The sequence below is a fragment of the Paenibacillus caseinilyticus genome, assembly GCF_027533645.1.
GTDB classification, from domain to species: domain Bacteria; phylum Bacillota; class Bacilli; order Paenibacillales; family NBRC-103111; genus Paenibacillus_G; species Paenibacillus_G caseinilyticus.
This window is the reverse complement of record NZ_JAQAGY010000005.1, coordinates 170,461-285,803: the sequence shown is the minus strand read 5'-3', so window position 1 is coordinate 285,803 and position 115,343 is coordinate 170,461. Positions and strand designations below refer to the sequence as shown.

93 protein-coding genes and 2 pseudogenes are annotated in these 115,343 nt (G+C 55.4%); 28 read left to right on the top strand and 67 right to left on the bottom strand.

From position 1 onward, the window contains the following. The first annotated feature begins 181 nt into the window (after positions 1-181). The 3 genes and pseudogenes from O9H32_RS10425 to O9H32_RS10415 all read left to right on the top strand — a co-directional run bounded on the left by O9H32_RS10425 (position 182) and on the right by O9H32_RS10415 (position 1,330). Entirely contained in the window at positions 182-649 is a 468-nt protein-coding gene (locus O9H32_RS10425; protein WP_269865983.1) for a DinB family protein, read from the top strand. Positions 650-718: 69 nt separating this feature from the next. Beyond that, positions 719-808, top strand: a pseudogene (locus O9H32_RS10420) (SEC-C metal-binding domain-containing protein); the annotation flags it as partial. A gap of 54 nt (positions 809-862) precedes the next feature. Then, positions 863-1,330 (top strand): zinc chelation protein SecC, encoded by a 468-nt coding sequence (locus tag O9H32_RS10415; RefSeq protein WP_269865982.1) that lies wholly within the window; start codon positions 863-865, stop codon positions 1,328-1,330. 139 nt (positions 1,331-1,469) lie between these two features. Here O9H32_RS10415 and O9H32_RS10410 read toward each other — a convergent pair whose 3' ends face one another. From O9H32_RS10410 to O9H32_RS10380, 7 genes are all read right to left on the bottom strand, one after another. After that, a complete protein-coding gene (locus tag O9H32_RS10410; protein WP_269865981.1) occupies positions 1,470-2,831 on the bottom strand; it encodes a hypothetical protein in 1,362 nt (453 codons plus the stop codon). A gap of 191 nt (positions 2,832-3,022) precedes the next feature. Continuing rightward, a complete protein-coding gene (locus O9H32_RS10405; protein ID WP_269865980.1) occupies positions 3,023-3,847 on the bottom strand; it encodes a DUF2935 domain-containing protein in 825 nt (274 codons plus the stop codon). 164 nt (positions 3,848-4,011) lie between these two features. Beyond that, entirely contained in the window at positions 4,012-5,202 is a 1,191-nt protein-coding gene (locus O9H32_RS10400) for a response regulator (RefSeq protein ID WP_269865979.1), read from the bottom strand. Continuing rightward, entirely contained in the window at positions 5,183-7,090 is a 1,908-nt protein-coding gene (locus O9H32_RS10395; RefSeq protein WP_269865978.1) for a cache domain-containing sensor histidine kinase, read from the bottom strand. Before O9H32_RS10395 ends, O9H32_RS10400 begins: the two co-directional genes overlap by 20 nt. Before the next feature lie 154 nt (positions 7,091-7,244). Continuing rightward, positions 7,245-8,132: a carbohydrate ABC transporter permease gene (locus O9H32_RS10390; protein ID WP_269865977.1), complete on the bottom strand. Its 888-nt coding sequence runs from the start codon at positions 8,130-8,132 to the stop codon at positions 7,245-7,247. A 56-nt stretch (positions 8,133-8,188) separates the two neighbouring features. Continuing rightward, positions 8,189-9,079, bottom strand: coding sequence for a carbohydrate ABC transporter permease (locus tag O9H32_RS10385; RefSeq protein ID WP_269865976.1), 891 nt, complete (start codon positions 9,077-9,079; stop codon positions 8,189-8,191). Between the two features lie 112 nt (positions 9,080-9,191). Beyond that, positions 9,192-10,484, bottom strand: a complete 1,293-nt coding sequence (locus O9H32_RS10380; RefSeq protein WP_269866063.1) for an extracellular solute-binding protein — start codon at positions 10,482-10,484, stop codon at positions 9,192-9,194. A gap of 384 nt (positions 10,485-10,868) precedes the next feature. On the opposite strand from O9H32_RS10380, the gene O9H32_RS10375 reads away from it, so the two are divergent. Beyond that, positions 10,869-11,507, top strand: coding sequence for a hypothetical protein (locus O9H32_RS10375; RefSeq protein WP_269865975.1), 639 nt, complete (start codon positions 10,869-10,871; stop codon positions 11,505-11,507). A 354-nt stretch (positions 11,508-11,861) separates the two neighbouring features. Further along, complete coding sequence (locus O9H32_RS10370; protein WP_269865974.1) at positions 11,862-12,740, top strand: aldo/keto reductase; 879 nt, start codon at positions 11,862-11,864, stop codon at positions 12,738-12,740. 198 nt (positions 12,741-12,938) lie between these two features. On the opposite strand, the gene O9H32_RS10365 is transcribed toward O9H32_RS10370, so the two are convergent. From O9H32_RS10365 to O9H32_RS10340, 6 genes are all read right to left on the bottom strand, one after another. Further along, a complete protein-coding gene (locus tag O9H32_RS10365; protein WP_269865973.1) occupies positions 12,939-13,766 on the bottom strand; it encodes a peptidoglycan-binding protein in 828 nt (275 codons plus the stop codon). A gap of 334 nt (positions 13,767-14,100) precedes the next feature. After that, entirely contained in the window at positions 14,101-15,801 is a 1,701-nt protein-coding gene (locus O9H32_RS10360) for an SWIM zinc finger family protein (protein ID WP_269865972.1), read from the bottom strand. Between the two features lie 60 nt (positions 15,802-15,861). Further along, positions 15,862-16,326, bottom strand: a complete 465-nt coding sequence (locus O9H32_RS10355; protein ID WP_269865971.1) for a UPF0158 family protein — start codon at positions 16,324-16,326, stop codon at positions 15,862-15,864. Between the two features lie 197 nt (positions 16,327-16,523). After that, on the bottom strand, positions 16,524-16,649 hold the full coding sequence (locus O9H32_RS10350) for a hypothetical protein (protein ID WP_269865970.1): 126 nt from the start codon (positions 16,647-16,649) through the stop codon (positions 16,524-16,526). A gap of 32 nt (positions 16,650-16,681) precedes the next feature. After that, on the bottom strand, positions 16,682-17,332 hold the full coding sequence (locus O9H32_RS10345) for an amino acid ABC transporter permease (RefSeq protein ID WP_269865969.1): 651 nt from the start codon (positions 17,330-17,332) through the stop codon (positions 16,682-16,684). A 200-nt stretch (positions 17,333-17,532) separates the two neighbouring features. Continuing rightward, positions 17,533-18,372 (bottom strand): basic amino acid ABC transporter substrate-binding protein, encoded by an 840-nt coding sequence (locus O9H32_RS10340; RefSeq protein WP_269865968.1) that lies wholly within the window; start codon positions 18,370-18,372, stop codon positions 17,533-17,535. Between the two features lie 260 nt (positions 18,373-18,632). On the opposite strand from O9H32_RS10340, the gene O9H32_RS10335 reads away from it, so the two are divergent. After that, positions 18,633-18,929, top strand: coding sequence for a hypothetical protein (locus O9H32_RS10335; protein ID WP_269865967.1), 297 nt, complete (start codon positions 18,633-18,635; stop codon positions 18,927-18,929). A gap of 17 nt (positions 18,930-18,946) precedes the next feature. Here the strand turns inward: O9H32_RS10335 and O9H32_RS10330 are convergent, their stop codons facing one another. The 21 genes from O9H32_RS10330 to O9H32_RS10230 form a co-directional block, all read right to left on the bottom strand. Continuing rightward, complete coding sequence (locus O9H32_RS10330; protein ID WP_269865966.1) at positions 18,947-19,828, bottom strand: hypothetical protein; 882 nt, start codon at positions 19,826-19,828, stop codon at positions 18,947-18,949. Positions 19,829-19,847: 19 nt separating this feature from the next. After that, positions 19,848-20,003: a hypothetical protein gene (locus O9H32_RS10325; RefSeq protein WP_269865965.1), complete on the bottom strand. Its 156-nt coding sequence runs from the start codon at positions 20,001-20,003 to the stop codon at positions 19,848-19,850. A 143-nt stretch (positions 20,004-20,146) separates the two neighbouring features. Next, positions 20,147-20,281 carry a hypothetical protein gene (locus O9H32_RS10320; protein WP_269865963.1) on the bottom strand — a complete coding sequence of 45 codons (135 nt, stop codon included), beginning with the start codon at positions 20,279-20,281 and terminating at the stop codon, positions 20,147-20,149. A 178-nt stretch (positions 20,282-20,459) separates the two neighbouring features. Continuing rightward, entirely contained in the window at positions 20,460-20,657 is a 198-nt protein-coding gene (locus tag O9H32_RS10315; RefSeq protein ID WP_269865961.1) for a hypothetical protein, read from the bottom strand. 210 nt (positions 20,658-20,867) lie between these two features. Further along, positions 20,868-21,119 carry a hypothetical protein gene (locus O9H32_RS10310; RefSeq protein WP_269865960.1) on the bottom strand — a complete coding sequence of 84 codons (252 nt, stop codon included), beginning with the start codon at positions 21,117-21,119 and terminating at the stop codon, positions 20,868-20,870. 215 nt (positions 21,120-21,334) lie between these two features. Then, on the bottom strand, positions 21,335-21,775 hold the full coding sequence (locus O9H32_RS10305) for a nucleotidyltransferase family protein (RefSeq protein ID WP_269865959.1): 441 nt from the start codon (positions 21,773-21,775) through the stop codon (positions 21,335-21,337). Between the two features lie 320 nt (positions 21,776-22,095). Then, a complete protein-coding gene (gene dptH / locus O9H32_RS10300; protein ID WP_269865958.1) occupies positions 22,096-27,297 on the bottom strand; it encodes a DNA phosphorothioation-dependent restriction protein DptH in 5,202 nt (1,733 codons plus the stop codon). Continuing rightward, positions 27,278-28,684 carry a DNA phosphorothioation-dependent restriction protein DptG gene (dptG, locus tag O9H32_RS10295; protein WP_269865957.1) on the bottom strand — a complete coding sequence of 469 codons (1,407 nt, stop codon included), beginning with the start codon at positions 28,682-28,684 and terminating at the stop codon, positions 27,278-27,280. The genes dptH and dptG overlap by 20 nt, the downstream gene beginning before the upstream one ends. 4 nt (positions 28,685-28,688) lie before the next feature. Further along, complete coding sequence (dptF, locus tag O9H32_RS10290; protein ID WP_269865956.1) at positions 28,689-30,491, bottom strand: DNA phosphorothioation-dependent restriction protein DptF; 1,803 nt, start codon at positions 30,489-30,491, stop codon at positions 28,689-28,691. A gap of 390 nt (positions 30,492-30,881) precedes the next feature. After that, positions 30,882-32,015, bottom strand: a complete 1,134-nt coding sequence (locus O9H32_RS10285) for a cysteine desulfurase family protein (RefSeq protein ID WP_269865955.1) — start codon at positions 32,013-32,015, stop codon at positions 30,882-30,884. Further along, positions 31,999-32,400, bottom strand: coding sequence for a DndE family protein (locus O9H32_RS10280; protein ID WP_269865954.1), 402 nt, complete (start codon positions 32,398-32,400; stop codon positions 31,999-32,001). Before O9H32_RS10280 ends, O9H32_RS10285 begins: the two co-directional genes overlap by 17 nt. Next, the gene (gene dndD / locus O9H32_RS10275) at positions 32,384-34,366 is read right to left on the bottom strand and encodes a DNA sulfur modification protein DndD (protein WP_269865952.1); all 1,983 of its coding nucleotides are present in this window, start codon (positions 34,364-34,366) and stop codon (positions 32,384-32,386) included. Before dndD ends, O9H32_RS10280 begins: the two co-directional genes overlap by 17 nt. Continuing rightward, entirely contained in the window at positions 34,363-35,724 is a 1,362-nt protein-coding gene (dndC, locus tag O9H32_RS10270; protein ID WP_269866062.1) for a DNA phosphorothioation system sulfurtransferase DndC, read from the bottom strand. Before dndC ends, dndD begins: the two co-directional genes overlap by 4 nt. Positions 35,725-35,747: 23 nt before the next feature. Beyond that, complete coding sequence (dndB, locus tag O9H32_RS10265; RefSeq protein ID WP_269865951.1) at positions 35,748-36,845, bottom strand: DNA sulfur modification protein DndB; 1,098 nt, start codon at positions 36,843-36,845, stop codon at positions 35,748-35,750. Between the two features lie 113 nt (positions 36,846-36,958). Beyond that, entirely contained in the window at positions 36,959-38,089 is a 1,131-nt protein-coding gene (locus O9H32_RS10260) for a DnaA/Hda family protein (RefSeq protein WP_269865950.1), read from the bottom strand. Positions 38,090-38,718: 629 nt separating this feature from the next. Further along, entirely contained in the window at positions 38,719-38,994 is a 276-nt protein-coding gene (locus O9H32_RS10255) for a hypothetical protein (RefSeq protein ID WP_269865949.1), read from the bottom strand. Between the two features lie 95 nt (positions 38,995-39,089). Next, complete coding sequence (locus tag O9H32_RS10250; RefSeq protein WP_269865948.1) at positions 39,090-39,437, bottom strand: hypothetical protein; 348 nt, start codon at positions 39,435-39,437, stop codon at positions 39,090-39,092. A 74-nt stretch (positions 39,438-39,511) separates the two neighbouring features. Further along, positions 39,512-42,604, bottom strand: coding sequence for an AAA family ATPase (locus tag O9H32_RS10245; protein WP_269865946.1), 3,093 nt, complete (start codon positions 42,602-42,604; stop codon positions 39,512-39,514). Next, complete coding sequence (locus O9H32_RS10240; RefSeq protein WP_269865944.1) at positions 42,591-43,757, bottom strand: exonuclease SbcCD subunit D; 1,167 nt, start codon at positions 43,755-43,757, stop codon at positions 42,591-42,593. Before O9H32_RS10240 ends, O9H32_RS10245 begins: the two co-directional genes overlap by 14 nt. A gap of 200 nt (positions 43,758-43,957) precedes the next feature. Continuing rightward, positions 43,958-44,125 carry a hypothetical protein gene (locus tag O9H32_RS10235; protein WP_269865943.1) on the bottom strand — a complete coding sequence of 56 codons (168 nt, stop codon included), beginning with the start codon at positions 44,123-44,125 and terminating at the stop codon, positions 43,958-43,960. Further along, positions 44,122-45,054: a hypothetical protein gene (locus O9H32_RS10230; RefSeq protein WP_269865942.1), complete on the bottom strand. Its 933-nt coding sequence runs from the start codon at positions 45,052-45,054 to the stop codon at positions 44,122-44,124. The genes O9H32_RS10235 and O9H32_RS10230 overlap by 4 nt, the downstream gene beginning before the upstream one ends. Before the next feature lie 1,144 nt (positions 45,055-46,198). Here O9H32_RS10230 and O9H32_RS10225 point away from each other — a divergent pair. The 3 genes and pseudogenes from O9H32_RS10225 to O9H32_RS10215 all read left to right on the top strand — a co-directional run bounded on the left by O9H32_RS10225 (position 46,199) and on the right by O9H32_RS10215 (position 48,653). Continuing rightward, positions 46,199-46,753: a hypothetical protein gene (locus tag O9H32_RS10225; protein ID WP_269865941.1), complete on the top strand. Its 555-nt coding sequence runs from the start codon at positions 46,199-46,201 to the stop codon at positions 46,751-46,753. 78 nt (positions 46,754-46,831) lie between these two features. Continuing rightward, positions 46,832-47,443 (top strand): hypothetical protein, encoded by a 612-nt coding sequence (locus tag O9H32_RS10220; RefSeq protein ID WP_269865940.1) that lies wholly within the window; start codon positions 46,832-46,834, stop codon positions 47,441-47,443. Positions 47,444-47,700: 257 nt separating this feature from the next. Then, positions 47,701-48,653, top strand: a pseudogene (locus tag O9H32_RS10215) (IS30 family transposase). A 154-nt stretch (positions 48,654-48,807) separates the two neighbouring features. Here O9H32_RS10215 and O9H32_RS10210 read toward each other — a convergent pair. The 4 genes from O9H32_RS10210 to O9H32_RS10195 form a co-directional block, all read right to left on the bottom strand. Then, positions 48,808-52,032, bottom strand: a complete 3,225-nt coding sequence (locus O9H32_RS10210; RefSeq protein ID WP_269865939.1) for an AAA family ATPase — start codon at positions 52,030-52,032, stop codon at positions 48,808-48,810. A gap of 3 nt (positions 52,033-52,035) precedes the next feature. Further along, positions 52,036-52,665: a hypothetical protein gene (locus O9H32_RS10205; RefSeq protein WP_269866061.1), complete on the bottom strand. Its 630-nt coding sequence runs from the start codon at positions 52,663-52,665 to the stop codon at positions 52,036-52,038. Positions 52,666-52,789: 124 nt separating this feature from the next. Next, positions 52,790-54,268, bottom strand: a complete 1,479-nt coding sequence (locus O9H32_RS10200) for a hypothetical protein (protein WP_269865938.1) — start codon at positions 54,266-54,268, stop codon at positions 52,790-52,792. Then, the gene (locus tag O9H32_RS10195) at positions 54,244-55,557 is read right to left on the bottom strand and encodes a toprim domain-containing protein (protein ID WP_269865937.1); all 1,314 of its coding nucleotides are present in this window, start codon (positions 55,555-55,557) and stop codon (positions 54,244-54,246) included. The genes O9H32_RS10200 and O9H32_RS10195 overlap by 25 nt, the downstream gene beginning before the upstream one ends. 605 nt (positions 55,558-56,162) lie before the next feature. On the opposite strand from O9H32_RS10195, the gene O9H32_RS10190 reads away from it, so the two are divergent. Together O9H32_RS10190 and O9H32_RS10185 are read left to right on the top strand one after the other, a co-directional pair. Further along, the gene (locus tag O9H32_RS10190) at positions 56,163-58,184 is read left to right on the top strand and encodes a methyl-accepting chemotaxis protein (protein WP_269865936.1); all 2,022 of its coding nucleotides are present in this window, start codon (positions 56,163-56,165) and stop codon (positions 58,182-58,184) included. A 3-nt stretch (positions 58,185-58,187) separates the two neighbouring features. Further along, a complete protein-coding gene (locus tag O9H32_RS10185) occupies positions 58,188-59,819 on the top strand; it encodes a peptide ABC transporter substrate-binding protein (protein WP_269865935.1) in 1,632 nt (543 codons plus the stop codon). Positions 59,820-61,427: 1,608 nt separating this feature from the next. Here O9H32_RS10185 and O9H32_RS10180 read toward each other — a convergent pair. The 7 genes from O9H32_RS10180 to O9H32_RS10150 form a co-directional block, all read right to left on the bottom strand. Next, positions 61,428-61,748 carry a hypothetical protein gene (locus O9H32_RS10180; protein ID WP_269865934.1) on the bottom strand — a complete coding sequence of 107 codons (321 nt, stop codon included), beginning with the start codon at positions 61,746-61,748 and terminating at the stop codon, positions 61,428-61,430. Positions 61,749-61,795: 47 nt separating this feature from the next. Beyond that, a complete protein-coding gene (locus tag O9H32_RS10175) occupies positions 61,796-62,311 on the bottom strand; it encodes a CBO0543 family protein (protein ID WP_269865933.1) in 516 nt (171 codons plus the stop codon). A 145-nt stretch (positions 62,312-62,456) separates the two neighbouring features. Then, positions 62,457-63,281: a TatD family hydrolase gene (locus O9H32_RS10170; RefSeq protein ID WP_269865931.1), complete on the bottom strand. Its 825-nt coding sequence runs from the start codon at positions 63,279-63,281 to the stop codon at positions 62,457-62,459. Between the two features lie 67 nt (positions 63,282-63,348). Then, entirely contained in the window at positions 63,349-64,410 is a 1,062-nt protein-coding gene (locus tag O9H32_RS10165; RefSeq protein ID WP_269865930.1) for a tetratricopeptide repeat-containing glycosyltransferase family 2 protein, read from the bottom strand. 422 nt (positions 64,411-64,832) lie between these two features. Continuing rightward, positions 64,833-65,414, bottom strand: a complete 582-nt coding sequence (locus O9H32_RS10160) for an RNA 2'-phosphotransferase (RefSeq protein WP_269865929.1) — start codon at positions 65,412-65,414, stop codon at positions 64,833-64,835. A 241-nt stretch (positions 65,415-65,655) separates the two neighbouring features. Then, complete coding sequence (locus O9H32_RS10155; protein ID WP_269865928.1) at positions 65,656-66,441, bottom strand: nucleotidyltransferase domain-containing protein; 786 nt, start codon at positions 66,439-66,441, stop codon at positions 65,656-65,658. A gap of 51 nt (positions 66,442-66,492) precedes the next feature. Continuing rightward, complete coding sequence (locus O9H32_RS10150) at positions 66,493-67,989, bottom strand: TROVE domain-containing protein (protein WP_269865927.1); 1,497 nt, start codon at positions 67,987-67,989, stop codon at positions 66,493-66,495. 623 nt (positions 67,990-68,612) lie between these two features. Here O9H32_RS10150 and O9H32_RS10145 point away from each other — a divergent pair. Further along, positions 68,613-69,968, top strand: a complete 1,356-nt coding sequence (locus tag O9H32_RS10145) for a helix-turn-helix transcriptional regulator (RefSeq protein WP_269865926.1) — start codon at positions 68,613-68,615, stop codon at positions 69,966-69,968. Next, on the top strand, positions 69,955-70,761 hold the full coding sequence (locus O9H32_RS10140; protein WP_269865925.1) for a WYL domain-containing protein: 807 nt from the start codon (positions 69,955-69,957) through the stop codon (positions 70,759-70,761). The genes O9H32_RS10145 and O9H32_RS10140 overlap by 14 nt, the downstream gene beginning before the upstream one ends. A gap of 295 nt (positions 70,762-71,056) precedes the next feature. Here O9H32_RS10140 and O9H32_RS10135 read toward each other — a convergent pair whose 3' ends face one another. The 5 genes from O9H32_RS10135 to O9H32_RS10115 form a co-directional block, all read right to left on the bottom strand. Continuing rightward, the gene (locus O9H32_RS10135; protein WP_269865924.1) at positions 71,057-72,127 is read right to left on the bottom strand and encodes a YrpD family protein; all 1,071 of its coding nucleotides are present in this window, start codon (positions 72,125-72,127) and stop codon (positions 71,057-71,059) included. Positions 72,128-72,291: 164 nt separating this feature from the next. Further along, positions 72,292-73,893 carry a response regulator gene (locus O9H32_RS10130; protein WP_269865923.1) on the bottom strand — a complete coding sequence of 534 codons (1,602 nt, stop codon included), beginning with the start codon at positions 73,891-73,893 and terminating at the stop codon, positions 72,292-72,294. 33 nt (positions 73,894-73,926) lie between these two features. After that, a complete protein-coding gene (locus O9H32_RS10125) occupies positions 73,927-75,711 on the bottom strand; it encodes a sensor histidine kinase (protein WP_269865921.1) in 1,785 nt (594 codons plus the stop codon). 3 nt (positions 75,712-75,714) lie between these two features. Further along, complete coding sequence (locus tag O9H32_RS10120; RefSeq protein ID WP_269865919.1) at positions 75,715-77,229, bottom strand: extracellular solute-binding protein; 1,515 nt, start codon at positions 77,227-77,229, stop codon at positions 75,715-75,717. A gap of 738 nt (positions 77,230-77,967) precedes the next feature. Continuing rightward, complete coding sequence (locus tag O9H32_RS10115; RefSeq protein WP_269865918.1) at positions 77,968-78,405, bottom strand: helix-turn-helix domain-containing protein; 438 nt, start codon at positions 78,403-78,405, stop codon at positions 77,968-77,970. 238 nt (positions 78,406-78,643) lie between these two features. Between O9H32_RS10115 and O9H32_RS10110 the strand changes: the two genes are divergently transcribed. From O9H32_RS10110 to O9H32_RS10065, 10 genes are all read left to right on the top strand, one after another. Beyond that, positions 78,644-80,284: a response regulator gene (locus O9H32_RS10110; protein ID WP_269865917.1), complete on the top strand. Its 1,641-nt coding sequence runs from the start codon at positions 78,644-78,646 to the stop codon at positions 80,282-80,284. After that, on the top strand, positions 80,281-82,077 hold the full coding sequence (locus O9H32_RS10105) for a cache domain-containing sensor histidine kinase (protein WP_269865916.1): 1,797 nt from the start codon (positions 80,281-80,283) through the stop codon (positions 82,075-82,077). The genes O9H32_RS10110 and O9H32_RS10105 overlap by 4 nt, the downstream gene beginning before the upstream one ends. A 14-nt stretch (positions 82,078-82,091) precedes the next feature. Further along, complete coding sequence (locus tag O9H32_RS10100; protein ID WP_269865915.1) at positions 82,092-83,072, top strand: substrate-binding domain-containing protein; 981 nt, start codon at positions 82,092-82,094, stop codon at positions 83,070-83,072. Positions 83,073-83,165: 93 nt separating this feature from the next. Then, entirely contained in the window at positions 83,166-84,434 is a 1,269-nt protein-coding gene (locus O9H32_RS10095; protein WP_269865914.1) for an extracellular solute-binding protein, read from the top strand. Positions 84,435-84,671: 237 nt separating this feature from the next. Then, positions 84,672-86,021 carry an ABC transporter substrate-binding protein gene (locus O9H32_RS10090; protein WP_269865913.1) on the top strand — a complete coding sequence of 450 codons (1,350 nt, stop codon included), beginning with the start codon at positions 84,672-84,674 and terminating at the stop codon, positions 86,019-86,021. 88 nt (positions 86,022-86,109) lie between these two features. Next, complete coding sequence (locus tag O9H32_RS10085) at positions 86,110-87,012, top strand: carbohydrate ABC transporter permease (RefSeq protein ID WP_269865912.1); 903 nt, start codon at positions 86,110-86,112, stop codon at positions 87,010-87,012. A 36-nt stretch (positions 87,013-87,048) separates the two neighbouring features. Next, positions 87,049-87,891, top strand: a complete 843-nt coding sequence (locus O9H32_RS10080) for a carbohydrate ABC transporter permease (protein ID WP_269865911.1) — start codon at positions 87,049-87,051, stop codon at positions 87,889-87,891. 296 nt (positions 87,892-88,187) lie between these two features. Further along, a complete protein-coding gene (locus tag O9H32_RS10075; RefSeq protein WP_269865910.1) occupies positions 88,188-89,336 on the top strand; it encodes an MFS transporter in 1,149 nt (382 codons plus the stop codon). A gap of 128 nt (positions 89,337-89,464) precedes the next feature. Next, positions 89,465-89,674, top strand: a complete 210-nt coding sequence (locus O9H32_RS10070) for a hypothetical protein (RefSeq protein ID WP_269865909.1) — start codon at positions 89,465-89,467, stop codon at positions 89,672-89,674. A 403-nt stretch (positions 89,675-90,077) separates the two neighbouring features. Then, complete coding sequence (locus tag O9H32_RS10065; protein ID WP_269865908.1) at positions 90,078-90,488, top strand: GNAT family N-acetyltransferase; 411 nt, start codon at positions 90,078-90,080, stop codon at positions 90,486-90,488. A 138-nt stretch (positions 90,489-90,626) separates the two neighbouring features. On the opposite strand, the gene O9H32_RS10060 is transcribed toward O9H32_RS10065, so the two are convergent. Continuing rightward, positions 90,627-92,006 (bottom strand): aminotransferase-like domain-containing protein, encoded by a 1,380-nt coding sequence (locus tag O9H32_RS10060; RefSeq protein WP_269865907.1) that lies wholly within the window; start codon positions 92,004-92,006, stop codon positions 90,627-90,629. Positions 92,007-92,112: 106 nt separating this feature from the next. Between O9H32_RS10060 and O9H32_RS10055 the strand changes: the two genes are divergently transcribed. After that, complete coding sequence (locus O9H32_RS10055) at positions 92,113-92,529, top strand: GNAT family N-acetyltransferase (RefSeq protein ID WP_269865906.1); 417 nt, start codon at positions 92,113-92,115, stop codon at positions 92,527-92,529. A 132-nt stretch (positions 92,530-92,661) separates the two neighbouring features. Here the strand turns inward: O9H32_RS10055 and O9H32_RS10050 are convergent, their stop codons facing one another. The 7 genes from O9H32_RS10050 to O9H32_RS10020 all read right to left on the bottom strand — a co-directional run bounded on the left by O9H32_RS10050 (position 92,662) and on the right by O9H32_RS10020 (position 101,505). Then, a complete protein-coding gene (locus tag O9H32_RS10050) occupies positions 92,662-93,738 on the bottom strand; it encodes an ABC transporter substrate-binding protein (protein ID WP_269865905.1) in 1,077 nt (358 codons plus the stop codon). Next, entirely contained in the window at positions 93,735-94,544 is an 810-nt protein-coding gene (locus O9H32_RS10045; protein ID WP_269865904.1) for an ABC transporter permease, read from the bottom strand. Before O9H32_RS10045 ends, O9H32_RS10050 begins: the two co-directional genes overlap by 4 nt. After that, entirely contained in the window at positions 94,541-95,353 is an 813-nt protein-coding gene (locus tag O9H32_RS10040; protein WP_269865903.1) for an ABC transporter permease, read from the bottom strand. Before O9H32_RS10040 ends, O9H32_RS10045 begins: the two co-directional genes overlap by 4 nt. Next, the gene (locus O9H32_RS10035; protein ID WP_269865902.1) at positions 95,343-96,449 is read right to left on the bottom strand and encodes an ABC transporter ATP-binding protein; all 1,107 of its coding nucleotides are present in this window, start codon (positions 96,447-96,449) and stop codon (positions 95,343-95,345) included. Before O9H32_RS10035 ends, O9H32_RS10040 begins: the two co-directional genes overlap by 11 nt. Positions 96,450-96,846: 397 nt before the next feature. Next, the gene (locus O9H32_RS10030; RefSeq protein WP_269865900.1) at positions 96,847-98,697 is read right to left on the bottom strand and encodes an ABC transporter ATP-binding protein; all 1,851 of its coding nucleotides are present in this window, start codon (positions 98,695-98,697) and stop codon (positions 96,847-96,849) included. Further along, positions 98,690-100,660, bottom strand: a complete 1,971-nt coding sequence (locus O9H32_RS10025) for an ABC transporter transmembrane domain-containing protein (protein ID WP_269865898.1) — start codon at positions 100,658-100,660, stop codon at positions 98,690-98,692. The genes O9H32_RS10030 and O9H32_RS10025 overlap by 8 nt, the downstream gene beginning before the upstream one ends. Positions 100,661-100,857: 197 nt before the next feature. Then, positions 100,858-101,505, bottom strand: coding sequence for a LysE family transporter (locus tag O9H32_RS10020; protein ID WP_269865897.1), 648 nt, complete (start codon positions 101,503-101,505; stop codon positions 100,858-100,860). A 660-nt stretch (positions 101,506-102,165) separates the two neighbouring features. Between O9H32_RS10020 and thrS the strand changes: the two genes are divergently transcribed. The 3 genes from thrS to O9H32_RS10005 all read left to right on the top strand — a co-directional run bounded on the left by thrS (position 102,166) and on the right by O9H32_RS10005 (position 104,977). Continuing rightward, positions 102,166-104,097, top strand: coding sequence for a threonine--tRNA ligase (gene thrS, locus O9H32_RS10015; RefSeq protein WP_269865896.1), 1,932 nt, complete (start codon positions 102,166-102,168; stop codon positions 104,095-104,097). 225 nt (positions 104,098-104,322) lie between these two features. Then, complete coding sequence (locus O9H32_RS10010; protein WP_269865895.1) at positions 104,323-104,559, top strand: hypothetical protein; 237 nt, start codon at positions 104,323-104,325, stop codon at positions 104,557-104,559. Between the two features lie 13 nt (positions 104,560-104,572). Further along, positions 104,573-104,977 carry a hypothetical protein gene (locus O9H32_RS10005; RefSeq protein ID WP_269865894.1) on the top strand — a complete coding sequence of 135 codons (405 nt, stop codon included), beginning with the start codon at positions 104,573-104,575 and terminating at the stop codon, positions 104,975-104,977. Positions 104,978-105,098: 121 nt separating this feature from the next. Here the strand turns inward: O9H32_RS10005 and O9H32_RS10000 are convergent, their stop codons facing one another. Then, positions 105,099-106,187, bottom strand: a complete 1,089-nt coding sequence (locus tag O9H32_RS10000; RefSeq protein ID WP_269865893.1) for a lactonase family protein — start codon at positions 106,185-106,187, stop codon at positions 105,099-105,101. 498 nt (positions 106,188-106,685) lie between these two features. Here O9H32_RS10000 and O9H32_RS09995 point away from each other — a divergent pair, with 498 nt between their 5' ends. Then, positions 106,686-106,922 (top strand): DUF6953 family protein, encoded by a 237-nt coding sequence (locus O9H32_RS09995; protein WP_269865892.1) that lies wholly within the window; start codon positions 106,686-106,688, stop codon positions 106,920-106,922. Positions 106,923-106,984: 62 nt separating this feature from the next. Here the strand turns inward: O9H32_RS09995 and O9H32_RS09990 are convergent, their stop codons facing one another. The 8 genes from O9H32_RS09990 to O9H32_RS09955 all read right to left on the bottom strand — a co-directional run bounded on the left by O9H32_RS09990 (position 106,985) and on the right by O9H32_RS09955 (position 115,196). Next, positions 106,985-108,058, bottom strand: coding sequence for an S-layer homology domain-containing protein (locus O9H32_RS09990; RefSeq protein WP_269865891.1), 1,074 nt, complete (start codon positions 108,056-108,058; stop codon positions 106,985-106,987). Positions 108,059-108,225: 167 nt separating this feature from the next. Next, complete coding sequence (locus tag O9H32_RS09985) at positions 108,226-108,867, bottom strand: TraX family protein (RefSeq protein WP_269865890.1); 642 nt, start codon at positions 108,865-108,867, stop codon at positions 108,226-108,228. Positions 108,868-109,060: 193 nt separating this feature from the next. After that, complete coding sequence (cyoD, locus tag O9H32_RS09980) at positions 109,061-109,390, bottom strand: cytochrome o ubiquinol oxidase subunit IV (RefSeq protein WP_269865888.1); 330 nt, start codon at positions 109,388-109,390, stop codon at positions 109,061-109,063. Between the two features lies 1 nt (position 109,391). After that, positions 109,392-110,006, bottom strand: a complete 615-nt coding sequence (cyoC, locus tag O9H32_RS09975; RefSeq protein ID WP_269865886.1) for a cytochrome o ubiquinol oxidase subunit III — start codon at positions 110,004-110,006, stop codon at positions 109,392-109,394. Beyond that, positions 110,006-111,982, bottom strand: coding sequence for a cbb3-type cytochrome c oxidase subunit I (locus O9H32_RS09970; RefSeq protein ID WP_269865884.1), 1,977 nt, complete (start codon positions 111,980-111,982; stop codon positions 110,006-110,008). The genes cyoC and O9H32_RS09970 overlap by 1 nt, the downstream gene beginning before the upstream one ends. Before the next feature lie 86 nt (positions 111,983-112,068). Next, a complete protein-coding gene (gene cyoA, locus O9H32_RS09965; protein WP_269865883.1) occupies positions 112,069-113,088 on the bottom strand; it encodes a ubiquinol oxidase subunit II in 1,020 nt (339 codons plus the stop codon). A 401-nt stretch (positions 113,089-113,489) separates the two neighbouring features. Next, on the bottom strand, positions 113,490-113,750 hold the full coding sequence (locus tag O9H32_RS09960) for a hypothetical protein (RefSeq protein ID WP_269865882.1): 261 nt from the start codon (positions 113,748-113,750) through the stop codon (positions 113,490-113,492). A gap of 276 nt (positions 113,751-114,026) precedes the next feature. After that, positions 114,027-115,196 carry a pectinesterase family protein gene (locus O9H32_RS09955; RefSeq protein WP_269865881.1) on the bottom strand — a complete coding sequence of 390 codons (1,170 nt, stop codon included), beginning with the start codon at positions 115,194-115,196 and terminating at the stop codon, positions 114,027-114,029. Between the last annotated feature and the right edge of the window lie 147 nt (positions 115,197-115,343).

The following is a 115,343-nucleotide window of genomic DNA, read 5'->3' as shown; positions in this document are numbered from 1 at the left end:
TTCGCTGCCTGGCTGATCCCTCCGGCGCAAGCGTTCTTATCCATAGAATATCACCTCCTCCGCACTTTGTCTATTCAATAAACAAAGTATTTATTTTATGCTCCCATAGGTTGAATATCCGCCTATCGTCCGGTACCATAGGAGAGTAAATACCAAATTGTGGAATGGAGGCTATTTCCGTATGAGAGAAGAATTCCTGTTCGGCTTGGTCGAGAGAGTCCGGACGCAGTTCCTGCAGGCCGCAGCGACTTGTCCCCCGGATCAGCGCACTGTCATACCTGAGGGCTTCAACAACCATATCCTATGGCAGCTGGGACATATCCTCACCGTAGGCGAAGGCATCCTGTTCCGGCTGACGGGCGAGGCGCCTGTGCTGCCCGAGATCTACGGGCCGCTCTTCAATAACAATACCCGGCCTTCCGAGTGGACGCAGGAGCCGCCGGCCTGGGACACGCTGACCGCCCAGCTGAACGAGCAGACTAGCCGGATGCGCACCGTATTCGCCGGGCGGATGGATGCGCCCGCCCATGAGAATTTCCTGTCGATGGTGACGGCGGACGAGCTTCTTACGGCCATCATTATGCACGAGAGCAACCATGCCGGCACCCTCAAGGCCATGCTCCGCGTGCTCCCGGTAGCAAGCAAGTAGCAGCGTCCAAATATTGGTGTAGCCCCGGACCGCCGAAATTGGTATAATAGTACGCATTGATTATGTTTCATATTTCGGGAGGGGTTACCCATCAAGAAAATCGGTAGAAACGAACCTTGTCCCTGCGGTAGTGGATCCAAGTATAAGAAGTGCTGCCTGGACAAACACCAGGGCGGCAGCCATTCACCGCAGGAACGCCTACAGGCAGAAGCGTTGAAAGAAGTGCTGTCGGCCGCATTGGTCCAAGCGGTGGCGGCACCGGGACAGGCTGCTTCCGTGCAAGCCGCTCCGGCCCCTGCGGCGGCTGCCGAGCTGCAGGCTGCGCCTGTCGCTGCTGCTGTGGAAGAGGCACCGGCAGGCAGCTCGCTGCAGTGGAGCGATCCGCTGTACGAGGAAGTCGCGCGCGAGCTGACCGAAGGCATGACCGGGCGTTACAGCGAAGAAGAGATCGGCGGCGCCGTCGCTTTGTGGAACGAATTTACGGTCCGCACGACCCCGGCTGTCCGCAAGACCGGCGTCTTCGCCGCAGCCGTCGAATTCTGTATCGCGCAGAAGCTGGGCTCCGCACAGGTCACCAAAGCGGCATTGGCCGAAAGATATAGCGTATCCGCCAGCACGATCACGTCCCGCGTGAACCAGCTGACGGAGTTCATGGACGCCGAGCTCGCGGTAAGCGTGTAAGGTACATGAACGACTGTAAGACGAGGAGCTTCGGCTTCCTCGTCTTTTTTATTGGATGCGGGTATGAGGGAGGCTGTCTCCCTACTATTTAACCTATGGTTATTAAATAGTTTCCTTACTAACCTGCCGCTGCCCCCGCCTACCGTCCTCCGGACGGCACCGTATAGCTCCCCCTGTACAAAGGCCGCTGTCCGAGCAGCAGCGTGACGTTCACCCGCTGCTCCTGCGATCCCAGCGGAAGCGAGACCTCCGCCGCCGAGCTCTGCCGGTTGTTCACCGCTTCGCCTGCGGGAACGCCGATCCCCTGGGCCGCGGCCGTCGTGTCCGCTTCCCTGGCTGTCGACAGCACCACCGGCGGCAGCTCGGAACGGCGCGGCGCATAGTCCTCGATCCGGGCACGGACCGGCTGCGTGCTGCCTTGAGGCCCGGCCGGCAGGCCGAAGTCCCGGACCCGGTAATCTGTCCACAGGAGCTCGAGCCTGCTCCCCTCCTCACCCCACCAGCAGGCCAGGCCGAACAGCTGGACCAGATCGTGCAGCGAGGCATGCGGACGGTCTTCGAGCAGCAGCGGCGGCTGGGTCATCGTGTAGGCTCCCGATGGCGCGCCGCCCCAATAGATCGCGGCACGCGTAAGATCCGGCGACAGCCGGAACCGGTGCAGCCCCCTGGCCGCCTCCCAGCCGTCCTGCCCCCGGGTCATCGCATACCCGAGACGCTCCGCCAACAGGATCACGTCGTACAGCGGCACTCCGCTCTCCGTGACGTAACCGAGCGGCACTCCGTCCACCTCGTGTGCCCGGCCGCGCACCTCCACGGTGAACCGGTACTCCGAGGCCGCCGTGACCGAGAAGGAAGTGCCGGCCTCCACCGGCCACGGGACCTTGCCGATTCCTGCTCCTCCCTGGGCATCGAAGCGGATCGTCCGCTCCCCCGCGTCCCAGATCACATCCCCGAACGGCTGCAGATCATTGAGCAGCAGAGCCGTACGCCCGTTCACGTTATACGACGCTACGGTCGAATCGCCGTAGGCTGCGGCGTAGAGCGCCCGGATGTCCGTATGGAGCACCTGCCCGATGACGGTCCCGACAGGCGGGCCCGTGCCCGCAGCCTGCCCGGCCGGCAGAGGCTGCAGCGCCTTGTCCAGCGTCTCGTAGATCGTCAGCGAGCGGGACTGCGGCGACCAGGCCACCTCGAACCCATAGCGGCGCAGGTCTTCCGCGGCCACAGCCGTATAGCCGCCGATGTTCATCGAAGGGATGAGCTGTCCGTTCACGTAGGCCCGGATATCCGTCGACAGCACGGTCCCCACCACCTCCCCCACTTGACGCTCAGCCTCCGTCTGTACCGGACTCCCGGCCCAGAGCAGCGGAAGAACCGCCGCCGGGACCATCCATTTCAATCTGCGCAGCGCCCTCTCCTCCTTATCGTCCGAAGAAGACCCGCCTTCGCCGCCGCAGCGGCTATCCGAATCTTCGCTTTCTCCATAAGGAGTATTCCCCATCGCGCATTGGTTAAATCTTCATCCGCACCGGTACTCTGGACGTTGGGCCGTGGAATCTTGGCCGCCATCCCATAGGGCCGGGCCGGGGGATGCTTGTCCGGGCCATCAGTTCCCGCCCCGCCCGAGAGTCCCACCGCAGCACCAAGAGACCCGCCTAAGCGGCGGATCCCGGTTGTCATGCGACGTATGGTTTAATGATGCATCTCATTCGCCTGAACCTGCACGCCCGAGAGATGGTCCTCGAACATGTCAATAATATCGAGAAAGCGTTCGGCCTCCCGGAACACATGGTCCGCCAGCAGGGGATGGATGATGCTCTTAATCCGGCACGCTTCGATCAAGTCCCTCGCGGTCTTCTTGAAATCGCGCAGCGACTGTACCGAGACCCGGTTCTGATCCAAGAACTGGTCTAAGAGCGGCACCGTCTGCGACTGGGGACGCATCGATTCGAGGTCCTTCGCCTGGAAGAGCAGCTGGTCAAAATCGTGGCTGAAGCCCCGCGCCTGCTCGGTCAGCTGCCGCTCGGACGGGTCCAGCAGATGACTGATAAACTTGGCGTGGTCCGCCATGATCCGCAGGAAGAACACATTCTCATTGATGATCGCATCGGGCAGAGGCTCCAGCCTCCCCTCATTGAGCTCCACCAGCCGATTGCGGAAGTAGTTCGCTTCCCTGCTCGTATGATCGACCAGCAGAGGGAAATTGTTCGCGCCCGGAAGCTGGCCATGCAGGATCAGCCCGAGCACCTTGCGCTTGAACGCCCAGATATGGGCAGCCGCATTCTGCACCTGCGCATTGAACCGGCGGATCGTCTCGGGATCGGCCTGCAGCGGGAACGCATGGGACTGCTGCTCGATCTGCTCGAACACGCTGTAGTAATGGTTCGCTTCCTGGATCAACTGCGTATCCTCGCACCGGAACCCCAGCTTGAGGAATAAGGAATGCTCCTTCATAATGCGGGACCAAAAACGGATCTCATCCAATGAACGTGCGACAAAAACATCCTGTGCCGGCAAACAAAAAACCTCCCGCCTATCGAATGGTTACTACCACGATATGCGGGAGGGGAGCGATTCATACGGCGCTATATGCAGGGCATCCCGGCGGAGCCTCTCAGGCACACCCGGGTCAGCACGCCCCTGGTCTGCTTGGTCTGCCTGACCTACCAGGCCTGCCAGGCCTACCTTGCCGACTCGGTGCCGCCGCCCTGACGGAACTCGGTCGGCGTGACGCCGAAGCGCTTGCGGAATACCTGCGTGAAGTGCCGCATGTCCTGGTAGCCGATGCGCTCGGCGATGTCCGCGAGCTTCAGCGTCGGGTTCTGCAGCAGCTGCTTGGCCTGCTCGAGCCTTAAGTGGATGATATAGTCCTTGAACCCCTGCCCCGTCTTCTGCTTGAAGAGCTGGGAGAAGTACACGGGGTTCAGGAACACGACCGAGGCCACCTTCTCGAGCGACAGGTCGTCCTGGTAATGCGTCTTGATGTACTGCAGCGCCACCTCGATCGCCTTGTCGCCGCCCCGGGCGTCATGATCATATACCTGCGTGGCCGAGGCCTGGCGCATCCGCTGCACCTCGGCGGGCACTGCTTCGAAGTCGCACAGCAGGCCGGTGTGCATCACCTGGAACGGCACCCGCAGGTAGATCTTCAGATGCGACTTCAGGTCGGCGAGCAGCGGCTCGAGCCCTTGGCCCCCGGCCAGCGTCACGAGGCCGATCAGGCTCTGGCTGTCGTAAGAGGCCACGAACCCGTGCCCGCAGCGCTCAATGAGCTCCGTGAGCACATTCTCGATGATATAATGCTCGAGGTTGACCTTGCGGTCGCTGTCCATCTTCACCATCACGAGATAGAACTGCGGATGGCTGTCGATCACCGACAGCATGTCGATCCGCCCGATGTCGAGCCCCGAAGCCCAGCGCTGGAAGACCGCTTCGCGCAGATACTTCAGCGAGTTCTTCAGCAGGTGGGCCTCCTCGGACACCTGCGTCTCCTGCTGCGCTTCCTGCTGAAGCTCCTCGCTGAGCTTCGCGATCAGCTCCGCGAGCTGGTCCTTGCCGACCGGCTTCAGCAGGTAGTCCCTGGCGCCGAGCCGCACCGCCTCCTGGGCGTAGGCGAACTCGGAATGCGCGGAGATCACCACCCACTTCACATGCGGGTGGATACCCCGCGATACGTTCATGAGCTCGAGCCCGGTCATGCCCGGCATGAGGATATCCGTCAGCACGACCTGGATCGGCTCCGTGCGCAGCACGCCGGCCGCCTCCTCCGGCGAGGCGGCGAGGTGCACCCGGTGGTCCGGGAAGCGGCTCTGGATCGTCCGCTTGATGCCGTCGCGGATGATCGGTTCGTCGTCAACGACGAGAATGTTCATAACGTACTCCTTCCTCCTCCCCGGCTTCAAGAGCCTGCTGCGCATACATCAGCGGCATCGCTACCGTCACGACGGTCCCTTCGTCCGGTGCGCTGCTCACCTGCACGCCGTACGCCTCGCCGAACATGAGCACGAGCCGCCGGTGCACGTTCTGCAGCCCGATCCCCCGGCGGCCCTTGGCCCCGGCCGCGCCAGCCGCTCCGTTCACGGCCTTCGGCCCGTCTGCTGCCTCTTCCAAGGCAAGCTCCTTCGCCACGCTAAGCGCTTCACCGCCCAGCGTCTCCTGCAGCCGCAGCAGCGTCGCACGGTCCATCCCCGGGCCGTTATCCCGGATTACGATGTGCAGGCTGCCTCCGCTTTGTTCCGTATACACCCGCAGCACCCCTTCGCAGTTCAGCGGCTCAAGGCCGTGCTTCACCGCATTTTCGATGATCGGCTGCAGGGTCATCTTGGGCAGGCGGTAGTCCAGCCACCGCTCTTCGATATCGACGTACACGGTCAGCCGGCCCTCCAGGCGGCTCTTGATGATCGTGAGGTAATGCCGCATCTGGTCGCGCTCCTCCCGCAGCGTCACCTCCGACGAGCCTTCCCAGTGGGAGCTGTAGCGGAACATGTGCGACAGGGACAGCACGACGCGCCCGAGCCGGTCGTTCTCCTTCTCGTCGAGCATCCAGTAGATCATATCGAGCGTGTTGTACAGGAAGTGCGGATTGACCTGGCTCTGCAGCGCCTGCAGCTGCGCATTCTTCTCCGAGATCGACGAGAGCTTCACCCGTTCGATGAGATCGTCCATCCGGTGCACCATCTGGTTGAAGGAAGCGACCAGGATGTTGATCTCCTCGTACGACTTGACATGGAGCAGGCCGCGGAAGTTCCCGATCTCCACCTGCTTCATCTCCTGGATGAGCCGCTTCAGCGGAGACGAGATCGTGCGGGAGACGAACGTCGCGAGCGCCGTCGCCACTACCACCAGCACCGAGAGCATGATAAGCAGAAAATCCCTCGTCTCATCGAGCTCCACCTTCATGTCGCTGTCCGGCGTAAGGCTGAGCACCGTCCAGTCCGCCATCTCAGGCCGCCCCGCCACGGCCAGCCGGCCGTCCCGCGAATCGACGACGACGTCGCCTTCGTTATCCGGCCTTGGAATCTTCCCCGGCCCAAGCAGCGGTGCCGAGCCTTCTTCCCCGGCCGGCTTCGTCGACGCCACCACCCGTCCGTCCGGCGAGACGATATACGCCTCGGAGTTCGGGCTAAGCTTCAGGTTCGAGAGGGCCGCGAGCGCCTGGTCCGCATCCGTCTCGATCAGGATGACCCCGATCGGCTTGTGCTGCGACAGGTCGTAGAGCTGCCGTCCGAACGCGAACACCGGCCGCTTCTCGAGCTGGTCGATCACCGAGTTCGGGTACACGCCGAACCAGCGGATCTCCCCGGTGGATTCCTGCAGCTCCTTGTACCACGCCGACTGGGCGTAGTCCGGATCGATGACGCTCATCGAATTGCCGTAGCTGTAGATCGGCCCGGAATACGAGATGACGTGAATCCCGACCATATCCTCCCGCGAGTAATAGATCGCCCCGAGCGTGTTGGTGATCGTCCGCTCGTTGATGAAGCGCAGCGGGGGGTCCTTCGGCACCGGCTCGGCGACGAGGCGCTGCAGGTCGAAGTTGCCCGAGATCGTCTTCGAGAGGCTGTCGTAGCCGCGGAGCAGCAGGTCGAACAAACCCGCCGTCTGCGACACGTTCTTGCGTGCAATCTCGCTGACCTTGTCCTGCACCTGATCGGTGGTCCGCTGGTAGAATAGAGCGCTTACGATGAGCAGCAGCGACAGCATGCTCAGCAGAAAAAGCACGAATAACCGGTTATGGATACTGTGGATGCCCCGTGCCATGCCCCCACCCTCTTTTCGTCCGAAATTCTTGGCTGTATACCGCCCATCATACCACAAGGACGGCCCCGTGACACCGGAGAATCGCTGCCATGATCCTGCTTGGCAGCGATTCTCCGAGTGACGGTTCCGTCCTTTGGTGATGAAGTCTTTATGCTTACCCCTTGACCGCTCCGGCGACCATCCCTTTGGTGATCTTCTCGGAGAGGAGGAAGTAGATGACGATGACCGGCAGCGCGCCGAGTACGAGGAACGCGCCGATGGCCCCGTAGTTGACCGAATACTGGCTGACGAAGCTGTTCACGCCGAACGGCAGGGTCTTCAGCCGCTCCGCCGAGATGAAGGTCGAAGCCAGGATGTACTCGTTCCAGATGTTGATGAATGTCAGGATGCAGACCGTCATGATCGGCGGCACCGACACCGGGAGGATGATGCTCCAGAAGGTACGGTAGACGCTCGCGCCGTCCATTACCGCCGACTCTTCGAGTTCATGCGGGATCGTCTTCAGGAAGCCGCTTAAGATGAACACCGCCAGCGGCGTCGAGAAGGCCACATACGGCAGGACCAGCGCAGCGTGGGTGTTCAGGATGCCCATGTTTTTGAAAATAATCATCAGCGGCAGCAGCGTCGACTGCAGCGGGATCATCATCCCGAGCAGGAAGATGACCATGATCACCTGGCCGTATTTCCACTGGAAGCGGGTGATCGCATAAGCGGCCATCGCAGCCAGCACAATGACGCAGGCCATCGTGATCGAAGTGACGAAGAAGCTGTTCCACAGGTACTTGAAGTAGTTCCCTGCCTCCAGGGCACTCGTATAGTTGCTCCACTGCATGACCTTCGGTAGGGCGAAGAAGCTGCCCGAGAGGATCTCCTCATTGGTCTTCAGCGAGTAGGTCACCAGCCAGAGCAGCGGGTACAGCTGGGTCACGAACAGTACCGAGAGCAGCAGCAGCACGCCGCCCTTGACGATCCCCAGGCTCTTCCGCCGCGTCCGGACTGCCGGCCGCGGTTTCTCCATGATCGCATTCATCCCTGCACTCATATCCGAACTCTCCTCTCTACTTAAAGCTTTCTCTCTTTTTTCATTCCGGACTGTGATTAAGATACTTTCGCTTCCAGCTTCTTGAAGAAGATGTTGATGATCACGGTAGCCACCAGGCAGAGCAGGACCAGGAACGTCGCCAGGGCACTGCCGTAGCCGTATTTCATGGACAGGAACGACATGTTGTACATGTGCGTCGAGATCACGTCCGTCGCGTGGGCCGGGCCGCCGCCCGTCATGACCATGATCATATCGAACGCCTGCAGCGAGCCGATGAACGCCAGCACGATGGAGATTTTGAAGATCGGCACTACCAGCGGCATCGTAATGTACCAGTCGGCGGTGAAGCCTTCCGCGCCGTCGATCTTGGCCGCTTCATACACTTCCGAAGGGATATTCTGAATGCCCGTGAACTGGATCAGCACGTGGTATCCCAGATACTGCCACAGGGCCACGATATACAAGGCATACATCGCTACGCTCGGGTCGGTCAGCCATGCTTTGGTCCAGGACTCCAGGCCGGCCGCGATCAGAATCTGATTGAGCATCCCGCCCAGCGATGCAGGGTTGTAGATCGTTTTCCACAGCTGTCCGATGATGACTACGGAGAGAATAACCGGCAGGAAATAGCTCGATACGAGGAAGTTCGGCTTGCGGATGTAGCGGTTGAGCAGGATCGCGACGAAGAGCGCTACCGGGATCTCCACCATGGAGAACACCGCGAACATCAGCGTGCGCTTGACCGCAGGCCAGAAGACCGGGTCGGCTGTGAACATTTGCACATAGTTGTCGAACCCGATGAACTTCGAAGTTCCGATCCCGTTCCAATCCAGCAGGGAGCTGTAGAACGACACCAGGATCGGCACGAAGACGAGACCGACGTAGACCAGCAGGCAGGGCAGCACGAACAGGGCGATCGTACGGCCGGGAACCTTTAATACATTCATGAGGACCGCCTCCTTGTTGGGTTGGGATGGCACTTCGGGTTCAATGCATGGCCCGAATCTATGGAAAAAGGGACTGGCATCCGTCAGTCCCTCCCCTTACAGAATAGAACTTTTACTTATTGTTCGTCTCGAACGCAGTCTGGTGCTCCTTCGCTACATCCTTCGGATCCTTCTTCTGTACGAACAGGTTCTGGATCGAAGTCAGGTGCGCTTGGGATGTGCCCGGGTTCATCGAGTTGTCGAATGCGAGGTCGCCGCCTTTGACGCTCTTGAACAGGTTCGTGATTTCAATGGCCGTATCGGAGTAACCGGCTGCTTTGAAGTCGCCTTCGACGGACTGTGCCAGACCTACGGCGCCTTTCTGTGCGAAAGCTTCTTTCGGATAGTTCGTCATGAGGTAGTTCAGGAAGTCCTTCGTTTCCTTGAGGTGCTTGGAGTTCGCGGATACCGCGAAGCCGCTGCCCGGCGCCAGCATGAACTCGTCCGGATTGCCCTTGCCGCCGACCGTCGGGAACTTGAATACGCCGACCTTGCCGTTGACCGAGGACGTCTCGATGCCGCCCGTTGCCCAGGAGCCCATGAAGTACATAGCCGCTTTACCCGTCTTGAAGAGGTTCTCGCCCGCATTGTAGTCGAAGGATGTGACGCCTTCTTGGAATGCGCCGGCTTGGATCAGATCCTGCATCTTCGCTACCGCTTCGGTGAACGCCGGATCCTCGAACGTCTTCTTCTTCGCCGCTACATCCTTCAGGAAGCCAGGGCCGCCATTGGTACGAAGCAGGATGTTCATGAAGAGGAACGAGCCCGTCCATGTATCCTTCTCCCCGATGACCATCGGCTGGATGCCCTTCGCTTTGAGCGCTTTGACGGTGTCGACCATCTCTTCGAACGTCGTAGGGACCTTCACGCCGCCCTTCTCGAACAACTCCTTGTTGTAGTACACGACGCCGATGTTGTTGCCGTCCGGTACCGCATACGTGTTGCCGCCAAAGCTGTAGTAGTCGAGGATGCCCTGCTGGAACGTGCCCTTCAGGCCGTTCTGGTCGAGCATATCGTTCAGCGGAGCGAGGAGGCCCGCTTCGACGAAAGGCTTCATCTGCTCGGCCGGGTTCACGACCGTGATGTCCGGCACTTCCTTCGATGCCGCCTGTGTCTTCAGCTTCATCTTCTGCTGGTCCGTGTTCAGCGAGTCGAGCTCGATCTTGATGTTCGGGTTCTTCGCCTCGTAATCGGCCACCACTTTTTTCATCAATTTATTCTTCGGATCCGTTGCATCCGGCCAAATATTCTGGAACGTGATCGTGACCTTGTCTTTCTTCGCATCCTTGCCCGCATCGCCGTTAGCCGCGCCCGTGGTGTTCGTGCTCTCGCCGCCTGTGCCGCATGCCGTAAGCGAGATAGCCATCGTTCCTGCGAGTACTGCCTTCAAGGTTGTACGTTTGTTCACTTAAGTTCCCCCTCGTCTTTTGTATTCCTATTATCTCGTAAGAGTGCGCTTTCAACAATGCGGGAACTTAGGGAGTAAGGTTTGCTTTTTTTAGGTAGAGGAACTTAAGGCATGTGAAGAAAATCAACCTGGAAGGCTGATGGATCGGGTTAAGCGCTTAGTCTTGTTCGTACGCTTACGTAAGGTGCTTCGGGTATTTTCTTGCACTCTTCGTTCTCGAGATAACGTCTTTCCTTTCACTTCTTCTGCACCTTTAAGGACAAACGCTATGAACCTCCTATATAATATAGATGTTTAACTACAGCAGCTGGAGACAGCCCAGAAACAGAGAGGATAAGCATCATGAGCGAATTTACTTACGGCACCGCGGTACGCGCGGAGCACATGGACAAGATCCGAAAGCATGCCCCGAATGGATCGGCGGCGATCCTGCCGCTGAGTGAGCATTGGGTTGGCGTATTCACCCGTGATGATGGAGAATCGGGCGGTCCGGAGGAATTTCTGAGCACTCTCTCTACGGAGTGCCCGGCACTGTATTTCTATAACCTGGAGGACCATCATTGGGGGTATACGCTGTGGCATGAGGGGGACATGATTTCAAGCGTTCATGTGTCGTATGAGATGGAGACGGAATTGATGTTTAAGATTTTTCGCGAACGGTACCCCGACAAACGTGCATCCTTTCTGATGACCAAAGAAGGCGAGGCCGTACAACAACAGATCGAGAAGGAACTTGCCCAAGGCGACAACTATGCTGCTGCTTTGCGGAAGCATTTTGAAACTGCGTATCCGGAAGACTTCAAGCTGTTCGGTTTGGACGAACGGACCGTAGAAGCGCTTCGCGAGCTGCTGACGGCGGAATCATTCCTGCGGGGCGACGCCAGAGTGGGGACGTTCAAAGCTCTGACCGGCCTGGAGGAGTTCAGTTGGGTGCGGTACGAGCGGATTGAGAGGTATGAGGAGCAAGTGGAATATTTGTAGATTGGAGTGCGGGGGCCGGGAGGTCCCTGTTTTTTTGCTGCCTGACCTCTTTACCTTTCGGCTGTTTCCTTGTCCCGCACAGGTCTGCCTTCACTTTACCCTCTCTTTGCCCTCTCTTTGCCTTCTGGCTGCTTGCTGACTGAGTTCTTGCCCGACTCAGGTCTGCCTCCCATCCGCCTTCCGCTGTTTCTATCTTACGCCGTAGCTCTCTGCTCTCCCCCCGCCTCTGCCTACCCTCTTCTCTCCGCCCCTGTCTGCCCCTCAGCCTCTCCCTGCCCTCCATCCCCTTATCGCAAAATGATTGTTTATCTTCCGAACCAAGTGCGGTAAGCTTAAAGAAAGGAGGAGATGCACATGTTAACACGCAAAGTCGGACGGCTGGCCCATGAGAGCTCCGTCGTCATGTTCGGAGCAGCAAGTCTTGGAAGCGTTACCCAAGAGGAAGCGGACGCTTCCATCGCACATGCGCTCGAGAACGGCGTCAACCACTTCGACACCGCCGCCAGCTACGGGGATGCCGAGCTGCGGCTGGGTCCGTGGATGCCGAAGATCCGCAGCCAGATCTTCCTCGCCACGAAGACGGGCGAGCGCACGAAGGACAAGGCCAAGGCCGAGATTCACCGCTCGCTGGAGCGGCTGCAGACGGATTACCTCGACCTCATCCAGCTGCACGCGGTCGGCGACCTCAGCGAGCTCGATGCTTGTACGCGCTCCGGCGGCGCTCTCGAAGCGCTGCTCGAAGCCCGCGACGAAGGCCTCGTGGGCGCCATCGGCATCACAGGCCACGGCCACGACGCGCCGGCGACACACTTGGAAGCGCTTCGCCGCTTCCCGTTCGACACCGTGCTGCTGCCGCTGAACTACTACTTGTACTCGCTGCCCGAATACAAGGAAGGCTTCGACCGGCTGCTCGAAGAGGCCGGCCGGCAGAACTCTGCCGTGCGCGTCATCAAGGCAGTCGCCAAGGGCCCGTGGGCCCCGGACCAGCAGCGTGACTTCGCTACGTGGTACGAGCCGTTCCACCAGCAGGAGATCATTGATGCATGCGTGCACTTCGTACTCTCGTTCCCTTCCGTGGCGGGCTTCGCCACTGCAGGCGATGTGCACCTCTTCCCGAAAACCGTGGATGCGGCGCAGCGCTTTGGCAGCATGTCGGACGAGGAAGCGGAGCGCATCCTGTCGGCGATCAGCGGGTACAGCTCTCCGTTCGATGCTCCGACGTCGATCGCCTAGCAGCTTCGCACAAGCAATAAAGGGATGCTTCCTGCCTTTCATGTCGGCGGGGGGCGTCCCTTTTGATTTGGGATCGGCGCATTGGTGGCGTCCTTTCTCCCCATCCCCGAACACATCAAAAAGCTGCACCTTGTCCGATGAACAGAACAAAGCGCAGCTATCCCTTTTACCCTATTTACCGCTGGATCCGGCCTATACCTACTTCAATGTGGTCAGATGGAAGTGGTCGGCATGGTCCGCCCGGACCTCGATTTTATCGCTCACGATGCCCAGGTTCTTATAGTACAGCACCTTCGACACATTCGGATTGGCAATGGCGATCTGAATGAACTTCTTCGCCTGGGCTTCCGTCAGCCCCGCGTTGCGGATATCCACCGACTTCCCGTCCATGTGCGTCTCATGCTCCGGGGTGTTCTCCCCGTCGATCAGGCTGCCATCGTTGATCTCCAGCTTTTTGCCGTAAGCTGCGAAGTAACTCGCTGCGACTTGATCCAGCGTCGTCTTCGTCGAAGGCGTCACATAGCTGTGGTCCAGCTTATATTTCGAATCGGCCGAGAGTCCGGCCGCTGTGTCATTGTAGTTGATGTAATGGGAGGTATCCTTGATGCGCACATACCCCTTCGGCGAAGCACCGATCGCCCCGTGCATCGCATTGCGGCTGCCCGCGCCATAGATTCCGTCGGCCGTCAGTCCTTTGGCCTTTTGGAAGACCACAAGATTGTCCTTCGTCGCTTGGTCGAACGTACCGTTCGTGCTCGTAATCTGCTGCACGCCGGTAAACAAGCTGCCGTTATTCCCATAAGCGCGCCATGCTTTCAGGTTCGCCTTCAGCACCGCAATCTGGGCATGGGTCTGTCCGAGGGAGTAAGACGCCTGGTAGCTCACCCCGAACTTGCTGTTCGAAGCCGCCGTCCCTACCGCCGCCACATTCGCATGTCCCGCCGCCGCGAAGGCACCCGTCGCCATAGATACCGCCATCGTGCAAGAGAGAGCCACCGAAGCTACAAGTTTCTTGGTTCTAGTCATCCTCTATCCAGCCTCCATTATCATGAAATTCTCGGTTGTGCGGGCAGCCAGAGGTCCTGCCCCTCGCTGCCTGATTCCTCCGCCGCTTATGGCCCTGGAATCTATCAGACACACCGATTCTATCATGGCGCTATTGGTAGATGGATGACCTTCTCTGGTAATCTCATGACCTCTCAGCCCCACGCCTGGCCGCCACCAAAATAACGACCCCTCCGCAGCCTGCGGTCAGTCGTTACGCTTGGAATCTAGGGGATGGATATTCCATACTTACAAGCACGGACCTCTTCGCGCTCCGCGGCCCCCCCCCAGACTGGCTCCGGGTGGAAAAAGGCGGCTATTCGGCATCCGCTTCCTGTGCGATGATCGTCCAGCCTGCTGGGCTAGTTACATCACAAGTCTTCAGCTCATCCTGCAGCGCACTCCTGCGCGGATAGAGTGCTTGCAGCGTCCTCACGCAATGGCCGGCTGCTTCTGCCCCTCCGGCTTTGTTCAGCATCCGGATGATCCGGCACACATTCCGGTAATTGCTGCGGTTGCTGGCTCTCTCCGCTGTCTCCATAATATAATCCATGAACAGATTGTACACTTCCTCCGGGAACTCTGAGACCAGCTGTGGATATAACTCCTCCACCAAGGAGGGCTGGCGCGATACATACTCCAGCAGCCTGCCTGTCTCCCCTTCCTCGATCAGCACCTGGGGATACGGATCGAAGTGATAGGAGCGGCCGGAATGTTCGAGCTTCGGGAGCAGGCCCAGGTACACCCGCTTCCATTCCTCCGGAGCATAAGTCGCCTTCAGCTCCAGATAATACTTGAATTCGCGGCCCAGCAGCAGCTCCTCCGCGAGCTTCCTCTGTTCCTCCAGCTGTCCCGAGGCCCGATAAGCCTCGTAACGCTGCTCCTTCCACCGCTTCACGGTCCCCGGATGGCCGCGCTCCGTATCCAGCTGCTCCCCATCCAGCGCCAGCCGGACCGCCTCCTCGAAGTCACCACGCCCCATCGCCTGATTGATCGCCATCTCCCGGAAGCCGGTATGCTCCAGCCGCTCAACCATAAAGGCTCCAGCCTGCTCCGCCCCCTGCAGCCGTGTCGTGATCTCCAGCCTCATCAGGTCCGTGCGTTCGGCCCAATACTTCCGGCTCCACTCGCTTTCTTCGCGCTTCCCCAGCTTCTCCAGCAGCTCTCCGAACGAATCCTGCCTATCGGGCCCATCCACCAGCTTGGCGCACTGCTCCAGGATCCCGAGCCGCCAATCCGACCAGCCGTCATACCGTCTGTCGGCCGCCGCCTCCAGCAGGAGATCGAACAGGACCTTACGTTCGTCGTCTCTTCCATCGAGATCATCGTCCGGCACAATATCCGCTATCACTTCCAGACTCATCTCCATCAGGGAGCTGATATCCCCCCCGGAGTCGTCGCATTCCTGGATGAGGTCCATCAGCTCTTCCATGATACACAGCGCCAGCTTCACGGCCTGCACCACAGCTCCCTTATGGAGCTCCCGCTGTGCCTTCTCGAGCACCATCTCCGCACCGCGTACCGCACTGGGCACCCTGGCATAAGGCACGAATCCGTCCCGCTGTCTCTGGGTATCGATATGCGTCCGGATCAGCCGCCTGCTCTGTTCCACCGTGCTGTCCGTATCATCCCTGCCCAGATGCAGCCGGATCTGCTCCTCTACCCCATCACTGCCCGCGAGTACCATGAGGAGGTCGACCAGTTCTTCCTGCTTGCAGCCGGAGAGCAGCGTCTTCAGATCAGCTTGCCTCTCCCCCTCCGCCGGTTGCCTTGGTATACTCTTTTGCGACTCCAGCATGTCCCGGATCTCATACAGCACAGCCACCTGATGCTTGCACACAGGCCCAAGATCATACGGACAGCTGCAGTCCGAATAGACGATCGCTCCGCCGCTCCCCAGCTCGATCTGGACCACATACTCCTCACTGCCCTCCACCTCGGCTACATACAGATGAGGTGCGGTTTCCCTCAGCGATAGGACATAATCCTCCTCGTAGTACTCCCTCCCTCTATTCAAGATGCGCCGTTCCACAGAACTCTCAAAGTTGGCCAGCTTCATCCGTTGTCCGCACCTCCATCATCCGTTCTTTTTAGCTGCTACCGTCACTTCGAATCCCTCGGACTCCAGCCAGTCGATGACCGCTTCCCGGTTCTTCTCTTCCTCATAAGCGTACCACCGCTGCTGCACTTCCGGATATTCGTCCAGCTTGTCTTTGAACCGCCGGAATACCCCTTTGCGTCCTTCCAAGGCCCGCAGCAGCGCTTTCTTCACCGGCCCCGGCACTATCGTATGGACAAAGTCTTCCATCCGCTCATACCCATCACGCGAGCTGCGCTCAGGAATACGCAGGTATCTCTCCTCGGGGTGGAGGTCTTCGTCTTCATCGAATGCCCCTTCATCATCCCACTCGAGATCATCCGGACTCTTGGTATCGATCTCGCCCGTTACGACATCGTAATAGTACCTTTCCCCGGACGCGTCCATCTCCATATACATGCTGATATCTTCGATTTGCTGCAAGGTAAGCTCCAGCTTGTTCATTGGCACCTGACTCCTTATGCTGTGAATCAACCTATGTTCTCTATCTTAGCACGGAGAGACATCCCATTGAATAGATCCTCATTTCCAGTATCCAGAGCAGCGGGTTCTTCCCCCTCACTCCTTAGGAACCTACTTCCTCACAGCAAAAAAGACAGCCCGCCCACTTCGCAGACTGTCTTCTTGTAACGCAGATGCCTCTACTCCCCGGGAGGGCACCCCAGCGGCTGCCTTCCGGCGCTTCCCGCTTCACCCGATTCCAGGGCCGCATGAGAAGCCGCAGCCAGCCTTGGGGGCCGGGTTTCTTTCTTCCACATTGTGCTCATTCACGCTCCGGCTGCTTCTCCGCCGTCCAGACTTACCTCACCCGCGCCTCGACCCGGGCCAGAATCTTGCTCAGCGTATACGTCAAGATCAGATAGATAAAAGCCGCAGCCAGATACGGCTCCCACACCCGGTAGTACTGCCCGCGCATCGCGTTGCTCCAGTACATAATCTCCGGCGCCGCAATGATCGCCACGAGCGACGAGTCCTTGATGAGCACGACGAACTCGTTGCCGAATGCCGGCAGCATGCGCTTCACCGCCTGCGGCAGAATGACGTAGCGCATCGTCTGCGCCTTCGTCATCCCGGACGAGTACGCCGCCTCGAACTGGCCCCGGTCGATCGACTGGATGCCGGCCCGGAAGATCTCGGCCGTATAGGCCGCGCAGTTCAGGGACAGCGCCGCGATCGCAGCGACGATCGGGTTCGTCTTCCCGATCACGAGCGGCACCGCGCCGAAGTGTACGATGAGGATCTGCACATACAGCGGCGTTCCGCGGAAGAAGTGAATATAAGCCTTCGCCGGTATGCGCAGCAGCCACAGCCCCGACATCCGGCCGAAGCCGATCCCGAGGCCGAAGACCGAGCCGATCAGGATGGAGAGCAGGGACAGCCCGATCGTCAGGAGGAGCCCCTTGCCCAGCAGCGGCGCGTAGCCCAAGATGATATCGAATCGAAAGTCCATCGCAAGGTGCCTCCCCGGTAATCAAACCATGCCAAACCTTAAACTATGCCGCAAGTAAACGGATACAACATTCTTCCTGATACGGGCCCGCGCCATTGCCTGCCAGGTAAACCCATGCAGGCGCGAGATTCCCGCGTTCGCGGAACTTATGAAGAAAAGCATGCGCAACGGTCAGCTGCCCATGCTTCCCCTCCCCTTCCTTACTTCGCTGCGGCTTCCTGCAGCTTCTTCACGTTCGGCTCCTCGCCGAACCACTTTTTATACACCTCGGCGAACTTGCCATTCTCGATCACTTTCTTCACGGCCGGATCCAACTTCGCCTTCAGCTCGCTGCCCTTCGGGAACAGGATGCCGTAGTACTCGGCCTGGAAGTTCGCATCGTCGCGGATGCCCTGGAACTTCTTGTTCGGATTGTTCTTGATATACTCACGCACGATCGCGATATCGGCCACGACCGCTTCCACCCCGCCCTGGTCCAGCTCCATCAGGGCCAGCGCATTGCTCTCGAAGCGCTTGAGGTCCGTGCTGTCCTTGCCAAGAATCCCGGTCATGATCGTATCCGCCGTCGTGGCGCCCTGCACCGCGACCTTCTTGCCCTTGAGGTCCGCCGCACTCTTCACCGGGCTGCCTTCCTTCACGAGGACCATGTTCGTCGACTCGAAGTAAGGGAGCGAGTAATCATACGTCTGTTTCCGCTCGTCCGTGATCGATACGGAGGAGATGCCCGCCTGGTATTCCTTGCCCTGCTTCACGCTCTCCAGCATCGTATCCCAGCCGACATTGGCTACTTCATATTTCAGTCCCGCTTCTTTCATCACTTCCGCCAAGAAGTCGATATCGAAGCCGGTGATCTTGTCCTTATCCATATACTCCATCGGCGCATAGCTCGCATCCGTCGCGATCTTGTACGTCACGTCACCGCCGGCTGCTCCCGTTCCATTGCTTGCCCCGCTTCCCGGCGCTGCGTTCTCGGTGCCACAAGCTGCCGTGAACAGGAAGGTAGTTAACGTCATTAAAGTTAACACACTTTTGAGTCTCATGCGTCCAACTCCTCGCAAAATATAAATTTAACATGATTCTACCAACAATAGCGGACCGTAGCAATGTTATTTTTTAACTAGTGTTATTTTATATAACATTTCTCTAGTTCGGGTGACGCTTTACCGTATAAGGGTAAACCGCAAGAGTCTCTCAGCCTCCTGAGAGAATGATTTCCTTTTATTGGATGTGGTATAATGGAAAATATCTTCCAATCGAGCTGCTGCCGAAGTCCGGAACTAGAATAGGAGGAAAAGAGACCATGGAAATTGCACTGATGGGAGCGCTGCTCCTCGCCCTCTATGCTGCCTATGCCATCGGATTCATCCTGTTGATGAAATTCATCGCACGCAAGCTGTCGCTCCAGCAGTCCACCCAGCTGTTCTGCATGGCCGCCGCGGGTGTAGGTCTGTTCGTCTGGTTGGTGATCAGCGATTACCGGGTAAAGGGATTCCATGTGGAGCTGCTGCATGTCCTCTTGGCCGCGCCGCTGGTGAGTCTTATTGTGCACGCGTTCAGAACGCGGCAGAGCGAAAAGGCCGCCGATGAGCATCGGTAGCCTGGGGGTAAGGGGAATTAATTTGATATTCTATCATCTCTTGGCTTTTTAAAACCAATATAATCTACCGTTACTTCCTTAAGAATCCGATCTAGAGCAATATACATTACAGCAGAACCAGCAAACATATAGAGCATCCAATCTTTGGATACCCCTTGTTCATAAATATACTGCTGAAACTCTTCAAAAAGTTGGTAGGTTAGGAAGATCATTGAAAGAGTGTACATAAAAACTCTTCTAATAAATACTTCACTTATATTTTCATTAATACGAATAATCTTGGTGAAATAAACCCAGTAATTTGCATAAAGAGGAATAAAACATATACTTAAAAAATACGAATCCGCAGTCCACTCTAAAGCAACCAAAAACGTTAATGATAAAAAATATATTAAGAAGGCATAGGAAAACTCTAAAGTTTGACCAAGTAAAAGCCATAATCTGTTGATAATGTAAATTGCCTTTAGCTTATCTATATTTATTTTTCCGATTTTCGATATTATTGAAGTTTTGTCATTGATATTATTTTTTCTTACCTCATGTAAAGCAGTAGCTCCAATAAGAATAACGAAAACAAGGAATAAAGTACCTAGAGATAAATACAGTTGTGAGATACCACTGCTGCTTCCCCATACTATATATACCATAATGACTGAAAAAACAAAAAACGACCACATTGCTAAATATACTATCTCCAGAATAAAAACAGTCCATCTACTTGGGATCCTTACGGCTATACTAGTTCCTATTTTTTCTGTTATAGGGAAGAAGCATTTTTTAAAAAACAAATTTATTCCCAACATTATTAACGACAATACCAACAAGGTTCCGAAGATAACAAAAAAATTAAACAAAATAGCTCTCCCCTCCTTATCTATCCATACGCTTCCCTGCAGCATCTTTGGCCGACTCCGACCGCTACGCAGCCACTTCATCCAGATACTTCGTGCACTTGGACTCCCCACTGTAAGTCAGATAGAGATCATCCAGCACCTGCGTCATCACAATGTAGAAAAGAGACACCTCCCGCTCCTCCACATCCACCAGAGGGAACGATATGTTATCGATATTCACCAGGAAAACGCACGGGAGTCCATGCCTTTGGCGCTGTCGATCGTAGAGAAACCTTGTCATCCTGCCTCACGAACCGGCGCTTCGACTCCGGGCTCTCCGTAATCCAGTCGAAGGAGATGACCTACCAGTCGGCTACCTGCAGATCAGTTTTTCGTGTAACTCTTGACCTCCATAACCACTGAGCCGAGATTCGAACCAATATTGACCAGATACGGCCTCCGCCCCTGGACCTCCGGTTCATAATAGACGATATAGTCATCCGGCAGATTCGGTTTCATGTCTCGAAAACCAGCCGTTCCCCTGGCGTCGCGCTTCTTGGTATAAACCCGGGTACCGTCAGTGCCATACAACGCCTCCCAAGTTTTTAGTACCTGATTAGCTTTATTATAGTACGAATCGCAGGCGAACGGTATGATAAATTGCAATTTGTTGGAAAATAAGGAAAAATGAAAAAACCTATCCCCTGAGGTAGACAGGCTTAACATAACAGGTGGTCTGTATTATTTCGAACTCGTAAACGTGTCGTTCGCATAGGAAGTCTGAGGCCCTCAACTCTTTCATGGCAAACATCCAGGTCATATGGAAGTAGGTCGCATCGTTCAGGACGAGCACCAGGTACTCATCCCTCTCGTTATCCAGCCAGACATCATTCACGTAGATGTTGAACCCCGGCTTCTTGGCATACAGCTTGGAGGCCAGTTTACCGTAATCCAGAGCCGAGCGGTCCCGGCACGATCTGCTTTGCGGATTGAGAAGCCCGTATGAGCCGCGGCCACGGAAGGGAAGGCCAAGCTGAGCATGACACAAGGGATTTTAACACGGCAGCGTAAATCTGACAATTTCAAGGATTGTAAGGGGTGGGGGTTATCTTATGCCGCGGAAGGATTCCTCAATCACTTTTAGTTCAGATCTGCTGGTATGGAAGACATAGAATTCTCTTTCCGGGCTTTGCCTATGATGAGCTTTATACCCATCCCATGCGCTCATGGGATTATCATATTCAGCCACAACTGTCATCTCTTCTAAGGTTCGTTGACGATGATTTGAAACTACCTTGATAGCCTCCACTAAGACAAAGCGACTGGGATAACGGCTGCAAATATCAGCCCATTTCATGACACAAGCCCCCTTTATTTTATCAAGCACCAAGATCTTTAAATTAAACTCCTCTCCGCATTGTAATCCGCATCGGGCCAAAATCCATCAACTTGTTATACATCTTCGCCCGAGCTTTATCGATAGGGCCTTCTCTAGCCAGCTCACTGTTTACATAGACCTTAGCTGAAGCCAGCTTTGCATTCCATTTCCGAATCATGATATCTCTCGCCTTATCATTGAAGCCCAAGCTCGATCCCCTCTCTTTCAATGTTTGCTTTGAGCTGGGGATTGACCAATTCGCCTCTCTTCCAGTCCTCTTCATTAAAATAAAGACAATTCAGCGCTACGCCATAATTGATACTAATATCAGCTGAGATATCCGAGAGACGATACTGATCCTGGATTGTCTTTGTCTTCTCTGTCAATACGAGCAGATCGATATCCGAATACGGTTCAGCTTCACCTCTTGCCCTGGAACCAAAAAGAAAAAGACGTTTGACTCCAAACTCTACTTTGATGCGCCGCAGTAAGTCCCTCACTGCTGCCTGTTCATTGTCGTTCATTTGTAATGGCATGGTCTCCCCTACCTTACTTGATACAGTTATTTCCATTATACCACCCTCGGATAGAAAAAAGAGCAGTACCGCCCAACCAGGCAGCACTACTCCGCTCACTTCATCTCTCCCCCAAGAACCTGCGTTTTGAGCCCATGATGCCTAGTAGCAGATTTTCGTAGCGTCTTTACAATCAGGGACTTCAAAAGATTCAGACCTCGTTGGTTCTCCTAATGTACTGCTGGTCGGTTGGCATCTTCACTTTGTTCATAGCCTGCTGTAGAAAGCCGCGGCAGAGCCAAAACAAAGGAGCTAAGACTTCCTAAGTTACTTAGCTCTTTGTCCATGGTAATAAATCAGTTTTATAACGTGGGTAAATGAGACACCCTAGAAACGTTTCGCGGCATTGATAGGTATACCACGCCTTGAATATTATATGCCTACAAATTTAGCTCCCAAAAGGCACGATCCCGCATCCAAATCGGTTGCCCTGTTCCTGCTTTCACAATACTATAATGCTTTTGTAACGACTTGATTCGGTTCATGATGTTCTCTTCTTCTGCCTTACTTTGCGTATTAAATATCATTCGAATTTCCTTAGCGGACATTTCAGCGATGTTATGCACAATCCATGTCAAAACATAATTTGCATAGTCGTTATCCGACGTTGAGAAGTGGCTAAGGAACTGCGTAGAAAGAATTGTCCCTACTCCGAATTCCCGACCTTCCTTAAGAATCTTCTTAATTGAAGTGAAATCTTTACTCAAGAAATTGTCCGCTTCATCAACCAAAATCATCTTCGTGATTTCACGGTAGTTACCCTGAATCGTACTGTGCCCTTGTATCTGCATTTGGTTATAGAATACATCGAGTGTAATCGACACGACTAGGTTCTGGATACTCGTATTGTAGCCAGACAGGTTGATAACCGTAATTCCGTTAATCATATCAAACAACGGGAAAGTCTTGGTACCATCTGGTTCAAAAACTTCTAGCTCGTAAAGCTCTTGAAGCGCTGCATACAAGCTATCCATTTTTACATCTTCTCGCCCCGTATAGATGTCGTAAACGTCGCTAATTGTCGGGGTTGGCTGCTCCCAAGTTGTTGCATCATGTTTCTGAATGCCTTTTTGTTGGTAGGCCTCCATAATGACACCCTTGAGAGTATTCGTTTGTACTTGCCCCAGATTAAAAGCTTTCGCAATCGTATCAGTCAATGAAGAACTTGTATGCACTGGCAGCAGCGGACGTATTGGCTTTGTAACATAAAGAGACAAGGGATTATATGGCAAGTGATAAAGGTCATACACTTTAGCCCCCGTCACTTCTGTAAAATCCGCCTTGATGTAGTCCCCTTTGTAATCAAAGATCAAAATTCCAATCGGTGTTCCATTGACGTTATTTCTGCTATTACGGCTTAGTTGAGCAATTAGTGACTTCGTAAACTGCGTTTTTCCTGTGCCCATCGTGCCAATAATGCCAGTATTGGTGTGCATTACTTTATCCGTTGTAGTCGGATACCACTTTATTTCCTCATGATTTTGTGCATTATGTCCAAAAAGGATTTCAAGTGGCCCAGTCGGTTTCATCCTTTGTACGGACTGTCCATTTGGTTCCGATTGTTGGCTTTCGTTAGAGGATTCGTTTGTGACTGCTGCACTATTGCTATTGTTAGTTTGATCCTTTATTTGAGAGTCCCCCGACTCACTCTCTCCTTCTTGACTTTTAGAGTTATATAATCTTGAGAGCAGTTGCTCAGCCGGAATATCCCCGTCCTCACTCTGAATATGGTCCTTTATTTCTTCAATATTTTTCACAATGAAATCATAACCACTTTTTTCAGGATAGTCGTAGACGAGCACATCATCTATCCTCTTGACTTCCGTGAAAACCCAATCCTTTTTATAGGAGATAACCGCCCCAACTCCAATATATGTTTGTAGATCATTAGAAATTTCGTAATCATCATTGAGTAATTTTCCCCTTAAATCACTGCTCGTGATATTCGCCCAATCTTGTTCAGGCCATACCGAATAAAGATCCATCTTTTCCGCACTTGCGATGGCCAAGTGCATAAAGAAGTTACGGTATAATTTTGATTTAAACGAATCTTCTTCCGATTCGGTTAAAAAATCAATAAGCAGCTTCTTCGTTTCCTGAACCTGGGCAATCGCTTTCTCGTAAACCGCCGAGGGATTGTTCCCAATTTTCACTTCAATGGGATAGAAATGGACCTTCAACTCTTCTCCACGCTGCTCGACACCAATTAGTAGAATGTCATCGCTAAAGGAACCGAACTTACCAAGGTTTCTAGCTGAGAAGAGTCCTTCCGATTGGCGAAGTCCCGTTCCACCTGAAATACGCAGAACCTCCTCCATTGAGATGGGAATCCAAATAATATCTCGATGTGCAAATACAGCAAGAGCTACTTTTATGGCAGATAAGATGCTAATTTTCTCTTTTGGAAAGTGATTTTTCTGTGCCAGCAATCGGAGTAACCAATTTCCGTTAATAGCATTAAAAAAATTAATGATTGGCGGCAATACATCATCAGCAGCTACGATCTGCTGAGTATCTAGAAATTCTTTGATTAGCCGCTGATATTGCTTGGAACGCCTGGTTACAGTAATCGCATCAAAACCACTCGAAGAGGTCTGGTCACTGTAATGGATAACAAGTAGGTCTTTCTGCGTATCGTTATTTTTGAAGAAACTCAGGTCAACTTTCGGTTCAATAAACGTAACCCAATGCGATGACTCATATACAGCATCCAACTTCTGCTTATGCTCCGCAGAAATAGCAGTTACAATATTCATATTTTCTTGATAATTATCAAGTGTGCGGGCTACACGAAGCAAAGAGTTGAGTTTGGGCACGAGTGACAGCAACGGAGCATCCGACGTTCTGTAGAATTTAGTACCGAATCCAGTCTTATAGTCTTCATTAATGAACACCGATGGTATACCAGATACTAATCCAAACAGAGAAACCCCCGTAATAATCTCTGAAGCATTGCTTGTCGCCACCTGCTCAATCTTACTCATTTGATAGAAGCTGACATGACAATATTCATATCTATTAGTTGCGATATCGCAGGAGTAAAATTTTACCTGATCACGGAAAATGTTAAGTAGTTCTTCTGTATGGTAGCCTTCCATCTCCAGCTTCAAGTTAAATTTCTTTGCGATCTCTTCGGCCACCGAATATTGAGACATTTCTTCAAATACGTTATTAATGCCTTTTTCCGCATAAATGTGAAGCTCAATGGGTAGCAGGTCGCTTTTTTCGATCTCCCTTTTGAGCTGACGCTTATAATACTCAAACAACCCTTGCAGAATCCCCATACAATCCCCCATATTGATCGCATTGATCTTTAAAGGAGCACGGTAATCCAAATCAAACAAGTAAGAGAAATGTTCCGCAAACTCTTCAATTTTCTCCTGGACCAGCTTATGCACGAGCTTTGATGATTCAAATCTAGGTAGACTCTGATCGATATAGGTCGTCCATTCATATGAATCACTTGGTTCGATCGCTTTATAAAGGCCATTATTAAAGGACACGTATGGTAGCAAATGTGTCGACCTAAGGGTTCGAAGCAACTCGTCATTTATCGCTTCCTTGCCCATTAGATCTTTTAACTGCAGTTGATAGGCTACATTAAGTGGATGAAGTGGCGTATACAACCATTCTGGATCTCTAAGTCCTTTGCGAATTGTGCCTAACAAGACCAGATCTCGCTGAGTTTGAACCAGTGATTGTCCATTTTCCAGTTGCTCTAATTCTTTGATATATGCTTGAACATAGGCTCTGGCTAATGCGGAATAATCCTCATCTAGGTAAGCTAAGCTAGGGAGCAATTGGTTGTTACGGAGATAACGGAGTAGATCAATATATGCTTCTTTGACAGCCTCCGGTACATTAATAGGCTCTGGAATTAGCTCGCCGGCTTCTTCTGTAAAGTACAGATGATTAGCTTCAATGAGTTTCAGCTCACGCTCAAGGTTACGTTTGAACTCGCCTTGTGCATAGGTTTCACGCGTTCCTTGAACAATCTTCATTTTATCGTTTTCAATTCTGTAGATGAAATGTTCTTGCTTCTCCCTCTTTAGTTTCCATACATTAAAGCCACCTATTGGCACAGGCCGCTCAACAACATCCTGTACAGAAAATGGAATTTCAGTTGTTGGTAATTTGATCGAAAAGTGGATTAGTTCCTCTTCACTTGAGTTTTCCGCATTCTTAATGACCATCAATTCTTCTGATTCAGCGATTTCAAACTGATTTTTTTCATAATCATCTGTGAGTTCGGCTTTCATCACTTCTGGCTGATCCTTATTAAAAATCCATTCATCATTATCTGAGTTGATCAGAATACTGGAATGTTTATTCTTCGCTTTAACTAGGTTGATTGTGTAAGAAGTCTGAATAGCTTGTATCAATCTTTCCGTTGTCTCTACAATTGAGATTTTAAATTCAAATGTTGGGGACACTTCAGTCTTGTATCTCACCCCGTAAAAAGTTGTTTCGCCAGGGTTGTGAGCTAGCTCCACTTTGATTTTTTTGCCCGCTTGTTCCGACTTAATGAAATACTTAATCATATTATTAGTTACATGTTGTGTCTTTACAAAATCGTTAAATGGAAACTCTAAAGTAATTTTATCGAGTTTTTCAGGATTGAACACAATAATGTTCCGTTTACGTTGCTGACTTTTCGATTCTCCTTCGGCTCTTTCCCAGTAGTGCAATCCTTCCAAAGTCTGCTTTTTCGTAGGCTCTATATATTCTAATCCCTTCCCTTCGAGTTTCTTCTGATTGGAACGTTTCACAGGTCCAAAGTCCATGCTTTGCCAATCAATCGCAGAAAGAGCCTTAGCGCCTTGTTCATCGAAGTGTCTTTCTAAGCTAATGTCGACTGGACCATACTGGTGAGCCATCTCAACATGATTGAAGAGGGTTTGATTTTCATGCAACCTAGCCTGAATTTGCTTATCCGTCATAGGCGTCTTATTAAGCTCAGAGTCGTAAAAAAGACCAAAATCCTTATAGTCGCTTATATCAAGCTTCTGATTGTTCAATACCGTCAAAATCTTCTCATAATCAAATAAGGTTACCTGCTCGTGAATGCCTTGTTGCGCCTTATTAGACGCCATACTAAAGATGAGCATTTGTCTTTCGGGCTTGGATAGCGGAGAGTTGCTCATCAGATGTTGAAGATTGGTTTCGACCGAATTGATGTGAAATGGCATTCCTTCTTTCGCAAAAGAGGTCATCCCCTGGATCAAGCTATCTAGATTGGAGTTATGAACTAGCAGCATAGCTTTATCATTAAAAGGTTCTTCCTGGGTCCCCACCTTATTTCGCAACGTCGTCAAAAAATCCGGAGTTACGTTATCCGTATTGGATGCAATCAGAACTTTCGTATTCTGCCCCATAGTCAAGCAAATAGACTCGTATATACCTTCTTCAGTATGCATATAAAAGGACTCTGCAAAAGGCAATACATTGATTGTATCGACCAAGTTCTCTACTTGCTCTGTCCGTTCAAATTGGATATGGTATTTATCACCAGGCTGAATATTGTTTTCTCTGAAAAATGTTGCAATCCGTTCAGCTAAGTAATTATAAAAATGCTTTGACATAAATAGCATCCCCACTATCGCTTTTTTTCTCCAGTAAGTTCAGTTTTTCATAATAGTTCACGATGGCCGTTTGAGTATCCCGGTCGAAAATCATACCACGAGTTTCAAATTCATTAAAAAGCTTTTTCAAACGAATTTTGCTCTCATCTTTAATCATCATTTTTGTCATGAAAAGCAGATAGTCAGTATCGAGGATCAACATTTTACCGGATCTGCCGCGGGATTTTAAAAAGGTATTCTGGCAAAAATGTACGAACCACTGTTTGTATTCATTATATGGTTTCGATCTAGAAGTCTGATTAAATTGGTGGTCGACCATTCGAAATAAATGGTTCAGCTTATTTAACACAGAAAGGTCATAAAGATCCGGTACAGTTCCCATCAACAACCACTTGCTGTCTCCTGATAGCTTTTGCTGGTAATCATTGATCAATTGGTCGATCTCTTGTTCTAGCTTTACTTGTTCTTCAACTGTCATGTGGCGAATAAGAACCGCAATTTCCTGATAAGATAGAGGTTTGTTGAAAGTTGCATTTTTATTGTCTACGGTTGCAAAGTTTAACATTTTCAACAAGTTGATATGAGTGAATATCCGTCCGATTATCTTCTCCATGTTCTTCCAACCATATTCGTAACTCACTCTTGTCTTGGACAAACGCTCCTCGTCTTCAAAGGTGAAATAAATGGGCCGAATCCCCTGTTTAACCGGTTCAAACATAGCTTCGTTGCGAATTGCAAACTGTGTAACATAGAAAAAATAATAGTAGGAAATGATCTTCTCAACCTGCTGTGTGAATAGCTCATTTTTTGTAGCAAGCCATTGGAAATCCTGAACAAATAAATCTGATATTTCAGGCAGCATGACCGCATAGCTTGTACTGCTGTGATCAGCATCAATTAGTTCCGGTAATGAACGGAATAGTAGTGCGCTCATCAGATTAAAATCATTTTGAATTTCAGAATCCACTGACCAAGCATTCCGCCCCCCCCAAAGAACATTGCATAAGAAAAGAGCCAACTTCTTGTTTTCATTTTCAACGGTGTTTATGTAGTACAAGGTTTGGGGATGGAACAGATAGAGTTGATCGTTCTGATCTAAGAATAGGGTCTTCACCATCTGCTTGAATTCTCCTCGTTGATTCGGATGTTCAAACGTTATGGAGTCAAGTACATTCGCTAACAATTTTTCTGCATCCACAGCTTCCGGCAATTTCTTCTGTCCAATTAACCGTAAAAATTCACCAACCACTTCTCTAAAACTATACTGAGTCTCTTTGAATTTCGTGGTATAAGGTAAAAATTCCAACTCTGTTTTGGGATTATGTTTAATCGAAGTTTCAAACTTAAATTGTTCACATATCTTTTCCAGGTTTATAAAGTAACCCATGATTTCACATCTCCATAAACGAATATTGATCAAAGGTATCATCGTATTGCAATCGATAGCGAGTGGATTTTCCGAATTGCTTACTCTCAAAAATCAGCTCATTCTTTGGGCTTCCCGAATTGTTTAGCTTATCAATAAATTCGACAAACTTGATATACTGAAACTTATCCTTCTTATTCGGCCGATATCCGTTTTTTATCCTAATCAACAGCGCATATAGAGAGAAGTCGATATCGATTATAGGGATTGCAGCCTCACTGGAATAAGTCACATTTTTAGTTTTGAACTGAATCGTCATCATCGTCAAAAATTTGATCAACTGTGTCTCAGTTAATGATTTGGCTCGATTGATATGGGGCTCAATCTCCAACTTCTGAAGCGCAAAATATTGTGTCTGTGGCTGACCTACTTGAACATAAAGAAGATCGCCATTTGCCTCTCCATTCCATTTATAAATTGCGTCTCGAACATCATCTTTGTACAGTTTAGCTAACTTACTAATATCTCGTTTATTCCAGTAGTAAAGATACATCATAAACTGCTCATACGTCTCATCTACAAACGAATAATGTTCTTCTTTCGGAATAAAGTAATATAAATACACAAATAATTTAATTAGCCGCTGTTTATAGCCTTGATTCTTAACATCCATGTTCTGCCACGGGGAATTTTGATAAAGGGACTTTGAGAAATAAGAAAGACAATCGAGATTGATATAATTGGCGAATAATTCAGTTCCCTCTTGGAGCGACTTAAACTCAATTAGATACTGGTCAAGCTGCTCAGTCCGAGTCCGGGTTGGTTTGATCCGGTCCATCGCTTGATTTATGACAGAAGCATCGATCTTCTCAAATAATTGAAAAGGAAGAAGGCAAGCCACATAGTCTGTAAACTGAAGTTCACCTACAAACTCGCAAATACGCTTATGGCTCATGTTTTCCATGACGGAAGGTACCAGTAAGTTATATAAAAAATCTAACAATGCACGGGTGGAAATGATCAGCTTTTCCTTCACCATCACCTGGATCAAAAGCGAGATGACTTTATTCTGCACATCTTCTTGTTGCAACAGCTCGTAATTTTGGATGATTGGATTTTTAATTGCAATTTCTTGATTTTCTTCATAATCTGTCAAATAGGCTAGATAGAATGGATTATCGTCTGTTTTCTGCGTAATTTTTTGAAAAATCCCTTTGATGTAATCGGACTTTGGACCATTCTCCGTAAGCTCAAACATATGATAATCACTAAAGTTGACATACGTAAAGATATGGTCGTCCGGACTGGCTTCATCCGCGATCACGGACTCGAGAATCTTCTTTTGGGATACATATGCTTTCAATCTGGAAAAAGCATTCCCTTCTTGGGAATCTACGAAGTTATTTAAAGCTCCCAAGTTGATGGCAAGTACGATATTCAGTGTTCCACCAGCTTCTAACCCCTCATCAGAAAAAGGTTTAAGTACCGTAGCTAATGTCTCAATTGAAGTCTTTGTAGGCGAGAAACTTTCGGTGGCGTCATTATGAAGATAAAAGAGTGACTTATCATTCAAGAATGGATATTTGTTTTTTAAGTAAGAAAGAATATGTGATTTCCCGTCGCCTACTCCGCCACAAACCAGAATTAGGCGAGCTTCTGGCGAGATATGAGCCTCATTAATATGCTGCTCCAGCTCAACTTCAACTGGCCGCTGAATGTGCATATATCGTTTGAATACGCTAAAATCTTCCAGATTCTCGACAGCTTCTTTAGATGATTGCTTACATTTACTTATGATATTGATAAAATGTTGAGGTTGCTGTGTCATCATATAGCCTCCATGAACCCCTTTTTCAATGCATTATTGTTATCCTTAGTTCCCGTTACTTTCCTACACTAAATTTGATATTCAATTAAGCTACAATAAAAAGAACCTATTATAATATATCGACACTGGTAAACAATAATTTAAATTTGTCTATATTGTACTTTGTTTATAGACAAGTGGAAATGCAAATTTTAAATAGTAATATTATTATTTGGTCAATCTGAATCTATCTGCAAGCAAGCTGAACATCGAAAAGGCCCCACCTATTAATCAGGTGGAAGCCGAAAACAAAATGATGGATACAGGTTTAAACGATAGCCCTGCACATTAAAGATCAGATTAGCGGCCAATACGAACAATCATCATAAAAAATTATTGGATGGTACAGGTTCAATCGCCAGCTAACATCTTACAGAATAAATCAATTTCTTCAATGGTATTATATTTTGATAAAGAAATGCGCACTGAAGATCGAATCTGTTCTAAACTTAATCCCATACTCGCCAAGACGTGAGATGGCTTTGTTGAACTACAGGCCGAACCGCTAGCAAGGGCAACTCGATCTCCTAATTCTTTAATGAGAAATTCATTGTCTACTCCTGTAAACTTTACATTTATAATGCCGGGTATTTTATTACCAACGTCATTATTAAATGATAAAATCTCACTAAAGTATTCATTAAGCCGCGTAACTAAATGAGATTCAAGTTGTTTAAGAATCTGTTGCGTCTCGTTGATCTCACGCAGTGCTATTTCAGCTGCCTTACCAAAACCTATAATATTGTGAGTACTTAGTGTCCCACTGCGGTAATCAAACTCCTGTCCACCACCATGAATCAGTGGTGTTACATGCGTTTTGACCCCAAGGTGGTCTTTTTTAATAATACACGCACCAATTCCTTTTGGACCATGTAGTTTATGAGCAGAACAAGAAAGAAAGCGAATGCCTTCCATACTATTTCTCACATCAATCTTTCCAAGTACCTGCGTTGCGTCCGTATGAAAGAGGACATTATATATCTTACAAAGTTCTGCTATAGATCCTATATTGTTTAAAGAGCCTGTCTCATTATTTCCCCAAATAATACTTACAAGCGATCCCTTTTGTAAATTCTTTATTACAACCTCGAGTTCCTCATTGTCTACTCTCCCGTACTTATCAACATTTAAATAAGTTACAAGAACCCTTTTACTTTCCAAGAACTTTGCTGTTTCTATTACTGAGGAATGCTCAGTTTTGGAGACTACCAAGTGACGATCTAGTGGATCATAAATATCCAGAACACCTTTTAAAATCATATTGTTACTTTCGGTCGAGCCGCTAGTAAAAATTACTTCATCGGGGTTACATCCAATGAGCTGTGAAATATAGTATCTAGCTTCTTCTGTTGCCTTCTTAACGTTCTGAGCCAAGGTATAGTGCTTACTCGATGGATTTCCATACTCTTCTTGCAAATAAGGTAGCATGGCTTCTAAGACCTCAGGATGGACCCTGGTAGTTGCGCTGTTATCCAGGTATATCATTATTCTCCACCTCTGGAACTTTAAAGATTAAGTTTGTGATCAACTTCTCATAGTTCCCAGCATAATTATATTCATTCTGCAATAAAATACAGCCCCGCTCTAAATGATTGTTAAATAAGCCAGGGAAATATTCCTCATCCGTTATCTCTCTATTCTCATGTTGAGCAATGAGTACCTTAAATAAATAATCATAAGGTCCAGTCAATACATTTCGGAGGAAGTCCGTCCCGCTTACGTCTTTGACTGTCTTCAAGATTGGCTGCCGTTCCTTTAACGAAAGAATAACTGCATACCTAGCAATGATGTTAGGAGTCAATCTTGTAGAATCCTGCAAAAACTTTAATCTTTCTGCCGTTGCTTTTGATGTTTTAAGACGAAAGTTCATAATTATTCTCCATGCCAAAGTAATTGGTTGATTTGTTTACTCTAAGGTTTTCTGAATCAAAGTCAATTGTATACGTATGAGCAACATTAGATTTAAACTCAGAGTATTGCTCAGGGCTGATCTCAGAGTCCGTTGAAAGTATAATGACTTGCTCACCGCATCGCGGAATGAATTGCTCAAGTATAGCTTTTTTGTGAGTTTGATCAAGTCTGCCTAGGAGTGTATCAAAGACAAAAGGAAGACGCCGTTTTGAACACATTGCCATTGCCCAGACTGTCGCCAATAGCAAGATCTGCTTTTCGCCGGCTGATAAAATGTCAATATTGATTTCCTCTTGATTAGCGTCAAAAATTTTAAGTTGGAATGTCTCTGGATTGATCTTTACACGCGTCACAAATAACTCTTTTCGATAAACGATTTGTAACATTCTCACTGCTTCAAGTTCGACTTGCTGAAGCTTTTTTTTCAATTGTAGATCCCGGAAAAGCCGGCTTACTTCAGAAACTTTATTTGCAATCTCGAATACATGTCCCATCTTCTTGGATGACATTACTTTTGTTTTTAATGATTGATACTGCTGATCTTTTTGCACAATCTGTTCTGTTAAATCATTAAGAAGCACTATCATCTGTTCTTTTCTGAACTGAGTTGACGTTATCTCATTTTGAATAGCATGCAATTTTTCTAACAAGTCTTTTAGGTCGCTTGATGCGTCATTTTCTTCAATTTGTTTTCGTATCTTTTGAACTTCTTTAATTAGTTGTGTATTCTGTTTAAAATCATTAAGTACACTTAGGGGTACAAAATCTCTAACTTGCTTATAAAAGTTTAGTATTTCTGCTCTTTGAACAGCGGATGCTTTATGAATTGGTTGAGTATCGTCTTGTGATAATAAATCGGTAATCTTCTTATACAACTCATTGGTTATGTTAGCTTGTTTACTTACAGGATTAAGAATTTCATTAAAAGTCTCCAACGATACGGTTTTAACAAATTCATTTTTCAAGTCAGCTTTGGCTTCTCGGTCCATTTGTTCTGCGGCAGAACGGATTAAATCTCGAGCTAACACAAATGGAAATAATGAAGTAAGAATCTCCCGATTTCGATCCATCATGGTAAGTCTTCGATGATCGATGTCACTCATTTTTTTAACTAGCGCATCGCGTTCTTTCTTTTCGAGACCACCGTTAACATGAAACTGTCTATTTAGATCGCTGTATTGTGAATTCTTCTCGTCCAGGAGCTTCTCTAATGAATCAAGTTCATCTATCGTTTCTTCTTTTTTATTAGATAAAATATTTTTCTCTTGCTCTAATTCAAGCAGTGACTGTTCATCCTGTGAGAGTGTAGTATACACCTTTTCTTGTTTTAGGTAAGTTTCAATATCTGTTTCAAGACTCTCAAACAAATCTAAGTTGAACATTACTTTTGCAGTTTGACTTAAGTAAGAAGAGAGTGTTTCTTTGGAAATAACTTGTGCTATCTTCTCTCCATCAAACAGACAAAATTCCAACAACTGAGGAGGTGTTTCATCTCTTAGTTTTGTTTGAAATAGTTCAACCTCTTTCTCCTCTAATTGCCGCCCATTCTTAAAAACAACAAAGGACTCCTTTATTGCTGTTCTTTGTCTAGACCAACCACGATTTAAGGTATACTGATTCCGTTTCAGGTTTTCTACCATCTCAAGTTCAAGAATGATTTGAAAAAAACCTTGATGATCTTTCTTAGCTTTCGAATTAAGCTTGGCATCAATTTTGTCAAAGTAAATAGCTGAATCGGTTTTTAAACCGAATGCAAAAGCCCCAAACAATACAATCCGTAAAGAATCTAGAATCGTTGTCTTTCCCGAGCCATTCTTACCTCCAAAGAGAACAACATTTTGGTTTTTATTCAAAGTAGTTAAGTCGAATTCATTATTACCATAAAAGGCACCAAAGTTTTTTAGTACTAGCCGATTGAATTTCATTCCTTATACCCTTCTACCTTCCCATAGTGTAACCAGTCCTGGTTAAGGATTTTATTGAATTCTTGTATGATTCCACGTCTTACCCTGTAGCCGCTGAAATTCTTTTCAGCTGTTATGAGCTTCTTAAATAATTTCATACTTACATTATTCTTCTCACATAAAAGCTCCAAATCAGTTATTTGATCTTCTTCAAACATGGCACGATCATCATATTCCCAATCCAAGTCCTCGCCAGTCACTTCACGATAAATTTGAGGAAGCATATCCATCCAGTCGCCATCAACTCTCCACACTCTTCGAATGTGCTTTAATTCATCTTCATGTATTAGTTTGTAACCAGGGTCATATGGATTTTGAACGATCAGTTGCGTTTCAAGCAATTGTCTTAATATCATCTGCCGTGCCTCAAGAGTGAATGGCCCAAGACCAAGTTCCTTCTCATCCCCTTGACCAACAAAATAAACTCCGCCATCCATTCTATGCTCTTCACGATATTCTCTTTTGTCACGGATGCTTGACAACCAGTCGCGGAATTTAAGGAGAGGACGAAGCCATTCTTCACCTGTTTCAATAAATCCTCGCAATGCTTTATCCTCACTCACGACAGTGCATGTCCAGCAACCAAAACGGCTATTCCCGCAAGATCCGGCGCTTTCTTTTATATCCTTATCAACAATTAATGGACATTCCCCGCCAGAAGAATTCTGATAAAGTGCATACAGTGCGTGATTATCACTCCCCCATGGTGACTCTTCCGCTCTTAAGTACTTCCATATATCATCCGTCGTAAAGTGTTTTATCGGAGCATAAACAAAAGCGTTGGATAGTGTTGAGTGCCTCATTAGCTCTTTTCCTTCAACGCTATGTGAGTTAATGACTTGTGCTCGGGTGGCGCTTTCATCCTCCCGTACTCCCAGAACCATAACGACTTCACCAAATTGATCTACTTTATCACGGATAAACCGATTAGCCGGTTCTATTTTCATGCGATCAGTACACCAGCGAAATTTTTGTCTAGGTGAAGGGTAGCCTTTGCCGATAATTGACGACCAAAAACTGTTCTCTACTTCTGGCTTAACCTTATGTGTCTCGATTGGCAGGTCAAGTTCTAACGCCTTATCCTGTATATTCATCAACGCTTTGTTGATCGATGAAATGATGAGGGGAGTTTCTACTAGTGTATCCGATGATATGACGTAGATTTTCTTATGTCTCTTTTCTATTGGTAAGCGCGAAACAGCTTGAAAAATAAGCTGCGTTAAAGCGGTTGAATCCTTTCCACCTGAAAACCCTACAACCCAAGGCAAAGAATCCTTTAAATAGACACCCTGAATTTTAGAAATCGTTTCTTCAATCATTGTGTTATTCTTCATACCAATAATCACACGGCTTCACTCCCTCTTAATCTTTCTTCTTGCTGCTCTTCCACATGTGTCAAGGGAATACCGAGCTTCATTTTTATCATATTGGCAGTTAAATTAATCGTATCATTGTTCTTATTGATTCTTCCTGTATGCCCAAAGGCTCGTCCCATCCATTCCGAATTGCTTCGGCTCCAGTCGATTGTTGCAATACGCTTAATATAAGTAGACCAATTCGTAGGATGATTATTGTAAAGATAGTTGCCAACCGAACCAATGGCTTCTAGAAATACCCCATGGGCATTAATATAATTCGATCGAAGCTCGGTAGGTGATAATTCTTTTCTTAGTACAGCTTGCCACTCTACAACCGAATCGCAAAGTTCCGCCCAAAAGCTAGTCAAAAACTCCTTCTCGAGTTCAGAAACAAAGTCTCCCTTTTTTTTGTTAAGTATTCGACTGTTTGTATTGAAAATATTACTCAGTACGAATATCTTTGGAGACAATTTCGATAATGATGGCTTCTCTTTATCCGTATAGCGCTCAAGCAAAGGTAGTTGCTGAATAATTTCTTTTGTAGCGTTTGCCAGTTGGTCTCTGTGCTCATACAAAATACCTAATGATGAGGTTGTATTTACGGCATGTCTATTTAAATCAGCGAAAATTTGCTGGCATTTTTTCAAACCATCATCCTTAAAGAAAACAACTGATATATTCTCTTGACCTAATTCCGGAGAAACTTTTAATGCCTCCTCAATGGCCGCGCGACGGTGCTGACCATCATTAATCAGTAGACGAGCATCCAAAGAGATCGATAAACGACCCAAGCTATTAAATTCTGGGTCGTTAGTATAGGGTTGAAATTTCATATGTCCATCAACAGAAGCGGTTAATGAACTGAAGACATAATCCTTCGGATTATCCAATATGTAACTTGCTATCTCAGGTACTCTAGCGCGGTTTAAAGTCCTCTGCGCCCTATACTCAGGTGGTATTTCTTCTTCATCAAAAACAAAAATCTTAGGTATAAGTTTAAGCGGACACATCACGACATAAAATTCCCCACCTGCCTGTATTCCTCTAAGAGCAGGAAAACTATATGAAAAGGTAGCTTCCACGGTTGTAATCACCTCATACTACGTACGTAGTTTTATATCTCTATGTTATTTTATGATAATTCCGGATTCAATACAAATAGAATTTATGTGACTTTCTTTCATCGTAGGAACCCTTACAACAACCCCACAACCTTCTCTAGCAAATGATTCGTCCGCTTCTGCTGCTGCACCATCTCGTAGATCAGCTCCTTCAGCCGCTGAAGATCGTTCGGCGCAGCAAGCAGCCCCTCTTCTTCGTCGTCCTCTTCATCTGGCAGATCAACGCAGCCTCTCTCCGCTGTACCCTGCTCCTCACCCGGAGCAAGCAGCCCGAAGAACAGCGGAAGCTCACCGCCATCAATCGAACGGATCGTCTCCTTGATCAGCTCGCTGTAGCGGTCCTCCAGCCACTCGACCGCGAACCGGCTGGGAGACTGGATCAGGATGCAATTCGCCTCCTTCGTAATTCGGCAGGGCTTGAACCAGGTCTCGTACTGGATCCGAGAGATCCGGCCCTTCACCCGCTGCATCACCTGCTCATGGAACGAGCCGCTGTCCCGCTCCTCCGCCGGCACTCCCATATGAGACTGCCCGCCCGGCAGAACCGTTCCGCTGCGTATGCGCGCGATAATCTCCGCGGGGTTGGCGGCTCTCTCCAGGAAAGCCGCACTGTGCCATTCCCGACGGTCTTCGAGGCCATGATGCCGGCAGTAATCCTGGATGAACCCGGCTGGGTCGAAGCAAGCCATATCGCAGGTAAATCCCCAGGAGAAGCGGGACTGCAGCCTCGACGTCAGCTTCGCCAGGAGCTCGGGCGGTTGTCCCGAGGCGAGGACGATCTGCTTGCGCTGCCCATGCAGGTGCTCGAATACCTCAAGGAGGAGGTCCTGGACCGACTCCATACAGGCGAGCTCATGCACATTATCCAGCAGGAGCAGGTCGACCGACTTCAGTGCCTCCCGGTAGGCCAATAGGGTGTTGTTGCGGACCGCGGAGATGAAGGTATCCCGCAGCTCGCCGATCGTGAGATAGAGGATGCGGTAATCCGGATGCGTCCGGCGGATCTCTTGGCCGATGGCGTGGAGGAGATGCGTCTTGCCGACGCCTGTGGTGCCGTGAAGCATTAGAGGGTTATAGGAGGCGCCCGGGGCCTGGATCACAGCTTGTGCCGCGGCCAGTGCCACCCGGTTGCCCGAGGTGAGAATGAAGTGATTCAGCGTGTATTCCGGGTAACGGTGTGCATCATATTCGAGGTACTGCTCCATGCGGCAGGCTCCTTTCCCGAGGTGCGTTGGAACATTATAGCAGGCTCCCGGCGGACTGACGAAGCCGCTGGCAGAGGCTGAGAGGCGATGAACGTCCGTTTTCATGCCGGGGCATCCGCCGTGATGCGGTTCTAGCGATTAGCGGCTGCTGCGTACGCAGCTATGCTTTCTTTTTCTGGCGGCGCGCCCCGCGGCTTTCAATCGATGGAATAATCAGAGAACGGGGTAGGAGGGCAGCACACACAGACAGAATTTGTAAGGAACGTATGTTCTACACTATGGTATAAAAAAACCTCATCAGCCGCAAGGGCCGGAGGCAAGGGGGATGTCTATGGTTATTAGTATGCTTCAGCGGGTCGTTTTATACTCCCCCTACTTCTCGCTATGACTACGCAGTGGGCTTTTGGCGGTCTGAACTTCGGGCGTGCGATATACCCAATAGGACCATCCCGGAGAATGGTCCTGCTGTTAACCCTGTTGTCCAGCCCGGAGGCGGGCTTATGTGAGCTGCTCGTCCTGCCGGCTTGCGCCTACTACTGTTAATCGCGAGAAGATGAACGGCTCCCGTCCACCCCATCCCTCGCCGCCCGGCATCCCGCTGGCCGCTTAGCCTTGCGAAGCCGAACCGCTTACTGCAGATTCCTGGCACCCGCCGTAGGATGGGTGTCCCTGCCTGGGTCCTCCTCATACACGTGCGAATCCGCCGAGTAGATCGGATGGAGAGAATCGTGCAGCTGCAGCATAACCTTACTGTCATTGGCGGCGGCAGCGTCACTGGAGGCGGCCGCTTTCCTGGAAGAGCTTCTAGCCGATACGTAACCTTGCCCGCTGCAAAAATCGCATGAGATGGGAATCAGGAATTTCGTACGTTTGCCGGTTCCATTGCAGAGATAGCATCTGAGCATATGAATCTCTCCTCCTCGCGCAGGATGTAGGTCTCCCGCTACTCTATTAAACGCACGGACAAGACAAAAAGTTCCTCTCCGCAGGGGACGGGTTCCTACTTCTTGTCCACCTGCACCAGCGTGACCGTCTTGACGGAGAACGTGTCCTTGATCTTCTCTTCGGTGATCACGTTCAGTTTGATCAGGCTGGCAATCTTGGAGGTATCGGGCCTGGACAGCATGCGCCATACCTCGAGATCGGGCAGCGCCTCGTAGAGCTTGCGCTCGTCGTACTCCCTCCGCTCCTGGAGCACGATCTTCACCTTGCAGCCCCCGGCCTCCAGCTCGGACACGCCATGCCCGGAGCAGTGAGTGACGATCTCGCTGCGCAGTTCCGCGAGCTCCTGCTCTATTTCTTTTTGCTTCTGCTTCAATTGATAGAATCGCTTCACTTGGTTATCCACTCGGTTCACGCTCCCCTATGCTCTATCTCTATGCGGGGGGAGCGGATTCTAGGACAAGTCGGCGCTGGTGTAGATCATCTGACGCTGAACCGGGTGTAGCTGTACCCCTCCCGCGTCTTCTTCACTTCGAGTACAGCCGGTATGGCTTGCTTCAGCTCCTGGACATGGGAGATGACGCCGATCATCCGTCCGGACTGCTGCAGGTCGATCAGGGTATCGATCGCCTTGTTCAGCGACTCTTCGTCGAGGGAACCGAAGCCCTCGTCGATGAACATCGTCTCGAGCGAGATCCCGCCCTCATACGCCTGGATGACATCCGCCATCCCGAGGGCCAGACAGAGGGAAGCATTGAACTTCTCGCCGCCGGACAGGGTCTTCACGTCCCGCAGCTGCCCGGTATAATTATCGTACACATCGAACCCGAGGCCGCTCTGCTTGCCCCGCTTCTCCATCCGGTCGCTGCGGACCAGATAGAACTGCCCGCCCGTGATCCGCTGCAGCCGCTGGTTCGCGGTGTGGATGATCTTCTCCAGGAATTCGATCTGCAGGTACCGCTCGAAGGACACTTTCTTGGCGTTCTCCCCCCGGACCACATCGTACAAATCCTTGACGAGCTGATACTCGCGCTCGGCCTGCTGGACATTCGCTTCGGCCCCGGCGATGTTCGCCTTCCCTTCCTTGCCCTTCTCGCAGTGGCTCTCGGCTTGGGTACAGCTTCGGCGGATCGCATCCATGGACTGCTCCATCTCCTGCAGCTGCTGCTGCAGCGCGCCCAGATCCTGCCGCTCCTTGCCTGCGACCTCCACGGCCAAATCCTCGATCTGCCGGGTCACCACGGCTAGGGCCGCATGGTACGTCTCGATCCGCCCCTTGAGCTCCGCCCGTGCGGCATCGGACCGTTTGGCCTCCTGATAGGCCGCCTCCGACCCGAATCCGGCCGCCTCCAGCGCTTGCGCGAAGTCCCGGCCGGCCTGCCGCGCCTGGTCTTCCGCTTCGCGCTGCTGGCTCTCGGCCCCGCTGCGGGCGGCCACGGCCTTGATGCTGCGCTCATTCGCCTCCCGGTAGAGATGCTGCGCCTGCTTCCACTCCGCCTCCAGCTGCTTCTTGGCCGCGTCCGCTGCACGGATCCGGCGCTCCAGCGCCTCCAGGCCCCGCAGCTCCTCCGGCAGGGCGGCCAGCGTCTGTTCGTACAGCGCCTTCTCCGTAGCGTAGAGGGTCTGCCCGTCGTGGTACACCGCCGCAGCGGCTTCCTTATGCCCCCGCAGTTCCTCCAGCTGGTACTCCAGCTTCTCCAGCTTCTCTTTGAGCGCAGCGAGGCTCGCGCTCTCGTCCTTCAGCCTCTTCTCTTCCTCCGCCAGCGCCTTGCCCTCCTGGACCAGTCCGGCGAACGCCTCGCGGATCCCTTCCAGGCGGATCCCCTGCTCCAGCACCTGCTGCTCCTTCTCCCGGATCCGCTCTCCGGTAGCGGCGAGCTTCGCCTTCGCCTCGAGATACGTCTTCTCCGCCGCCGATCTCTCCGCACGCAGCCGCTCCAGCTCCTCCCGGGTAGGGATGTCCCCGGTAGCCGCCGCCTTCTTCGGATGGTCGGCGCTGCCGCATACCGGGCACGCATCCCCGTCATGCAGGTGGCTGGCCAGCCAGCCGGCCTGCCCCTCGATCCAGCGGTCCTCGAGCAGCCGGTGCGCCCGCTCCGCCTGCCCGTAGACCTCCAGGCCGCGGGCTTCTTCCGCCTGTTCTTCTCCGGACTTCTGCAGGAGACCCAGGTACTCCTTGATGAGCTGGGCCTGCTGACGCAATAGGGCGAGCCGTTCGGTCTTCTGCGGGAGGTGAACCACCCGTTCTTCCAGCGCCTTCACCTGCGCCGCCAGGGCCGTACGCTCCGACTGCCTGGCTTCGAGCGCCGCTTCCATCTCCTTCCACTGCTTGGAGGCGCCGGCGGCTTCCTCCGCAAGCCGGCGCACGAGCTGGTCCTTGCGGTCCATCTCCCTGACGGTCGGCAGCAGCCCCTGGAGCCGGTCCAGCTCGCGCAGGGCCTGCTCTCTCGCCCCCTCCTTGCCTTCCTCGAGCTCATACTGCCCCGCCGCCCGCTGCAGGGCCTCTTCCGCCAGCCGGCATTCGGAGAGCGCCGCTTCCAGCTGTTTGGATTTGCGGGCCAGCTCCTCCCGCATCTGGGCATCATGCCGCTCGTACACCTGCAGGTGTACGGCCTGCTCCGCCAGGGACAGCTCCCGCGTGATCCGCTCGATCTCCTGTGCCTGGTCCAGCAGTCCCTGCCGGTCTGCTCTGCGCCGGTCCAGCAGCTCGAATTGCTCGTTCACATTCTGCGCCTGGTGGTATACGGCCGTCATCTCCTGGTACCGGAGCGTCTCCGACTCCAGCAGCTGCCTCTTCTCCAGGATCTGTTCGGCGTAATAGCCGATCTCCTGCTCCAGCGCTTCCAGTACCTGGTATGTATTATAGTGCTGCTGCTGCAGGACGTGGGTCAGGGCCGACCCCTCGCGCCCGGACAAGGAGCCCTTGACGGTGGCGATATGATAATCGCGGAGCCCCGTCAGCTCCACCAAGCTTTGCTGCATCTGCTTGCGCTTCTCGTTGAGATGGTCTGCGACATACTTGTACAATCCCGTCTTGAAGATGCGCCGCAGGATCTCCTCCTTATTCTCCGTCTCGGAGGTGAGCAGCTTGCGGAATTCGCCTTGCGGCAGCATCACAATCTGGCTGAACTGCTCCTTCGTCAGCCCGATGATCCCGCGGATCTTCTCGTCCACCTGCGACACGATGAAGCGGTCCGTCAGCGGAACCTCCGCTCCGCCGTCCACCGCATACAGCTCATACCGCTCCCCGGTGGCCCCCTTGTTCCCCGCCTTCACATGGGACAGCTGCCGAAAGACGCGGTACGTCCGGCCTTTGAGCTCGAATACGAAGTCGACGGAGGTGTGCACCTGGTCATCGGCGAAGTGGCTGCGCAGCATCCGGGAGTCATTGCGGTCTTCCCCGCTGGCATCCCCGTACAATGCGAAGCAGATCGCGTCGAAGATGGAGGTTTTGCCGGCCCCCGTATTCCCCGATACGACGAACAGCCGGTTCTCGCGCAGCTCGGAGAAATCAATGACTTCCTGGTCCTTATAGGGCCCGAACGCCGTCATGATCAGCTTAAGAGGCCTCATCGCGCTCACCTTCTTTCTTGTAGATGTCCTGCAGCGTCTCGGTAAACAGCTTCTCGGTCTCCGGTGACAGCTCCGTGCCCCGGACCTCCTGATAGAAGGCGCGGAACAGCGACAGCTCGTCCATCTTAGCCCGCCCGTCCACCGCCGCGGATTCCCCTGTGAGTGCGGCGGCAGCCAGCTTCCGCTCGACATGCATCGCATTCGGGTAGACTGATCTCACCCGCTCCATCGGCGAGAGCACCAGGGCTTCGTCGAGCAGACGGACGAACACGTAGTCTTCATTGACCGGATGCTGCTCGATATCCGCGATCCGTCCCTCTACCGTCCGCATGTCGCGTCTTGGGGCCAGCAGCCTTTTCTCTACCGTCACATTCCCCTCACCATCGAGCTCTACGACGAAGTACCCCTTGTTATGGCGCTCCTCCGAGATCGAATACTTCAGCGGCGATCCGGCATACCGGACCGTCTCGATCCCTACATGATGCGCCTGGTGCAGGTGACCGAGTGCCGTGTAGTGGAATCCGTCAAAATGCCGTGCGCTGACATGCTCCGCCCCGCCGATGGAGAGCGGACGCTCCGAATCGCTCGTATTCTCCCTGGCCTCGCCGCCGGGCGTCACGAAAGCATGGCCGACGAACACGTGGCGCGCATTCGGGTCCATGCCGGCTTTGATGGCTGCGGTGATTCGCTCCATCGCCTCGTCATGGGTCTTGATGCCCTCATCCCCGAGCAGATGGCGCACTTTGCCCGGCTCCGCATACGGAATGAGGTGAAAATGGACTTCCCCCTCCCCGTCCCGCAGCACCACGGGCTCGAAGGGATAGGTGAGCTCGCCTGCGATATGCAGCCCCGACGACTTCATAATACCGCTGCCAAAATCCAGGCGGCTCGGGCTGTCATGGTTGCCCGCGACCGCTACCACAGGGATATGCAGCCGGAGCACCATCACCGCCAGCACGCTGTCGAGCAGCTGCACGGCTTCGGTCGGCGGCACCGCCCGGTCGTACAGATCCCCCGCGATCACCACGACATCGGGTCTTTCGGTTTCTACATCTTCTAAGAATTGCTGGAGAACATACTGCTGGTCCTCCGTCATATATACGCCCTGTACCAGCTTACCGAGGTGCCAGTCTGCCGTATGGAATATTTTCATCGCTATCGGTCCACCCTTCCGTGTAACTTCATCCCCTGCGTACGTGTTCCTATCCTATGACCTGTAATGATTATGAACCCAAGTAATTCTATTATAGCAAAAAGTCCCCGGCAGCTGGCTGCCAGGGAACCTTTGTTCTCTCTATTTTTATTCTCATTTCAGTAAGGGTTTGGAAGATTCATGGGCAGCGGGACGGGCCGCTATCCCCTTTTGATCAATCCCGTCACTTTACTGCGCGGCACGGTAGGATCATGATGGACAACGAAGGCTTTGGCGAACCGGTCGAGGTAAGAGTTCTCGTGGGATTTGGGCGTGAGAATGATCAGCTTGCGCCGGAGCTCCTTCGCGTACAGATCGAACACCTTCAACTTGCGCTGCTCGTCGAGCGCGCTGTCGAATCGTCCAATACGATAAATCCCGGGGAGGTCTGCAGGTTCTGCAGCAGGGCGAGCGCGAACAGCAGGGAGCTTAGGGATTCCTCCCCGCCCGACACGCCCTTGCCCACTCTGCCGCCGCGGGCCTTCACGCTCACATCCTCCAGGGTCCCCCGGTGTCCTTCCTTGCGAGCTTTGATGTACAGATGGAAGTGGATGCGTCCCCGGCGGTCCTCATATTGATCCCACTCCATCTCCCCCTCGAACTGAAACACGCTCATGTACGATTTGAACCGCTGCTGGATTTCGAGGACTCTCATGTTGATCGTGGTCTCGAGCTGGTCCTTCAACTGTCCGGTGCGCTCCTGATCCTGCTCGAGCAGCAGGCTCGTCCGCTTATACTCATCCTGAAGACGATGGTACTCCGCTTCGACCACCTTGTAGTTCTCCGGCGCTGCCTGGTCGATGCCCTTCTCCTGCCGGGCCTGGTTGAATTGGACTCTGCTTTTCTCCAGCTCGGTGCGCATCTGGGAGGACGACGGAAGCGGACTCCCGGCCTTCGCCCCCGGCTCCCAGCTGCCCTCGGCGGCCCCCTCATGGTAGATCTGCGGAGCCAGCTCTTTCAGGTCTTCCATCTCCCGGATCAAGGCGATGCACTCTCCCTTCGCCGTATCGAGAGCGTCGTTCTTCGACAACAGCTGGTTGACGATCTGGCGCAGCCTGCTCTCTTCTTGCACCTGCCGGTCCTGGAGGTCCTGCAGTTCCCGCTGCCGCCGGCGTATCTCCTTCTCCAGCCGACCCAGCCCCTCCTCCGCTTGTTCCCGCTCGGACTCCAGCGCTTCTATCTGCCCGTCCAAGCTCCCGAGATGCCGCAGCTTGGCATTCAGCGCTTCATATTTCTCCTTCTGCTGCCCCAGCCGCACATAGAAGTCCGCCTCGGCCTGCAGCTCTTCCAGGTCGCGCTCCAGCTCCGCAAATGATTCTTGTTAAATTCGCTTTCTATTCTGTACCCTAATACCTCGTCAATATCTCCTTTGTTTTCATCCGTAAGTTTAGGGGTTCTTTCACATAGCTCTCAAGCTTCTTTCAATGTTGCTAGAACCTTGACTTGGTCATAAGGTTCTTAGCCCAATAGAGTCTTTTGCATTTACATTAAAATGCAAGGTCTTACTCGGTAACGATATACGGTAATCACCGACATGGTCTGGTCGGCTCCGGGATTGGGTACCCACGTTTAGTGAAATACAAACTAGCCTGCCAGACGCTCCAGATCTGCTTCGGCAAGAAGAGTTAGAGCAGTCCAAAGGCGGAATGACAAAGAACGGCGATCAACAATAAAAGCACTTCCCAAGGAAAAAAAGAAAAAGCACTAAGGCAAGGGTTTCCCCTCAACAGAGTGCTTCTCGGTTGGCAACGTAATAATGTTCAATTACTTTTGTTATCTAACAGCCTGCCATGACAAGTCAACCCCAGGATTATGGGAAGGCGAGAGATGCAAGAAATATAGATGCAAATGGATCTGCCATCCAGGCAATTGACGTTCATGCTTGTTGAAGGCAATGTTCTTATGCATCAATATCTTCTTCATTTCGCCCCCGACTACCTTGTTGACGATATTGTTGCATTTCTAGGTTGTAACCGTTTTGTTTGCCACCTCATGAATTGTGAACAGTTCTGGAAAGTAATCCAGGATGAATATCATCGGTCTATTGGGATTCCTGACATTAATCCGATCCTTGTAATGCACCTCTGCTTTGAGTCTCAGACATCATTCTTTTGTTTTTCTGTAAAATGGCCTGCTTCAACCAATCCGCTTAGTTCGGATTCTAACTTTTTTCCATAGTAGGTATCCGGTAAACAATCAGTCCTTCTCTTTCATTAAGCTGTAGTTTGTGTTAAAAGACCACTGGTAATCTTTAATACTGTAATCATTGTAATTAGCATTTTATCATCTGCTTCAACTTGCAAAAATTTGCAAAAATTATTTATCTTGCCATTTATGATTAATTAAACTATTATATGGAAGTACATGGAATATCAAATAAGATAGTATTAAGAGGAGGAATTATGAAAATATCAAAAGTCTTAGCTGTTTCCCTTTGCGCACTAACGCTATCGACATCAGTTGTATCAGCGGCTCCAACAGCAGGTTCATCTACATACGATGAAAATTTTGTAGCTGCTAGAATTTATAACAAACCTAAACCCAATGTAATTACACCGATGTTTGATGGATATGTATACAATAAAACTAGTGAGACTGTGCGCAATCAGGAAAATTGGTCTTTGGAGCATAACAATCCATCGTCTGTTACGGATACCGTTTCATATGCTGTAGCAATCACAAAGAGCGCATCTACAACATTTGGAGCACAAGAAGAATTTAACGGCCTTGTTGCCAAGGCTACATTTTCAGCTAATGTAACTCTTGCACAAAGTTCTACTGAAACTGTAACCATCACTTGGAGCATTCCGCAAGGAAACTGGAGACTCTCTGCTGGATCAAAATATAATAAAGTTGTAGGTTCAAAGGATTATATGATATCAGGACAACTTATTAATAGACAGCCAATAACAATTGATTATTCATATCAACCGTATAGTGACAAAAGGCAAATATAAGTATAAAATATATTTTATCCCACGTCCTTCTTGAGAAATCAGGAGGGACTTAAATTTTATATAGTGAGGTAAATAATTATGAAAAGAGTATTATCACTGCTATTCATCTTAAATTTAATATTGGTTATTGGTTGTTCTAGTAGTACTACAGAAATTGACAAAGAGGTAGCTGAAGTCAAAACTCAAAACTCAAGTACTTTGACTTCAGAAAATTCAGGAAAGGAGGACGAGATAAAAAAGGTAGAAAAAACATTTTCTCCTCCAAATTTTCAAGTGAAAAAGTTTGAGATATCTTATAAAGATAAAAAAGTGTTTTTAGCCATGAAATATGTATTTAATCAAGAATTCTACAAATTATTAAAGAATAATAATATTAAATACTCATTTAGGATTACTTATTCAGAGACAGTTGCAAAAGTGCTAGGATCGTCTCCGACAGAGATACAAGAGGGGGTAATTGAACCCAATGGACGTCTTGATTATGAAATTTTGTATGAAGTTCCTTTGGAAAAAGAACTTAATGCTGATGAAGTTAAATTAATTCAAGCTGACATGGATTATCAATTAGATGTACTTAATAGTGAAAACAAAGTATTTCATATGTTTCCAGGTTTCAGGTATATGGTTGATTATAAAGAGGGGGTTTCAAAAGAGATACATTATAACGATAGCACCAAAGATCCTCGATAACTAACGTAATCCCTAGTTGTGGAAAAAGAGCATTATTCCGATTGACACGCTCCCCTAATAACGAAAGACGGATGAAATAAAAAATGCTGCTGTAAGAGGCCGCTGAAGAACTTATATGTTTTTCGCGGAATCAGAGTTAGTATTCGACGGATTGTAATATGAAGTGCGACACCTAAGCGAAAAAATAAAAAGGCCCATGTTTGGATTCGTGTACAATGGAAGTTACCACACCACCATTTGAACAGGAGGATCCACTCATGAGCTACACCCATCTTACCATAGTCGAGCGCGGACAACTAGAGGCGTATTATCGACTTGGCTGGTCAGCACGGGCCATTGCCCTTCAGCTTGGCCGTCATCACTCCACTATTGCTCGTGAAATCAATCGAGGCTTTAGTAGCCAGGACTATACAGCTGAGTCTGCGCAGCAGGCGTATCATGAGCGCAGAACAACCAGCGTCCCTGCAGGCAAGTTTACTTCGGAACTTGCTGAAGAAATTGAGGCGAAATTGAAGCAAACCTGGTCACCCGAGCAGATTGCTGAAAAGCGAAGGTGTGAGGGGGAAACCTTTGTCTGCTATAAGACGATCTACAGATGGCTCTATGAGGGACGTCTCAAGGCAGATGTGAAGGTTCTACGGCACAAAGGAAAACGGCATAAACCCATGGAAACACGGGGGCGGTTTCTTGTCGGAACTCCGATCGGTCAGCGGCCCAAGGAAATACGCAAACGCACGACATTCGGCCATTGGGAACTGGATACGGTAGTGTCTAGCCGAGGGAAGAGCCGGGCTTGCGCGGGTACTTTCATCGAACGCAAAACACGTCTGTACATGGCCGTAAAGATGCCTGACCGCACGGCGCACTCCATGGAGGTCGCCTTTGGTGTAGTCGCCAGCCAATACCCTCAGGGGACCTTTCAGACGGCGACAACCGATCGTGGAAAAGAGTTTGCCTGTTATGCAAACTTAGAGGGCATTCATAACATTAAGGTTTTTTCGCGGATCCCTATTCCTCTTGGCAACGAGGTTCCAATGAGAATGGTAATGGGCTGCTGCGTGAATTCTTTCCTAAGGGTTATGACTTTGCTGATGTCTCCGATGAGGAACTGGCTGAAGCTATTCGCCTTATCAACCATCGTCCCCGTAAATGTCTAGGTTGGAAATCTGCTCACGAAGCATTCATGGACGAGTTGTCGCACTTAGCTTGACAATCCGTCATAGCAAAAAGTCCCGGGCAGCTGGCTGCCAGGGAACTTTTGTTCGCTCTATTTTTATTCCCATTTCAGTAAGGGACTGGAAGATTCATAGACAGGGAGGGGTGATCAGAGTCTCCCGCTCCTATCCTTTGGCATTCTTCAGCGCCTATCCCCTCTTAATCAGCCCCGTAACCTTACTGCGCGGCACGGTAGGATCATGATGGACAATGAAGGCTTTGGCGAACCGGTCGAGGTACGAGTTCTCGTGGGATTTGGGCGTGAGAATGATGAGCTTGCGCTGAAGCTCCTTCGCGTACAGATCGAACACCTTCAACTTGCGCTGCTCGTCGAGCGCACTGTCGAACTCGTCCAGTACGATGAATCCCGGGGAGGTCTGCAGGTTCTGCAGCAGGGCGAGCGCGAACAGCAGGGAGCTCAGGGATTCCTCCCCGCCGGATACGCCCTTGCCCACTCTGCCGCCGCGGGCCTTCACGCTGACATCCTCCAGGGTTCCCCGGTGCCCTTCCTTACGGGCTTTGATGTACAGATGGAAGTGGATCCGCCCCCGGCGGTCCTCATATTGATCCCACTCCATCTCCCCCTCGAACTGAAACGCGCTCATGTACGATTTGAACCGCTGCTGGATTTCGAGGACCCTCATGTTGATCGTGGTCTCGAGCTGGTCCTTCAACTGTCCCGTGCGCTCCTCATCCTGCTCGAGCAGCAGGCTCGTCCGCTTATACTCATCCTGCAGACGGTGATACTCCACTTCGACCACCTTGTAGTTCTCCGGCGCAGCCGGGTCGATGCCCTTCTCCTGCCGGGCCTGGTTGAATTGGACCTTGCCCTTCTCCAGCTCCGTGCGCATCTGGGAGGAGGACGCCAGCGGACGCTCGGCCTTCGTCCCCGGTTCCCGGCTGTCTTCGGCGGCACCCTCATGGTAGATCTGCGGAGCCAGCTCTTTCAGCTCTTCCAGCTCCCGGATCAAGACGATGTACTCTCCCTTCGCTGTATCGAGAGCGCCGCGCTCCGACTGCAGCTGATTGACGATCTGGCGCAGCCGGTTCTCCTCCCGCACCTGCCGGTCCTGGAGATCCTGCAGCTCCCGCTGCCGCCAGCGTATCTCCTTGTCCAGCCGATCGAGCCCATCCTCCGATTGTTCCCGCTCGGACTCCAGCGCTTCCATCTGCCCGTCCAAGCTCCCCAGGTGCCGCAGCTTGGCATTCAGCGCTTCATATTTCTCCTTCTGCTGCCCCAGCCGCACGTAGAAGTCCGCTTCGGCCTGCAGCTCTTCCAGGTCGCGCTCCAGCTCCGCGAGCTTTTTGAGGAGTTCCCGTTGCAGCTCCCTCCTCTTCCGGCTCTCGGTCTGCAGCACATGCAGGCTCTCTCTTTCTCCTTCGAGCTTCCGGATTCTGCCGATCCGCTCATGTTCCCTCGTCATGAAAGCCTCCGCTTCCCGGACGACATGAATGATGCTGTTCAGCTCCTGCAGCCGCTTCGTATCCTGCCGGACCGCTTCGTCCAGCTCCACGAGCTTCCGTGACCGTTCGCGGATGCCCTTCGCCACCTCTTCCTTCCGGAGCGAGAGCGCGCGCGGGCTCAGAATGTACCGCTGCTGCTCTTGCGGACCCCGAATTCCCATCGGATCGATGAGCAGGCCCTGCTCGATCCGGGTCTCTCCGCCCTTGAAGAACTTCTCCACCCACCACAGCGCCTTCATGGCGTGAGGCAGCGTCTCTTCGTCCAGCCCTTCCTTGATCCGCAGCTGCAGCGGCACAATCTCCGTCACCGAACGGTCCGGCACCACCTTGCGCAGCGGCACATGGTACAGGTCATTGGGCGGGGTGATCCGGTGCCCATCGAAGAAAATGGTATATTTGATCGCATGGAAGCGCTCTTCGGACTGAAGCGGTGCGGAGCCGTCCAGCTCCACCAGCTCGCGCAAAGCGTAGGCCCGCACGCCTTTGGCGTGAAGGTAAGCCAGCGAGTCCATCTGCCGCCGGGACCAATCGTGCTCGCCCTCGAGCCGCTCCAGCTCTTCTTCCAGCTCGCGCAGGCGGCCCGCTTCTGCATGCCGTCTGTCCTTGGCATGCAGAAGCGAGGACTCCAGCCGGTCGAGCTCGTCCTGAACCCGGTGACTGCTCACGTATTGATAGAGATTCTCCCGGTGCTTGTTCTCCTGCTCTTGCTCCTGCTCCGCCGCGGCCTCCAGCCGGGAGACCGCCATGCCACGCTCCTGTATAAGCTGCTCGCTGTTCTCCAGATCGATCCGCAGCTGCTCCTCCAGACTGGTCGTATCGTTCCACTGCCTGATGCGCTCCGACAGCTGCCGGTTCACTTCCTCCTCTGTCCGCTCTATACGCGCCTTCTCCCTGCTGACCTCCTGCAGCTCATGCTCCAGTCCCGCTATGGCTGTCTTGGTCTCCGCCCGTTCGGCAGACAGCGCCAGAAGCTGCGCCTCCCCCCGCGCCAGCTTGGCTTGCAGCTCCCCCACCGCCTTCTGAAGAGCTTCCAGTCCTTCCCGGACCTCGACTTCCCGTCCTTTCATGCCGCTGATCTGCTCCTGCTGCTCCTCCTGCTCCAGCCGCAGCTGCCCGATCTGGCCGGTCAGGCGCTCCTGCTCCTGCTTATAATAGACCTCGAGCCCCAGCAGGGAACGGGCATACAGAGTGCCGCCCTCATACAGCCGGCGGCGGTTATCCTCGTAGCGGTCCAGCTCGGTTTTCATGATCTTGAGGCCCAGCTTCTTGTTCGCCACATTGCTCTCGGCCCCCCGGAGCGTCTCCTGCGTATCCCTCAGCTTCTCCATGCTCTCTTCCCAGTTGCGCTGCACCTGATCGATCCCATGCATCTCGGCGAAGATGCGGAACCGCTCTTCCGGGTGCATCACCGCGAATTGGTTGACTTCCTGCTGATACCAGATCAGGTAGAACAGATCCGGATCGATCTTGTATTTATACTGGAGATCCTTCTTATATGCGGTAAAATTGTACTGTCGGTCGCCGGAGGTATACCGGACCGTCTCTTCCCATTCGCCGGGCGTCTCCCCGGAGGAGACGGCGAATTCCTTCTTCACCGGCTGTCCCGGCTCCTGCAGCAGGTACAGCGAGAACTCCGCATAAGCGGGCGCATCGATCCGGACCAAGCCTTCATTCTTGAAGAGCAGCCGGATGTGGGCCTTCCACACTTCATCCGCTGCCAGATTGCGGGACCTTAGTCCCTCCACATCCACCTTGGACGAGTACAGGACCGCCCCCATGCAGTAGGTGACTGTTGATTTGCCCGCGCCGTTGGGTCCGGTAACTAGCACATGCTCCCCCTGCCCGGACAAATCCATGCTTGTAGCCGCATAGTCCCGGATCCCGCTGAACGACATGTTCCAAGGTATCATCGTCTATTCCCAAGTTCCTTCCCGGTACAGGTTGTACCGTCTGAAAAACTTCAGCACTTCTTCCTTGTTCAACGGATTGGACTGGCTGAATTCGGCCGTCCGGCGCAAAAAGGAGTCCGAGAACAGATGCGCCCCGATCGCCGTAAGCTGGTACGCCTTCTCCGAAGAGTTCGTGTCGTATTCCTCCAGCGCCCCGATCTTGCGGAGCTGATCGATATTGAGCAGCAGGCGCTGATTCGCCTTCGTCGTCTCATGCCCGAAGGCACTCAGCAGCTGGTCGAAGAGCGTGAATTCATGCTGCAGCACCTCCTGCTGATAGAACATGAACAAGAGGATCGCGAGGCTTTCCTTGGACAGCGTACTGCGGGCGGCCCGGGCCGGAACCCGCATCATGACGACCACCTGGTCGCGCTTCTCGTCATAGATCACCTGAAAATAACGACTGACGGCCTGATTGACCCGCTGCAGGAAAGAAAAGAACCCCTCATCCCCTTCGACAATCCGCAGCTGCTTCTCGACCTCTCTTCGGGGCAGCCCGAAATTGCCGGCGCGAATCGTAGCGGATGAGGAGAATAAAATATTCATGAACGCCAGCTCTTCCTCCGCGGTCAGCATGCCCTTCAGCGACTGCATCACGTTGAGGGGGTTCGCATGGCCGGGGAGCCCCTCCGAAGCTCCGCCGTCATCCGCCTCTTGTTCCCATGGACCGGCGGACTGCTCGCGCCTCTCTACCGCTGCGCCTTCTTCATAAGGCGCCTTATTCTGTTCGGACATTGTCGTCGCCTCCTCCCTCTCCAGGGGACGCTTCCCGGTCCGGGCGTGCCGGGCCGCCCCGTTTGCTCAGTCGCTGGCGGCGGTCGTCACGGTTCATCCACTCCCACGGTTTCTCCTCTCCCGTCCGGTCCGTTCCTTCTCCCTCCGCCGCCTGATCGAGCGCCACTTTCTTGTTGCCGACCAAGGCTGCAATCGCGGTCAGCGCGTTGACGGCATCGCCCCACTCCCGGGAGGTGGCCTCGATGATCACCTGCTCGACCGGCGCCGATTCGACCTGCTCCATATACGCTTCGATGGCATCCGTCTCGATCATCGATTTGGTCAACAGCCACTGGGTCTGCCCCATCAATTCCCCCAACTGGTAAATGGAAACCTCTTCCTGACTGTATTCCACTTCCGTCTCTTCCTGCCGGATCGGATCGACCACCGGCTCATACGTCTCCAGGTAATGTACCGCTTCATGAACGGCCTCCGGCGAGAGGGGGGCGGCAAACTTAACGGGGATCCACAATCCGTCTGCCGCTTCCCCCTCGTACTGATCCTGCTCCATGAAGCTCAGAAGCTGATGGGCATTCGGAATATCCGAATCCAGCGGAGGATCGTACATCCGCAGGATGAACTCCCTTACCTTCTCGGGATGAATGGTGGAGGAGAGCACGGTTTGCTGCATCATCGTAAACTTGAGATACTTGTTGATCATCCCGATGCTGAGGTTCGTCCCCTCGGCCAGCACGGCCGTCCCTTGCTGCATCAGACTGCTTAGGACCAGACTGTCCTCGAGGGTACGGAACTGGCGGAACCGCTCCTTCAGCTTCACTTCAAGCTCTTGCATGAGCCCATGGATCGTCTCCAGCTGAGGCAGGGCGTTGCGGTCGGCAAGCATCTCCAGCTCCCTCTCGTTCATGAGCTGTATGGCATTCTCCACGTTGCGGATCATGCTGGCGATCTTGTTGCCGCCCGATATGCCGTTGTCGTCATAGGCTTCGCTGAGCTCCGCGTCCCGCCTCGCCTGGAACAGCGAGCGTCCAATATCGTCATGCATGTAATAGGCCAGCGAGTCATTAGCCAGCCGCAGGAGCGCATCCATCATCCGTTTGCCGACATCCCGCATCTTCAGCTGCCTCGTTTGTTTGGAGATCCAGTTGTATTTGACAAGTACCCCGATGATTTGCTCCACTTTCTTCTTGCTCGGCGGCTCCGGATCGGTATAACGGTTGCGGTACCGGTAATACAGCGTATCCGCATTCTCGATCGGATCGTCGAGTCCGAGCGCCTCTTCATTCATCAATTGAATGATTCGTAAGAACCGCAGAATCTCGGACGGGGTCTGGAACGCATGCTGCGAGCCCAGATCGCTCAGCACCCCGGATAAATAAGCAATGTCCCTCATGGATTGAAGCATCTCCGGCGAGAACTCGCTGCTCTGGAATATCGATATTAATGGTTGATCCACTGTCTCCAATCCTCTGCCTCCCCTGCGGCCTGCTCCTGCTCCAGCCGGGTCCCTTCCTGAAGAAGAGCCAACATGTACTGCTGATATTCCGTCTCTGACCCGATGACCCTGTGATCGTGGCCGATCCACTTCAGCTTGGGCGGATGCGCGGCATCCACCGCGGCGGCTTCAGCCAGTTCGCCGGCGATCAGCCTCCCATCCTCATCATAATCGGTCCAGAGCATCACCTGCCGGATCGTGCTGCTGGCGATCAATTGGCGGATGAACCGGCGGTGGGAGCTTCTCAGGTGGCCGTCCACACATACGACCAGAGAGCCGGTATCCCGCAAAAAATCACGTTCGGCCGACAACCGCGTCAAGATCCCGCGATTCTCTACCAGCCAAAGCGTCGCCGCCTCCGTCCGGTACTGGTCTTGGGCAATGGACAGGTCCGTCAACGCATGAACGGGGCCGGCCCGATAGCCGGACCACTGCCCGTCCAGATGGCCTGCAAAAAAGAGAGGCGTAATCTTCCCCGGACTAATCAGGCCGCAGACCGCTGCCGACTGTCCGCTCCATGCCTCGAGAACGCCGATAAATTCATCCCGGCCGGCATCGAACGCCTTGGAGCCTCCAATGCCGCCATAATACTGCGCCCCGATCTCTTTCCAATCGAACACCTCTTGACGACTGGAGATCCGAAGATAAGCCAGCACAAAATCCAAACAGTGGATCCTCCTCTCCGTGTTCCAATTCGAAGGAAACAGGGCCGATTCCGCAAGCTCTTCTACAGTCCAATGGATGCTCGCAGATACATAGCTGCGGAGCGGGGATAGCAGGACTGCACGTTCTGCATTGAGGTAAGCCAAGCTTCCGAGCACCGTCCGGGCATCCGTGCGGTAGCGCTCCAACCGACTGATGCGCTCCTGCCGTTCTTGGTCCGTCTGCTTCTGCAGATATTCAAACAAACGGTAGCCCATCCGGTAATGAACCCGGTCGATCGTTCTGCCGTCCCGCTTGAAGCGCATCTCCTTCATGATCCAGCCTCTGCTTAACCACTCGAAGGCCAGCGCTTCATCCTCTATGACTGCCCGCTTGCCCGGAGTCCACTTCAGCAATGGCATATCGGGGATGGGACCCTCTTCCGGCGGAGGCGCATCCAGCGATAGCGTCAGCATGCCCGCCTTCCGCAAGGTGCGTGCGGTCCGCTTCATGATGGCCACGTCCACAACAGGCGTTGTCATCTGGGTATTTTGCGCATCCAATTGTTCGCTGCTGTGCAGGATATACTCCGCTATATATTGATAGACGCGATCCATGGCATCCCCCGAACCTTTCGTGTATTCTTACCGGCATTTCCTGCGGGGTATAACAAAAAAACAGGCCAGTTATGGTGGTATCTTACCATAACTGGCCTGCTTCGTGTCACGCTAACCGAAGGGGTGCGTCTTACCGAAGCGCAGGACTACCCCTTGTTCTTCAACGGACTGCAAGCTGTTCAAGCAAACTTTAACAGCGCTTTTTCGGCATCATGCCTGTGTACTAACTGTGAACTCTCTATGTGTATAGCCGCGCGCGGTTCCTCCATGACGCTGCCGTAGCGGATGGAGTCCCGGTGACTTTTCCTAATTTTACACATACTTACATATACCAACGGCGAAAGCGCTCCTCCCGCACACCAAAGGCTTGTGCATAGGCAGCCCTACCCTTACATTCCCAAGGGTCCATCTCCGCCCCGCTCTTTACTCCAAGAACCATTTAACCGATGGTAAATAAGTACACAACTGTTCCGTTATTCTACACCCTACTTACCCTTGCTATTCATTCTTTACATCCGGAAAGGAGGTACATACGTCTAACGCTTTTACTTGCAGCACACAGGGAATGGTTGTACCCATAGATGATGTCACCAGGGGAGATGCGTATGAAGAATTATTCCATTAAGCTTCGGCATTTGCTGCCGATATTATTCGCCGTGTTTATCGTCATTCCGCTGCTTGCGCTCGGTACGATCTCATATACCGTCTCGAGCTCGACCATCGAGAATAAGCTGAAGGGCTCCTTGGAGCAGTCGCTTCAGGCGAGCCAGTCTTCGTTCCAACAGACGTTCCAGACGATGGAGAGTACCTTGAACACCATCGCTTCGAACCGCTTATTCCTTAACGCGGCGGGCGATGACACGGGCAACCGGGACATCTCGTTCCTGCTCGACTCCACGGCCCGGTACAACTCGAAGATTAACAACATGTATTTCGTGCCAATGACAGGCGCCGGTATCTCTGTACTGAAGCCGGAGACACTCGAGTCGAACCCGCAGCAGCTGGACTGGTTCCAACAGGCCGCGGACAGCAAGACGCGCATCATCTGGCTCGACCCGCACAAGAGCTCCTTCACCGGAGATAACGTGCTGTCGGCACTCAAGGAAGTGCGGAACCAAGAAGACCAAGTGGTCGGTATCATCGGCCTGGACATGGAAGTCTATCAGGTGTCCGAGGCGACGTTCGATATCAAGATCGGCTCCACCGGCTACCTGATGATCGTCGACCGCGACGGCCTCATTCTGAGCCACCCGGACTTCAGCCGCCTCGGCGAGAAGATCCAGGATGCGTCCCTGCTGGAACGCTTCAACCAGAACGAGACCGACGAGCTCACTTACAAGAACGAGGCGGGAGAATCCTTCCTCTATAAGTATGCCACTTTCTCCAAGATGAAATGGAAATTCGTCGGCGTCATCCCGGACGCGGAGCTCAAGGAAGACAGCCATCAGATGCTGCTCCTCACCGTAGGCGTCATCGTGGTCTGCGTCCTGATCGGCATGGTCATCGCCTACCTCGTCTCCCGGATGATCAGCCGTCCGATCGAAGAGCAGATGAATCTGCTGTCCCGCTTAGAGCAGGGAGACCTCACGGTCCGCAGCACCCGGACGAGCACGATCACCGAGATCGCCAATCTGTCGGCCAGCTTCAACCGTATGGTCGAGCGCTTCGCCGACCTGCTGACGAAGTCCAAAGCTACCGCGGGCATCGTCAAGTCCTCTTCGAAGGACCTCGCGATGCAGTCCGATACGACGAAGCAGATCGTCGATCAAGTCGTGACGGCGATCGGGGAGATCGTCCACGGCACGGGCGCGCAGGCGGAAGAGACGGCCGAAGGCCTGGAGCTGGCCCGCACGCTGGCGCAAGAGATCGAGGTCGTCGATCAATCCTGCGGCACGCTCATCGAGTCGTCCAACCGCGTGGAAGAGCTCTGCGCCGAAGGCCAGGGAGCCGTCACCGGGCTTAAGGACAAGTCGAAGGAGAGCAGCCGGATCATCGCCGAGGTGACGACCGCGATTCACGACCTCTCCGCAAGGATTCAGGAGATTCACTCCTTTATCGGCTCGATCACGGATATCTCGCGGCAGACCAACCTGCTCGCGCTCAACGCTTCGATCGAAGCGGCACGCGCCGGGGAGCATGGACGCGGATTCTCCGTCGTCGCCCAGGAAGTGCGCAAGCTCGCGGAGCAATCGGCCGCGGCGGCACACAGCATCACCGGCATTACGGCAAGCGTAGGCGAACAGGCCGCGAGTACGGTCGAGAAGACCGAGGAAGCCCTCCGCATGTTCCGTCTGCAGGATGAGATGGTTGAAGTGACCAGCGAATCGTTCCGCAACATCAATACCTCTCTGGTCACGACGGTGTCGCAAGTCGAGGCGCTGAGCCAGGCGGTCCAGACGATGTCCTCTTCCAAGGAGAAGATCCTGGCAGCCTACGAGAGCATCTCCGCCGTCACCGAGCAGACCGCCGCTTCTTCCGAACAAGTCGCCCACTCCACAGCCGAGGAGCAGGTGATTATCGAGCGAATCAACGAATCGATCCTGCGCCTCGGGCAATTGGCCGATGAGCTGACCGCTTCGATCGACGTGTTCACATTTACATCAGGGACAAAGAAGGAGGAGAACTAACCCATGAATCCATTCACAATGCGGCTGGCCTCCTTGGCTGTCACCGCCGCCCTGCTGTCCGGCTGCGCCGCGCAGCAGGAGACCGCTGGCCAGCGTTCCGCCAACCAGCAGCTCGTGGTCGGCTTCGGCTATGAGCCGGTGAATCTCGACCCGGCCCTCTTCCCGACGGCCGAGGAAGCGACGCTCGGCATCACCTTCTTCGAAGGACTGCTGCGGGTCGGCAAAGACGGCAAGCCGGAAGCCGGCGCCGCCGACCGGTGGGAGATCTCGACAGACGGTACCGTCTATACGTTCCATATGCGCGAGAACGCCAAGTGGAGCGACGGCAAGCCCGTGACGGCCAAGGACTTCGAATACGCCTGGATGCGCGTGCTCGATCCGGCGGTCGAGTCGCCGTCGGCCTCGATGCTCGGGCCGATCAAGAACGCGCTCGCTTACCATGAAGGCAAAGCGGATAAGGCGTCGGTCGGCATCAAGGCGCTGAGTGACAGCGAACTGCAGGTCACGCTCGAGAAGCCGACATCCTACTTCCTAGGCCTTCTGGCGACCTTCACGTTCGCGCCGGTACGATCCGATATCGTAGAGAAAGTCCCGTCCACCTGGTCGACGAAATCGCAGCTGCTCATCTCGAACGGCGCCTTCCACGTCAAGCAGTGGCAGCACAAGTTCGAGATCGTGGCCGAACCCAACGCGTATTACTGGGACCGCCAGGAAGTGAAGTTGTCCCGCCTGACCTTCAAGCTCGATGGAACCTCCACGGGACAATGGGCGGACTTCGGAGACGGCGCCATCGATCTCGGCTCCGCGCTTCCCAAAGATCTGAACGTCAAAGAAGAGGTGCAGAAGGGCACGATCACATCGAGCCCCTATCTCGGCTCCGGCTTCATGATGTTCAATACGACACACAAGCCGTTCGACGACCCGCGTGTGCGTAAAGCGCTCGGCCTCGTGATCGACAAGCAGGCGCTCGCCGCGCTGGATCAGAGCGGCCAGACCCCGGCAGGCGGCTTCGTACCGCCGGGCATGCCGGATGCGGCCGATCAGGGCGACTTCCGCGCGATCGGCGGCGACCTGCAGCCCGTGCAGCGCCAGGAGCAGCATATCGCCGAAGCGAAGAAGCTCCTCGCGGAGGCGGGGTATCCCGGCGGCCAAGGCCTGCCGGAGGTATCCTACCTGGGCGCACGGGAGTTCGCGGCTGAAGTTGCCAAGGATTTCTCACTCCTTGGCGTCCAGCTGAAGTACACCGATGACACGTCGGCTATCTTCTGGAACCGCGTGGACCAAGGCGACTACGACCTGCTCGAGTACGCCTGGATTGCAGATTACAGCGATCCGATCAACTTCCTGGAAGTGCCGGCCAACTCGCCATTCTTCAATATCGGCCCGGCCTATACGCAGAAGCTGCAGGAATCGGCGACGATCCTGGATCCGGCCAAGCGCTTCCAGACGCTCCATGACGCGGAGAAGCTCCTGCTGGACTCCTATGGCATCATCGCCACCTTGAACAGCAAGGACAATTACTACCGCCAGCCTTATGTCAAAGATTACATCCGCACCGTCCGCTCCGAGCCAATCTACCGCTATGTGTCGATCGACGAGGCACAGAAGCAGCAGCTGCAGGCCAAGCAGAAGTAACCCGAACAGACCGTGCCCCTATCCTGGGGTACGGTCTGCTGCGGTTTGTCTTGTCTTTGTCACCCGGCCGCTCCTGACCTGACTCCCCCAACAACTCAAAAAGGCCCGCCTTTTCCCATCGGCGGAACCGCGTGTACACCGATTGCCATCCTTATATTGATAGTTTGAAAACACACTCTAGTAGAGCAAGGAAAACCTTTACTAAAACTTTGTTAAAAAATGACACTAGAGGTATTTACCCCATTAATTGGTTATAGTAACCTTTCTATAGCAACAGGGTGTATCCCTAACACGTATCTTGTTTTTTCCCAGACGTATTTGCAAGCTGCAGGAGCAGACGCTTCCAGACGGCTTGCAGCATGAAAGGAGGTGAGACCTATGAATCGCGGTAAACGCAGTATTATGGCAATGATTGCTCTTCTTATGTTCCTTAGCTTCTCTTCCTCCGTATTTGCTGAATCCTATTATATAGGGGCATATTATACTACCACTTCTTCGACAGCTATAAATTGTCGTAGTACAATATCCGTCACAGAGACATACTATCGGGATGGAACATATTTCCATTATTCCGGTACACTTTCTCTAGATCGGCAAGTAAACAATGTTCTTGATCTTAGTCCAAGGAGGATAAAATTAGTAAATGGCTGCTATTATGCAGGATGGGTATCTAATTAGGAGAGTCTGCGCTCGCCCAGCATCACCATCACACCTTACATAGAGCTGTGAAGCATGTTCGTTATTTGCATAACAGGCTGGTCGCGGCAGCCCTTCGACATCTCCTTAATAAATCTGAACTCATCTAGGGCTAAGTAAAATGGGTTACCATTTTTTGCTCCAAACCATTGCGTCCTTTGGCTCTAGGGAATTTCTCCAGAGTAGGATTTGAACTTTTGTCCCTCATTAGAATATTAATGTCTATTATAAAGGGCACTTCAAAGCTTAACAGTACATGGGAACAGAAAAATAGCCGAGAAAGAGATTATCTTAGCTTGGCTATTTTTCCTGTTCCCTTCGTGCCTTCCTGGCCCAATACCAGCGTAGCTGACATAGGCCGCAAAGTAGGACAGGGAAATGTTTCTGAAAGAGCCAGAATCGGAACTTTACTCCTTAGCCAGGCTTCTGCAGTTATGGAACAGAGCGCCCTGCTATATTACCTCAGTTCCTATTCCATTAACAAGAAGGGAACTTCTACGAAAATCAACCTTAGATATTACCATTTACTCACATCTACTTTGCGGGTGGTGTCAGCTACGCTGGTACTCCCCCCCTATCCCACCGCTGCTGCATCAGAGTCAACATCGCTGCCTTGCCTTATCAGAAGCTGGTCGCACTCACCGCACTTAATCTTTACATCAGGCTTGGTTGAGCGCACTTTAAGCGAGCAGCCCGGGCATATCCACCGGCCCGCTGCACCACCAATGGAGAATAGGAAGCGGACGATGCTCACAGGCCGCCAACGTCAAAAACCGCTCCATCCAAAGGAACGGAGCGGTCATCACGGCACATGCCTTCAGCCTGTTCGGCCGGTCTTTTGTCCCCTCCGGGACCGCAAGTGCGCTGCCGCGGGCGGGGAGGCTCATGGAACCGGGCCCGTCTTCCAGCCCGTCAGATCACTTCCAGCTCTGCGATCCGCCCCTGCACATGCCGGATCAGAAGCAGCCGGCCGTCCCTCAGCTCCAGCTCTACGAGCCGGGTGGTATCTTGCACCCCGCCGCCCATGAACTGCACGGTCACGCACGTCGGCTCCCCGCAGTCGCAGGCGGCCGTCACCTCCAGCCCGTCGATCTGGGATAGATACTCGCTGCGGAGCGGACCCGGCTCCATATGCTGGAGGCCGAACTGCAGCCAGTACGCTTCTTCATGGGATAACCGGCGGGCGCCGCGCGGCTCATAACGGGTTGTATCGGCATAGACGAGTCTGGACATGGATCGATCCCTCCGAACGGATAATATGGTTCGTAACTTGCTGTTACTTACCTTATCGTCCGGCGGGCCCGATATGTGAAGATGATCTTGTGAGAGCACAGCATCATCCCTTTGGCAGCCACGCCGAGGAGCAGATAGATCGGGAAGGAATAATAGGATTTCCATATGACAGGCTCGTAAATATCCAAGAAGGCGAACACCCACTCCGCCACGAAGGAGGCCCCGAGCGCCAGAACGGCAAGGGCGCATACGTAAGGCTTCCAGCCCGGGAACCACTGATAGATGAGCATGAAGCAGATGGGAATGAGCGTCAGATCAGCCGTCAGCAGCCGATTATACAGCGGGAAGAGCTTGTAATGGTACGTCCAGAAGCCAAGCTCCGTACCTGTCGCATCCATCAGGGAGGCGGCGCATGCGATGAAGAGTCCAAGAAAACCGATCTCGAACAACCGCCCTTTATCCACCAACCGCCACCAAACGGCCCAGGAAATCAGGAACAATAGGAGCAAAAACCACCACTGGAGAGTCAGCACCTCCTGCTCCACCCAATGGGAGTATCGCATTCTTGTTATCTGCTGCTGGAGGGCATCCATTTGCCTGTGCAGTTCTTCATCCTTCATTGCCCGGTATCACCCTGTCTCTATTGTAGCCTAGTACCTTTGTGTCCAACAGGGAGAAGGTTTAAACCCGGCGGCGGAGACGGACAACTTACCCGCGGATCGGCGCACCATAGAATCGGCAGGCATTCTCATAGAGCATCCGCCCGGCTTCCCGCTCCTGCACGCCTTGGATCTCCGCGATCTTGGCCACCGCCTCCTGGATCATGACGGGGTGGGTCATCCGGCCTTCGAAGGGACCCGCGAAAGGCCACGGCCCGTCGGTCTCCGTCAGGAGGCGGGAGGGCGTAACGCCGGCGGCCATGGCCTGGGTCTTCGCCTTGTAGACGATATCCGGCGTCACGGAGACATAGCAGCCAAGACGCATCATCCGCCGCAGCGTGTCCCCACTGCCCTTGAACCAGTGAAAATGGGCCCGGTGCACGCCATGCCGCTCCAGCAGATCGAGCGCGATATCCGCATCTTCATATACCGCATGCAGCACGATCGGCTTGTCCAGCTCGGCAGCCAGCGCTATGAACCGGTCGAGGAGACGGATATACCCGTCCATCGCCCAAGCTTCGCCGCGCGCCTCTGCCGCCTGGCGCAGATAATAAGGCAGGCCCACCTCGCCGACCGCCGCCATGTCGCTGCGGTGGGCGCGGATCCAGGCGAACAGCTGCTCTTCTTCGGCGGCATGGGGCAGCGGCTGCTCCGGGTGATACCCGAAGGCGCAGAGAATGCGCCCCGGCGGATAACAGCGCGCAAGCCGCAGCACTTCCCCGCAGGAAGCGAGATTCATCGAGACGGCGACCAAAGTCTGCACCCCGCTGTCCGCCAGCGAAGCCAGCAGCGCCTCCCGCTCCGGCTCCCGGTACGCATCCAAGTGAATATGCGTGTCCATGACCGGGTAGTCCGGTTCCACGTCCGTATACATCGCGGTCAGCTCCTTATTCTAGGGGAAGCCTCCCCTGTCCAATAAATCCCCGCACCGGGGGACGCCCCTACAGTGCGGCCAGGCGCACGGCCGCCGGCTTGTACCCCGCTTCCGCCCCCAGCGCATAATAGGTACGGGCCTTGTCCTTATCCCCGCTCGTCTCGTAGAATACGCCGAGGTTATAGGCCGGCAGGAAGCTGCCTGCCCCGCGCACACTGTCGTAACGGCTCGTCTCCCCGAGCGCAAGGCAGGCGAGGAAGGACTGCTCGATGTACCCGAAGTACCCGATATAGCGCTCGATGTCGCTGAACACAAGCTCTCTCATCAGGTGGCCGCACGCCAGGTGAAAGTCAGGGTAATCCGCCAGATGGTCCTGCTCCCGCTCTATAAGGTCCAGTCCTGTCTCGAAGTTCTTATAGGCGATCACGTTATATAGATAATCCACGATAACCAGCGGATAGTAAGCTTCTTCTCTCTTCAGGTGCGCATAGCATGCCGTATAATGCTTGTCCGCCTCCGCATAGTTCCCCGCCATCCGGTACTCCTTGGCGAGCTGGAACAGGAAATAAGCGTCCTCCGGCTGCTCCTTCACTGCTTCTTGCAGCAGCTTCAAGTTCCGGTCGGATTTGTTCCTGCGGAAATAGCCGTCATGATAGACCTCGATGGGCGTGTTGACCGCCGGCAGGTCGGTGATGACCTGCTCATGAATGATCCCCTGGTAATAAGCCCCTCTCGGGAACAAGCGGGAGATGAACACCTGGGACTCCATCACTTCGCCGTTCTGCTCGAACTTGTCGATCCGCTTGATCCGCCCGACAGCCCGGCCCGCCGCGATGAACTCCCGGACCTGCGCTCTGCAGTCGTTCAGAATGTACTCATCGGCATCCAGCACGAGGTTCCAATCCCCGGTGGACTGCCGCAGCGCGTAATTGCGGGCATCCGAGAAGTCATGCTTCCACTCGTAATCGAACACCCTTGCGCCGAACGAGAGGGCGATCGCTTTCGTCTCATCGGTCGAGCCCGTATCCACAATAACGATCTCATCGACAAGATCCTTGGCGCTGTGCAAGCAGCGGGCCAGGTCCTGCGCCTCGTTCTTCACAATCATGGTCAGCGATAGTTGCACCATAAGGCCACCCCTTCTTCCTGCTTCCCCCATTATAACCAAAATGCGCCCAGTCAAGTAAGGCACGGGGCAGCTCGGGTTTCCGGACGGCGTGAGGAACCCTCGCAAGCTCTGTCTGCGCATGGCGTCCGAAGCGCCGGTCTTCGGCATCATGAAGCAGGCCAAAGAGCAGTTCCCCCTAAACCGGAGAACTGCTCTCTTCGTGCCCTTGCCGCCGATCACAGTCCCAATAAAGGTCCGCGGCGTCGCTTCCCCGCTTCCTCTGCAGGCCTCCCCAGGCAGGCGGCGACCGTCTGCAGTGATAGGCCGCAGGATGGCCGGCTCGTTGCAGCCGTCCTCAGCTTCGGCGGCAGACCGCGCGGCGGCAACAATTTGGCGCAGCCATCTCCAGGAGGAAGCTGCTTCAGAGCCACCGTCTTGGCGGGTCACAGCGGGCCGGGGCCTGTCGAGGGGTCCGAGGAGCAGACAGCAAGGCAGGAAGCCGGTACGCCGTCCGCCAGCCACACCTCATGGCCGGCGCTGTAGAAGATCACGCCGAGCTCTTCCGCCTTCCGCGTATCTACAGTGAGGATCACGAGCTCCCCGCGCCGGCTTCCGGCCAGCGATGCGAACCCAGTTCCCTCGGACAAGTGCACATACTGCCGGTTCATCGGACGGATGCCTTCAGCGAGAATGGCCCCAGCCGCCCCGCGGTTCGTGCCGTGGTACAAGGTGTGCGGCGGCACGCCCGGCTCGTACTGCACCCGGTCATGGCTGTGCCCGTATCTCGCGCGGATCCGGCCGTCCCGGAGCTCGAAGCGCTGCTTCTCCGACTGCCGCACTACGGCGGCGATGTCGTCTTCCGTCACCCACGCCCAGGATCGCTGGGCGCGGACCGCTCGCAGCAGCTCCTCCACCGTACACGACCCATCGGCCCCCTCGAGCTTCAGCCCGAATTCCGCAGGCGTATGCCGCAGCATTTTGGTCATGAATTTGCTTAACTTTCGTTCGGACGCCGGTGTCAGCATTCCCATACCTTCTTTCTCTCTGTCCGTCAGGCCGTCCAGCTGTTTTCTTACTATTATATCCAAGGCTCCGCTCCGTGCGAGGGAAAGAATGGGTATAGCAATAGGCTCCCTGTGCCTCCCCCAGGATTACCCCTATCGACAAGCAGCAGTATCAGCGCTCCAGCCTAACTCCCCCTACCCGCTACATAAAGAAGATCCAAGCCCGGCGCCTCCTGCACCTGAGCCTGAATCCCCTCCCTGTCTATTCTCCCCACACTTCCCGCAGCGCTCCGCGGAATAAGGCGTCCAGCCCGGGATCCTTGGCGGCGCTTCCTGCCGGCTGCAGGACGGCTGCCTGCTCGAAGTAGGCGATCCGCTCCTCCAGGTACGCATGGATCGGCCCGACTTTCGGCTCGTAATCCAGCTCGTCGCCAGCTTTCTTGCGGGCCAGCAGCGTCTGAACGGCAGCGTACAGTTCTCCCTGCCGGGGGATCAGCCCCTCCACCAGCACATCGAACTCCATCGGCGCCATCGTGCCGAACTTCTCGATCCAGCTGCAGGCGAGCAGCGGACGAAGCACGTAGAAGTACTTTTTGATCTTCACCTGCTCCCCCTGCAGATACTCGCGGAAGTTGCCCTTCGCCATGTTGAGGTAGTGGTACATGCAGGACTTCGGCGAGAAGGTCAGCGGCGAGATGCGGCGGATCTGTTCGACGACCGTGTACCTCTCGAGGTACGGCATCGGCGACTGCAGCCACTCGAGCAGGGGCGGGTTCGACTTGCGGAACAACCGCAGCGCCTTGCGCAGGTCCCAGCCGCTCAGGTCGAGACGGTCCGAGATCGGGCGCTCGATGACATCCCTTCCTTCGTCGATGGAGAGGTACCAGTCCATAGGGCGCAGGTACAGGAAGCGCACGTCATAGTCGCTGTCCCGCGAGGGGAAGCCCCAAGCCCGGCTGCCCGACTCGCAGGCGTACAGGATGCGCACGTTCTTCTCTTCTTCGATGCGGTGAAGCTCCTTCATGATCTCTTGCTGTATGTCGGTCATGCTGCTCAGCCTCCTTGGCTCCCGGCCATCCTTGGGCCCATCCGTTGTATATTATTCCCATTCCATGGCTGCCACACGTTCCGCCATGGATCCGTATCCCTGCGAAGCTTGCGCAATGTAAGACAGTACGGTATCGCTCCAGCCGTAGATATAGAAGGTGCGCGGGTCGTCCGGCGGTACCATGGCCTGCCGGTACGGCGCGATATCCACGATGAACGCCTGGACCTCCGGGTTCACCTCCGTCCGGTATGCCTGCAGGTCGCGGTAGAACGGGCTGCCGCTGTTCTGCTGTTCATCCGTGATGATGATAATCCGGTCCACGCGCTGCTTCTCCCGGATCAGCCTGCGCACGGGCGCTCCCGTATCGGTCCCCCCGCGGCTGTGGATCCTCTCCGCCTGCCCCAGGATGCTGTCGTACCGGGAAGGCTTCGGGTCGACCACCTCGGTGTCGAACAGCCAGAACAGCGAGCTGCCCTGCGTCTTCTTATACAGGGCCAGCGCGAAGACCGAGCCTGTCCGAAGATAATCCCCGTCCATCGAGCCCGAGATGTCGAGGAACACCGCGGTACGGCCGGGCAGCTCCGGCAGCGAGCCGAAGGTGAGATCGACTGCGGCCCGCAGGGCATCCCGCAGCTCGGGATGATCGACCTGACGGAAGGCAGCAGCGAAACGGAACGGCAGGATGCGCGACTTCTCGAGCGCTTCGCGGTCGGTCAGCCGGCTTGCGGCGTACCGCAGGTGTTCGGCGGAGTCGAAGACGCCGGCACGGTCCAGCGCGTTCAGATGGCGCAGCAGCGCGAACTGCGGCATCTGGTACAGCAGCGCCTCCCAGACGGAGCGCGTAGGCCGGATCGCGCCGGTGACCGTCTCATACGGCAGCCGCCCTTCGCCGATCCAGTGGAGCTGCTCCGCCTCGGAGCCCGCCCGCTTCAGCTCCTCCAGCGCAGCAACCTGGGGCAGCAGCGACAGGTCCGCCTCCTTGCCGCGTAAGTAGCGGAACAGCGAGCGCTGCTTCTCGTCCGCGGGCTTCGGGTGGGCGGTCGCAATGGCGTCGCCGAGGCTGTAACCCCGTCCGCGTCCGTTGTACTTCAGCGCCCAGTATTCAGTTATGCCGGAGAGGAACCGGTTCACCTGCCGCTTCACGGCGCGCCCGCCCTGTCCCCGGCCCAGCCCCCGCAGGATCGTAAGGAAGTCCGCAAGGTCCGACGGGATGCGGACGACGCCCGGGAATGCCTGGGCGAACAAGTCCGGGCGGATGCCCGAGAGCACGGCCAGCCCGTACAGGGGCTGCAGGCGCATGAAGCCTTCGGTGCGGGCAAAGACCAGCGCCCGGGCCATGAACTGCGGATGGTGCTGCGCCATCTGAAGATGCATCCGCTGCGCCTCTTCCAGCAGGTCGCTGCCATCGGCATAGAAGGTGTTGCCCAGTGTATTGGTCAGCAGCGTCTGCAGATACTGCTCCTCCGGAGAGCGCGCATAAGCGGCATAGCCTTCGTGATTATATGATTGCGGCCGGGTACGGCCGAAGAGTTTGCGTGCATGGCTCATTGGTATAGCCTCCTTAAGTAAGGCCGGCGAGGAAGGATGGGGAAGGAGCTGCAGGAGTCGAACCTGCTGCCGGACCCAGGGTCCGGCCGGCCATCGTCAGATCGAAGGAACCCTCCCCGGCGCCTCGCCGGATGATGTGATGCGTGGCAGTCCGAAGTCTCGGAATGAAGAAGCGAGGAAGATGGCGAAAAGGTTGCGGCGCGCTCATCACAGGTGTGCAGCTGCGCGCCTTTCATTTTCAATTGGAGGTCGAAGGAACCCTTTCGGGCGCCTCGCTTCACGCCATGACGGCAGATTGCCACTGTGTCTATGTACGGATGGTCGGTCTTCGAGGAAAAGTTCGGAAAGGTGGCTCTGCTCTACCAACTGAGCTATCCCGCCTCTGGCAGGAGCCGGACTCGAACCGGCGACAAGAAGTAACCCTGCCTGCGCCTCGGAGATCCCCGTGAGCCCAAGCGGCAGGCCGCCCGTCTCACACCCTTATCATCGCTTATCCGCGCTCCCATGAACATGGCGAAAGTATTACGAAGGAGCTTCTCCGCCAATTATTTTGCGGTAGGCACCCATCCCCGGCTCCTGCTACAATAGGTGAACAAGAATTAACCGAACGGAGGCGGTACGCCATGGCACGTGAAAGCTTCGACAAAGAAATCCAATTCCTCCGCATGCTGGTGCTGACCAGCGGCGCCTATGACCGGCAGCAGTATGCCCGGCGGCTCGGGATCTCCGTGCACACCTTCGACAAGACGATCCGGCGGCTGAAGGACGTGCTCAGCACCGTGCACCGCCAGCTGCCCGGCGAGGAGGGCCGGGAGTTCGCGGACATGCTCCGGTACCATTATTACGAATCGGCCGACCCGCTGCTCCTGTTCCTCTACCGGGCGAAGTCCCTGAAGGAATCCGAGAGCCGCCGTCTCGCACTGCTGCTGTCCTCGCTTCAAGTGAGGCCGCAGACCGCACTCGAGCTGCTCGACACGTGCTGTACAGCAATGCCTGCAGACGCTGCCCTTCCCGATGAGAAGACGATCCGCACCGACCTGAAGTATCTCGAAGAGGTCGGCGTCATCCGGCGGGAGCCCGGCCCCCGGCCTTACCGCTACCGGCTGCACAATGATATCCTGACGGAGCTATCCTTCGGTGAGCTGTGCGATCTGTACGACTATGTGGATATCATGGCGAACACCCAGGTTCCGTCCGTCCAAGGATACCTGCTGCGCGACAGCCTCAAGCGGGCGCTGAAGTCCCATGAGAGCGGCAAGCCAGGTCTCCCCGGGTCATCACGCCCGGACTGGGAAGCCCTGCTGACCGAGCCCTTCTGCTACAAGTATCATTACCACTCCCGCATCCTGGACGAGGCACACCTGTACACGCTGCTGCATGCCATCCGCCAGCGCCGGAAGGTCCGGTTCCTGTATTTCTCCCCGAAATCCGGCAGCCACTATGCTTCGCGCAACACCAATCCGCTCTTCGAACGCGAAACGGCGGGCGCGGCCGAAACCGCGCATCCCCTCCAGGTCGTATACGACCACCAATATGGCCGCTGGTATCTGCTGGCCTCCCACCCCAGGCAGGGCATCCGCAAGTACCGCGTAGAGGGGATTACGCAGATTGAGGTGGAGGAAGAAGTCCCGGAGGATGTGCACCTCGAACGCCAGCAGAGGCTGAAGGAGAAGCTCAGCCGAAGCTGGGTACTCGATACGTCTCCCCCGGTAACGGTCCGGGCGAGATTCTACCGCCCCGGGGGCGGACAGCCGGATTGGATCCGGGAGCGCGTGGAGCTGCAGGGACAGTGGGGCGCGATTCAGGAGGAGGACGAGGCGTCCTTCGTCTACGAAATCGAGGTGAGCGGCACCACGGAGATCAAGCCGTGGCTCCGCAGCTTCGGTTCGAGCTGCGAGGTACTCGCACCGCGGCAGCTGCGCCAGGAGATGATCGCCGAATGGAAGGAGATCGAAGATTACTACCATGAATCCGTTTGAGAAAATATTCAGCTACGCCATCGTATCCCATCTCGACGAAACGGCCACCTTCACGTCCACCTCGCATGAGCGGGCTTGGCTGAAGCGGATGCTGGAGCATCCCGCTGCCTCGGATGCCCTTCTGCCGGAGACGCTCCGTACGCTGCGGGAATGGCTCGCGAGCACAGAAACGCCGGACTTCACAAGCGGGGGTGGCTTCCTCGAGAAAGCCCGCCATGCCGAGCGCCGGCTCTACCACCCTCTGCTCCGCCCGCTTCGCCGGCTGATCTTATCGGGCTCCGGCATGCGCCTGACGATCCGGACGCGGAGCGGCTCATTGTACGGCGGCCAGCCCGGCCTCCCGTACAAGCTGGAGTATTCCATGGTCCGCAAGGAGTGGTATCTGCTCTGGTACCATCTGGCAGAGCGGACTCTGCTTACGACCAAGCTGGAGACCATTCTGGAAGTGCACGAAGAGCCCATCGGGGAAACAGAAGCGGCTGCCGCTCTCGGGCATGCGGCGGACATTCTGGCTTCTCGGCGGGAGCAGGCACTGATTGAAGTGCTGCCCTTCTACCGCAAGGAGCTGTCGCGCATCCTGTATGCCTTCTCCTGCTTCGATAAGGAAGTCGCTTATGACGAAGCTCAGGATGTATACCGCATCCGGCTCACTTATCACAGCGATGAAGCGGAGTATGTTCTCTCGAAGCTGCGCTTTCTCGGGAAGCGGGTCCGGGTAGCGGAGGGCCCCCGCCTGCAGGAGCGGATGCGGGAATCGGCACGTCTCGCGCTCGCACGGTACGGGAGGGAATAAGGAAGGGGAAGGCGATCATCACCGGCCCGCTGGCTTCCTGCGAGATCCCGACTTGAATACGCAGTCGCAAGATAAACGGCTTCGCCGTCCTTTAAGGACGAGGCGCGTTTATTAGATATGTAAGATGACAGGATCGATCCCTAGCGAGATATAAATTCTTAGATATCCAAAAAGCCGCCCTTGGCGGGCGCGGTGCAAAGCGGTTACGCTCTGCACTGCGCTCCCAAGAGCGGCTCTTTTCAGCAATTCGGCATGCTCTGTTCCTGTCTAGCATGCGCTCTTCCTGTCCCTACTTTTACCGCGATACATTAATCGTCGCCGTGCTGCCGCTGATGCTCACTGTAGCGTAGTCCTCCGCCTCGACGGTCGGCGTCTGCGTCACGCCATCCACGTTCACGTTCTTGAACTGGGCATAGTTCTTGCCCGTCACCGTCTCGGAACCCGCGATCGTCGCAAGCATCTTCCACTTGCTCACGCTCGATACGTTCGTCCCCGCTACTTCCACTACGCTTGTCAGGTACGTATCCGTCTGGGAGGTGCAGGCCATATCGGGGCACTCCGCCGTGCCGCTGACGGACAGGCGGGTATTGCCGTTCACGTTGCGGTAGGTCGTCAGATTGAGGTCCACGCCGCCCTTGTACCCGTTCTTGTACTGCACTTTATCGTAGCCCGATTGGAACGAGCCGTTCGATTTCACGCCGTTGTAGAAGCTGAGCATCGGGGTCCATTTCACATAGCCGTAGCTGTTGCTGTACTGCAGCCCCATATCGGCTTCCACCGGATAGCTCGTCGACGTGCCGTCGTACTTGCGGCCCGTCCCGCTGAAGCCTCCGTAGATGTACGTCGCTCCCGATGGCGCGCCCGTCAGCTGTGCCGCCGTCGCTGTCCGCACGGTCGCGTTGAAGTAGGACCCGTTCTTGGTCACGACGGCTTTGCCGCCGATCCCGTCCGGCAGATTGACCGCTGCCGCTGCTACCGCCCCTTTGGCACGGGCTTCGCTGGCTGCAGCAGGCGCCTCCGACTCATACACATATACTTTTTCGGCCTCATCGACGCCGTTCTTCTCGTACAAATAGTGCGTGTTCCCTTCAATCAGCAGATAGTTCACCGCCGACTTGGAAGCCGTATCTGCCGATGCCGCCGAACGCTCGGTCTTGGCGGCCGCCGCTCTCTTCTGAAGGCCCTCTTCGCCGGCTGCACGGGCTTTCGCAACCACCTCGTTCACCTTGGCTCCGCTGCTGTTCTGGGTGAGCGGAATGACTTGGACCTCCTGCGGCGCTCCCGCCGGTTCAGCTGCCATAAGGGATACAGGGAATGAGGCTACAACCGATGCGGCTACCGTCAATACTGCGAGTTTTTTCTTCATAAATTCACACGCTCCTTCGGGATATGGAGTTAGGACAACCAACCTCATGCCCCAGTATACCGGAGGCGGGGAAGAAACATTAGGAGACAGCGATGACCCCTTCTGGTAATTTGATGACATCTCCTGTCGGTTCGCTCCGAATCCCCCCGCTTCGTGCCGGAGCTCTATACCTTCATACTCCCCGGCGTCGTCCCCCAGTACTTCCGGAAGACCTTGGTAAAATAACTCACGTCCCGGTACCCTGCTGCGAGCGCGGCATCATAGACCTTCGCCCCTTCGAGAAGCGCTGCCTTCGCGCGTTCCATCTTCCGCTCCAGCACATAGGCGGAGAACGGCTGGCCGGTCTCTTGTTTGAACAGGCGGCTCAGGTAGGAGGCATTGACGTACAGACGGTCCGCGAGCATATGCAGCGTAAGATCCTGATCCAGCTCCCGCTCCACCACCTCCAGCATCGACTTGATCGTCTCATGGCTGACGAGGCTCCCCTGCTGGTCCGCATAAGCGATGATCTTCTCCACGGTACCCGTCAGCCAGGAATGAATATGCTCCGCGGTCGTCAGCAGGTGGATATTCTGGAAGTACGGATAGTGCTCCCCCGTAACCTCCTTGAGCAGCCAGCCCTGCCGCCGGATGCTGCGGATGAGCAGCGAACCGAGGTAGAGCACCTGCTCTTGGACTTCGTCGGGATGGGTGAGGCCGGCAATGCCTGACGCCCATAAGGCATCGAGCGCCTCCTTCGCCCTCGCTCCGTCGCCGGTCTGCAGAGCGGTCTCCAGCGCATGCTCGAAGGACGGTTCCAGGGGCGGAACCGAGAGGGACGGCTCCTCCGCTTCCTTGTACGGGATGGCGATGCCGCCGCCATACATCTTGCGCCTGAGCAGTGCCGTACGGGCCTGTTCGTAGAGCTCGTATACCGCCTCAGCCTCTCCGGTCTTCCCGCTGATGCCTGCGCTGACCGTGATGCCGAAGGAGCGGCCCGCCAGCGACAGCATCCGCTCCACGGCCGTATGAATCCGCAGCAGGCTCTCTTGCTCGCCTTGCCCGGCGGGCAGCGCGAACAGAAGCACCGCAGCTGCCGGCAGATCCGGACAGACCCAGCAGGTGCCGCCTCCAGGCTGCTCTTCCGCGATGCGCCGAAGCATGTACTGGAGCATGGAGGCCTCCTTCACCAGGGGACCGTCTCCGCTCTCCGCCCCCTCGTCCCGGTCGATCACGGCGACCGCGTACCGGCTCTCCGGCCGAAGCTCCAGCCCCAGCTCGCTGCCGCGCCGCAGGATCTCCTCCCGCCGGTATTGGCCCGTCAGCCAGTACAAGAGGAACCGGTTCTGCAGCTGGGGCAGATGCTGCTGCCACTTGTACTCGAGCATCGCCTGCTCATGCCGCTCGTCCCGCTCCTGCCGGAGCTGCTCTGCCGCACCCGTGACCGCCTGCAGAATCTCCCGGTCCCCTGCCGGCTTCAGCAAATACTGATATACGCCCAGCTCTACGGCCGTCTGCGCATAGGCGAAGCTGTCGTGCCCGCTCAAGATGACCATCCCCATCCGGGGCACAGCCTCCCTCACCCGCCGGGCAAGGGTCAGCCCGTCCATATCCGGCATCTGGATATCGAGGAGCATAAGATCCGGGCACTTCCTCCCGATGGTCTCCAGCGCCTCCCCGCCGCCGGACACGGCCGCTATGACATCGATGCCGTGCTCCTCCCAGGGAATGCCATGGGCCAGGCTGTTCCTCAGCCGATGTTCGTCTTCTACGATTAATAGATTCACCGGATCCGCTCCTCTTCGCTTCACATCTCTCGCCTACGCCGGTCCGCTCCTGCCGCCTTCCAAGGGAAAGTGCAGCGTGACGGTTGTCCCCTCGCCCTCGCCGCTTTCGATCAGAAGGCCAGACGCCTCTCCGTAGTACATCCGGACCCGTGACAGCACGTTGCGCAGCCCGTACAGATCCTGCACCCCTTCGTCGACTCCTCCAAGCGGCAATCCCGTCCGGCCCTTCCCCAGCTCGCCAAGCTCCCTCTGGATGTAAGCCAGCCTCCCGGCCCCGATCCCCGCCCCATTGTCGCTAACGCTCAAGACGAGCTGTCCGTCCTCCAGCCTGCTGCGGACTTCAAGCCGCCCGCCATCCCCTCTCTTCTCCAGCCCGTGCTGGATCGCATTCTCCACGAGAGGCTGCAGCAGCAGCTTCATCACCGGGAGGGCCTTCGTCTCCTCCTGCAGTTCATAAGTGACACGGAAGCTGTCCAGGTAGCGGATCTGCTGCACCCTTACGTAATAATCGAGATGGGCGACGGTTTCCCCCAGCGTGAATGTGTCTTTCCCTTTATGAAGGCTGAGACGGAAGAACCGGGACAAGTTCAGCACCATCTCGCTGATCTCCTCGGCGTCGTAATTTTTGGCTGTCCAGTAGATCGAATCGAGCGTATTGTACAGAAAATGCGGGTTGATCTGGGATTGAAGAAATCTCATCTCGGTCCGGCTGAGCTTAAGCTGCTGCTCATAATAATCCTCGATCAGGTGCTTCTGCTCCGCAGCCATCCGGTTGTAGAGATCCATCACCATCCCGAATTCGTCCTCCCGTCCATGACGGAGCCGGAGATCGTAGTTGCCTCCGCTGAGCTCCTTCATTCCGTGAGACAGCTTCTGAAGCGGCGAGGCGATGCGCGTATAGATGCCCCAAGAGATCAATACGGCAAGCAGCGTGGAGATGACGATAATGAGGTAGGTGAAATTGCGAATCTGCCGGGTCGCCCTGTAGAGCTCCTCCTCCGGCTGCTGCAGCAGCAATGACCAACCGTATACAGAGGAGACCGCACTGGCTTCAATCATGCGCCCCGATCCTGCGGATAACGGCCCCGATCCGGTACCGGCCGCTATCGCGCCGTTCTTGTCCCGCAGCTCGATCGAGGAGCTCGCGGACGGCAGGATCTGCTTCATGACTTGAAGCAGCCGGCCGGGGTTCAGGGTGACGATGAGCAGATTCGGCTTCCGTTCGTTGTTATAGGGGTCGACCGCCCTCACCAGGGAGATGCCCTCAGCGCCGGTCAACCCGCTGAACGTGCCGCCGCCTGCCGTAGGCTCGTCCCGGCCTACGAAGCGGACCTCCTTGCCTGCAGCGGCCGCAAGCCCGTTCAGCCAGGAGCGTTCGGCGTCATCCCCGATCCGCCTCGTCCCCGATCTGGTCGAGAGGATCGTCGCGGAGTCGGCGTGATACACGGAGACCGCCGATACCGTCCGGGAGATCGAAGTCACGTTCCAGAGCCTGCCGATCAGCTCCGTGAACCTGTAGACCGTAGCGGGGGAGAGCTGCGGTCCTGCCTGCTTCAGGATCAGGATCAACTGCTCGTCGGTGGCCATCATCCGGGACAATTCTTCGGCATTCTGCAGGAGCGAATCGATGGAGTCGGCCACCGAGCGGAGACTGCTTTGGGTCCACAGCAGGCTCTCTTCGAACACGATCTCGCCCGAGCGGTCGGTGGCATACAAGGAGACGGCGACCAGTGGCAGCAGCACGACCAGAAAATAACTCGTAAGCCGGATCTGCGTGCTGCGAGCATAACGGGAGTAGAGCCATCGAAGCATCTTCATGTGCTACTCCCATCGGCGGGACGCCCGGTACCAGGCGTTAACCTCGTCCGTTATGGCTGCCCCGCCCTGCGCGGTCCACTCCTCCACATAACGGTCGAAGGCTTCTGGCGGAGCGGTCCCCAGCACAATCTCGAGGAATACGATCTGCAGCTTGTTCAGCTCGTCCGCATAGGCTTCCATGGCCGGTGTCGGCATACCCGTATAAGCGTCATGAATGAGAGAGCCGCGGATTCTCTCGAGGTTATCGTAGAGGCGAAGCTCCTCCCCGTACGAATCCAGGCGGGTGCGCAGCAGCTCCGTCTGGGCCAGATCCGCCAGCGACCCATAGAGCCCCCGATACGCATGCTTGTCATGCTCGGCAAAGTTGCTCACGATCCTGCCGTTCTTCCGTGTCCATACCTCGTTCTCGAACCCAAGGGCAAGCGTCTCCTGCCCCTCCCCGCCGATAAAGTTAAGCAGCCGGACGGCCCTGTCCGGATGCCGGCTCCCTGACGGCACGACCTGATAGCTGCGTACGGCGGGGATGGCATAGACGCCGCGGTGCCCCTGCGGTCCTACGGGATAGTCGAGAGGGATCCACTCGGCCTGCGGATCCCTCTTCCGGTTCAGCGCAATCATCCCCCGGGTGTCGTACCAGGTCGCGGAGAACAAGCCGACTTGTCCGCGCTCCACCATCTGCGACAGCTTCGCTTGATTCGCCAGCGGAAATTCCGGATCAATCGCCCCTTCCCTGTAAAGGTCTGCAAGAAATAAAAGCGCTTTCTTGGTTTCGGGGAGCGTGTTCGAATAGACCAGCTTCCCCTCCCGTTCCACCCACTGATTCAACTGCACCCCGTACGCGCCGAAGAACGGTGCCGAGCGGAACAGATGGTTCATCAGCCCGAGTCCATACGTATCCTGGCGTCCGTTCCCGTCCGGATCCTCCAGCGCGAAGGCCCGGATTACGCGCTTGTATTCTTCGAGCGTCCGGGGAGGCTGCAATCCCAGCCGGTCGAGCCAATCCTTGCGCGCATACATCAGCTCCATCCCCTCGTTCGGGTTCAAGCTCGGAATCGCATAGATCTTGCCGTCGTACCGCGCCTGGGCCCAGGCCGCTTCGGGAACGCTGCGGCGCAGGTCGGCCCCGTACTTCTGCAGCCATTCGTCGAGCGGCAGGATAGCCCCGCGTCTAGCCTGACGGGCGACCCACACCTGGGAGTAGACGGAGATCAGATCGGGAGGCTGCCCCGAAGCGAGAAGTGCCTCCGCCGACTGGTGGTACCTCTCCTGAGGCGGAAGGTCCACCTGGACATCAAGTCCCGTATGCTCTTCAATATAATGCAGATAGGGATTCCGGTTCTCGTCCAGCCCTTCCGGAAACCGCATCCCCTGGCTATTGACGACGATCGAAACGGGATCCGGACCGGCGGATCTCATGGCTCCCTGCCAAGCCCCCCTCTCCGAGCAGCTCACGCTGAGAACGCTAAGAAGAAGCACGGCCGCAATCCGGCACATTCCAGCTGCATCGACATGATTCACAATAAACCTCCTCCGAAATGATCTGATAACGGATTGCCAGCCATCTACCTTTTCGGGCATCCCGAATAGGAGAGGACACGTATACATCCCCCTTTCGTTTGTTGTATATTACAACCGATGTCTCTCTTTTTTATCCATTCTATGGCCGGTCCGAATCAAGGAAGGCGTCTGCCTCTTTTCACCTGCTGCCCCCAGCGGATTCAGGCGAGAGAATCGTCCCCTTCTTCCCTCTTCGCCTCCTAGTAAATTTCGATAGGATCTTACACAATATACCATATATATCGGAAGTCTTACAGGGAAAATGATGCGGATTCAAGACCGTGCGGTCCCTGCAGGACCGGACGGAAGGCAGTTTCGTCCAGCGCACCTACCGAGAAGCGGATGGCGGCCTCCGGTCCGATAGAGTTACTTCCGGTTCCATGATCGAATACCAAGATTGAAAGGATAGATAGGCGTCGCAACTGCTATAAAAGCCATTCTGATTCCTTCATATGGAGAGTAGACAAATCGAAACGAATGGCATCATAGAGGCACATAACTCTCAGCTTGCCGAGCGGATCAATGAATCCCTTCTTATCATCTGTAATAAGCAAATCTACTCCATATTGCATTGCGGCCGCAATTATGGGGTAGTCCCATACATCGACTAACCCAAAATCATGTTTGAGGCTCCTTCTAATCCGAACCTCGATAAAAGACTGTCCCACTGGACTCGGATAATTGTATTGACTCCTGTACTCATTCTCTACTCCCAGAGGGGTCGTCGAATTCGACAACAGCATCACCAATAAGCTGTTTTCTCGATTGTAAGATCTTATCCCTGAGAGATATGCGTTCCTTAAACTGATCTTTAGGAATCCGGTAGCCTTTTTTGGAAAACGGAACTTTGTGGGCTTTGATCTTACCCGTGTGAATCCATTTGTATATAGCCTGTTCTGAATAATTGAATCGCTTAGCAACCTCAGCTACCGAATAACATCCGTCATCCTCTTTCGGGATGAGCCTAGCTGACTTGCTGGGTCCGACTCGTTTGGCTCTGGCCTTACCCAAATTTTGAATAAGCGTATGGAGCTCTTCGGCTGTAAGAGCCACCGTAACCCCTTGACCCGTTTCCTTTGCTTTTAGTTCTAGCTGATTTAGCTTTTCTTTTAGTTCCCGCTCGGCCATTTTAACCATGTATCTGACCTCCTATCGTATAAAAATTATACCACAAAATTAAACTTATTATACACATTTTCAACTTATTAAACCAAGCATCAAAGCATATGTCCCCCATCTGAATGAGGGGGTTCTATTTTGCAACCCGCAATCCCCCCGTATACGCGGCGCCCAATCCTTGATATCATCTTCTTACAGCCTTTTGGCGGCAGCGATCCATCCGTTCACCACCCCACAGACCCGAGGTGTTCTCTTAATGCATAGACTCATTATCGTGGACGATGAAGTTGAGGTACTCGAAGGACTCAAGAATACGATCGACTGGCACGCCCTGGGCTTCGAGCTCATCGGCGATTATACGAACGGCAGGCAGGCCTGGGAAGCCGTCGAGACGCTGAAGCCGGACCTGGTGGTCACGGACATCTCTATGCCGTTCATGAACGGTCTGGAACTCGCGGGGCGCATCGCCGCGGCTTATCCCCACACCAAGGTCGTGATCCTGACCGGCTTCGACCAGTTCGAATATGCCCAGCAGGCGCTGCGCCTGCAGGTGAAGGACTTCATCCTGAAACCGATTACAGCCCGGGAGATACGTTCGCTGCTCGGCAGGTTGAAGGAAGAGATGGACGAAGAGCTGCGGCAGCGGGAGGACATCTCCCGGCTCTACAGCCAGCTGAACCAGAGCCTGCCGCTGCTCAAAGAACGCTTCCTCGAGCGGATGGTCGTCACCGGCGTCTCCCCCCGGGAGCTCGAGGAGCGCTGCCGGTACTTCGGCATCCCTCCGCTTGAGCCGGGGTTCCTCGCAGTCGTCTTCGACTTCGACGATCTCGCGGACACCTTCGCCCCGCCGGAGAACCGCACCGGTGCTGTACCGGACGCCGAGCTGCTCCGCTTCGCGGGCTTCAACATCCTGCAGGAGATTGCTCACAAGGAAGGCGGACTCGCCTTCCGGTCCCGTGAAGAGCGGATGATTGTGCTGCTGGCCGGCCAGACGCCGAGCGATCCCCTGCAGGCTCCGGCATTCCGGCTGGCCGAGGATGCCCGGCACCAGATCGAGAAGTACCTCAAGTATACCGTCACCGTCGGCATCGGCGCCGTGTGCTCCACCGCCAAGGAGCTGCCCCTCTCGTACCGGAGCGCGCTGAACGCGCTGGAGTACCGCTTTCTCTTCGGCAAGAACCGGGTGCTGAGCACCCTTGACGTCGAAGGCCGTCCCGCGGCCGCCCCGCAGCCGGGGCAAGAGTGGGACCGGCGGATCGCCACGGCGGTCAAGACGGGATCCCTTGAGGATGTGCGCGGACTCATCCGGCAGTTCGTCGCGGAGCTGAAGCAGTCCTTGCTCCCGATCGGCGCCTGCCAGCTACAGATCCAGAAGGCAGTCCTCGCTCTGATGAACACCCTGCAGGAGCTCGGGCTCGGCGGCCAGCTTCCCCATGTGTCGTCATCCTTCATCTTCTCGGATATCGAGCGGTTCAAGACGCTCGATGAGATCGAAGCCTGGCTGCAGCGGACCGTGGGGTCCGCCATGACGGCCATCGCCGACAACCGGAGCCACACCGCCAAGAAGCAGGCGCTGCAGGCCGTCGCCTACATCGAAGAGAACTATGCGGACGAAGCCTTGTCGCTGCAGAGCGTATGCCGGCATGTACTCATGAGCACGAGCCACTTCTCGCTGGTCTTCAAGCAGCGCACCGGCGAGACCTTCGTCGAATACTTGACGCGGGTGCGGCTCGAGAAGGCAAAGGAGCTGCTGCAGGAAGGCGACCTGAAGCTCTACCAGATCGCGGAGCGGATCGGCTACAGCGATGCGAACTACTTCAGCATGCTGTTCAAGAAGCATACCGGCAAGACGCCGCGCGAGTACCGGGATAAGCTCGCCAAGGAGAACCGGTCATGAAGCCGGGAGGCGGCCCGGCCCGGGGATGGTTCCCTTGGTTCCCCCTGAAAAGCATCCAGTCGAGTATCTCCGCCGCTTTCTCCTGCCTCATTCTGTTCTCGATCGTGACGGTCTCGTGGATCTCCTACCGTCTGTCCGCCGATGCCGTGGAACAGAACGCGAGAGTCTCCATGGCCGAGATTATGCAGCAGGTGAATGCCAACATCCAGTCGTATATCGACAACATGGAGAACATCTCCATCCTGGCGATGACGAACAAGGACGTCAAATACTACATCTCGGACAGCTCCTTCATCAGCGAAGAAGAGCGGAGAGCGTACGAGAAGCGCATCTCGGACCTGTTCCAGTCGATCCTCTACACCCGCAAGGATATCGGCTCGATCATGGTGTTCGGATACAACGGGCGCTTCGTCTCCGACCGGCGCATCACTTCGCTGAATCCGAATGCGAAGCTGGCCGAGCAGCCTTGGTACAAGAACGCCCAGCGTCTCGGCGGCCGGTCCGCCATCTCCCCGCCGCACGTGCAGAATGTGATCCAGAACGAGTACCGCTGGGTCGTCTCGCTGAGCCGGGAGCTCAAGAGCACGGACGGCATCCGCAGCGAAGGGATTTTTCTGGTCGACCTGAACCTTAGCGTCATCAACGAAATCTGCAGCAACATCAACCTCGGCAAGCGGGGCTACGTCTTCATCGCAGACCAGGACGGGAACCTCGTGTACCACCCCCAGCAGCAGCTCATCTACAGCCATCTGCGGACCGAGCGGATCGACCAGGTGATGCAGACGGGCAGCGGCAGCTTCACCGCCGAGGACAGCGAGGGCAAACGCATTTATTCTGTTCAGGACACCCGCTTCGGATGGAAGATCGTCGGCGTCGCCTATACGGACGAGCTCATTGCGAACAAATCCGTCTTCCAGACCTCCTTCTGGCTCTGGGGCGGACTCGGGCTGCTCATCTCGCTCCTGATCTCCTTCCTACTCTCGCACCGCCTCTCGCGCCCCATCAAGAACCTGCAGTCCGTGATGAAGCAGGTGGAGCGCGGCAACTTCGACGTGCGGGCGGAGATTACCCAGGTGAACGAGATCGGACAGCTCGGCCGCACCTTCAACCATATGGTGGGAGAAACGAAGCGGCTCATGCACGAGATGTTCGAGACCCAGGAGAACAAGCGGCTCATCGAGTTGAAGCTGCTTCAGTCGCAGATCAACCCGCATTTTCTGTACAACACGCTCGATTCCATCATCTGGATGGCCGAGCAGAAGAAGCACGAGGAAGTCGTGGAGATGACTTCCGCCCTCGCCAAGCTGTTCCGCGCCGGGATCACGAAGGACGAAGAGCTGGTGCCCGTCCGCGTGGAGCTGGAGCATATCACGAATTACCTGCTCATCCAGAAGATGCGGTACAAGGACCAGCTCGACTACCGGATCGACGTGCCGGCGGAGATGCTCCACTACAAGACGGTCAAAATCCTGCTGCAGCCCTTCGTCGAAAATGCGATCTACCACGGCATCCGCGGCCAGCTCGACGAGGGCCTGATTACGGTGACCGGCCGCGAAGAGGAAGACTGCCTCCGCTTCGAGGTGCGCGACAACGGCGCCGGCATGAGTCCCGAACAGCTCGAGCGGCTGACCCGCCCGGAAGCGGACGGCCTCCGGGACACCCGCCGGGGCATCGGCATCCCGAACGTGCACGAGCGGGTCCGCCTGTACTTCGGCAGCGACTACGGCATTACCATCGACAGCGTGCTCGACCAAGGTACCCTGGTGACGATCACGATTCCCAAACATCTATGAGAGGGGCTGCCCCCATGCGCCAGCAGTGGATCTTATTCGGGCTGCTCGCCGTCCTGCTCGGCGGGACGGTCGCTGCCGCCCTCCATCTCTACTTCTCCGGCCGGGACGGCGGCAGCGCCGCATCTACGGTCGAAGTCATTCTGAAGAGCGCAGACGTCCGCGCGGCCTACTGGCAGAGCGTCAGCGCCGGAGCCAAGGCCGCTGCCAAAGACCTGGGCCTTCACCTGGAGGTGGAAGGCCCCCTCACAGAGACGGATTCCGCCGGCCAGCTCCGCCTGCTGGAGCAGGCGGTCGCCCGGAAGCCGAAGGCGATCCTGATCGCCCCGGTGGACGAGCGGCAGCTGGAGCCCTGGATTCCCCGTATCGAGCAGGCCGGCATCCGCCTGCTCGTGATGGATGCCCCCATCGAAGGCGTGCCGCCCGGCAGCCTGATTACGAACCATCATGAGGAGGACGGCCGTAAGTCCGGCCATGCGCTCGCCGATGCCGTGCGCCGGCCCCCTGTCACTGCCGTCATCAGCGATTCCAGGCTCTCCGCGGTGACCGGGCTGCGGGAGCGGGGCGTGAACGAAGCGCTGGCGGGCTACGGCGGCCGCCTGCTCGGCACCTACTACCACGGGGGCTCCGAGGAGCAGGCCTACAAGATCACCAAAGGGCTGCTCGCGGACGCCCCGGAGCTCAACGGAATCATCGCCCTGAACGAAGCGGCGACGCTCGGCGCGGCCAAGGCCCTCCGGGAGAACAGCCGCACGAGCCCCGTCACGCTCATCGGCTTCGACAGCTCGGTCTACGAGATTCAGCTGCTCGAAGCCGGCATCGTGCATGCCCTTGTGGTCCACAAGCCGTTCAATATGGGCTATATGGCGGTGCAGGCCGCCGTACGGCCGGCCTTCGGCCGCAAGTCCGATCCGCCCCTGCTTATCGAGTCGACCCTCGTCACGCAGGACACCATGTACACACCGGAGAACCAGAAGCTGCTGTTCCCGTTCAACTAAGCCGCGGGTGGCAGTCCATCCGCTGCCGCCGGCGGGCCGGCTCCGGCATTCGTGCCATACCCGACATTCCCTATAAGGAAGTGACGCCCTGCCATGCACCGCTCCCTGCGCCCCTCCCTCCTGCTCTGTTCGCTCCTGCTCCTGGCTACATCCGCCTGCTCCCCGCAAGAGCAAGAGCCGGCCATGCCCGCGCCGCAGGAAACCAAGCCGTCGCTGATCCAGTTCGTCGCCGCCGAATACAGCTCTGCCTCGAAGCCTCTTCTCGAGAACCTCGTCCGGGAATTCGAGCTGAAGAATCCCTCCATCGACGTGGAGCTGCAGGTGGTGAACTGGGACATCCTGGACGGCGTGTACACGACGATGATCTCGGGCGGCCAGCCGCCGGACCTGCTCAGCACGAACATCTATGCCCACTTCGCCGAGAGCGGCCGGCTGCACAACCTGAACGACATCCTGTCCCCCGAGCTGAAGGGCAAGTTCTACGATCATTTCATGGAGATCGACCGCCGGCACGGCGTGCAGTACGCGATCCCCTACGTCGCCTCCGTCCGGAATCTGTATTACAACAAAGAGCTGTTCGAGCAGGCCGGCATCGCCGCGCCCCCTGCCACCTGGAGCGATCTGCAGCTCGCCGCACGGAAGATCAAGAGCGCGGGCCGGGCCTACGGCTTCGGCGTCGATCTGACGGATAACGAGATTCAGGCGTATCTCTCCTACTTCTTCAACGGCGCGGGAGGCGGCTGGATGCGCGATGGGCAGTGGACGATCAACTCCCCGGAGAACGTCGAAGGCCTCGCCTTCCTGAAGGAGCTGTACGATCAGGGGCTGACCGACCCAGAGCCCGCCGTGACGACGAGGGACGAGAAGCAGCGCATCCTCGGCGACGGCCGGCTCGGCATGATGATCTCCGGCAATTACTTCTCGTCCGTCGTCCCGACCGAATTCCCCGGCCTGAAGTGGGGCGTCGGTCCGATTCCCGTCAAGGACGGCCTGCCACCGGCGGCCTTCGGCGTGCAGGATGTGCTCGTCTCGTTCCAGACGGACCATGCGGACCCCAAGGCGATCTCCCGGTTCCTCGACTTCCTGTACGATGACGCCAATTACGAACGCCTTGTCGCCGCGGAGGGCGTCCTGCCGGTGACCCGGACCGTGGGCGACCGGCTCTCCCGGCTCGATCCCCTGACCCGGGAGCATATCGACCAGCTGCAGCAGGCCCGGTTCTATCCGATCGACCAGCCGGTCTGGTCGGCCGTCATGGCCGCCTCGCGCAAGATGGGGGAAGCGGTGCTCCAGGGCCACGTGAGCCCGAGGCAGGCGCTCGACCAGCTGCAGCTTTTTGCCGTGTCGCAGACCCGTCCCTGACGGACGCTCCCGGACATTCCAGTCACGACGGGCACCGCTCACAGGCGCTTTACAGGATGAACGATTCATGTGCGGAATCATGAACCCGCTGAACAATTCAGAGAATTCTATAGAATTCTTGGAAGATATTCGATAGAGTGGCAGGACCCTCCCCGGTATGATGTGTATAAGCGATACGGATTGCAGCCTCAGCGGCGGCTCCGGCGTATACAGAATCGTTCAGGGAGGGTTCTTTGCATGAACAAACAAAAACAAATCGCGGCGCTGACCATGGCCGTGTCCATGGCTATGGTATCGTTGACCGGCTGCGGCTCGACCGCCCCGGCGAAAGAAACGGCGAAGCCGGCCGACACCAAACCGGCGGAAGGCACAGCGGCATCCGGCGGCAAGAAGCTCACCGGCGACTTCGAGATCCAGTATTTCGTAGGCGGCTACGGGGACAAGTGGTGGAAGAAGGTCATCGCGGACTTCCAAGCCGCGAACCCCGACCTGAAGATCAAGCAGAGCGCCGGACCGAAGATCAACGAGCAGAACAAACCGCGCTGGATCGGGGGCAACCCGCCCGACTTCGTCTACATCGACGGCCCGGAGCTGAACGACCGCCAGATGGTGACCGACGGCCAGCTCGAGGACCTCACCGAGTGGATCAAGGAAGCGAAGAACGTCGACGGCAAGAAGATCACCGACCTGCTCGCACAGCAGCCTCCGCAGTATAACGGCAAGATCTACAACATACCGCTCGTCATGAACTCGTGGGGCGTCTTCTGGGACAAGGCTTTCTTCAAGGAAAAAGGCTGGGAAGCGCCGAAGGATTACCAATCGTTCCTCGAAGTCAGCGAGAAGATCAAAGCGGCCGGCGTCACGCCGTTCATCCATACCGGCAAATACCCGTACTATATCAACGGCTCATTCCTGTATCCGGCGATCGTGGCGGCCAACAACAACGACTACAAGCTGCTCCAGGATATGGGCGATTCCAAAGTAGAGGCATTCCAGAACCCGGCCGTCCTGAAGGCGCTGGGCAAGATCGCCGAGATCCGCGACAAGGGCTTCATCGACAAGGCGGCCATCCAGATCAACCATACGGATTCCCAGATGCTGTTCCTCCAGCACAAAGATGCGTTCATCGTGAACGGCCTGTGGCTGCCGAACGAAATGGCCAAGGACGTGCCGCCTTCCTTCGACTTCGGCTTCATCCCTTCGCTCTCGCATGACAAGGGCAGCAAGGTTGTAGCGAACACGTCGACTTCCACCGTGGCGATCGCGAAGAACGCCAAGAACAAAGAAGCGGCCAAAGCGTTCCTGCAGTTCATCTTCTCCGAATCCCAAGCTTCCCAATGGGCCGAGCTGAGCGGTGCGCCTTCGAACATCAAGGGCGATATCAGCAAGTCGAACGCGCCTAGCTTCGTTAAGGACGCCGCTGCGTACCTGACGAGCCCGGACACCGTCGTCGTGCCGACCGTCACCTTCAACGCGGATGTCGATAAAGCCATGATGGATGCGACCGACGCCCTCACCATCGGTACGATTACGCCGGAAGAGTGGGTCAAGCGCGTCACCGACGTCGCCAAGAAAGTGAAGAAGTAAGATTCGCCGCAGTCTAACACGGAGAAGGCGGGAGGGCCCCTGCCCTGCCGCCTTCTCCGTGATTTTATGTGAAGCCAGGTGAGAACCCATGAAGACCCGAACCGCGCAGTGGAACCGGGCCGTATTCATCTCGATATTCATTATCCCCACCTTCCTTTTCTTCTGCTTGTTCACGATCTACCCCGTCGTCCAGGCAATGTACTACTCTCTATTCGACTGGTCCGGCATGTCGCAGGACAAGACATTCATCGGCCTGGATAACTTCAAGGAGATGCTAAGTGACCCGATCGTCCTGCAGAGCATCGGCAACGACTATTTCCTTGTCCTCGGCAAGGTTATCGGCATCATGACGCTCGCCACCTTCTTCGCCGTCGCCTTGACGCGTCTGAAGGTCATGCGCTCCGGCTTTTTCCGCTCGATCTTCTTCATCCCGAACGTCATCTCGGTGGTCGTCATCGGCGTCCTGTGGAACTTCATCTATAATCCGCAGATCGGCTTCCTGAACGCCTTCCTGTCCCTGTTCACCGATGAACCGGTGAGCACTACGTGGCTCGGCTTCCCGCAGCATACGATCTGGATGCTGCTTCCACCGACGATCTGGGCGGGGATCGGCTTCTACATGATCCTGCTCATCGCCGCAATCTTGAACATTCCCGATTCGTACTACGAAGCGGCCGGTATAGAGGGAGCGGGCCAGTGGACCCAATTCCGCAGCATCACCCTTCCGCTGATCTGGGAACAGATGAAGGTATCCGTCATCAACATCATGATGACCACGCTCAACGGCTCGTTCGTCATCGTCATGCTCATGACCGGCGGCGGCCCCGACAATACGACCCACGTGATGGGCTCGTACCTGTACCAGATGGCCTTCAAGCAGTATCACTTCGGCTACGGGGCGGCGATCGGCGTCGTGATCCTGGTCCTGTCGCTGATCTCTACCGTGATCCTGCAGCGCCTGATGCGCCATGAGACCATCGAAGTCAGCTAATCCGCATCCCTTACCGAAAGGAGGAACCCTCTCACCATGAAGCCCGCCTATAACCCGCTGTCCCGCACATTCATCTATGCGGTCCTCCTGCTCTGGAGCGTATCCGTTCTCTATCCGCTCCTCTGGACCCTGCTCGATGCCCTGAAGAACAACGACCAATTCTTCCGCAATGCCCCCTGGGCACTGCCGCAGTTCCCGCTCCTCTGGTCGAACTTCTCGTACGTATGGGACAAATATAACTTTGACGCTTACTTCTTCAACTCCATCATCGTTACGCTCGGAGGAACCTTCCTCGGCCTGCTGCTCGCAGCCATGACCGCTTATGTCATTGCCCGCTATCCGTTCAAGGGCAGCAACGCCCTGTACCTGCTCTATCTGGCATCCATGATGATCCCCTTCAACCTGGCGCTGATTCCGCTCTTCTTCCTGATGAACCGGCTTAACCTCATCAACACGCACCTCGGGCTGGTTCTCGTGTACGCCTCGAGCGTGCTGGCCTTCGGGATCTTCGTCCTCGTCGGCTTCTACAAGTCGCTCCCGAAGGAACTCGATGAAGCGGCCCAGATCGACGGCGCTTCGGAGTACGGCGTCTTCTTCCGGGTGATGCTGCCGCTCTCCCAGCCGGGTCTCGTGACGGTAGCCATCGTCAACATCCTGAACATCTGGAACGAGTATGTGATCGGCACGATCCTCGTCAACGATCCGGAGAAATACACACTGCCCGTAGGTATCGCCGTCATGCAGGCCGAGATGCAGTACCGCACGGAGTGGGGCCCGCTGTTCGCCGCCCTCCTCATTACGATCATTCCCGTGCTCGTGGTGTACATCTTCTTCCAGCGGCAGATCGCCAGCGGCGTGACCGCCGGAGCGGTGAAGTAAGCCGCCCTTGCATGGCGGAACCGGCCACATACCCACCTTAAGCGGAACAAACTTCTAACTGGACTTCACCCATATGGATGTCCGTAACTTGAAACGGTATGCAGCCTTAGTCCGCTTTTTTCAGGCGGACTAAGGTTTTTTATTGGAGACGCCCGTGCTGCTGCCTCTTACGATGCGTATCAGCAAGAGTGAGAGCGCGTTTCCCCTTGCTTAGGTCATAGGCAGCCCGTAGGCTCCAAAAAATCCACAAGCGAAGGGTGATTCCCTTGTCCAGCGACATGCGAAGGCTGCTTATCATGAATGCAGTCTCGTCCGTAATCTCGATCTATATCGGGATCTTCGTCAATCTCTATATCTGGGAGCCCGCCCATTCCATTGAAGAAGTCTCGTTCTTCAATCTCGTCATGTTCCTCGTGTGGGGGCTCGCCTTCACCCTAGGAGCGAAGCTGCTCGTCCGCTTCACCATCCGCCTGCTCGTCGGCCTGGCCGCCGCAGGGGGCGGAGCGGCCTTCGCTTACCTGATGACCGTGCAGCTCGACAACCGGCTGCTGTGGATCGCCCTGCTCGGAGTCGCGGTCGGGGGCATGTCCGGCTTCTCGTCGGCCGCCCAGAACCTGCCGATCGCCCTCATCGGCAAAGGGCCGGAGTTTGCGCCTTATTTTGCAGCCCAGAGCCTCATTGCGCAGGTGCTCTCCATCGCCGTACCGATGGCCTCCGCGAAGGTCATCGACGCTTTCGGCTACCGGGGCTCGTTCGCTCTCATGCTGGTCTTCCTCGGCGTCATGCTCTTCTATGCATTCCGGATTCCGCGGATTACGCTGCCCGCTCCCGTCGGCCCTGAACAGACGGCCCACTTCGGCACCTTCTCCTTCCGGCTCGCCTTCGGCTATCCGGGCGCGAAGTGGGTGCTCTGCTCCCTGCTGGCGGCAGGCCTGTTCCTCCAGTTCCAGAACCTGTTCGGCCTGCTCTTCACCTTCTCCGTGACCCAGGACCGGCTGCTCATCGCTCTGCTGAACGCGCTCTATACCGCTGCGGCCCTGCTCGGACTCTGGCTGTACCGCCGGTATGTGCTGGGGGAATCGCGCTGGCTGTGGATCGGCACCGTGCTGATCGCCGCCGCCCTGCTCATCGTCATCATCCCCCTGCCCGCCATGAGGATCGCTTCCAACACCCTGTCCGCCCTGGGTATGTTCTACTTCCTCACCGTATGGAACTCGCAGCAGTTCCGTATGATTCAGGAATGCAACAGCGTACAGGTAACCTCCTTCCTCGTCTGGAGGGAAGGCGTGCTCGTGCTCACGCGGTGCATCATGCTGAGCTGTACCTTGTTCCTTGATGCGCTGCACGGCGCCGGCTTCATCTCCCTCATCGGACTGACGCTGCTCTCCCTGCTCGCCATCCCTTATTTCCAATCACGCGCCGTACGGATATATGAGAAAAGGTGAACGTTTTCATATTTAATGTTATAAAACATAACATTTTATTGACACAAAAGCCTATTTTGAAGTAAAATCAAATCAGAAAGTTCGGTTATACGTTATATAATCTAACAAGGAGATGAAGAAGCCTTCCAATGCTTGATCTGTTAATCCGCCGCAACTCTCACCCGGATTACCCTCAGCTCATGGATACGGGGCTGACGGGAGGCAGGATCGTCTACTTGAGCCAATCCGGCGACACGTACCCGGCTGCGGCCCGGATCATCGATTCCGGCAGCGCTGCTCCCCTCTCAGGCTTGACCGCTTTCCCCCTCTTCCCCGCTTCTCTCTCCGCTTCATGCTAAATGCCAAAGAAGCCAGGTTCTGCTGCTGTTAGCAGCGGACCTGGCTTCTTTTGGGGTTAAGCACCCGAGAGAACGTTCTCTTGACCCTTTTCGCTTATTAGAGCGCGGCAGCTGTACCTCGCTTTTTGATAGTAAATGGGGATACTAGCTTCGAGGTGATATCTTGAGGATACTGTTCCTTGTATTGCTAGCAGGGGTTTTATTATGCACACCCACCGGTTCCGCAGAATCAAAAGAGGTGGAATCGTCAATTACGCTGATAGTCATGAGTATTCATCGGACTGACCCAATGGGCGATGTATTGTATATACCTATTTTATTGGCCATGCATAATGGGGTTCGATTAAAATAATATCAGATATTAGTTGATATTATTTTACATAAAAAGGGGGGGGGAATAACAATGAACATCGTTTTTGCGAATGAGTCAGACTATGAGTACATAAGCGTCCGTGACGATCATATTTCAGAGAGCCTCCTACTGACAAAAATAAAAGAAAATGAAATATATATACTGCGGAACCAAGATGAAAGTAATATCGGATGGATGAGATTTGGTTATTTTTGGGACAACATCCCTTTTATGAATATGATTTGGGTTGATGAACCCTATCGAGGCAAGGGTGCAGGCAAGAAAGTTGTCCTCTTCTGGGAGGATCAAATGAAACAAAGGGGCTTCAACATGTCTATGACATCCACTCAGGCTGATGAAGGAGCCCAACATTTTTATAGAAAACTAGGCTATAAAGATGCAGGGTGCTTACTGCTTGATACACAACCATTGGAAATACTGCTTACCAAGAAGTTAAGCTGACTGTGAACGATAGTAATGCCCAGGGAGCATATCACCCTTGTGGCAGCTGCCTTCTTCTTCATTGAAATAACTGGAATGTTAGTTCAATACAGAGAAATTGTCGGCGGGGGTTCATGGTACAGTATAAAGTGGCCACTCCTACATCCAAGTAATGGCTGATCGGCTAAGTTTGTTTGTACTTCTTTGGCTCATTAGTTCGTCGGCCGTCTGGCGGATGATCCGGATGCCGTCCTCAATCTTGTTTTCGTTCGTGCGAATAATGCTGAGGCGCCAGCTGTTCGCGCTTTCCACGCTAGGAAGGTAGTAATGCATCGTAGGAAAGACATACACGTCCTTCTGTCGAAGAGCCGCGGCCAGCTCCTCTGCCGCCAAATGATGGGGCAGCTCGAGTTGGGCAAATATACCCCCGGCGGACTTGCTTAGACGGAAGCCCTCGTTCAAATATCGGCTGCATGCCTTCTGAAGAGCCTTCATTCGAATGCCGTAGCGTTCCCTCATCAGGGCGGCGTGGCGCTGAAACAATCCGCTGCCCAGATGAATCTCCAATGCGGCTTGTGAAAGGGCTGCTGTGCTTAAATCGCTCGACGATTTGTACATTCGGAACAAAGTGATGAATGCTTCGGGAAGTACAGCGGCACCGAGTCGCAGGCCCGGCAGCATTATTTTGGAAAAGCTTCGGATGTAGATCACGCGGCCCGAATTATCATAGCTGCAGATTGGATCGGATTTGCTGTCCGTTTCCAAGTCTGCGAGATAGTCGTCCTCCACGATATACACATCATATTTCTCCGCCATGGATGCGATTGCTTCTTTCTCCCGACGTGACAAGCTGGTTCCGAGCGGGTTGTGGTATCGGGGGACCGTATAAAAAAATTTAATGGAATTGTTCCGAAAATGCCGTTCCAGTTCATCAAGGTCAAGGCCTGATTCCGTTCGGGCAATTCCGATTGCAGTTACTCCGAGCAGACCTATTATTTTCAACATTCCGGCATAGCAGGGCTGTTCGACCAAGATAACCGATTTCCCATTCGGGAACGGCATGGAGGCAAGCAAGTGAAGGGCTTGTTGGGCGCCGGAGACGACGCAGATCCGTTCGGGTCCAGCAAAGATTTGAGAGACTGCCAGGTGTCGGGATATAGCCTCGCGTAGAGATAGAAACCCGAGCGGATCGCCGTAGGTAAAAAGGTGATCCCCGTATAGCTGTACCGCCCGGTTCAACCCGTGCTGAATTTCTTCATAGGGGATGATACCAGGATCCGGAGCAGCTTCTGCAAAATCAATCCGCCCTTCCGGCCGATCCTCAGACGGGGAGGAACGAACAATCACGTAGTGACCACTCTTCGGTACCGAGTAAATCAGGTGTTCTTTTTCCAACTCATCGATGGCTCGGATTACGGTGTTTTTGCTGCACTCCCATTGGATACTAAGCTCTCGGATGGACGGTAATTTACCTCCCTGCTTGATCGCCCCACTGTTAATCTGTTGTTTCAGATGGTCCTTCACATTCTCGTATTTCATGATCTTTCCACCCCGATCTGTATGGGTATAGTTGCAAAATAATTCATTTTTCTCTTCTAACTGTTACCATTATACTAAACACATTACGAATATAGGAGGTATACAGATGGAGTGGATTCATGATTGCCTGCCTTACCGAATCAGTGACCGTGTGGAAGAGCTGCAGCCGGATGTAATCATTGCATTATTGAAGAGCAGTTATTGGGCCGCAGAACGGCCGGAAGATACCATCATGAACAGCTTGAAAGAATCGCTTTGTCTCGGAGTCTACAGCACGGCCGGACTTCAAGTAGGATTCATGCGGGTTGTAACGGATGGAACCACCTTTTCCTGGCTGTGCGACGTGATCGTCGACACGGAACATCGCGGAAAAGGACTCGGCAAATGGATGATGGCTGTGGTGGTCGACCATCCTCGCATTCGCCATACGTCGATTCATCTTGGTACACGAGACGCGCATGGACTCTATGAGAAGTACGGTTTCGTTCGACAGGAAATGATGATCCGCCGTGCAGCACGATAACCCCGAGGACTGTTTCTTTTGCATAACCAACCAAAGAGCCCTACCGTAGTACACAAAAAGGCCCCGTTTACGCAAGGGGCCTTAGTTGAATAAGAGCCTGCCCCAGCACATTGCTTGGGCAGGCTCTTCCATTCACTTCCGGTGCATCTTGAACTCCAGGAACAACTCATTATAATGCGACAGCATCCGTTTGCCGAGGTTCTCGTAGACTTCCAGCTTCTCCGTCAGCTCCGGCTCCGGGTAGAAGCGTTTGTCGCCCGAGATGTCCTCCGGCAGGAATGCCATCGCGCTCTCGTTCGGCGTGGAGTAGCCGACATACTCGGCGTTCTGCGCTGCGACTTCCGGGTCCAGCATGAAATTGATGAACGCATGCGCTCCCTCGATGTTATGCGCCGTCTTCGGGATAACCATGTTGTCGAACCACAGGTTCGAGCCTTCCTCCGGCACGACATAGTCGAGCTTGTCGTTCTCGTCCATAATCTCGGAGGCATCGCCGGACCAGACGACGCCCACGGCGGCTTCCTCGTTCGCCAGCAGCATCTTGATCTCGTCGCCGACGATCGCCTTGACGTTCGGCGTCAGCGTATCGAGCTTCGCTTTCGCTTCCTGCAGATGCGCCTCCTCCCGGTCGTTCAGCGAGTAGCCGAGGGAGTTCAGCCCCATGCCCATCACTTCCCGCGCCCCGTCGACGAGCAGAATCTGGTTCTTCAGCTTCTCGTCCCACAGATCGTTCCAGCTCGTGAACGTCTTGCCCTCCTCGAGCAGCTCGGGGTTATAAATAATCCCCACCGTCCCCCAGAAGTAAGGAACCGAAAACTTGTTGCCCGGATCGAAAGGGAGGTTCAGGAACCGCGGGTTGATGTGCTTCAGGTTCGGCAGCCGCACCGGATCGATGGGCAGGAGCAAGCCTTCGTCTTTCATTTTGCTCAGAGCGTATTCCGAAGGTACGGCCACATCGAACGTGGTCCCCCCTTGCGTAATCTTCGTCATCATGGCCTCGTTGGAATCGAACGTCTGGTAGATGACCTTGATCCCCGTCCGCTCCTCGAACTTCTCGAGAAGCTCGGGATCGATATAATCGCCCCAATTGTACACGGTGAGCGTATTCTCGCCGGAATACCCTTCCGAAGTATTCAGGTAAGAGGCCAGGTACATGAGGATAAAAGCAGCCGCAAACACGGTAACGAATAACCGGACGAGCGGTTTCATGGCCGCACCCCCTGGGTCAAAGACTTGGTTCTCGCGCTGCGCCGGTTCATGACGTAATAGCCGAGTACCAGCAGCAGCGTGAAGAGGAAGATCAGCGTCGACAGCGCATTAATCGACAGCGAGATGCCCTGCCGCGCCCGCGAGTAGATCTCGACGGCGAGTGTGGAATACCCGTTGCCCGTCACGAAGAACGTCACCGCGAAGTCGTCGAGCGAATAGGTCAGCGCCATGAAGAATCCGGCGAAGACCCCCGGCCGGATGAACGGCAGCACCACCTTCGTCAGCACATCCCACCGGGTAGCCCCGAGATCTTCGGCCGCGTCGACGAGCGTCGGGCTCATCTCCTGCAGCTTCGGCAGCACCATCAGAACAACGATCGGCACGCTGAAGGCAATATGCGACAGGAGCACGGAGGCGAACCCGAGCTTGATGCCGGCGATCGTGAAGAGGATCAGGAACGACGCGCCGATGACTACGTCGGGCGAGACGATCAGCACGTTGTTCAGCGTGAGCAGCGTCTGCTTCGTGCTGCGCCGGCGCAGCCGGTGAATGAACAGCGCCCCCGCCACCCCGATGATCGTCGCCAGTGCCGAGGACAGCAGCGCAATGACCAGCGTGTTCAGCACGATGATCAGCAGGCGGGTATCCTGGAAGACCGCCGCATAATGTTCGAGCGTGAAGCCTTCGAACTCGTGCATATTGCCCCCGCTGTTGAAGGAGTAGTACCCGAGATACAGAATGGGGGCATACAGAATGAAGAATACCGCGAGCAGGTACAGATTCGAGATTCTCCAGCGCTTCTTCATACGATCCCTCCCCGCTTCCGGCTGCCGGTCAAGATCATGATAACCGCCATCGCCAAGATGAGGAAGACGGCAATCGTCGCGCCGATCCCCCAGTCCTGGGTGACCAGGAAGTGCTGTTCGATCGCCGTACCGAGCGTGATGACCCGGTTGCCGGCGACCAGACGCGTGATCATGAACAGCGACAACGCCGGGATGAACACGGCTTGGCAGCCCGCCTTGACCCCGTCCAGGGTGAGCGGGAAGACGACCCGGCGGAACGTCGTCCAGGCGGAGGCCCCGAGGTCCCGCGAGGCATCGACGAGCGACGGGTTCAGCTCTTCGAGCGCATTGAAGATCGGCAGAATCATGAATGGGATGAAAATATACACGGACACGAACACGAAGCTGAAGTCCGTGAAGAGAATCTGCTGCGTGCCGATGCCGAGCAGCTCCAGCAGCTGGTTGGCGGTGCCGTACGTGCCGAAGATGCCGAGGAACGCATACACCTTCAGCAGCAGGTTGATCCACGTCGGCAGAATGATGAGCAGCAGCCACAGCTGCTTATGCTTGGTCTTCGTGAGCAGATAAGCCGTCGGGTAAGCGATCAGCAGCGAGAACAGCGTGATGAGCAGAGCATACCAGAACGAGCTGACGCTCATTCTCCAATACACGGGCGTGAAGAACTTCCCGTAGTTGGCCAGGGTGAAGTTCCCCTCCACATCGAAGAAGGAGTAGTACACGATGAGCAGAATCGGCGCTGCGACGAACAGCACCATCCACAGGAGATACGGAATCAGATACGCGCTGCGCGCGGCTCCCCTAGTCCCCATGGCTGTCCTCTTGGTACGCCTCGAGCCGCTTGTCGAACTCTTCCTCCGTCTCGCCGAAGCGCATGACGTGGATCGATTCCGGATCAAAGTACAGCCCGATGCGGCCCCCTACCTCCGCCTTCTTCGTGGAGTGCACGAGCCATTCGTTCCCGCCGTCGTCATAGCAGGAAATCTCGTAGTGGACTCCGCGGAACAGCTGGGTGTCGACGCGGACCTGTACCTTGCCCTGATCGGCTGCGGTAATCTCCAGGTCCTCCGGACGGATGACGATCTCAACGGCCTCATTCGGATGGAACCCGCCGTCGAGGCACTCGAAGCGCCGGCCGTTGAACTCCACGACATAGTCCTCGATCATGCGGCCGGCGACGATGTTCGATTCGCCGATGAAGTCGGCCACGAAGCGGTTGATCGGCTCGTCATAGATGTCCGTCGGCGTCCCGCTCTGCTGGATCCGGCCTTTGTCGAGGACGAAGATCTCGTCGGACATCGCGAGCGCCTCTTCCTGGTCGTGCGTCACGAAGATGAACGTGATGCCGAGGCGGCGCTGCAGCTCGCGCAGCTCGTACTGCATCTCCGTGCGGAGCTTGAGATCCAGCGCCGAGAGCGGCTCGTCGAGCAGGATAATCTCCGGCTCGTTCACGATGGCCCGGGCGATCGCCACGCGCTGGCGCTGGCCCCCGGACATCTCGGTGATCTCCCGGCTCTCATAGCCTTCGAGATTGACGAAGCGGAGCGCTTCCTTCACTTTGCGGGTGATATCGTCGTTCTTCATTTTCTTGACGCGCAGGCCGAAGGCGACGTTCTCGAACACATTCAGATGCGGGAACAGCGCGTAATCCTGGAACACGGTGTTCACCTGCCGCTTATTGGCTGGGATGAGGTTGATGATCTTCCCGTTGAAATAAATGCTGCCTTCCGTCGGCTGGATGAACCCGGCGATCAGGCGCAGGATGGTTGTCTTGCCGCAGCCGGAGGGGCCGAGCAGCGTGTAGAATTTGCCCCGCTGGATCTCGAAGCTGACGTTGTCCAGCACGGTCGTCTGGTCATCGTACCGCTGGGTGACCCGCTCGAAGCGGATGATGGTCGGATCGGACATGGGAGCCTCCTTGATTGGGTATGAAAGAAATGGCGCACGACTTGAGCGTGAAGCCGGAATTCCGTTCCTACGCATTATAATGTAAATATAAACATTTGGGACAAAAGTGCAAACAACAATTTTCGGTAAATACCGACACGCATGCCAAAATGCCCCGATGGGAGAGAGGTAGCCCGGATGAGGTGAGGTGCGTGGGAGAGCGATGGGCATTCGGTTAGGCGCTCAGCTGAAAACGCCCGTTCAGTTCCAGCCCCTTCATACCAAAAGGCCGGCAGTCCATGACCACCGGCCGTTCTTCTTTCCCGCCGTAACTATTCCTCTTCTATGAGCGAATCCGTATATTCACCGTCTGCCTCCGGGCGACCCGCCTGTTTCGTGTCCTAAATGATTGACCGCGTTAAACAGGGCTCTTGTCGTCCTCCTCCTGTACCCGCGCTTCGTACAGTCCGTAATAGGCTCCCCGGAGACCGATCAGCTCCTCATGCGAGCCCATCTCCGCCACGCGGCCCCGATCCAGCACGATGATGAGATCCGCTTGACGGATCGTGTTCAGCCGGTGGGCGATAACCAGGTTCGTCCGCCCCTGCATGAGCCGGGACAGCGCCTCCTGGATGCGCACCTCCGTCACGGTGTCGATGCTGCTCGTCGCCTCATCCAGGATGAGGATGGCCGGGTCGGCCAGCATCGCCCGGGCGATCGCCAGCAGCTGCTTCTGGCCGTGCGAGATCCCGCTGCCGCCTTGGTGCAGTGACGTGTCGTAGCCCTGCGGCAGCTTGGAGATGAAGCCGTGCGCGTTGGCGAGCTTCGCCGCCTGCTCGACCTCCTCATCCGTGGCGTCCAGCCGCCCGTACCGGATATTCTCCCGGATCGAAGCGTCGAAGAGCACGGAATCCTGCAGCACGAAGCCCATAAGACGGCGCAGGCCGGCCCGCTGGAGCGACCGGATATCCTGTCCGTCGATGAGGATCTGCCCGCTGCGGATATCATAGAAGCGGGTCAGCAGCTGGACGATCGTCGTCTTGCCTGCCCCGGTGGAACCGACGAGCGCGGCTGTCTGCCCCGGCTTCACCCGGAAGTTCAGGTCAGCCAGCGTCGGCTCTCCCTCTCCGTAGGCGAACGTCACGCCGCGGAACTCGATATCCCCCTGAGTATCCGTTAAGGCCGCGGCCCCCGGCTCGTCTTTCTCCTCTTCCTCGTCCAGGATCTCGAAGGCCCGCTCTGCTCCGGCTACCGCTGCTAGCAGCGTATTGTACTGGGTCGCAAGATCGTTCAGCGGGCGGACGAACTGCCTCGCATACTCTGTGAACGTAATGATCACCCCGATCGTCACGAACCCCTGGTAAGCCAGCACGCCCCCCGCTGCCGCAATGAGCGCGAAGCTCATATTGTTCAGCATAATCATCAGCTTGGAGATAAATCCCGAATAGGTCTGCGCCCAATAAGCCGCGGTCTGCAGGCGCCGGTTCCGCTCACCGAACATGGCGGCAGCCTGCTCCTCCCGGCCGAATGTCTTCACGATAAGCTGGCCGGACAGCGTCTCCTCGATGAACCCGTTGAAGGCCCCCATCTCCTTCTGCTGGGCCCGGAACAGTCTGCCGGTACGGCGCGTAATCCACTTCATCCCGAGGAACATCACGGGAACGACCGTCATCGTGATCAGCGTCAGCAGCGGACTGAGCCACAGCATCACCGCCAGCATCCCGGTAAAGGTGATCACCGAGGAGCAGATCTGGATGAACGAGGAGCTCAGTGTCTGGCTCACGTTGTCGATATCGCTCGTGAACCGGCTCATAAGCTCCCCGTGCTGCCGCTTCGCGAAATAGGGGATCGGCAGCCGCTGCAGCTGGGCGAACACGTCCGAACGCATCGCCGCAACGGCCCGCTGGGCCGTGCCGATCATGAGGTAGTTCTGCAGCACGGTCGCGCCGGTCTGCACCAGGTATACGGCCGCCAGCCCCCCGAGCAGCAGGAGCAGCCCGGCCGCATCCCGATCGACCAGATAGGTATCGATGGCTATACCGAGCCAGTAAGGGCTGAGCAGGCTGAGTACGGAGCTCACGACGACAAGCACGCAGACGAGGGACAGAATGAGCTTCGCCCCTGCCAGATAAGACCAGATCCGCCGCAGCGTGGATTTCAAGTTGCGCACCTTCGGCTTCGGCCTGCCGGCCCCTGCGGGCTCCTGCGCGGCCAGCAGCGCCTCCAGCGCTTCGGCATATCTAACCGGAATGCCCGGCAGTTTAAACATGGCCTACACGCTCCTCTCTGGCTTGGGACTGGACGATGCTCCGGTATAAGCCGGAGCATTCCAGCAGCTCGTCATGGCTGCCTTGAGCCAGCAGCTTCCCGTCCTCGAGCAGCAGAATCGTATCCGCCTGCTGCGCCGCCGTGATCTTCTGCGTCACGAGCAGAATCGTGCAGGACATCGCCCGCAGCTCGGCGAGCAGCCTGGCCTCCGTCCTCGCATCGAGCGCACTCGTACAGTCGTCGAGCAGCAGCAGCTTCGGCCGGCGTACCAGCGCCCGGGCGATCGACAGCCGCTGCTTCTGGCCGCCCGACAGCGTGGAGCCCTTCTGCCCGATGACGGTATCATACTGCTCCGGCATCGCCTGGATGGTCTCGTGGATCTGAGCGCGCCTCGCCGCTTCGACCATCTCATCCAGATCCAGGGTCGCATCCCCGCGGCCCCAGCGCAGATTCTCCTTCACGGAGCCGCCGAACAGCAGCGCTTCCTGCGGCACATAGCCGATCATCCGGCGAAGATGCCCCGGTTCGATCCCGCGGATCGGCTCTCCGCCCATCCGGATCTCTCCCGCTTCCGCTTCGTACAGCCGGGGGAGCAGCTGCAGCAGAGACGTCTTGCCCGAGCCGGTGGCGCCGAGGATCACCGCGAGCTGTCCCGCGCCTACCTCGAACGACAGCGATTCGAGCACCGGCGCGGCCGTACCGGGATAGCGGAACGACACACCGTCGAACTGTACCGCTCCCGCTTCCATATGCGGCATTTCCCTGACCGGCTTCGCTTCAGACGCCGGAAGATCCGGTAAGCTCCGTTCCGCTGCGCCGGAAGCCGCCTCCTCGTCCCCCCTCGCTCCAGGACCTTCCCGCTCTCCTGCCTCGGCCTTCTCCGGCTCGGCTTCCGTGCTCTCTACAGCCGACCTACTCTTCGCTCCAGCTCCAGCTTCTGCGCTCACTTCCGCCGGCCGACTCTTCGCTCCGGCTTCCGCTCTCTCACCCGCGCCTTCTCCCGCCTCCAGCCCTTCCCTGCCGCTCTCCGCTTCCAGCACTTCCGCCATGCGCGTAACGGCCGCGCAGGCGCGGGACAAGCTCGAGATCATCATGGAGATGATGCCGAACGCCGCCGTAATGCGGGTCGCATAGTTCACCACTGCCACCACTTCGCCGACATTCACGGCGCCCCGGCCGATCTCGCCGCTGCCGAGCCACAGCAGCACGAGCACGCTGAGGTTCATCACGAGGAGCACGCAGGGAATCATCGTCTCCGACAAGCGCAAGGCGGCCGTCGTCTTCTCGGACAGATCGCCGCTTGCGGCATCGAACCGTCTTCGCTCATGCTCGCCGCGCACCAGGGCACGAATCAGCCGGATGCCCGTCAGGTTCTCGAGCAGCGTGCCGTTCATCCGGTCGAGCCGTTCCTGGACCGCCCGGAACAAGGCGAATCCCCGCTTCATTGCGAGCCCCAGCAGCACGACGAGCAGCGGCGTCACCACGAGCAGCAGCAGGGCCAGCTTCACATTCACCGAGACAGCCAGCGCAAGCGCGCCGATCATGACGAGCGGCGAGCGCAGGAACACCCTCAGCCCGAGGAATACGGCGAGCTGCGTCTGCGTGACATCGCTGGTCAGCCGCGTGATGAGCGTCGATACGGGGAACCGGCCGAACGCAGCATAGGAGACGGACTGCAGCCGCCCGAACATGGCCTGGCGTATATCGTAAGAGAAGCCCTGGCTCGCCTCCGCCGCATAGAACGTATTGATGAGTCCGCTGATAAAGCCGAGCAGTGCGAGGACAATCATGAGCCCTCCCCACTTCAGCACCTGCCCGAAGTCATGGGGCAGGATCCCCTCGTCGATCATCCTGGCCAGGAGCAGGGGATGCCAGAGCTCCACGACCAGCTCTACGAGCATCAGAATAATCGCCGCCGTCATCGAGCGGCGGTAGGGTATCAGGAATCGGAATACCGTGCCCATCTTTCCACCTCTTTCATCTGCCGGTCTGGTTTGTCCATGCTTATTCGTCCATTATAGAACAGATGAAGAGTTTCAACTACAGCCTTTTCTTACTTTGCATATGCGAATAGTAAACTATATGAAGTCTGCCCCCACGCCAAAAAAGCACTGTCGCAGCAGCGCTCCTCCTTCCATCCCCTGGCGGCTCCGTCCCTTGCTTACAGCAGCGTATGGTATCCGTCCAAGAATACTTTCACCGCAAAAAACAGGAACAAGACAGCCGACACGATGGAGAACCCCCGCGTCAGCTTTTCCCCAAGCAGCTTCGCGCCCTGGCTGCTGACCACCGCCATGAAGGCCGACCACAGCAGCCCTGCAACGAAGAAGCCGACGAAGAACAGAATCAGCGACTCGGTAGACGAAGTCGAACCGGTCGTCGACGCGATCACGCTGCCTCCGATAGAAGCAAAGAACAGAATTGCCGTCGGTGAAGCCAGCGCCAGCGTAATGCCCATGTATAAATCTTTGACCGTTCCGCGGGAGCTGCCTTTCTTCGTATCCTGCAGGTCGACCCCTTTGGTCCGAATCACCGAACGGATCATCTGCCAGGTCAGATAGAGCAGGATCAGCGTCCCCCCCACCCATAGAATCCAACGGATATAGATGTTGCCCAAGATGAGCGTGACGCCCACCATAGATAAAACTGCATAGATCAGATCGCCGATGCCCGACCCGACACCCACCAAGGCAGCGGGAACGAGTCCGCGTTCGACCCCCGTTTTCATAATGGTCACATTGACCATGCCCAGATCCAGGCATAAGGCCAAGGAGAGCAGAAATCCCGATAAGAATAATTCCAAGAACATTCACCCCGTTAATAGAATCCTGCAGCCCAAGAGGACGCCGCCCGAGCCTGTACCAGGACAGACGAAAAGAACGCCTGCTTCCCGGGTACGGTATTCCCTGAAAAAGGCGGACCCATGTAAAAGTCTACCATATTGCAAGCGGCCGTTGAACCCTTATTTTGCTCCGACCTTCAGCAAGCTAGCGGCTTACACCCGGACATAGCCTCGATAATCATGATGATTACCTCTCTGCCGGCTATGATTCCCTTTCGCACACCGGCCCTTGCATTCTGAAGTACCCCCTTGACATTGGAAATCCCCCCTGTATAATACAATATCAAACCTCAAATACCGGCAATGACCAAAGACAAGATCCCCGGAACCGCACTGCCAGAGAGAGAAGTGAAAGGTGCAAGCTTCTTCAGTAGCCGGCCGCGGGATTACCCCTTTGCAGCCGCGGCGTTGAACCCGCAAACGCACTTGCGGCAGTAAGCGGCGCCGCCTGATCCCCGATACCGGATCCCATGAGGACCTCGCAGTCATCTGACCCCGGACGTATGCTCCGGCAGGTATAGCTGCAGGTCGAATTAGGGTGGAACCACGAGCTGAACGCACTCGTCCCTTAGGGGATGTGATGCGTTTTTTTGCGTTCAAATTGAACAGGAAATGGAGGAAAAGGGCATGAAGGAGATCAGTGTCGCACTGCAGGACGGAACAATCAGGAGGTATCCGCAGCACACCACGATCGGCGACATTGCCGAATCGATCGGCGCCGGGCTGAAGAAGAAGGCCATGGCCGGACGGATCAACGGCAGGCTCGCGGATCTGGACCGGAGACTGGAGGAAGAAGGAGGGGCTGAGATTGTGACCGTGGACATTGTGACGCTGGATTCCCCGGACGGTCTGGAGATCCTCCGGCATACGGCGGCGCATGTGTTGGCGCAGGCCGTGCGGCGCCTCTATGGGCCGCAGTCCGTGAAGCTCGGCATCGGCCCCGTGATCGCGGACGGATTCTATTACGACATCGGGCTGGATCGTTCCCTCTCCCCCGGCGACCTGGCCGCAGTCGAACGGGAGATGGAGAAGGTCATTCAGGAGAACCTTCCGGTCGTCCGCCGGGAAGTCTCCCGGGAAGAAGCCCTGCGCATCTTCGAAGCGCTGGGAGAGCCGCTGAAGCTGGAGCTGATCCGCGATCTGCCGCAGGAGGCCGTCATCTCCCTGTACAGCCAAGGCGAATTCACGGATCTATGCCGCGGTCCCCACTTGCCCTCTACCGGATGGATCAAGGCATTCAAGCTGCTCAGCGTAGCGGGGGCTTATTGGCGGGGAGACTCGAACAATCCCATGCTGCAGCGGATCTACGGGACGGCGTTCGCGAAGAAAGCCGAGCTCGGCGAGCATCTGCGTCTCCTCGAGGAAGCGAAGCTGCGGGACCACCGGAAGCTCGGCCGGGAGCTTGGGCTGTTCATGTTCTCCGATGAAGCGCCGGGCATGCCCTTCTACCTCCCGGCCGGCATGACGATCCGTACGGAGCTGGAAGACTTCGCCCGGGAGCTCCAGCGGCAGCGGGATTACGATGAGGTGAAGACCCCCTTCATGATGAACCAGCGCCTCTGGGAGCTCTCCGGCCATGCGGATCACTACCGGGAGAACATGTACTACACGGACGTGGACGATACGAAATATGCGCTGAAGCCGATGAACTGCCCTGGGCATATGCTCATCTTCAAGAACCGCCTGTACTCCTACCGCGATCTTCCCGTCCGGATCGCCGAGTTCGGCCAAGTGCACCGGCATGAGTTCTCGGGAGCCCTGAACGGGATGATGCGGGTGCGCACGTTCTGCCAGGACGACGCCCATCTCTTCGTCCGTCCGGATCAGATTCAAGAGGAGATCGGGAAGATCATCGAGCTCATCGACCGGATGTACCGCGTATTCGGATTCTCCTACGTGATCGAGCTGTCCACTCGTCCCGAGGATTACATGGGAGCGGAGGAGCTCTGGAACCAAGCGGAGGCTTCCCTGCAGAGCGTGCTGGACTCGCGCGGCATCCCCTACCGCCTGAATCCGGGGGACGGCGCCTTCTACGGGCCGAAGATCGACTTCCATATCCTCGACGCGCTGAAGCGGAGCTGGCAGTGCGGCACGATCCAGCTGGATTTCCAGCTGCCCGAGAAGTTCGAGCTCGGGTATGTCGCCGAGGACGGGCACAAGCACCGGCCGGTTGTCATTCACCGCGCGGTATACGGCTCCCTCGACCGGTTCATAGGGATCCTGACCGAGCATTACGCCGGGGCATTCCCCTTGTGGCTCGCTCCCGTCCAGGTGAAGCTGCTGCCGGTGTCGGATCCCTATAACGACTACGCCTACCGCGTGAAGGAGCTATTGGCCGAGGAGGGCATCCGGGCCGAAGTCGATGCGCGCAGCGAGAAGCTCGGCTACAAGATCCGCGAAGCGCAGCTCGGCAAGGTGCCGTATATGTTCATTCTCGGCGAGCAGGAGCTCTCGTCCGGCACAGTATCGGTCCGCAGGCGCGACAGCGGCGATATGGGACCGCAGGAGGTCGGGGAGATCGCCGGCCGCATAGTAGAGGAGATCCGCTTGCGCCAGTAAGCTGCGGCATTCCGGCCGGGGTGCCTGCCCATCCGGCGGCCCATGGTCCCCGGCTGGCGGCGGCCCGCGCGGATCCCGCCCCGCTTGGAGCAGTCGATGCTGCGCCCCAAGATACAGCCAGCTCCGGTCCGCCGGGACTGGCAGTTCCTGTTTCTTCATAATCCCCCTACTCCTTGGGAACCTTAGTAAGGAACCATTCCAAGTCTGAATGATAGAGGGGACCCCATGACGACGGATCAAACGACACAGCTTGACCGGATTACAAGCCTTTACGAGCAAGCTTCGGCTGAGATCCGGACCTATTGGTTTGCTTATTCCCATATGGGCACCTGGCAGTTCTGGATGGAGCTCGCGATGCTGGTACTGCCGCTCATCGTGCTGTTCCTGTATATCGACCGCGAACAAGCCTTACTGCTCGGATTACTATGGCTTCAACGTGCATTTGTGGTTCAATTATATTGATGACTTCGGTGCCATGAACGGTCTTTGGATCTATCCGTATAAGCTCGCTCCGTTCCTCTCCGTCAATCTGGCGCTCGACACGGCTTTGGTTCCGGTCATCTTCATGTTCGTGTATCAATGGAGTATCAACCACAGCAAAAATTACTATCTATACGGCACACTGTGCTGCCTGTTCTTCTCGTTTCTGTTCAAACCGGCTCTCGTGGCCTTCGGCTTGTTCCGGTTCGGTCCGGGAACAAACTATATCCATCTGCTGGCCTGCTATCTCAGCATCATGTGCCTATCCCGGTGGATTACGAATCTCTTCCTCTATGCCGAACGGACGTCGAAGAAGGATCCTCCTGACGAAGGCAGCGTTCGAAGGCAGCCACGGACCTACAAGATCAACAAGTTGTTCCAGCGCTCCAAGGCTCGTTGATGCCTTGCCCGCCCAGCCCGGCGGGCGGCCCGCTGCCTTCTACAATACAAGCCCCATCCGGCTGCCGGATGGGGCTTGTTCTGTCTTGACGGATGCGGACCTACCCTAACCTATCCAATCCTTACCGGGGAAAGTAAGCCGCCTGCACGCATACCGGTTTCGACACGGTTACGGCGTGACCGGTGAAGTCCAGCCGGCCCGTCTGCTTGTCGACACGGAAGAGCACCAGGTTGTTCTCCGAGTCGCGGTTCGCCGCGAGCAGGTGGCGGCCGCCCGGCAGCAGCGCGAAGTGCCGCGGGTGCCCGCCCCTTGTCGGCACATGTTCGACAAGCGCCAGCCGGCCCGTCTCCTCATCGACACGGAAGACGACGATGCTGTCGTGGCCCCGGTTCGAACCGTAGAGGAACCGCCCGTCTTCGGACACGGCAATCTCGGCGCAGGTATTCTCCTCCGTGAAGCCGGCAGGCAGGGTCGGCACATGCTCGATCTCCTGCAGGGTCCCCGCTTCGCTGTCGTAGCGGAAGGAAGTCACAGTCGAATCGACTTCATTGATCGAGAAGGCAAGCTTCCCGTTCGGGTGAAACGCCATATGCCGCGGGCCCGCACCCGGATGCGTCGTCGTCTCGCCGTGATAGGCGAGACGGTTCTCCTGCGGGTCGACACGGTACACGCGGATCCGGTCCATACCGAGGTCCGGCACGAACAGGAACCGCTTGTCCCGGCTGAGATTCACCGAGTGCGGATGCGGACGGTCCTGCCGCTCGGGATCGGGCCCGTGCCCTTCATACTGCTGGGTGTCCAGCAGCGCTCCGATGCGCCCGTCCTCCCCCAGCGCCGACAAGGCGATCCGGCCGCCGTGATAGCTCGTCAGGATGAGATACCGCCCCGCCGCATCACGCTGGATATGGCACGCCGGCGCATCTACGCCGATGCCCCGGCTGAGCTCAGCCAGACGGCCGGTGGAAGCGTCAATATCGAACGATACGGCTTCGCCCACCTTCCCTCCGTCTTCCGACACGCCCTCGGCGATCGAATACAATCTGCGCTTCGCGGCATCCAGGTTCAGGAAGGTCGGATTCTTCAGCCCGGCCACCGAATCCAGAAGCGTAAGCTCTTCTTTCTCTTCATCGAATGCATAGACGTACACGCCGCTGTCCGATGCTTCGGCATAGGAGCCGACGAACACCAGCATGTGCTGCTTCTCTGCCATCTTTCATTCCTCCTCTTCCCCTCATCATAAGCACTTCCTCATTGTATAGCGTATCCTACCCGCCGGGCAAACCGTAACCCGGACACGTGCAGCCGCCCTGTGGCAGATCCGTGCGGAGCCCCGATTGCCCGCCAGGGATTCCCCTTTCAGGCATGCCTCCGACGGTTCGCCGCACCTCCATTATTTCCCGGAAAATATGACAGCAACAAACGTACCCTTTCGACCGCCTTCAACCGGAATTTCGCGCCGCTGCCGCCCCGTTTCGACCCTTGCTCCCGCTGGCTTCGGGGTTGTCCGACTTCTCCTCTTCTAATCTACTCTCTGCTTGGTTCCTACCTTACCCAGAACAAAAACAAGGCGGAAAACAAGCTCCACCCAGAAATTTTATAAATTCTATAATAGCAAAAAAACCTGCCTTGTTGGACAAGGCAGGCCTCTCATAAGGTATACTAGTAACGTCAACGCCAAGCCGATTACAACTACAAGGAGCGACAATCCATGGAACATACTCCCGAAGAAGCAGCACGCTGGATGCTGAACGAACTCAGAAATGCAGGTATCCTGTACCAGCAGGACGCCGTGAACCATATCCGCAGCCAATTTGGCGAGCACTTCATTTATGTGAATGAGAACGGCAATGAGTCCATCGACAAAGAAGTCAAAAAGATCTTCAAGAAACTCCACGGCGGCAAAGCCGCTTGGGACCGGGACGGATTCTTCTGGGGCTGGACCTGATCGTCTGGAGCAGCCCCGCTGTGGAAGCCGCCCCCTTACCGGCGCGGCCTCTCCGCTCTTTCCTAGAGGGCTTCAATCTCCACCTTCTCCGTACTGTTCGGAATCCCGCCCTTAGGGAACAGCAGATCCGTATAATCCGACACGGTGACTGCCCCGCTCCCCTTCGTCTCCATTTCGCCGTAGGCTTTGAACCTCTCGATCACCGCTTCGTCACTCCACTTCAGCACCTCCGACGGAATGAGGCCCGCATCCTCCGGTGCGACCTGGAACACCACATGCTCCGGTGTCGTCTCGCTCCCCGCCACGATCTCGTAAGTGCCGCGGATCTTCACCGGCTGGGGCGCCTCGAAGCGGATCGAGTATCCGAAGATCTCGTCGTTATCCGCCCAATAGTCCACTCCCGTCACCTTCATGCTTCCAAAAACATCCCCCACATCCACTTTGCACCGGTCAAAGGGCTTCGCAGACAGCATCTTGCTGCAGCTCTGTCCCAGGAAGTCCGCCTTGCGGGCATAAGCCGCGTAGGCGGATGCCACGAGGTCGCTGCGCTTCGCGGCCACGGTATAATCGCCCGTCGTGCCGATCAGACCGGAACCGTAGGCTGCGTCGAGCTCCGACTGCGCCCAACCCGACACCTTCGAATACTGGGCGATCGCATCGTCGCCGCCCATCGGCTGCACCTGGAACGCCCGTGCGAGCACGGCTGCCAGCTGCTCAAGGGTCACGGTCTCGCCCGGGGAGAACCGCCCTGGGGCTGTGCCTTGGAATAATCCCGCCTTGGCCGCGGCGCCCATATACCCGCGCGCCCATTCGTGGCCGCCCAGGTCACCGAAGGCCGCCGCGGCCGCCGGCGCTTCCGGCAGCCCCCACAGCTTCGCCATGACCTTGGCCAGCTGAGCCCGGGTTGTAGTCCCCTCCAGATTCGCTCCGCTCTGGTCTCCCTCCATAACCCCCTGCTTTTTCAGCAATTGGAACCGCTCTTCCAGTGTGTGCCGCGACCCCTGCAGCACATGATAGCGCTTGTCGCCGGAGGCGGCCTCCGCCCCATGACCTCCAGCGGGCAGCACCAGCGCCAGGAACAATCCGGCGGCCGTCAGCCCCCGGCAGATTCGATTCAAAGCGGCGTGTCGTTTCATCCGGCTTACTCCCCCTATAGATGCAGTCCGTGTCCGTCTTTGCGAGCAGGCGTCTTCTTCTTACAGACACCGTCTTCGGTACGGAACTTCACTTTACTCTCTCTCCCTAACCCAAACGAGCATTCGACAGCAAAAGTTGCAGGGGCCGGCGCCGGGCGGAAGGCTCCTCAAGCAGGAGCCAACAGCGTTCTGCGAACGGCCGAGACGATAGCGAGCAGCAGCAGATGGCCCGGATAGAATCCACGCCACAGCCAGGAAGGCGCCGACCGCTGAGCAAGTCCGGGGCGGACCTGCTGCGCATAGATGATAATCAGCGTACCGAAGATGCTCAGCACCTGCATCGGCATCAGCGTGTAATATAAGAAGTTCAGCAGCAGATGGCCGAGGAACATCCTTGAAGCTGATTCCGCATACCTGTAGATCAGCACGAGGAGCAGCCCGTAGCCCCCATACTCAAAAGGCAGTAAAGTAATCAGCAGCAGTCCCGCCGCGATAATCAAGATGCGCTGCGGCCCTTGGTTCGTCCGGTCCAGCAGATACAATACCCCGATGCAGAAGAGGAACGACCCGACCACATTCACCTGTATGAACCCAAAATCGTACAAATACGGCACCTGGGCCAAGGCCGCCGTCACAGCCAGGCGCTTCGCATACCGCGGAAGGCTGCGGGTATGCCGGTAACCGGCCACAATCCCGTAAGCATAGAGGGGAAAGGCCAGCCGCCCAATCCACCGCCACACCTGCTCCCCCTTAAAGAACACAATCCCGATATGATCGATGAGCATCGTAATCATCGCGATCCACTGCATGAACTCCCTCCTTCGCCGCGCTCTTTTCCTTAGTATATTACACCCGCTTTTCTTTCTGCCAAAACATGAGGAATTTCAACAAAAAAACAGCCTCCATATGCTGGAGGCTGATCTGAAGCGGGCCGGCCGGGCGGCTGCAGCCGCCGCGCCCGGGGTCTTGGCTTATGCTATTGGATTCAGGCCCATACGGAACTTAGTGGGCCACCTGGTTGTATGTCATGATCCAGATAGAGCCTGCGACAATCGTAAGCAGGATGATCAGCCCGAGGATGAGCGCCATGATGTTCCAATGCGCGTTCTCGCCTTCCTTCAGGTGCATGAAGAACACGAGCTGCACCACGAACTGGAGAATCGCCATCGCCAGGATGAGCACCAGCAGCGGCTTGCCTTCGAGCAGGTGGTTCATCACTGCGGCAACCGGGATGATCGTCAGTACGATCGAGAGTACGAAGCCGATCACATACGACTTCAAGGAGCCGTGAGACGCGTTGTGAGAGGCGGTATCGCCGTGTTGCTGCGCCATTTTACATCACCCCCATCAGATACACGACGGTCAGGACGAAGATCCAGACGACGTCGAGGAAGTGCCAGTACAAGGAGAGAACTTCCACTTTGCGCTTCGTGACCGGCGTAATGCCTCTGCGGCGGAGCTGAAGCATCAGCCCGACCATCCAGACCAGACCCAGGGATACGTGCAGCCCGTGAGTGCCGACCAGAGCGAAGAAGCCGGAGAGGAACGCGCTGGTGGAGATCTTCGCTCCCTCGTGTACCATATGCACGAACTCGGTAACTTCGAGCCCGATGAAGGACGCGCCGAGCAGAGCGGTAACGATCAGCCAGCCGATGAGCTGCTTGACCTTGCCTTGGTGCATCGCAAGGACCGCCAGACCGCTCGTGAAGGAGCTCGTCAGGAGAATGAACGTCTCCGCCAGAATCATCGGCATCTGGAACAGCTCTTCGGGGGTCGGCCCCCCGTTGGTATTGCCGCGAAGCACGATATAGGTGGCGAACAGCGTGCCGAAGAGGATACAGTCGGTGATCAGGAACAGCCAGAAGCCGAACGTCTTCATCGATTCCAGGTCATGATGGCCGTGATCGTGGTGCCCGTGTCCGCCCTTAGCAGCGTGTGCTTGTTCCATTATGCCTTCACCCCTCTCAGCGCGGCCTCAGTCCGCTCGATTTCATCTACCTGAATATAATAATCGTCGTCATAGGTGAACGAACGGGCAATCATGCAGATCCCGATACCGATCAGGGCTGGAATCGCCATCCACATCCAATCCCAGACGAACCCGAAGCCGGCGAAGAACCAGAGAGCGGACTTCACGAACGGTATCGCGGAATTCTTCGGCATGTGAATCGGCTCGTAGACCGGACGGGCCTGCGTCTTCCCGGCGGAAGCGGCCAGCTTCTGCTTCGTCTCCCACCAGTCGTCGACATGCTCCACCTGCGGAGTCACAGCGAAGTTGTACACTGGTGCCGGCGACGGAATCGACCATTCGAGCGTGCGACCGTCCCACGGATCGCCAGTAACGTCTTTCTCATGATGCTTAATGCTGTAAGCGATCTGCCATACCTGGAAGATGAACCCGATCCCCATCAGGAAACCGCCCACGGTCGAGACCATGTTGAGCGAGCCCCAGCCCATGTCGAAGTCATACGTGCTGACACGGCGGGTCATGCCGTCGAGGCCCAGGAAGTACTGCGGCATGAAGCAGACATAGAAGCCGATGTTCCACAGCCAGAACGCCCATTTGCCAAGGTGCTCGTTGAGCTTGAAGCCGAACATCTTCGGCCACCAGTAGTACAACCCTGCGAAGTAGCCGAATGCCACGCCGCCGATCAGCACCTGATGGAAGTGAGCGATCAGGAAGTAGCTGTTGTGGAACTGGAAGTCGGCCGGTGCTACTGACAGCAGGACGCCGGTCATCCCGCCGACCACGAAGCAAGGAATGAACGCGATGGTCCACAGCATCGGCGTCGTGAACTTGATCCGGCCTCGGTACATCGTGAAGAGCCAGTTGAATATCTTGACCCCCGTCGGGATCGAGATGAGCATCGTCGTGATCGCGAAGAAAATATTCACGTCCGCGCCGGAGCCCATCGTGAAGAAGTGGTGGACCCACGTGAAGAACGAAAGGACACTAATGATTAACATCGCGAAGACCATCGATTTGTAACCGAACAAGGTCTTCTTCGAGAAGGTCGCGACGATCTCGGAGAAAATCCCGAACGCCGGCAGAATGACGATATACACTTCCGGGTGACCCCACATCCAGATGAGGTTGATGTACATCATCGGGTTGCCCCCGCCGTCCAGCGTGAAGAAGTGCGCGCCGAGGAACCGGTCGAGGAAGAGCAGCGCCAGGGTAACCGTCAGAATCGGAAAAGCAAACATAATGATGATACAGCTCGAGAAGACGGACCAGGTGAACATCGGCATCTTCATCAGCGTCATGCCCGGTGCACGCATCTTGAGAATCGTCACGATAAAGTTAATGCCTGTCGCCAGGGAGCCGATACCCGAGATCTGGATGCCCCAGATATAGAAGTTCTGCCCGACCCCCGGGCTGTGTTCGAGACCCGACAGCGGCGGATACGCCAGCCATCCCGCATCCGGCGAACCGCCGATGATGAACGAGACGTTGAAGAGCATCGCGCCGAAGAAGAACAGCCAGAAGCTCAGCGCGTTCAGGAACGGATAGGCTACGTCGCGGGCCCCGATCTGCAGGGGCATGATGACGTTGAACAATCCGAACATGAGCGGCATCGCCATGAAGAGAATCATGATGACCCCGTGGGTCGTGAAGATCTGGTTATAGTGTTCCGGATGCAGGAACTGCGCATTCGGAACGGCCAGCTGCAGCCGCATGAGCAGGGCGTCAACCCCGCCGCGGAAGAGCATGAGAATGGAACAGATGATATACATTATGCCGATCCGCTTGTGGTCGACGGTCGTCAGCCATTCGCGCCAGAGCCAGACCCACTTGCGGAAGAAAGTCAGGACGAACACGATGGCCACCATCGCAATCGCGATGCTGACTTGCGCCCCCAGGATCATCGGGTCCCCGGTAACGAAAAACTCGGATGCGAACTCTTGTATCTTATCGAGCATTGGAGGACTTCCTTTCGGTGTTTTCGCTGTTATAAATCCTTGCAGATAGCAGGTATTCCTGTATTCGGGCCTGGCTTACCAGGTCCTTAATGACCCGTATGACCCGAATGCTCGCTGCCCTTCGTGCTGCTATTCGTGCTTGTTCCGCTGCCGGCGTCCGTATTCTGCTTGGCATCCGGCAGCGGCTTCTGTACGGGATCCGTCTTCGACTGCGGAAGCGGCGCGCTCTCATGTCCGTGGGCGTGTCCGCCCGGCGCGTATTTCGTGACGATCCGCTGGAACAATCCTTCTGGGAACGAGGAGAACACCGCGACAGGAGAGGTCCCTTTCTCCGCCAGCTTCTCGTACGATTCGTTCGTCAGCTTGGCAGGAGAGGCTTTGACCTCTTTCACCCAGGCATCGAACTCAGTTTGGGACTTCGCATCCACATAGAATTTCATGTCGCCAAAGTGCTCGCCGCTGAAGTTCGCACCCGACCCATAATAACGTCCAGGGTGATCCGCCTGAAGGAAGAGCGTCATGCCCATGCCCGACATCGTGTACATCTGTCCGCCGAGCTGCGGGATCCAGAACGAGTTCATCGGCGCATCGCTCGTCAGTTCAAACTTGACCGGCACATCCTCCGGAATCTGCAGGTAGTTCACCGTCGCAATGCCCTGCTCCGGATAAGTGAACAGCCACTTCCAGTCGAGCGAGGTTGCTTGGATCGTAATGGCTTTCTTCTCCGATTCGATCGGCTTCGAAGGCTCAAGCGCGTACGTATACCGCGCAGTGACTACCGCCAGAATAATGATGATAACGATGGGAATTCCCCACCAGATCACTTCCAGCTTGGTGCTGTGGGAGAAGTTCGGCTGGTAAGCCGCCGTGCTGCCCTCCCGCTCCCTGTACTTCCATACGATATAGGCGGTCAAACCGAGAACCGGGAAGAGGATCACGGCGCACAAGAGGGAAGAGATCAGAATCAAATCCTTCTGGTCCGCGGCAATCGGTCCCTTCGGATCGAGTACCATGGGCTGCTCGCCGCAGGCCGACAGCAGCAGCACGCCGGCCAGTAAGAAGATGAGCGGCAGTGCCTTGCGAAGCATCCGTTTTGTTTGTTGCATGTTGGTCCTCCATTCTCCTCAAGGTGCTGGTGCACAATCTTAGCATTGATCTATAGGCAAAACTTGTGACAAAAATCACAAACGTAGGTTTTCAAAACGACCTCCGGGTGAAATGGTACGCGGATCGGACAGCTGCCCTTCCCCGAACCCGGTGTCCTTTTTTGAAGACTTACGGCTCTCACTGAAGCGATATCTATAAGATAGCAGATTCTTTCCGGCTTGACGCGGGGGTTAACAAATACGTCAAAACTTCGCCTTTTCTCTGTAATAAGTTTGTCACGAAGCTGACAAACTTATAAAAAAACACCTCCGCCGGTCTGGTACCGGTTGGAGGTGTTTCCTGTAAAAGACGATTATGGGGAAATCAGGGACTTATCTTCCTCTGCTCTAGGTCTGTCCGTTCACTTACTCCCGTTCTCAGCACGGGAATGAACCAAATGGATCGCCGTGCGCATCACATAAATGAAAACACTGCCGACCATGCAGCCGATCCCGATCATCAGGCTTGGGTTGCGGTCGCTGAAATGATGTAGGTTAAACAGGCTCAGCAGAAGTCCGAAGCCCAGAAAAATCCATGCTGCTGCAGTCATCCATCCCACGAGGCGGTTTACGTCCCGCTCGCCTTGGATTTCGCTTTGTACGGTAGCTGTTTTTGTCGTCATTAGGAATCACTCCAAAACAGATATTGTAAGTGCTTAACTAACTACGATTAGTATACCATACAATACCCGTTTTGTTCAAAGATTATTCACTTTTTGATCAAAAATTAGACAAAATTATTCACGTTTTCAAAGAAGGTGCCTGTCAAGCATTAATCTCTTCCAGAAGGACCAGGGATATCGTAATTAAGAACGAAGCCCTAAGCGCCTGCAGGGCACTCTATGTCAGCGGCCTCTCCCTCTTATTACGCCTTCCGGGGGTATGGGAAACGAGGATCGTCAGGGCCTGTCTGCGGAGCGCTCCAGCTGCTTCAGCACCTTCTTCGGCTCCCAGTCCCCGAAATAGGCTTCCGGCGTATGCAGGTCCGCCTGCTCCTTCGTGAGCTGGGGACGCGTCGGACTGGCGATCGCTCCCGGGCCTCTGCTGCCGTATTCGAAGAACCGCGCATTCGCCGCCTGCGATGCGCCCATGTCCACCCATCCGGTCCCGGTGATGTGGCTGCCCATATGCGTATTCTTGAACACGACGCTGGCCACGGCGCTTGTATTGCCGCCAGGCTGCCATGGACGGCCCAGCGAGACCGTGCCTTTCATCCCCGGATCGCTTGTCAGGCGGCAGTTGATGAAGAGGTAGCCGTACGGGTTCGTATTGAGCGTGCTGGCCGCCGTCACGTATCCGTTGTTGCTGTCAGAGCCGCGGTCCAGGGAATGAATGCGGGAATTCTCGAAGACAGCCGTGGCTGCGCCAAAGATGAAGTCGACATCCCCTTCTATATAAGAGTCAGCGAAGTATTGTCTTCCGAGATTGGGATACAGCGTATCCTGATTGCCAATGAAGCGGCAGTCCTTGAAGATCGCCCGGTCCGCCTGCGTCTTGATCGCTACGGCTTGTTTGTTCTCGAAGGCGGAGTTCGCCTCATCGAACGAATTCTCGAACGTGACGTTCACCGCCGTGAAGTCTTCCCCCTTGACGGTCACCGTAGCACTGCCCGTCGTTCCGAGCGTTCCGCTGCCGTCCGGCTTCGGTGTACCGCTGGCGTTATCATAGGTAACGATGGTGCGCTTCGCGTTCTCCCCCACCAGGGTGACGAACGGCTTGTCCACGGTGATGACTTCCTTATAGATACCGGCCTTGAGATAGATGACATACGGGGAGGCCTGGTCTGCCGGCACATCGCGGATGGCGGCCTGAAGGGAGCGGTAGTGCTTGACGCCCTTCACTTCGGCTCCCTCGGCTCCTCTGTAGGCAGTGTCGATGATTGCTCGTGTCGTCATGGCTTTCTTAGGCTCCTTAGCAAGTGAGGTTGTGACTTGTTCAGCCGCGGGTTGTACAGACGCATTCGAAGCAGCGGCGGCGGAGGCGGTACCGGATCCGGCTGCCCATGGAACTGCAGCGGATACCAGCAGGAAGGTACCTACGGCCAAAGGTACGGTAAACTTCGCTTTCATCAGGTCATCTCTCCTCTTGGTTCCAAATGGGTAGAAGCAGGGCGTATCCCCTTCAACATAGCGGACTTACGCTGCAGCAGGATATAGCGCGAATATAACCTGCTTGCGATAAAGGGACCCGGATGGAAAGAATCCAATGAATTGATT

Coding starts and splice junctions, on each gene's coding strand:
- O9H32_RS10425 (WP_269865983.1), top strand. CDS start 182: ATGAGAGAAGAATTCCTGTTCGGCTTGGTCGAGAGAGTCCGGACGCAG.
- O9H32_RS10410 (WP_269865981.1), bottom strand. CDS start 2,831: ATGGGGAATACTCCTTATGGAGAAAGCGAAGATTCGGATAGCCGCTGC.
- O9H32_RS10400 (WP_269865979.1), bottom strand. CDS start 5,202: ATGAACATTCTCGTCGTTGACGACGAACCGATCATCCGCGACGGCATC.
- O9H32_RS10395 (WP_269865978.1), bottom strand. CDS start 7,090: ATGGCACGGGGCATCCACAGTATCCATAACCGGTTATTCGTGCTTTTT.
- O9H32_RS10390 (WP_269865977.1), bottom strand. CDS start 8,132: ATGAGTGCAGGGATGAATGCGATCATGGAGAAACCGCGGCCGGCAGTC.
- O9H32_RS10385 (WP_269865976.1), bottom strand. CDS start 9,079: ATGAATGTATTAAAGGTTCCCGGCCGTACGATCGCCCTGTTCGTGCTG.
- O9H32_RS10380 (WP_269866063.1), bottom strand. CDS start 10,484: ATGGCTATCTCGCTTACGGCATGCGGCACAGGCGGCGAGAGCACGAAC.
- O9H32_RS10375 (WP_269865975.1), top strand. CDS start 10,869: ATGAGCGAATTTACTTACGGCACCGCGGTACGCGCGGAGCACATGGAC.
- O9H32_RS10370 (WP_269865974.1), top strand. CDS start 11,862: ATGTTAACACGCAAAGTCGGACGGCTGGCCCATGAGAGCTCCGTCGTC.
- O9H32_RS10365 (WP_269865973.1), bottom strand. CDS start 13,766: ATGACTAGAACCAAGAAACTTGTAGCTTCGGTGGCTCTCTCTTGCACG.
- O9H32_RS10355 (WP_269865971.1), bottom strand. CDS start 16,326: ATGAACAAGCTGGAGCTTACCTTGCAGCAAATCGAAGATATCAGCATG.
- O9H32_RS10350 (WP_269865970.1), bottom strand. CDS start 16,649: ATGAGCACAATGTGGAAGAAAGAAACCCGGCCCCCAAGGCTGGCTGCG.
- O9H32_RS10345 (WP_269865969.1), bottom strand. CDS start 17,332: ATGGACTTTCGATTCGATATCATCTTGGGCTACGCGCCGCTGCTGGGC.
- O9H32_RS10340 (WP_269865968.1), bottom strand. CDS start 18,372: ATGAGACTCAAAAGTGTGTTAACTTTAATGACGTTAACTACCTTCCTG.
- O9H32_RS10335 (WP_269865967.1), top strand. CDS start 18,633: ATGGAAATTGCACTGATGGGAGCGCTGCTCCTCGCCCTCTATGCTGCC.
- O9H32_RS10330 (WP_269865966.1), bottom strand. CDS start 19,828: ATGCTGCAGGGAAGCGTATGGATAGATAAGGAGGGGAGAGCTATTTTG.
- O9H32_RS10320 (WP_269865963.1), bottom strand. CDS start 20,281: ATGAAACCGAATCTGCCGGATGACTATATCGTCTATTATGAACCGGAG.
- O9H32_RS10310 (WP_269865960.1), bottom strand. CDS start 21,119: ATGAAATGGGCTGATATTTGCAGCCGTTATCCCAGTCGCTTTGTCTTA.
- dptH (WP_269865958.1), bottom strand. CDS start 27,297: ATGTCAAAGCATTTTTATAATTACTTAGCTGAACGGATTGCAACATTT.
- dptG (WP_269865957.1), bottom strand. CDS start 28,684: ATGGGTTACTTTATAAACCTGGAAAAGATATGTGAACAATTTAAGTTT.
- dptF (WP_269865956.1), bottom strand. CDS start 30,491: ATGACACAGCAACCTCAACATTTTATCAATATCATAAGTAAATGTAAG.
- O9H32_RS10285 (WP_269865955.1), bottom strand. CDS start 32,015: ATGATATACCTGGATAACAGCGCAACTACCAGGGTCCATCCTGAGGTC.
- O9H32_RS10280 (WP_269865954.1), bottom strand. CDS start 32,400: ATGAACTTTCGTCTTAAAACATCAAAAGCAACGGCAGAAAGATTAAAG.
- dndD (WP_269865952.1), bottom strand. CDS start 34,366: ATGAAATTCAATCGGCTAGTACTAAAAAACTTTGGTGCCTTTTATGGT.
- dndC (WP_269866062.1), bottom strand. CDS start 35,724: ATGATTGAAGAAACGATTTCTAAAATTCAGGGTGTCTATTTAAAGGAT.
- O9H32_RS10260 (WP_269865950.1), bottom strand. CDS start 38,089: ATGGAGCAGTACCTCGAATATGATGCACACCGTTACCCGGAATACACG.
- O9H32_RS10255 (WP_269865949.1), bottom strand. CDS start 38,994: ATGCTCAGATGCTATCTCTGCAATGGAACCGGCAAACGTACGAAATTC.
- O9H32_RS10245 (WP_269865946.1), bottom strand. CDS start 42,604: ATGAGGCCTCTTAAGCTGATCATGACGGCGTTCGGGCCCTATAAGGAC.
- O9H32_RS10240 (WP_269865944.1), bottom strand. CDS start 43,757: ATGAAAATATTCCATACGGCAGACTGGCACCTCGGTAAGCTGGTACAG.
- O9H32_RS10225 (WP_269865941.1), top strand. CDS start 46,199: ATGAAAATATCAAAAGTCTTAGCTGTTTCCCTTTGCGCACTAACGCTA.
- O9H32_RS10220 (WP_269865940.1), top strand. CDS start 46,832: ATGAAAAGAGTATTATCACTGCTATTCATCTTAAATTTAATATTGGTT.
- O9H32_RS10210 (WP_269865939.1), bottom strand. CDS start 52,032: ATGATACCTTGGAACATGTCGTTCAGCGGGATCCGGGACTATGCGGCT.
- O9H32_RS10205 (WP_269866061.1), bottom strand. CDS start 52,665: ATGCAGTCGCTGAAGGGCATGCTGACCGCGGAGGAAGAGCTGGCGTTC.
- O9H32_RS10195 (WP_269865937.1), bottom strand. CDS start 55,557: ATGGATCGCGTCTATCAATATATAGCGGAGTATATCCTGCACAGCAGC.
- O9H32_RS10190 (WP_269865936.1), top strand. CDS start 56,163: ATGAAGAATTATTCCATTAAGCTTCGGCATTTGCTGCCGATATTATTC.
- O9H32_RS10185 (WP_269865935.1), top strand. CDS start 58,188: ATGAATCCATTCACAATGCGGCTGGCCTCCTTGGCTGTCACCGCCGCC.
- O9H32_RS10180 (WP_269865934.1), bottom strand. CDS start 61,748: ATGTCCAGACTCGTCTATGCCGATACAACCCGTTATGAGCCGCGCGGC.
- O9H32_RS10175 (WP_269865933.1), bottom strand. CDS start 62,311: ATGCGATACTCCCATTGGGTGGAGCAGGAGGTGCTGACTCTCCAGTGG.
- O9H32_RS10170 (WP_269865931.1), bottom strand. CDS start 63,281: ATGTATACGGACGTGGAACCGGACTACCCGGTCATGGACACGCATATT.
- O9H32_RS10165 (WP_269865930.1), bottom strand. CDS start 64,410: ATGGTGCAACTATCGCTGACCATGATTGTGAAGAACGAGGCGCAGGAC.
- O9H32_RS10160 (WP_269865929.1), bottom strand. CDS start 65,414: ATGCTGACACCGGCGTCCGAACGAAAGTTAAGCAAATTCATGACCAAA.
- O9H32_RS10155 (WP_269865928.1), bottom strand. CDS start 66,441: ATGACCGACATACAGCAAGAGATCATGAAGGAGCTTCACCGCATCGAA.
- O9H32_RS10150 (WP_269865927.1), bottom strand. CDS start 67,989: ATGAGCCATGCACGCAAACTCTTCGGCCGTACCCGGCCGCAATCATAT.
- O9H32_RS10145 (WP_269865926.1), top strand. CDS start 68,613: ATGGCACGTGAAAGCTTCGACAAAGAAATCCAATTCCTCCGCATGCTG.
- O9H32_RS10140 (WP_269865925.1), top strand. CDS start 69,955: ATGAATCCGTTTGAGAAAATATTCAGCTACGCCATCGTATCCCATCTC.
- O9H32_RS10135 (WP_269865924.1), bottom strand. CDS start 72,127: ATGAAGAAAAAACTCGCAGTATTGACGGTAGCCGCATCGGTTGTAGCC.
- O9H32_RS10125 (WP_269865921.1), bottom strand. CDS start 75,711: ATGAAGATGCTTCGATGGCTCTACTCCCGTTATGCTCGCAGCACGCAG.
- O9H32_RS10115 (WP_269865918.1), bottom strand. CDS start 78,405: ATGGTTAAAATGGCCGAGCGGGAACTAAAAGAAAAGCTAAATCAGCTA.
- O9H32_RS10110 (WP_269865917.1), top strand. CDS start 78,644: ATGCATAGACTCATTATCGTGGACGATGAAGTTGAGGTACTCGAAGGA.
- O9H32_RS10105 (WP_269865916.1), top strand. CDS start 80,281: ATGAAGCCGGGAGGCGGCCCGGCCCGGGGATGGTTCCCTTGGTTCCCC.
- O9H32_RS10100 (WP_269865915.1), top strand. CDS start 82,092: ATGCGCCAGCAGTGGATCTTATTCGGGCTGCTCGCCGTCCTGCTCGGC.
- O9H32_RS10095 (WP_269865914.1), top strand. CDS start 83,166: ATGCACCGCTCCCTGCGCCCCTCCCTCCTGCTCTGTTCGCTCCTGCTC.
- O9H32_RS10090 (WP_269865913.1), top strand. CDS start 84,672: ATGAACAAACAAAAACAAATCGCGGCGCTGACCATGGCCGTGTCCATG.
- O9H32_RS10085 (WP_269865912.1), top strand. CDS start 86,110: ATGAAGACCCGAACCGCGCAGTGGAACCGGGCCGTATTCATCTCGATA.
- O9H32_RS10080 (WP_269865911.1), top strand. CDS start 87,049: ATGAAGCCCGCCTATAACCCGCTGTCCCGCACATTCATCTATGCGGTC.
- O9H32_RS10075 (WP_269865910.1), top strand. CDS start 88,188: ATGAATGCAGTCTCGTCCGTAATCTCGATCTATATCGGGATCTTCGTC.
- O9H32_RS10070 (WP_269865909.1), top strand. CDS start 89,465: ATGCTTGATCTGTTAATCCGCCGCAACTCTCACCCGGATTACCCTCAG.
- O9H32_RS10065 (WP_269865908.1), top strand. CDS start 90,078: ATGAACATCGTTTTTGCGAATGAGTCAGACTATGAGTACATAAGCGTC.
- O9H32_RS10060 (WP_269865907.1), bottom strand. CDS start 92,006: ATGAAATACGAGAATGTGAAGGACCATCTGAAACAACAGATTAACAGT.
- O9H32_RS10055 (WP_269865906.1), top strand. CDS start 92,113: ATGGAGTGGATTCATGATTGCCTGCCTTACCGAATCAGTGACCGTGTG.
- O9H32_RS10050 (WP_269865905.1), bottom strand. CDS start 93,738: ATGAAACCGCTCGTCCGGTTATTCGTTACCGTGTTTGCGGCTGCTTTT.
- O9H32_RS10045 (WP_269865904.1), bottom strand. CDS start 94,544: ATGAAGAAGCGCTGGAGAATCTCGAATCTGTACCTGCTCGCGGTATTC.
- O9H32_RS10040 (WP_269865903.1), bottom strand. CDS start 95,353: ATGGGGACTAGGGGAGCCGCGCGCAGCGCGTATCTGATTCCGTATCTC.
- O9H32_RS10035 (WP_269865902.1), bottom strand. CDS start 96,449: ATGTCCGATCCGACCATCATCCGCTTCGAGCGGGTCACCCAGCGGTAC.
- O9H32_RS10030 (WP_269865900.1), bottom strand. CDS start 98,697: ATGTTTAAACTGCCGGGCATTCCGGTTAGATATGCCGAAGCGCTGGAG.
- O9H32_RS10025 (WP_269865898.1), bottom strand. CDS start 100,660: ATGGGCACGGTATTCCGATTCCTGATACCCTACCGCCGCTCGATGACG.
- O9H32_RS10020 (WP_269865897.1), bottom strand. CDS start 101,505: ATGTTCTTGGAATTATTCTTATCGGGATTTCTGCTCTCCTTGGCCTTA.
- thrS (WP_269865896.1), top strand. CDS start 102,166: ATGAAGGAGATCAGTGTCGCACTGCAGGACGGAACAATCAGGAGGTAT.
- O9H32_RS10010 (WP_269865895.1), top strand. CDS start 104,323: ATGACGACGGATCAAACGACACAGCTTGACCGGATTACAAGCCTTTAC.
- O9H32_RS10005 (WP_269865894.1), top strand. CDS start 104,573: ATGAACGGTCTTTGGATCTATCCGTATAAGCTCGCTCCGTTCCTCTCC.
- O9H32_RS10000 (WP_269865893.1), bottom strand. CDS start 106,187: ATGGCAGAGAAGCAGCACATGCTGGTGTTCGTCGGCTCCTATGCCGAA.
- O9H32_RS09995 (WP_269865892.1), top strand. CDS start 106,686: ATGGAACATACTCCCGAAGAAGCAGCACGCTGGATGCTGAACGAACTC.
- O9H32_RS09990 (WP_269865891.1), bottom strand. CDS start 108,058: ATGAAACGACACGCCGCTTTGAATCGAATCTGCCGGGGGCTGACGGCC.
- O9H32_RS09985 (WP_269865890.1), bottom strand. CDS start 108,867: ATGCAGTGGATCGCGATGATTACGATGCTCATCGATCATATCGGGATT.
- cyoD (WP_269865888.1), bottom strand. CDS start 109,390: ATGGCGCAGCAACACGGCGATACCGCCTCTCACAACGCGTCTCACGGC.
- cyoC (WP_269865886.1), bottom strand. CDS start 110,006: ATGGAACAAGCACACGCTGCTAAGGGCGGACACGGGCACCACGATCAC.
- O9H32_RS09970 (WP_269865884.1), bottom strand. CDS start 111,982: ATGCTCGATAAGATACAAGAGTTCGCATCCGAGTTTTTCGTTACCGGG.
- cyoA (WP_269865883.1), bottom strand. CDS start 113,088: ATGCAACAAACAAAACGGATGCTTCGCAAGGCACTGCCGCTCATCTTC.
- O9H32_RS09960 (WP_269865882.1), bottom strand. CDS start 113,750: ATGACGACAAAAACAGCTACCGTACAAAGCGAAATCCAAGGCGAGCGG.
- O9H32_RS09955 (WP_269865881.1), bottom strand. CDS start 115,196: ATGAAAGCGAAGTTTACCGTACCTTTGGCCGTAGGTACCTTCCTGCTG.